This window comes from Pseudomonas sp. KCJK9000 (assembly GCF_046230725.1).
GTDB lineage: Bacteria > Pseudomonadota > Gammaproteobacteria > Pseudomonadales > Pseudomonadaceae > Aquipseudomonas > Aquipseudomonas promysalinigenes.
In genome coordinates, this window is record NZ_JBJJLN010000004.1 from 1 (window position 1) to 115,343 (window position 115,343).

General features: G+C 59.3%; 102 protein-coding genes and 3 pseudogenes (1 of these 105 running past the window's edge). 62 read left to right on the plus strand and 43 right to left on the minus strand.

Going from position 1 to position 115,343, the window contains the following annotated elements; genetic code table 11:
- Positions 1-216: 216 nt before the first annotated feature.
- Entirely contained in the window at positions 217-774 is a 558-nt protein-coding gene (locus ACK59H_RS02895; RefSeq protein ID WP_060479098.1) for an L-threonylcarbamoyladenylate synthase, read from the minus strand.
- Positions 775-818: 44 nt separating this feature from the next.
- Positions 819-1,916, minus strand: coding sequence for a DNA-processing protein DprA (dprA, locus tag ACK59H_RS02900; protein WP_060479085.1), 1,098 nt, complete (start codon positions 1,914-1,916; stop codon positions 819-821).
- 206 nt (positions 1,917-2,122) lie between these two features.
- Between dprA and def the strand changes: the two genes are divergently transcribed.
- The 5 genes from def to ACK59H_RS02925 are packed head-to-tail and all read left to right on the plus strand — an operon-like array spanning position 2,123 to position 6,650.
- Positions 2,123-2,629, plus strand: a complete 507-nt coding sequence (gene def / locus ACK59H_RS02905) for a peptide deformylase (protein ID WP_003260000.1) — start codon at positions 2,123-2,125, stop codon at positions 2,627-2,629.
- Positions 2,630-2,689: 60 nt separating this feature from the next.
- Positions 2,690-3,622, plus strand: coding sequence for a methionyl-tRNA formyltransferase (gene fmt / locus ACK59H_RS02910; protein WP_060479086.1), 933 nt, complete (start codon positions 2,690-2,692; stop codon positions 3,620-3,622).
- Positions 3,619-4,929, plus strand: coding sequence for a 16S rRNA (cytosine(967)-C(5))-methyltransferase RsmB (gene rsmB, locus ACK59H_RS02915; protein ID WP_186476100.1), 1,311 nt, complete (start codon positions 3,619-3,621; stop codon positions 4,927-4,929). Before fmt ends, rsmB begins: the two co-directional genes overlap by 4 nt.
- Before the next feature lie 23 nt (positions 4,930-4,952).
- Positions 4,953-6,326, plus strand: a complete 1,374-nt coding sequence (gene trkA / locus ACK59H_RS02920; protein WP_060479088.1) for a Trk system potassium transporter TrkA — start codon at positions 4,953-4,955, stop codon at positions 6,324-6,326.
- Between the two features lie 9 nt (positions 6,327-6,335).
- Positions 6,336-6,650, plus strand: coding sequence for a hypothetical protein (locus tag ACK59H_RS02925; protein ID WP_060479089.1), 315 nt, complete (start codon positions 6,336-6,338; stop codon positions 6,648-6,650).
- A gap of 84 nt (positions 6,651-6,734) precedes the next feature.
- On the opposite strand, the gene ACK59H_RS02930 is transcribed toward ACK59H_RS02925, so the two are convergent.
- Positions 6,735-7,622: a lysophospholipid acyltransferase gene (locus ACK59H_RS02930; protein ID WP_186476102.1), complete on the minus strand. Its 888-nt coding sequence runs from the start codon at positions 7,620-7,622 to the stop codon at positions 6,735-6,737.
- A 40-nt stretch (positions 7,623-7,662) separates the two neighbouring features.
- A complete protein-coding gene (locus ACK59H_RS02935) occupies positions 7,663-8,214 on the minus strand; it encodes a DNA-3-methyladenine glycosylase I (RefSeq protein WP_060479091.1) in 552 nt (183 codons plus the stop codon).
- 83 nt (positions 8,215-8,297) lie between these two features.
- Here ACK59H_RS02935 and glyQ point away from each other — a divergent pair, with 83 nt between their 5' ends.
- The 4 genes from glyQ to ACK59H_RS02955 all read left to right on the plus strand — a co-directional run bounded on the left by glyQ (position 8,298) and on the right by ACK59H_RS02955 (position 12,658).
- Complete coding sequence (gene glyQ / locus ACK59H_RS02940; protein ID WP_060479092.1) at positions 8,298-9,245, plus strand: glycine--tRNA ligase subunit alpha; 948 nt, start codon at positions 8,298-8,300, stop codon at positions 9,243-9,245.
- Entirely contained in the window at positions 9,242-11,293 is a 2,052-nt protein-coding gene (gene glyS, locus ACK59H_RS02945) for a glycine--tRNA ligase subunit beta (protein WP_060479093.1), read from the plus strand. The genes glyQ and glyS overlap by 4 nt, the downstream gene beginning before the upstream one ends.
- Before the next feature lie 3 nt (positions 11,294-11,296).
- Positions 11,297-11,824, plus strand: coding sequence for a D-glycero-beta-D-manno-heptose 1,7-bisphosphate 7-phosphatase (gene gmhB, locus ACK59H_RS02950; RefSeq protein WP_060479094.1), 528 nt, complete (start codon positions 11,297-11,299; stop codon positions 11,822-11,824).
- A 63-nt stretch (positions 11,825-11,887) separates the two neighbouring features.
- Positions 11,888-12,658: a lysophospholipid acyltransferase family protein gene (locus ACK59H_RS02955; protein ID WP_060479095.1), complete on the plus strand. Its 771-nt coding sequence runs from the start codon at positions 11,888-11,890 to the stop codon at positions 12,656-12,658.
- 167 nt (positions 12,659-12,825) lie between these two features.
- On the opposite strand, the gene ACK59H_RS02960 is transcribed toward ACK59H_RS02955, so the two are convergent.
- Positions 12,826-14,445 carry an MFS transporter gene (locus ACK59H_RS02960; RefSeq protein WP_397468558.1) on the minus strand — a complete coding sequence of 540 codons (1,620 nt, stop codon included), beginning with the start codon at positions 14,443-14,445 and terminating at the stop codon, positions 12,826-12,828.
- Between the two features lie 97 nt (positions 14,446-14,542).
- Positions 14,543-16,189 (minus strand): GMC family oxidoreductase N-terminal domain-containing protein, encoded by a 1,647-nt coding sequence (locus ACK59H_RS02965; protein ID WP_060480537.1) that lies wholly within the window; start codon positions 16,187-16,189, stop codon positions 14,543-14,545.
- A 119-nt stretch (positions 16,190-16,308) separates the two neighbouring features.
- Here ACK59H_RS02965 and ACK59H_RS02970 point away from each other — a divergent pair, with 119 nt between their 5' ends.
- Positions 16,309-17,196 (plus strand): LysR family transcriptional regulator, encoded by an 888-nt coding sequence (locus ACK59H_RS02970; RefSeq protein ID WP_060480538.1) that lies wholly within the window; start codon positions 16,309-16,311, stop codon positions 17,194-17,196.
- On the opposite strand, the gene ACK59H_RS02975 is transcribed toward ACK59H_RS02970, so the two are convergent.
- The 3 genes from ACK59H_RS02975 to ACK59H_RS02985 are packed head-to-tail and all read right to left on the minus strand — an operon-like array spanning position 17,185 to position 20,181.
- A complete protein-coding gene (locus ACK59H_RS02975) occupies positions 17,185-18,003 on the minus strand; it encodes a sulfite exporter TauE/SafE family protein (RefSeq protein WP_060480539.1) in 819 nt (272 codons plus the stop codon). The genes ACK59H_RS02970 and ACK59H_RS02975 overlap by 12 nt on opposite strands.
- Positions 18,000-19,256 (minus strand): FAD/NAD(P)-binding oxidoreductase, encoded by a 1,257-nt coding sequence (locus ACK59H_RS02980; RefSeq protein ID WP_371326799.1) that lies wholly within the window; start codon positions 19,254-19,256, stop codon positions 18,000-18,002. Before ACK59H_RS02980 ends, ACK59H_RS02975 begins: the two co-directional genes overlap by 4 nt.
- A 40-nt stretch (positions 19,257-19,296) precedes the next feature.
- Positions 19,297-20,181 carry an MBL fold metallo-hydrolase gene (locus ACK59H_RS02985; RefSeq protein ID WP_060480541.1) on the minus strand — a complete coding sequence of 295 codons (885 nt, stop codon included), beginning with the start codon at positions 20,179-20,181 and terminating at the stop codon, positions 19,297-19,299.
- 222 nt (positions 20,182-20,403) lie between these two features.
- On the opposite strand from ACK59H_RS02985, the gene ACK59H_RS02990 reads away from it, so the two are divergent.
- Positions 20,404-21,699, plus strand: coding sequence for a sigma-54-dependent Fis family transcriptional regulator (locus ACK59H_RS02990; protein ID WP_060480542.1), 1,296 nt, complete (start codon positions 20,404-20,406; stop codon positions 21,697-21,699).
- A gap of 130 nt (positions 21,700-21,829) precedes the next feature.
- Positions 21,830-22,240, plus strand: a complete 411-nt coding sequence (locus tag ACK59H_RS02995; RefSeq protein WP_060480543.1) for an RcnB family protein — start codon at positions 21,830-21,832, stop codon at positions 22,238-22,240.
- 57 nt (positions 22,241-22,297) lie between these two features.
- Here the strand turns inward: ACK59H_RS02995 and gyrB are convergent, their stop codons facing one another.
- From gyrB to dnaA, 4 genes are read right to left on the minus strand one after another with little or no spacing between them, the layout of a single operon-like run.
- On the minus strand, positions 22,298-24,718 hold the full coding sequence (gene gyrB, locus ACK59H_RS03000; protein WP_409264243.1) for a DNA topoisomerase (ATP-hydrolyzing) subunit B: 2,421 nt from the start codon (positions 24,716-24,718) through the stop codon (positions 22,298-22,300).
- Positions 24,719-24,722: 4 nt separating this feature from the next.
- Positions 24,723-25,826 (minus strand): DNA replication/repair protein RecF, encoded by a 1,104-nt coding sequence (gene recF, locus ACK59H_RS03005; RefSeq protein WP_060477654.1) that lies wholly within the window; start codon positions 25,824-25,826, stop codon positions 24,723-24,725.
- Positions 25,827-25,841: 15 nt separating this feature from the next.
- Positions 25,842-26,945 (minus strand): DNA polymerase III subunit beta, encoded by a 1,104-nt coding sequence (gene dnaN / locus ACK59H_RS03010; protein ID WP_060477653.1) that lies wholly within the window; start codon positions 26,943-26,945, stop codon positions 25,842-25,844.
- A gap of 40 nt (positions 26,946-26,985) precedes the next feature.
- The gene (gene dnaA, locus ACK59H_RS03015; RefSeq protein WP_060477652.1) at positions 26,986-28,524 is read right to left on the minus strand and encodes a chromosomal replication initiator protein DnaA; all 1,539 of its coding nucleotides are present in this window, start codon (positions 28,522-28,524) and stop codon (positions 26,986-26,988) included.
- A 583-nt stretch (positions 28,525-29,107) separates the two neighbouring features.
- Between dnaA and rpmH the strand changes: the two genes are divergently transcribed.
- The 22 genes from rpmH to ACK59H_RS03125 all read left to right on the plus strand — a co-directional run bounded on the left by rpmH (position 29,108) and on the right by ACK59H_RS03125 (position 50,163).
- A complete protein-coding gene (gene rpmH, locus ACK59H_RS03020; protein WP_003253163.1) occupies positions 29,108-29,242 on the plus strand; it encodes a 50S ribosomal protein L34 in 135 nt (44 codons plus the stop codon).
- A 13-nt stretch (positions 29,243-29,255) separates the two neighbouring features.
- Positions 29,256-29,660 carry a ribonuclease P protein component gene (gene rnpA, locus ACK59H_RS03025; protein ID WP_081016619.1) on the plus strand — a complete coding sequence of 135 codons (405 nt, stop codon included), beginning with the start codon at positions 29,256-29,258 and terminating at the stop codon, positions 29,658-29,660.
- Positions 29,653-29,898, plus strand: coding sequence for a membrane protein insertion efficiency factor YidD (gene yidD / locus ACK59H_RS03030; RefSeq protein WP_081016618.1), 246 nt, complete (start codon positions 29,653-29,655; stop codon positions 29,896-29,898). Before rnpA ends, yidD begins: the two co-directional genes overlap by 8 nt.
- A 2-nt stretch (positions 29,899-29,900) precedes the next feature.
- Positions 29,901-31,577 carry a membrane protein insertase YidC gene (gene yidC, locus ACK59H_RS03035; RefSeq protein WP_060477650.1) on the plus strand — a complete coding sequence of 559 codons (1,677 nt, stop codon included), beginning with the start codon at positions 29,901-29,903 and terminating at the stop codon, positions 31,575-31,577.
- Between the two features lie 86 nt (positions 31,578-31,663).
- Complete coding sequence (mnmE, locus tag ACK59H_RS03040; protein WP_060477649.1) at positions 31,664-33,034, plus strand: tRNA uridine-5-carboxymethylaminomethyl(34) synthesis GTPase MnmE; 1,371 nt, start codon at positions 31,664-31,666, stop codon at positions 33,032-33,034.
- A 556-nt stretch (positions 33,035-33,590) separates the two neighbouring features.
- Positions 33,591-35,483, plus strand: a complete 1,893-nt coding sequence (gene mnmG, locus ACK59H_RS03045) for a tRNA uridine-5-carboxymethylaminomethyl(34) synthesis enzyme MnmG (protein ID WP_060477648.1) — start codon at positions 33,591-33,593, stop codon at positions 35,481-35,483.
- Positions 35,480-36,130, plus strand: coding sequence for a 16S rRNA (guanine(527)-N(7))-methyltransferase RsmG (gene rsmG, locus ACK59H_RS03050; protein ID WP_060477647.1), 651 nt, complete (start codon positions 35,480-35,482; stop codon positions 36,128-36,130). The genes mnmG and rsmG overlap by 4 nt, the downstream gene beginning before the upstream one ends.
- An 18-nt stretch (positions 36,131-36,148) precedes the next feature.
- Positions 36,149-36,940, plus strand: a complete 792-nt coding sequence (locus ACK59H_RS03055) for a ParA family protein (protein WP_060477646.1) — start codon at positions 36,149-36,151, stop codon at positions 36,938-36,940.
- A 9-nt stretch (positions 36,941-36,949) separates the two neighbouring features.
- Positions 36,950-37,822 carry a ParB/RepB/Spo0J family partition protein gene (locus ACK59H_RS03060; RefSeq protein WP_060477645.1) on the plus strand — a complete coding sequence of 291 codons (873 nt, stop codon included), beginning with the start codon at positions 36,950-36,952 and terminating at the stop codon, positions 37,820-37,822.
- Between the two features lie 149 nt (positions 37,823-37,971).
- On the plus strand, positions 37,972-38,379 hold the full coding sequence (locus tag ACK59H_RS03065; RefSeq protein WP_008092225.1) for a F0F1 ATP synthase subunit I: 408 nt from the start codon (positions 37,972-37,974) through the stop codon (positions 38,377-38,379).
- Positions 38,380-38,395: 16 nt separating this feature from the next.
- Entirely contained in the window at positions 38,396-39,265 is an 870-nt protein-coding gene (gene atpB, locus ACK59H_RS03070) for a F0F1 ATP synthase subunit A (protein WP_060477644.1), read from the plus strand.
- Between the two features lie 144 nt (positions 39,266-39,409).
- On the plus strand, positions 39,410-39,667 hold the full coding sequence (atpE, locus tag ACK59H_RS03075) for a F0F1 ATP synthase subunit C (protein ID WP_003097235.1): 258 nt from the start codon (positions 39,410-39,412) through the stop codon (positions 39,665-39,667).
- Between the two features lie 56 nt (positions 39,668-39,723).
- A complete protein-coding gene (locus ACK59H_RS03080) occupies positions 39,724-40,194 on the plus strand; it encodes a F0F1 ATP synthase subunit B (protein ID WP_003253189.1) in 471 nt (156 codons plus the stop codon).
- 12 nt (positions 40,195-40,206) lie between these two features.
- Positions 40,207-40,743 (plus strand): F0F1 ATP synthase subunit delta, encoded by a 537-nt coding sequence (locus ACK59H_RS03085; RefSeq protein ID WP_060477643.1) that lies wholly within the window; start codon positions 40,207-40,209, stop codon positions 40,741-40,743.
- Positions 40,744-40,764: 21 nt separating this feature from the next.
- On the plus strand, positions 40,765-42,309 hold the full coding sequence (gene atpA / locus ACK59H_RS03090) for a F0F1 ATP synthase subunit alpha (RefSeq protein WP_060477642.1): 1,545 nt from the start codon (positions 40,765-40,767) through the stop codon (positions 42,307-42,309).
- 48 nt (positions 42,310-42,357) lie between these two features.
- Positions 42,358-43,218 (plus strand): F0F1 ATP synthase subunit gamma, encoded by an 861-nt coding sequence (gene atpG / locus ACK59H_RS03095; protein ID WP_054893005.1) that lies wholly within the window; start codon positions 42,358-42,360, stop codon positions 43,216-43,218.
- Positions 43,219-43,245: 27 nt separating this feature from the next.
- A complete protein-coding gene (gene atpD / locus ACK59H_RS03100) occupies positions 43,246-44,622 on the plus strand; it encodes a F0F1 ATP synthase subunit beta (protein WP_060477641.1) in 1,377 nt (458 codons plus the stop codon).
- A gap of 44 nt (positions 44,623-44,666) precedes the next feature.
- Positions 44,667-45,086 carry a F0F1 ATP synthase subunit epsilon gene (locus tag ACK59H_RS03105; protein WP_011536500.1) on the plus strand — a complete coding sequence of 140 codons (420 nt, stop codon included), beginning with the start codon at positions 44,667-44,669 and terminating at the stop codon, positions 45,084-45,086.
- A gap of 121 nt (positions 45,087-45,207) precedes the next feature.
- Entirely contained in the window at positions 45,208-46,575 is a 1,368-nt protein-coding gene (gene glmU, locus ACK59H_RS03110) for a bifunctional UDP-N-acetylglucosamine diphosphorylase/glucosamine-1-phosphate N-acetyltransferase GlmU (protein WP_060477640.1), read from the plus strand.
- A 247-nt stretch (positions 46,576-46,822) separates the two neighbouring features.
- Positions 46,823-47,599: a DeoR/GlpR family DNA-binding transcription regulator gene (locus tag ACK59H_RS03115; protein WP_060477639.1), complete on the plus strand. Its 777-nt coding sequence runs from the start codon at positions 46,823-46,825 to the stop codon at positions 47,597-47,599.
- Between the two features lie 2 nt (positions 47,600-47,601).
- Positions 47,602-49,437: a glutamine--fructose-6-phosphate transaminase (isomerizing) gene (gene glmS, locus ACK59H_RS03120; protein WP_060477638.1), complete on the plus strand. Its 1,836-nt coding sequence runs from the start codon at positions 47,602-47,604 to the stop codon at positions 49,435-49,437.
- A gap of 156 nt (positions 49,438-49,593) precedes the next feature.
- Positions 49,594-50,163 carry a TniQ family protein gene (locus ACK59H_RS03125; RefSeq protein ID WP_060477637.1) on the plus strand — a complete coding sequence of 190 codons (570 nt, stop codon included), beginning with the start codon at positions 49,594-49,596 and terminating at the stop codon, positions 50,161-50,163.
- 27 nt (positions 50,164-50,190) lie between these two features.
- Here the strand turns inward: ACK59H_RS03125 and ACK59H_RS03130 are convergent.
- From ACK59H_RS03130 to ACK59H_RS03145, 4 genes and pseudogenes are all read right to left on the minus strand, one after another.
- Positions 50,191-51,353, minus strand: a pseudogene (locus ACK59H_RS03130) (IS3 family transposase).
- Positions 51,354-51,635: 282 nt separating this feature from the next.
- Positions 51,636-54,134 (minus strand): S8 family peptidase, encoded by a 2,499-nt coding sequence (locus ACK59H_RS03135; protein ID WP_081016617.1) that lies wholly within the window; start codon positions 54,132-54,134, stop codon positions 51,636-51,638.
- A 17-nt stretch (positions 54,135-54,151) separates the two neighbouring features.
- A complete protein-coding gene (locus ACK59H_RS03140; protein ID WP_060477635.1) occupies positions 54,152-55,141 on the minus strand; it encodes an ATP-binding protein in 990 nt (329 codons plus the stop codon).
- An 85-nt stretch (positions 55,142-55,226) separates the two neighbouring features.
- The gene (locus tag ACK59H_RS03145) at positions 55,227-55,826 is read right to left on the minus strand and encodes a DUF6088 family protein (RefSeq protein WP_230849735.1); all 600 of its coding nucleotides are present in this window, start codon (positions 55,824-55,826) and stop codon (positions 55,227-55,229) included.
- A 67-nt stretch (positions 55,827-55,893) separates the two neighbouring features.
- On the opposite strand from ACK59H_RS03145, the gene ACK59H_RS03150 reads away from it, so the two are divergent.
- Entirely contained in the window at positions 55,894-56,127 is a 234-nt protein-coding gene (locus tag ACK59H_RS03150) for a DUF1302 family protein (protein WP_230849734.1), read from the plus strand.
- 76 nt (positions 56,128-56,203) lie between these two features.
- Here the strand turns inward: ACK59H_RS03150 and ACK59H_RS03155 are convergent.
- Together ACK59H_RS03155 and ACK59H_RS03160 are read right to left on the minus strand one after the other, a co-directional pair.
- Positions 56,204-56,400: pseudogene (locus tag ACK59H_RS03155) on the minus strand (transposase); the annotation flags it as partial.
- A gap of 87 nt (positions 56,401-56,487) precedes the next feature.
- The gene (locus ACK59H_RS03160) at positions 56,488-58,812 is read right to left on the minus strand and encodes a P-loop NTPase fold protein (protein ID WP_081016616.1); all 2,325 of its coding nucleotides are present in this window, start codon (positions 58,810-58,812) and stop codon (positions 56,488-56,490) included.
- A 140-nt stretch (positions 58,813-58,952) separates the two neighbouring features.
- Between ACK59H_RS03160 and ACK59H_RS03165 the strand changes: the two genes are divergently transcribed.
- A complete protein-coding gene (locus ACK59H_RS03165) occupies positions 58,953-59,960 on the plus strand; it encodes an SIR2 family protein (protein WP_060477633.1) in 1,008 nt (335 codons plus the stop codon).
- A gap of 119 nt (positions 59,961-60,079) precedes the next feature.
- On the plus strand, positions 60,080-61,210 hold the full coding sequence (locus ACK59H_RS03170) for a hypothetical protein (protein ID WP_060477632.1): 1,131 nt from the start codon (positions 60,080-60,082) through the stop codon (positions 61,208-61,210).
- Between the two features lie 96 nt (positions 61,211-61,306).
- Here the strand turns inward: ACK59H_RS03170 and ACK59H_RS03175 are convergent.
- Together ACK59H_RS03175 and ACK59H_RS03180 are read right to left on the minus strand one after the other, a co-directional pair.
- Positions 61,307-61,630, minus strand: a pseudogene (locus ACK59H_RS03175) (DDE-type integrase/transposase/recombinase); the annotation flags it as partial.
- A gap of 380 nt (positions 61,631-62,010) precedes the next feature.
- Complete coding sequence (locus ACK59H_RS03180; RefSeq protein WP_409264253.1) at positions 62,011-63,609, minus strand: methyl-accepting chemotaxis protein; 1,599 nt, start codon at positions 63,607-63,609, stop codon at positions 62,011-62,013.
- Positions 63,610-63,945: 336 nt separating this feature from the next.
- Here ACK59H_RS03180 and ACK59H_RS03185 point away from each other — a divergent pair, with 336 nt between their 5' ends.
- Both ACK59H_RS03185 and ACK59H_RS03190 read left to right on the plus strand, forming a co-directional pair.
- Positions 63,946-65,244 carry an MFS transporter gene (locus ACK59H_RS03185; protein WP_060477630.1) on the plus strand — a complete coding sequence of 433 codons (1,299 nt, stop codon included), beginning with the start codon at positions 63,946-63,948 and terminating at the stop codon, positions 65,242-65,244.
- An 8-nt stretch (positions 65,245-65,252) separates the two neighbouring features.
- Positions 65,253-66,011, plus strand: a complete 759-nt coding sequence (locus ACK59H_RS03190) for a substrate-binding domain-containing protein (protein ID WP_371326762.1) — start codon at positions 65,253-65,255, stop codon at positions 66,009-66,011.
- Here ACK59H_RS03190 and ACK59H_RS03195 read toward each other — a convergent pair.
- Together ACK59H_RS03195 and lpdA are read right to left on the minus strand one after the other, a co-directional pair.
- On the minus strand, positions 65,997-66,905 hold the full coding sequence (locus ACK59H_RS03195; protein WP_060477628.1) for a LysR family transcriptional regulator: 909 nt from the start codon (positions 66,903-66,905) through the stop codon (positions 65,997-65,999). The genes ACK59H_RS03190 and ACK59H_RS03195 overlap by 15 nt on opposite strands.
- 73 nt (positions 66,906-66,978) lie before the next feature.
- The gene (lpdA, locus tag ACK59H_RS03200; RefSeq protein WP_060477627.1) at positions 66,979-68,379 is read right to left on the minus strand and encodes a dihydrolipoyl dehydrogenase; all 1,401 of its coding nucleotides are present in this window, start codon (positions 68,377-68,379) and stop codon (positions 66,979-66,981) included.
- Between the two features lie 208 nt (positions 68,380-68,587).
- Between lpdA and cfaB the strand changes: the two genes are divergently transcribed.
- Entirely contained in the window at positions 68,588-69,772 is a 1,185-nt protein-coding gene (gene cfaB, locus ACK59H_RS03205) for a C17 cyclopropane fatty acid synthase CfaB (protein WP_060477626.1), read from the plus strand.
- Positions 69,773-69,807: 35 nt separating this feature from the next.
- Here cfaB and cls read toward each other — a convergent pair whose 3' ends face one another.
- Positions 69,808-71,247: a cardiolipin synthase gene (gene cls, locus ACK59H_RS03210; protein ID WP_060477625.1), complete on the minus strand. Its 1,440-nt coding sequence runs from the start codon at positions 71,245-71,247 to the stop codon at positions 69,808-69,810.
- Positions 71,248-71,376: 129 nt separating this feature from the next.
- On the opposite strand from cls, the gene ACK59H_RS03215 reads away from it, so the two are divergent.
- The gene (locus tag ACK59H_RS03215) at positions 71,377-71,904 is read left to right on the plus strand and encodes a DUF3617 domain-containing protein (protein ID WP_060477624.1); all 528 of its coding nucleotides are present in this window, start codon (positions 71,377-71,379) and stop codon (positions 71,902-71,904) included.
- A gap of 3 nt (positions 71,905-71,907) precedes the next feature.
- On the opposite strand, the gene folE2 is transcribed toward ACK59H_RS03215, so the two are convergent.
- A complete protein-coding gene (folE2, locus tag ACK59H_RS03220) occupies positions 71,908-72,795 on the minus strand; it encodes a GTP cyclohydrolase FolE2 (protein ID WP_060477623.1) in 888 nt (295 codons plus the stop codon).
- Between the two features lie 20 nt (positions 72,796-72,815).
- Positions 72,816-73,157, minus strand: a complete 342-nt coding sequence (locus ACK59H_RS03225; RefSeq protein ID WP_155500243.1) for a glutamine synthetase — start codon at positions 73,155-73,157, stop codon at positions 72,816-72,818.
- Positions 73,158-73,306: 149 nt separating this feature from the next.
- Here ACK59H_RS03225 and zigA point away from each other — a divergent pair, with 149 nt between their 5' ends.
- Genes zigA through ACK59H_RS03240 form a run of 3 tightly spaced genes read left to right on the plus strand, consistent with a single transcriptional unit; the run spans position 73,307 to position 76,149 of the window.
- On the plus strand, positions 73,307-74,515 hold the full coding sequence (gene zigA, locus ACK59H_RS03230) for a zinc metallochaperone GTPase ZigA (protein WP_060477621.1): 1,209 nt from the start codon (positions 73,307-73,309) through the stop codon (positions 74,513-74,515).
- On the plus strand, positions 74,512-75,138 hold the full coding sequence (locus ACK59H_RS03235) for a DUF1826 domain-containing protein (protein ID WP_060477620.1): 627 nt from the start codon (positions 74,512-74,514) through the stop codon (positions 75,136-75,138). Before zigA ends, ACK59H_RS03235 begins: the two co-directional genes overlap by 4 nt.
- 39 nt (positions 75,139-75,177) lie before the next feature.
- The gene (locus tag ACK59H_RS03240; protein WP_409264244.1) at positions 75,178-76,149 is read left to right on the plus strand and encodes a CobW family GTP-binding protein; all 972 of its coding nucleotides are present in this window, start codon (positions 75,178-75,180) and stop codon (positions 76,147-76,149) included.
- A gap of 12 nt (positions 76,150-76,161) precedes the next feature.
- On the opposite strand, the gene ACK59H_RS03245 is transcribed toward ACK59H_RS03240, so the two are convergent.
- On the minus strand, positions 76,162-76,554 hold the full coding sequence (locus ACK59H_RS03245) for a DUF3301 domain-containing protein (RefSeq protein WP_060477618.1): 393 nt from the start codon (positions 76,552-76,554) through the stop codon (positions 76,162-76,164).
- Positions 76,555-76,674: 120 nt separating this feature from the next.
- On the opposite strand from ACK59H_RS03245, the gene pdxY reads away from it, so the two are divergent.
- The gene (gene pdxY / locus ACK59H_RS03250) at positions 76,675-77,547 is read left to right on the plus strand and encodes a pyridoxal kinase PdxY (RefSeq protein ID WP_060477617.1); all 873 of its coding nucleotides are present in this window, start codon (positions 76,675-76,677) and stop codon (positions 77,545-77,547) included.
- Here pdxY and ACK59H_RS03255 read toward each other — a convergent pair.
- Positions 77,544-78,029 carry an acyl-CoA thioesterase gene (locus tag ACK59H_RS03255; RefSeq protein WP_060477616.1) on the minus strand — a complete coding sequence of 162 codons (486 nt, stop codon included), beginning with the start codon at positions 78,027-78,029 and terminating at the stop codon, positions 77,544-77,546. The genes pdxY and ACK59H_RS03255 overlap by 4 nt on opposite strands.
- A gap of 332 nt (positions 78,030-78,361) precedes the next feature.
- On the opposite strand from ACK59H_RS03255, the gene ACK59H_RS03260 reads away from it, so the two are divergent.
- Complete coding sequence (locus tag ACK59H_RS03260) at positions 78,362-80,122, plus strand: cation:proton antiporter (RefSeq protein WP_060477615.1); 1,761 nt, start codon at positions 78,362-78,364, stop codon at positions 80,120-80,122.
- An 18-nt stretch (positions 80,123-80,140) separates the two neighbouring features.
- Here ACK59H_RS03260 and ACK59H_RS03265 read toward each other — a convergent pair whose 3' ends face one another.
- The 3 genes from ACK59H_RS03265 to uvrD form a co-directional block, all read right to left on the minus strand.
- The gene (locus tag ACK59H_RS03265) at positions 80,141-80,548 is read right to left on the minus strand and encodes an SMI1/KNR4 family protein (protein WP_060477614.1); all 408 of its coding nucleotides are present in this window, start codon (positions 80,546-80,548) and stop codon (positions 80,141-80,143) included.
- Positions 80,549-80,659: 111 nt separating this feature from the next.
- A complete protein-coding gene (locus ACK59H_RS03270; protein ID WP_186476137.1) occupies positions 80,660-81,514 on the minus strand; it encodes a Tim44 domain-containing protein in 855 nt (284 codons plus the stop codon).
- Positions 81,515-81,623: 109 nt separating this feature from the next.
- Positions 81,624-83,810: a DNA helicase II gene (uvrD, locus tag ACK59H_RS03275; RefSeq protein ID WP_060477612.1), complete on the minus strand. Its 2,187-nt coding sequence runs from the start codon at positions 83,808-83,810 to the stop codon at positions 81,624-81,626.
- A 234-nt stretch (positions 83,811-84,044) separates the two neighbouring features.
- Between uvrD and ACK59H_RS03280 the strand changes: the two genes are divergently transcribed.
- Complete coding sequence (locus tag ACK59H_RS03280; RefSeq protein WP_409264247.1) at positions 84,045-86,411, plus strand: putative bifunctional diguanylate cyclase/phosphodiesterase; 2,367 nt, start codon at positions 84,045-84,047, stop codon at positions 86,409-86,411.
- Here ACK59H_RS03280 and zwf read toward each other — a convergent pair.
- Entirely contained in the window at positions 86,408-87,850 is a 1,443-nt protein-coding gene (zwf, locus tag ACK59H_RS03285; protein ID WP_186476139.1) for a glucose-6-phosphate dehydrogenase, read from the minus strand. The genes ACK59H_RS03280 and zwf overlap by 4 nt on opposite strands.
- A 103-nt stretch (positions 87,851-87,953) precedes the next feature.
- On the opposite strand from zwf, the gene hexR reads away from it, so the two are divergent.
- Both hexR and ACK59H_RS03295 read left to right on the plus strand, forming a co-directional pair.
- Positions 87,954-88,820 carry a transcriptional regulator HexR gene (gene hexR / locus ACK59H_RS03290; RefSeq protein WP_060477609.1) on the plus strand — a complete coding sequence of 289 codons (867 nt, stop codon included), beginning with the start codon at positions 87,954-87,956 and terminating at the stop codon, positions 88,818-88,820.
- 140 nt (positions 88,821-88,960) lie between these two features.
- On the plus strand, positions 88,961-89,179 hold the full coding sequence (locus ACK59H_RS03295; RefSeq protein ID WP_081016614.1) for a PA3496 family putative envelope integrity protein: 219 nt from the start codon (positions 88,961-88,963) through the stop codon (positions 89,177-89,179).
- On the opposite strand, the gene ACK59H_RS03300 is transcribed toward ACK59H_RS03295, so the two are convergent.
- Entirely contained in the window at positions 89,121-90,068 is a 948-nt protein-coding gene (locus ACK59H_RS03300) for a LysR family transcriptional regulator (RefSeq protein WP_196375125.1), read from the minus strand. The genes ACK59H_RS03295 and ACK59H_RS03300 overlap by 59 nt on opposite strands.
- A 204-nt stretch (positions 90,069-90,272) precedes the next feature.
- On the opposite strand from ACK59H_RS03300, the gene ACK59H_RS03305 reads away from it, so the two are divergent.
- Together ACK59H_RS03305 and oadA are read left to right on the plus strand one after the other, a co-directional pair.
- Positions 90,273-91,688, plus strand: a complete 1,416-nt coding sequence (locus ACK59H_RS03305) for an acetyl-CoA carboxylase biotin carboxylase subunit (RefSeq protein WP_060477607.1) — start codon at positions 90,273-90,275, stop codon at positions 91,686-91,688.
- Between the two features lie 11 nt (positions 91,689-91,699).
- A complete protein-coding gene (gene oadA / locus ACK59H_RS03310; RefSeq protein WP_060477606.1) occupies positions 91,700-93,508 on the plus strand; it encodes a sodium-extruding oxaloacetate decarboxylase subunit alpha in 1,809 nt (602 codons plus the stop codon).
- Between the two features lie 355 nt (positions 93,509-93,863).
- Here oadA and ACK59H_RS03315 read toward each other — a convergent pair whose 3' ends face one another.
- Genes ACK59H_RS03315 through ACK59H_RS03325 form a run of 3 tightly spaced genes read right to left on the minus strand, consistent with a single transcriptional unit; the run spans position 93,864 to position 95,631 of the window.
- Positions 93,864-94,535 (minus strand): GNAT family N-acetyltransferase, encoded by a 672-nt coding sequence (locus tag ACK59H_RS03315; RefSeq protein WP_060477276.1) that lies wholly within the window; start codon positions 94,533-94,535, stop codon positions 93,864-93,866.
- 7 nt (positions 94,536-94,542) lie between these two features.
- Entirely contained in the window at positions 94,543-94,989 is a 447-nt protein-coding gene (locus ACK59H_RS03320; protein ID WP_060477275.1) for a GNAT family N-acetyltransferase, read from the minus strand.
- Between the two features lie 12 nt (positions 94,990-95,001).
- Complete coding sequence (locus ACK59H_RS03325; RefSeq protein WP_060477274.1) at positions 95,002-95,631, minus strand: FMN-binding negative transcriptional regulator; 630 nt, start codon at positions 95,629-95,631, stop codon at positions 95,002-95,004.
- A gap of 90 nt (positions 95,632-95,721) precedes the next feature.
- Between ACK59H_RS03325 and ACK59H_RS03330 the strand changes: the two genes are divergently transcribed.
- Positions 95,722-97,260: a PLP-dependent aminotransferase family protein gene (locus ACK59H_RS03330; protein WP_060477273.1), complete on the plus strand. Its 1,539-nt coding sequence runs from the start codon at positions 95,722-95,724 to the stop codon at positions 97,258-97,260.
- Between the two features lie 61 nt (positions 97,261-97,321).
- Here ACK59H_RS03330 and ACK59H_RS03335 read toward each other — a convergent pair whose 3' ends face one another.
- From ACK59H_RS03335 to aspA, 4 genes are all read right to left on the minus strand, one after another.
- Positions 97,322-98,425, minus strand: a complete 1,104-nt coding sequence (locus ACK59H_RS03335; RefSeq protein WP_060477272.1) for a polyamine ABC transporter substrate-binding protein — start codon at positions 98,423-98,425, stop codon at positions 97,322-97,324.
- On the minus strand, positions 98,425-99,468 hold the full coding sequence (locus tag ACK59H_RS03340; RefSeq protein ID WP_060477271.1) for a histone deacetylase family protein: 1,044 nt from the start codon (positions 99,466-99,468) through the stop codon (positions 98,425-98,427). The genes ACK59H_RS03335 and ACK59H_RS03340 overlap by 1 nt, the downstream gene beginning before the upstream one ends.
- Positions 99,469-99,583: 115 nt before the next feature.
- Positions 99,584-100,576, minus strand: a complete 993-nt coding sequence (locus tag ACK59H_RS03345) for an AraC family transcriptional regulator (protein ID WP_060477270.1) — start codon at positions 100,574-100,576, stop codon at positions 99,584-99,586.
- A 180-nt stretch (positions 100,577-100,756) separates the two neighbouring features.
- Entirely contained in the window at positions 100,757-102,181 is a 1,425-nt protein-coding gene (gene aspA, locus ACK59H_RS03350; protein WP_060477280.1) for an aspartate ammonia-lyase, read from the minus strand.
- 182 nt (positions 102,182-102,363) lie between these two features.
- Here aspA and ACK59H_RS03355 point away from each other — a divergent pair, with 182 nt between their 5' ends.
- Positions 102,364-103,281, plus strand: coding sequence for a LysR substrate-binding domain-containing protein (locus ACK59H_RS03355; RefSeq protein WP_060477269.1), 918 nt, complete (start codon positions 102,364-102,366; stop codon positions 103,279-103,281).
- Here the strand turns inward: ACK59H_RS03355 and ACK59H_RS03360 are convergent.
- Entirely contained in the window at positions 103,273-103,902 is a 630-nt protein-coding gene (locus ACK59H_RS03360; RefSeq protein WP_060477268.1) for a hypothetical protein, read from the minus strand. The two genes, ACK59H_RS03355 and ACK59H_RS03360, sit on opposite strands and share 9 nt — an antisense overlap.
- A gap of 270 nt (positions 103,903-104,172) precedes the next feature.
- Here ACK59H_RS03360 and purE point away from each other — a divergent pair, with 270 nt between their 5' ends.
- The 4 genes from purE to ACK59H_RS03380 all read left to right on the plus strand — a co-directional run bounded on the left by purE (position 104,173) and on the right by ACK59H_RS03380 (position 106,695).
- Positions 104,173-104,664 carry a 5-(carboxyamino)imidazole ribonucleotide mutase gene (purE, locus tag ACK59H_RS03365; protein ID WP_012312090.1) on the plus strand — a complete coding sequence of 164 codons (492 nt, stop codon included), beginning with the start codon at positions 104,173-104,175 and terminating at the stop codon, positions 104,662-104,664.
- Between the two features lie 10 nt (positions 104,665-104,674).
- The gene (locus ACK59H_RS03370) at positions 104,675-105,757 is read left to right on the plus strand and encodes a 5-(carboxyamino)imidazole ribonucleotide synthase (protein WP_060477267.1); all 1,083 of its coding nucleotides are present in this window, start codon (positions 104,675-104,677) and stop codon (positions 105,755-105,757) included.
- Positions 105,758-105,866: 109 nt separating this feature from the next.
- Positions 105,867-106,112: a GlsB/YeaQ/YmgE family stress response membrane protein gene (locus tag ACK59H_RS03375; protein ID WP_060477266.1), complete on the plus strand. Its 246-nt coding sequence runs from the start codon at positions 105,867-105,869 to the stop codon at positions 106,110-106,112.
- Between the two features lie 49 nt (positions 106,113-106,161).
- Complete coding sequence (locus ACK59H_RS03380) at positions 106,162-106,695, plus strand: DUF3299 domain-containing protein (protein ID WP_060477265.1); 534 nt, start codon at positions 106,162-106,164, stop codon at positions 106,693-106,695.
- A gap of 105 nt (positions 106,696-106,800) precedes the next feature.
- Here the strand turns inward: ACK59H_RS03380 and ACK59H_RS03385 are convergent, their stop codons facing one another.
- Positions 106,801-107,697: a D-hexose-6-phosphate mutarotase gene (locus ACK59H_RS03385; protein ID WP_060477264.1), complete on the minus strand. Its 897-nt coding sequence runs from the start codon at positions 107,695-107,697 to the stop codon at positions 106,801-106,803.
- Positions 107,698-107,768: 71 nt separating this feature from the next.
- Positions 107,769-108,167 carry an acyl-CoA thioesterase gene (locus ACK59H_RS03390; RefSeq protein WP_027917060.1) on the minus strand — a complete coding sequence of 133 codons (399 nt, stop codon included), beginning with the start codon at positions 108,165-108,167 and terminating at the stop codon, positions 107,769-107,771.
- Between the two features lie 358 nt (positions 108,168-108,525).
- Between ACK59H_RS03390 and ACK59H_RS03395 the strand changes: the two genes are divergently transcribed.
- From ACK59H_RS03395 to pstB, 5 genes are all read left to right on the plus strand, one after another.
- Positions 108,526-109,815 (plus strand): MFS transporter, encoded by a 1,290-nt coding sequence (locus tag ACK59H_RS03395; protein WP_060477263.1) that lies wholly within the window; start codon positions 108,526-108,528, stop codon positions 109,813-109,815.
- Between the two features lie 224 nt (positions 109,816-110,039).
- Entirely contained in the window at positions 110,040-111,038 is a 999-nt protein-coding gene (locus ACK59H_RS03400) for a phosphate ABC transporter substrate-binding protein PstS (protein ID WP_060477262.1), read from the plus strand.
- Between the two features lie 138 nt (positions 111,039-111,176).
- Positions 111,177-113,465 (plus strand): ABC transporter permease subunit, encoded by a 2,289-nt coding sequence (locus tag ACK59H_RS03405; RefSeq protein WP_060477261.1) that lies wholly within the window; start codon positions 111,177-111,179, stop codon positions 113,463-113,465.
- Positions 113,466-113,482: 17 nt separating this feature from the next.
- Positions 113,483-115,153: a phosphate ABC transporter permease PstA gene (gene pstA / locus ACK59H_RS03410; protein WP_409264248.1), complete on the plus strand. Its 1,671-nt coding sequence runs from the start codon at positions 113,483-113,485 to the stop codon at positions 115,151-115,153.
- 73 nt (positions 115,154-115,226) lie between these two features.
- Positions 115,227-115,343 carry the start of a phosphate ABC transporter ATP-binding protein PstB gene (gene pstB, locus ACK59H_RS03415; protein ID WP_060477259.1) on the plus strand. The gene runs 717 nt beyond the window's last position, so the window shows 117 of its 834 coding nt (coding positions 1-117); it begins with the start codon at positions 115,227-115,229; the stop codon falls past the right edge of the window.

A 115,343-nucleotide genomic window follows, 5' to 3' on the forward strand; every position in this document is an offset into this window, starting at 1 on the left:
ATGGCGCGAGATAGCGTCGTATGAACCAGGCGGTCGCGCGCGGCTGTCACAGGCGAAACTGGCCGAAAACAAACGTAGGAGCGAGCGCAGCTCGCGATGCGCCGCGCGGGCGGCGCTCGATCTCACAGGCGCTAAAAACCCCAAGGCAGGCACCTCTAAGCCCTCTGATCTTACTGTTCAGCCTCTGCGGCCGCGTGCAGTCCAACCGCCACAGTATCAGCCCGGCCGAACGACCTCACCCGTCACCAAATCTCGAATCACACTGGGATTCTTGCGCCCCCCCAGCGCCCCACCCAGTACCAGGTCGAGCTGGCCATGGAAGTACTGCTCCACCCGCAACCGGCTCTTCGCCGCCGGGCGCCCGCCCGGGTTGCATGAAGTGGAAATCAGCGGCCCCACCAGCGCACACAGCTCGCGCACCTGAGGATGATCGCTCACCCGCAGCGCCACGGTATCGTGCTGCCCGGTCACCCACTCAGGCAACAGATCCTGGTGCGGTACCAGCCAGGTGTTCGGGCCGGGCCAGGTGCTGCTCATGCGGTCGATCCAGTCCTCGGGAAAGTCCTCGAACAGAAAGTCGAACTGGCGGATGTTGTCGGCGATCAGGATCAGGCCTTTATCCACAGGTCGCGATTTAAGCGCCAGCAGGCGATATACCGCGTCCTCGTTCCACGGGTCGCAGCCCAGGCCCCAGACCGCTTCCGTAGGGTAGGCGATGACTGCGCCCGCCCTGATCTCACGTGCGGCTTGTTGCACACGAAAACTGCTCACCATTTTGCGTTTCTCCGCCTTGTTGACCTTGCCTGCGCGCAGTGTACTTAGCCGGCGCGGGCAAACCAACGCCCGCCGACATTGCTGACCCGGCCTTCAAGTTCCAGCTCGGTCAACTGCGCCAGCACCTCGGCCAGCGACTGTTCAGTGAAGTGGGCCAGGTTCTCGCTAGTCTGTGGCGCAGCATGGAGCAGGGCAAGCAGCGGGTGAAGTGGCTTTTGCACGACAGCGGGGGGCAGGTTCTGCCAGCCGCGCAGGCTTTCAAGGATCTGGTCTACGCTCTCCACCAGCAATGCGCCGTCGCGAATCAACTGATGGCAGCCCTTGGCCGCAGGGTGGTGGATGGAACCTGGTATTGCGTAAACCTCACGGCCCTGCTCGGCGGCCAGACGAGCGGTAATCAACGAGCCACTGGCCAGGCTCGCCTCGACCACCAGCACACCAAGCGACAAACCACTGATGATTCTGTTGCGCCGCGGGAAGTTGCCAGGCAGCGGCCCGGCATCGAGTGGGTACTCGGAAACCAGGGCGTTGCCGCTATCGATCATCATCCGTGCAAGGTCGCGATGGCGCTGTGGATAAAATTTTTGCAAGCCGGTGCCTAGCACACCAATGGTGCCTCCACCGACCTCCAGTGCCGCCCGATGAGCGGCACCATCTATACCCAGGGCAAGGCCGCTGGTGATGGTGAAACCTGCTTGCGCCAGGTAGCGCGAGAACGCCCTGGCGGTGTCCAGTGCCGGTGGGGTGGCGCGCCTGCTGCCCACGATTGCGACCTGCGGCCGGTCGAGCAGTGCAGGGTCGCCCGCCACGAACAACAAGGGCGGCGCATCGTCGATTTCATTCAGTAAAGCAGGGTAGCCAGGGCCGTCCCACATCAGTAAATGCTGGCCAGGCCGCTCTAGCCAGGCCATGGCAGCCAGCGCGCCATCGCGCACTTCTGGGCTGCGCCGCGCATCGATGGTGGCTTGGCCAACACCCAGCGCGCGCCAGGCAGAGCCCGGCGCACTGAGTGCGGATGATGCGCTGCCAAAGGCTTGGACAAGGGTTCGAAAGCGTCGCAACCCCGTCTCAGGCAAGCGATGCAAGCGTAGTCGGGCTTCCAGTTCTGCAGGCGCACAAGACGACGAATGGTCGTTCAACATACTGATCATCCTTGATCGATACAGGGCCATCTACGTGGCACAACCTGTGGATAAGTCTGTGAGTAACAGTTTGAAAAGCTGTCCATGATTTGCCGGCTATCAGGTCTATAGAGACCGTAGACGAGCTTTCGCAGGTGCTGAAATCAGCGTTTGCCTTTATTATGTGTGTTCAGTTTTCAACCGACAGACAGTGACTGCCTGACCTTATGGCCATCTTGAACATTCTCGAATTCCCCGACCCGCGCCTGCGCACCATTGCCAAACCGGTAACGGTGTTCGACGACGCTCTGCGTCAGCTGATCGACGACATGTTTGAAACCATGTACGAAGCCCCTGGCATCGGCTTGGCCGCGACCCAGGTCAACGTGCACCAGCAAGTCGTGGTCATGGACCTGAGCGAAGACCGCAGTGAACCGCGTGTCTTCATCAACCCAACGGTCGAAGAGCTCACCCACGATATGGGCCAGTATCAGGAAGGCTGCCTTTCGGTACCGGGCTTCTACGAAAACGTCGACCGCCCGCTGCGGGTACGGGTCAAGGCCCAGGATCGCGACGGCAAGCCTTACGAGCTGGAATGCGAAGGCCTGCTGGCAGTGTGCGTGCAGCACGAGTTCGATCACCTCAATGGCAAGCTGTTCGTCGACTACCTGTCACAGCTCAAGCGCGACCGGATCAAGAAAAAGCTGGAAAAACAGCACCGTCAGCAAGCCTGATCCCGACCTTCCAGAAGGCTTGCTCCGGCAAGCCTTCTTCTTTTTGCAAGCGAGAACTCCATGCGCATCGTCTTTGCAGGCACTCCAGAGTTTGCCGCCGAACACCTCAAGGCCCTGCTCGACAGCCCCTACCAGATCGTGGCTGTTTATACCCAGCCCGACCGCCCTGCCGGCCGCGGCCAGAAGCTCATGCCGAGTGCGGTCAAAGCTTTGGCTTTGGCCCATGACATCCCTGTATTGCAGCCGCAGACCCTGCGCAACCCCGAGGCCCAGGCCGAGCTCGCCGCGCTCGAGCCCGACCTGATGGTGGTCGTTGCCTACGGCTTGATTCTGCCGCAGGCAGTGCTCGACATCCCGCGCCTGGGTTGCATCAACAGCCACGCCTCGCTGCTGCCACGTTGGCGCGGCGCGGCACCGATCCAGCGCGCCGTGGAAGCGGGCGATGCTCAGAGCGGCGTGACGGTGATGCGCATGGAGGCCGGCCTGGACACCGGGCCAATGCTGCTAAAAGTGACCACCCCGATCAGCGCTGACGATACCGGCGGCAGCTTGCACGATCGTCTGGCGCAGATGGGCCCGGCGGCTGTGATCCAGGCCATCGCCGGGCTGGCAGATGGTTCATTGCAAGGTGAAGCTCAGGACGATGCCATGGCCACCTATGCACACAAGTTGAACAAGGACGAAGCACGCATCGACTGGAGCCGCCCGGCCGTCGAGCTTGAGCGCCTGATCCGCGCTTTCAACCCTTGGCCGGTGTGCCACAGCACGCTCGACGGCGAGAGCGTCAAAGTTCTAGCCGCCAGCTTGTGCACCGGTACGGGTGCGCCGGGTGAAATCATCTCCGCCAGCAAGGATGGCCTGGTAGTCGCTTGTGGTGATCAGGCGTTGAGCCTGACCCGGCTGCAACTGCCAGGTGGCAAGGCGCTGAACTTCAGTGACTTGTTCAACAGCCGTCGCGAGAAGTTCGCCGCCGGCAAGGTACTTGGCCAATGAACCCGCGCTTGGCCGCCGCCCGTGCCCTCGCAGCTGTACTTAGCGGCAAGGCTTCGCTGAACAGTTCGCTGCCCGGGCAACTGGAGAAGGTCGATGAGCGCGACCGTGGCCTGACCCAAGACTTGGCGTTCGGCACCGCCCGCTGGCAGCCACGCCTGGACCTGCTGGCAGCACAATTGCTGCAGAAGCCGTTCAAAGCCGCCGATGCCGATGTGCAGGCGCTGCTGTTGGTCGGCCTGTACCAGTTGTTCTATTCCCGCATCCCAGCCCATGCAGCGATTGGCGAGACCGTCGGCTGCGCCGACAAGCTCAAGAAACCTTGGGCCAAGGGCCTGCTCAATGCGGTATTGCGCCGCGCCCAGCGCGAAGGCCAAGCACTGCTTGCCAGCATGGAACGCGACCCAGTGGTGCGCACCGCTCACCCACGCTGGTTGCAAAAATCGCTCAAGGCGTTCTGGCCAGAGCAGTGGGAAGCCATCTGCGCCGCCAACAATGCTCACCCGCCAATGATCCTGCGAGTCAACCGCCGCCACCATAGCCGCGAAGCTTACCTGGCGTTACTGACGGCAGCAGGCATTGGCGCCAGCGCCTGCCAGTACAGCCGTGACGGTATCGTACTGGCCCAAGCCTGCGACGTGCGCAGCCTGCCTGGTTTCGCCGAGGGCTGGGTGAGTGTCCAGGATGAAGCCGCGCAACTGGCAGCTGACTTGCTCGAACTGGCACCTGGACAGCGTGTGCTGGATGCCTGCTGCGCCCCCGGCGGCAAGACCTGCCACCTGCTGGAAGCCGAAGCTGGCCTGGGCCAGGTGGTGGCCATCGACCTTGAGGCCAAACGCCTGGCCCGCGTGCGTGAGAACCTTGACCGCCTGCAGCTCGATGCCGAGCTGATTGCCTGCGATGCCCGCGAAACCGCCAGCTGGTGGGACGGCAAGCCGTTCCAGCGGATTCTGCTCGATGCGCCATGCTCGGCCACCGGGGTGATCCGCCGCCACCCGGACATCAAGCTGACGCGCCAGGCCGAGGACATCCCGGCGCTGGCCACGCTGCAAGGCGAACTGCTCGATGCGTTGTGGCCGACCCTGGAGGTGGGCGGCATGCTGCTGTACGCGACCTGCTCGAGCCTGCCGACCGAGAACACCGAGGTGATCGAAGCCTTCCTTGCCCGCACCCCGGGCGCCCGCGAGCTGGACCTGGCCACCGCGGCCGGCCTGCGCCAGCCCCATGGCCGCCAGTTGCTGGCCCAGGAAGGCGGCCATGACGGGTTCTACTATGCCAAGCTGATCAAGATCGCCGCCTCGCGCGGTTAAGCACACAGGGTAGGGAGTAGCGGATGAAGATCATCATCCTCGGTGCAGGGCAGGTAGGCGGTACGCTGGCCGAACACCTGGCCAGCGAAGCCAACGATATCACCGTGGTCGATACCGATGGCGACCGCCTGCGCGACCTCGGCGACCGCCTGGACATCCGTACCGTACAGGGCCGCGGTTCGCTGCCCACGGTGCTGCGCCAGGCCGGTGCCGACGATGCTGACATGCTAATTGCGGTGACCAACAGCGATGAAACCAACATGGTCGCCTGCCAGGTGGCCTATACGCTGTTCCACACCCCGACCAAGATCGCCCGAGTGCGCGAGTCAGCCTACCTCACCCGTGAGGAGCTGTTCGACAATGACCATATTCCGGTCGACGTGCTGATCAGCCCTGAGCAGGTAGTGACCAACTACATCAAGCGCCTGATCGAGCACCCAGGCGCCCTGCAGGTGATCGACTTTGCCGGTGGCAAAGCGCAACTGATGGCAGTGAAGGCCTATTACGGCGGCCCGTTGGTGGGCCAGCAACTGCGTCAGATCCGCGCCCACATGCCCAATGTGGATACGCGCGTTGCGGCCATCTTCCGCCGCGACCGCCCAATTACACCACGCGGCGATACGGTGATCGAAGCCGATGACGAAGTGTTCTTCATCGCCGCAAAGAAGGACATCCGCGCCGTAATGGGCGAACTGCGCCGCCTCGATGAAACCAACAAACGCGTGGTCATCGCCGGCGGAGGGCAAATCGGCGAGCGCTTGGCCGAGGCCATCGAAAGCCGCTACCAAGTGAAGATCATCGAAATGAGCCAAGCTCGTTGCCGTTATCTTTCCGACACCTTGGAAAGCACCGTGGTGTTGCAGGGCAGTGCTTCGGACAAGGACCTGATGCTGGAAGAGAACATCGCCGACGCCGATATATTTCTGGCCCTGACCAACGACGACGAGGCCAACATCATGTCCTCGCTGCTGGCCAAGCGCCTGGGCGCACGCAAGGTGATGACCATCATCAACAACCCGGCCTATGTCGACCTCGTGCAGGGCGGTGAGATCGACATCGCCATCAGCCCGCAGCTGGCCACTATTGGTACATTGCTTGCCCACGTGCGGCGCGGCGATATCGTCAGTGTGCACTCGCTACGCCGCGGTGCGGCCGAGGCCATCGAGGCGGTGGCCCATGGTGACGCCAAGTCGAGCAAAGTGGTTGGTAAAGCCATCGAACATATTACCTTGCCACCGGGCACTACCATTGGCGCGATCATCCGCGACGAGCACGTGTTGATCGCCCACGACGATACCGTTATCGAGTCAGGCGACCATGTGATTCTGTTCGTTGTGGATAAAAAGCACATTCGGGATGTGGAAAAGCTGTTCCACGTCGGCTTGAGTTTCTTCTAGGGGGCAAGCATGCGCGAATCGCTGGAGAAGATGCTGGCCAAAGGTGTGGATAACCCGCTGCTGCGATTCGGCCTGGGTAAAGCCTGGCTGGATGAGGGCAATGGCGCCCAGGCGGCGCTGCACTTGGCATGCTGCGTGGCGCAGGACCCGAAGTACTCGGCTGCTTGGAAGCTGCTAGGCAAAGCCCACCAGTTGCAAGGGGACCTTCCTGCTGCGCGCAAAGCCTGGGAGGACGGCATCCTCGCGGCCCAGGCCCATGGCGATAAGCAGGCCGAGAAAGAGATGGCAGTGTTCCTGAAGAAGCTCAACAAAACGTCTGGTTGAAGCGCGTCGGTAGCAGCGGGTTCACCCGCGATGCGTCGGTAAAGCCAACATCGCATTCGCAGGTAAATCCGCTTGCACAAACGCTTAATACCAGCGCGGCTCGCCTGCCGGGCGCTTCTTGAAGCGCTTCATGCTCCACATGTACTGGCTGGGATACTCGCGCACGTAACGCTCGACGACTTTGCTCATGGCTGCCGCCGATACGTTGACGTCGGTGCTGTACATCTCAGGCGGTGCCGCTTCGAGGAACACCTTGAAACCTGAGCCGTCCGGCAGGCGCAGCGCGTGCAGGAATACCCCCACCGCCTTACCACCTGCCAGCATGTTCGGCACGAACTTGCTGGTCAGCGCCTGAGTGCCCAGGAACGGCACGAACACTCCGGCTGATTCCGCCGGCTCCGGGTCGGCAGGGATACCGACCTGCCCGCCGCGCCGAACTTCCTTGATCACGCTCAGGATGCCTTCCTTGGTCGACGGGGCCACGCGGTTGCCCATCTGCACCCGCTGTTCACGCAACAGGTCATCCACTGCCTTGAGCTTGGGCGGGCGGTAGAAGATGATCGGTTTGCACTGGTTGCAGTAGAAGTGGTTGAGCACTTCCCAGTTGCCCAGGTGGCTGGTGATGCCGACCACACCCTTGCCCGAGGCCAGGGCCTGCTCCAGCACCTCCAGGCCATGCACTTCCTTGACCAGTGCCAGCGAACGCTGCGGCGGCCAGATCCAGGCACAGGCACTCTCGACGAAAGACTTGCCGATGTCCTTCAGCGCCCGGCCAACCAGCTGTTCGCGTTGCGCCGGCTCCATTTCCGGAAAGCACTTGGCCAGGTTGATGCGCACGACGTTGCGCGAACCGTTGGGAACCTTCCACATCAGCCAGCCGATGCCGGCGCCCACACGCTGCACAGCGCCCCAGGGCAGCTTGGCAAACAGACGCAGCACCCCGACCATCAGGGCGCCCTTGAACTTTTCCACAGGCAATTCCTTATTTCAGCAAGGCGCGTATTGTAACCCCTCAGCGCACCAAGGCGGCGTAGCGATCGCAATCGGTGGTGTGATCCATGACCATGCCGGTGGCCTGCATGAAGGCATAGCAGATGGTCGGGCCAACGAAGGTGAAGCCAGCTTTCTGCAACGCCTTGCTCATGGCCTTGGCTTGGTCGGTAACGGCCGGCACATCACTACGGGCCTGGAAGTGGTTGATCTTCGGCTCGCCACCGACAAACGACCAGAGCCACTGCGCAGGGTTATCCACAGCCAGCCAGGCCTGGGCGTTGCGCCGGGCAGCTTTGAGCTTGAGGCGGTTGCGGATGATGCCCGCATCCAGCATCAGCTCCTCGATGCGTTCATCGCTCATGGCGGCCAGTTTCACCGGATCGAAGCCGTACATCACCTGGCGATAACGCTCGCGTTTGCGCAAAACGGTGATCCATGAAAGCCCTGCCTGGAACCCTTCGAGCAAAAGCATCTCGAACAGCAACGCCGGGTCACGCTGGGGCGTCCCCCACTCCTGGTCGTGGTAGGCCTGGTACAACGGATCGTCGGTACACCAAAAGCAGCGTGGCATAAGGCTCCAATGAGTAGAGGGCGAAGCGAATCAGGTTATACTCCCGCTCTTTACATCCGCATCCCCAGATACAGGTGAATTTCGTGAGCCAGCCTACGCCAGCCGTGCGTACCTTCCAAGACCTGATCCTCGCCCTGCAAAACTACTGGGCCGAGCAAGGTTGTGTGGTGCTTCAGCCCTACGATATGGAAGTAGGCGCCGGCACTTTCCACACCGCTACCTTCCTGCGCGCCGTGGGTCCAGAAACCTGGAACGCCGCCTATGTGCAGCCAAGCCGTCGCCCTGGCGACGGGCGGTATGGCGAAAACCCCAACCGCCTGCAGCACTATTACCAGTTCCAGGTGGTACTCAAGCCCAACCCTGCCAACTTCCAGGAGCTGTACCTCGGCTCCCTGAAAGCCATCGGCCTGGACCCGCTGGTCCACGACATTCGCTTCGTCGAAGACAACTGGGAATCGCCGACACTGGGCGCCTGGGGCCTGGGCTGGGAAATCTGGCTCAACGGCATGGAAGTCACTCAGTTCACCTACTTCCAGCAAGTCGGTGGCATCGAGTGCTACCCGGTCACCGGTGAAATCACCTACGGCCTCGAGCGCCTGGCCATGTACATCCAAGGCGTCGATTCGGTCTACGACCTGGTTTGGGCCGATGGCCCGTTCGGCAAGGTCACCTATGGCGACGTGTTCCACCAGAACGAAGTGGAGCAGTCGACCTACAACTTCGAGCACGCCAACGTCGAAAAGCTGTTCGAGCTGTTCGATTTCTATGAAAGCGAAGCCAACCGCCTGATCAAGCTGGACCTGCCGCTGCCGACCTATGAAATGGTCCTGAAGGCCTCGCACACCTTCAACTTGCTGGACGCTCGCCGCGCCATCTCGGTAACCGAGCGTCAGCGTTACATTCTGCGTGTTCGTACCCTGGCCCGGGACGTGGCGCAAAGCTATCTGCAAGCCCGTGCACGCCTGGGCTTCCCGATGGCTACCCCTGAACTGCGTGACGAAGTGTTGGCGAAGCTGGAGGCTGCACAATGAGTGCTCAAGATTTCCTGGTAGAACTGGGCACCGAAGAGCTGCCACCCAAAGCCCTGGCAAGCCTGGGCGATGCCTTCCTGGCAGGCATCGAGAAAGGCCTGCAGGCTGCTGGCCTGAATTACACCGGCAAGCTGGTTTATGCCGCACCGCGCCGCCTGGCCGTATTGATCCGCCAGCTCGACGTGCAGCAGCCTGACCGCAGCATCAACATCGACGGCCCACCCATGCAGGCGGCCTTCAAAGACGGCGAGCCTACTCAGGCTGCCTTGGGCTTTGCCAAGAAGTGTGGGGTCGAGCTGGCCGAAATTGACCAGAGCGGTGCCAAACTGCGCTTCTCTCAGCATATCCCGGGCAAGGCCACCGCCAGCCTGCTGCCGACCATCGTCGAGGACTCGCTGAACGACCTGCCGATTCCCAAGCGCATGCGCTGGGCTGCCAGCCGTGAAGAGTTCGTGCGTCCCACTCAATGGCTGGTGATGCTGTTCGGCGACCAGGTTGTCGATTGCACCATCCTGTCGCAGAAGGCCGGCCGCGAGTCCCGTGGCCACCGCTTCCACCACCCGCAGAACGTGGTCATCAGCGCCCCGGCCAACTACGTTGAAGACCTGCGCAAAGCCTACGTGCTGGCCGACTTCGCCGAGCGCCGCGAGCTGATCAGCAAGCGCACCGCTGAGCTGGCCATGCAGCAGGAAGGCAGCGCAATCGTGCCGCCGGCGCTGCTGGACGAAGTGACCGCCCTGGTTGAGTGGCCAGTGCCGCTGGTGTGCTCGTTCGAGGAGCGTTTCCTTGAGGTGCCGCAGGAAGCCCTGATCACCACCATGCAGGACAACCAGAAGTACTTCTGCCTGCTGGACAGCGAAGGCAAGCTGCTGCCGCGCTTCATCACCGTAGCCAACGTCGAGAGCCGTGACCCCAAGCAGATCGTGCAAGGGAACGAGAAGGTCGTGCGCCCGCGCCTGACCGACGCCGAGTTCTTCTTCAAGCAGGACAAGAAGCAGCCGCTGGAAAGCTTCAACGAGCGCCTGAAGAATGTGGTGTTCCAGGCGCAACTGGGCACTGTCTACGACAAGGCCGAGCGTGTGTCCAAACTGGCAGCGTTCATCGCTCCGCTGATTGGCGGCGACGCTCAGCGCGCTGGCCGTGCCGGCCTGTTGTCCAAGTGTGACCTGGCCACCGAGATGGTCGGCGAGTTCCCTGAAATGCAGGGCGTTGCCGGCTATTACTACGCGCTCAACGACGGTGAGCCCGAAGACGTTGCCCTGGCCCTGAACGAGCAGTACATGCCACGCGGTGCTGGCGCCGAGCTGCCGCAGACCCTCACCGGTGCAGCGGTTGCCATCGCCGACAAGCTCGACACCCTGGTCGGCATTTTCGGCATCGGCATGCTGCCCACCGGCAGCAAAGACCCGTATGCCCTGCGTCGCGCCGCACTGGGCGTACTGCGCATCCTGATCGAGAAGCAGCTGGACCTGGACCTGAGCGCCGCAGTGGAGTTCGCGGTCAAGCAGTTCGGTGCCAAGGTCAAGGCTGCAGGCCTTGCCGAGCAAGTGCTGGAGTTCATCTTCGACCGCCTGCGCGCACGCTACGAAGACGAAGGCATCGACGTTGCAACTTACCTGTCGGTGCGTGCTTTGAAGCCGGCTTCGGCCCTGGACTTCGACCAGCGCGTACAAGCCGTACAGGCCTTCCGTAAGCTGCCTGAAGCCGACGCACTGGCTGCCGTGAACAAGCGGGTGTCGAACCTGCTGAGCAAGGCCGAAGGCGCCATTGCCGAGCAGGTCGAGCCCAAGTACTTCGACAACGCCAACGAGTTCTCGCTGTACTCGGCCATTCAGCAAGCCGACCAGGCCGTGCAGCCGATGGCAGCGGCCCGCCAGTACAGCGAATCGCTCGCCCGCTTGGCGGCTCTGCGCGACCCAGTCGACGCCTTCTTCGAGGCGGTGATGGTCAACGCAGAAGACGCCAAGGTACGTGCCAACCGTTACGCCCTGCTCAGCCGCCTGCGCGGCCTGTTCCTGGGTGTGGCCGACATTTCGCTGCTGGGGTAAGCCTTGAAACTGCTGATTCTCGACCGTGACGGGGTGATCAACTACGACTCCGACGCCTACATCAAGACGCTGGAAGAGTGGGTTCCGATCCCTGGCTCGGTCGAGGCCATCGCGCAGTTGAGCAAGGCGGGCTGGACGGTGGCCGTGGCCACTAACCAGTCTGGCATCGCCCGTGGTTATTACCCGCTGACCACGCTCGAAGCCATGCACGCGCGACTGCGCGAACTGGTGGCCGAGCAGGGCGGTGTGGTGGGCCATATCGTGTATTGCCCGCATGGGCCAGATGAGGGCTGCGACTGCCGCAAGCCCAAGCCTGGCATGCTGCGGGCGATCGCTGAGTATTACCAGGTGAACCTTGAGGGCGTCTGGTTCGTTGGCGACAGCAGCGGTGACCTTCAGGCTGCCCTCGCTGTCGGTGCCCAACCTGTGCTGGTCAAAACCGGCAAGGGTGAGCGGACTCTGGAAAAAGGGGTCCCGCAAAACACACTGATTTTCGACGATCTGGCAGCTATCGCCAGAGCACTTATTTAAACGATGATGCGCCTTTGGGCGTATTTTCCCAGGCGGGCATGACCCGCAACGGTACTTGCCACTATGTCGATCCTGCAGGCGATCAGAATCTTTCTTTTTTACCTGCTGCTGGGCACCAGTTCGCTGCTGTGGTGCACCCTGAGCTTTTTCGTCGCGCCGTTTCTGTCGTTCCCCAAGCGCTACAAGTTCATCAACGTGTACTGGTGCCGCTGCGCACTGTTCCTGGCGCGCACCATCCTCGGTATCAACTACAAGGTCAGCGGTGCCGAGAACGTGCCGAATGAGCCCTGCGTGATCCTGTCCAACCACCAGAGCACTTGGGAAACCTTCTTTCTCTCCCAGTATTTTTCGCCGCTGAGCCAAGTGCTCAAGCGCGAGCTGCTGTATGTGCCGTTCTTTGGTTGGGCCATGGCCATGCTAAGGCCCATCGCGATCGACCGAGATAACCCCAAAGAAGCCCTGCGCCATGTTGCCAGCAAGGGTGACGAGTTGCTCAAGCAGAAAACCTGGGTGTTGATCTTCCCGGAAGGGACCCGAGTACCATTCGGCACCGTGGGCAAATTTTCCCGGGGTGGTACCGCCCTGGCGGTGAATGCTGGGCTGCCCGTATTGCCAATCGCCCACAACGCTGGGAAGTTCTGGCCCAAGACAGGCTGGGGCAAGCGCTCAGGCACCATTGAGGTGGTGATCGGCGAGCCGATGTACGCTGAAGGCACAGGGCCACGGGCCATCGCTGAGCTCAATGACCGCGCTGCCGCTTGGAACGAAGCCACCCAGCGAGCCATGGGCTCCCTGCCGCCAGCTGAGGAAAAGCCGCAGCAACAGATGGCCTGACCTTCTGTGGATAACTTGTGTACAGTTTGTTCGTGAAATGCTTGTTTTACACGCTAAGTGATTGAATTAACTATTTATTTCTAGAGCTAACGATTTCAGTTCGAACGTGCATAAGTTTTTTAAGGCATGAAAAAACCGGCTTTTAAAGCCGGTTTTTTTATCCCTCATCAAACCTTGTCGATGTCCACGTCCTTGGTTTCCTTGAGACAGAATATTCCCACCACCAAGCTGATACCGGTCACCAGCACCGGGTACCAGAGCCCATAGAAGATATCCCCGGTATACACCACCAACGCGAACGAAACGGTGGGCAGGAAGCCACCGAACCAACCGTTGCCGATATGGTAGGGCAGAGACATCGAGGTGTATCTGATCCGCGTTGGAAACAACTCCACCATCACCGCCGCCAGAGGCCCATAAGTCATGGTCGCAATCAGGATCATGGCGACGATCAGCACCACCACCATCACTTGGTTGACCTGTGCTGGGTCTGCCTTGGCCGGGTAGCCTGCCTGCTCGATCGCGGCGCGCATGGCTGTTTCATCGAAGCCATTGATGGTCTTGTCGCCGATGTTCACCACAACATCGCTGCCAGCTACGCTTACCGAGCTGTAAGGCAGCCCCTGTTTGACCAGGAAGGTCTTGACCTTGTCACAGGGGCTGTCGAAGCGGGCCTTACCGACCGGGTCGAATTGGAAGGTGCAGCCTTGTGGGTCAGCCGTTACCACAATGGGTGCCTGGCGGCTGGCCGCATCGATCTGCGGGTTGGCGTAATGGCTCAGCGCCTTGAACATAGGGAAGTACAGCACCGTGGCCAGCAGCAGGCCGAGCATGAGGATCGGTTTGCGCCCGATTCGGTCGGACAGCCAACCAAAGAACACGAAGAACGGCGCGCCGATCACCACGCTGATGATCAACAAGGTGTTGGCCTGAGCCGGGTCCATCTTGAGCATCTGGGTCAGGAAGAACAGCACGTAGAACTGAGCGGTATAGAACGTCACGGCCTGCCCAGCGTTGATACTGAACAACGCTGTGAGTACGACTTTGAGGTTGGGCCAGGAGGTGAACGACTCACGGATCGGCGACTTGCTGACCTTGCCCTGGGCCTTCATTTTCACGAACGCCGGCGACTCATGCATGCTCATGCGGATCCAGGTAGAAATCGCCAGCAAGATAATCGACAGCAGGAACGGCAGGCGCCAGCCCCAAGTTTCGAACTGGTCACCGCTGATATAGCGGCTGCCCAGCACGACCAGTAGTGATAGCAACAGACCCAGCGTAGCCGTGGACTGGATGAAGCCTGTGTGGAACCCACGCTTACCGGGTGGCGCATGCTCAGCCACATAAGTGGCAGCACCACCGTATTCACCACCCAGCGCCAGCCCTTGCAGCATGCGCAACAACACAAGAATGATCGGCGCCGCGATGCCGATGCTGGCGTAAGTGGGCAGCAGGCCAACGGCGAAGGTGGACAGCCCCATCAGTACGATGGTTACCAGAAAGGTGTACTTGCGCCCGATCATGTCGCCCAACCGGCCAAACACCAGCGCACCAAATGGCCGCACCAAAAACCCGGCGGCGAATGCCATGAGCGCAAAAATGAAGGCCGTGGTGTCGTTCACCCCTGCAAAGAACTGCTTGCTGATGACGGCAGCCAACGCCCCATAGAGAAAAAAGTCATACCACTCGAAAACCGTCCCGAGGGATGACGCGAATATGATCTTGCGTTCTTCCCGGCGGCTGGTAGGAGCTGCCGCTGTACCCTGCTCTTGGATGTAATCCGACATCGTTGCTGTCCTCGGCCCGCAGGCCACAGTGATTATTCTTGTTGTTCCACTGCCGGCAGCTTGTGACCGCGAGCTGCCGCTGTTGCACCCTCCTGGGTCAAGGGGTCGGTACTGCGTCTTGGTTCAGGTTGGTTTGGGTGGCCGCTCCTTTAAGGATCAGTTGTGCCGCCTTTTCAGCGATCATCAAGGTGGGGGAACAGGTATTGCCCGACGTGATGTACGGCATGATCGAAGCATCGGCTACACGCAAACCCGGTATGCCGTGCACCCGCAGTTGGTTATCCACAACGTCCAGTGCGCCGCTGCCCATTCGGCAGGTGCCTACCGGATGGAAGATGGTAGTACCGATTTTGCCAGCCGCTTCGAACAGCGCTTCATCGCTTTGCAGGTCTGGCCCGGGCAAATATTCCTTGGGGTCGAACATGGCCAGGGCAGGGGCCTGGACGATGCGCCGAGTCAGGCGGATAGCGTCGGCAGCAACCCGCAGATCCTCGGGGGCACTCAAGTAGTTAGGGTTGATCACAGGCGCGCTGTTCATGTCTGCACCGCCGATATCGATGCGCCCGCGGCTGACTGGGCGCAGGTTGCACACCGAGGCGGTAAACGCCGGGAACGCATGCAGCGGCTCGCCGAAACGCTCCAGCGACAGCGGCTGCACGTGATACTGCAGGTTCGGCGTGGCCTGCTCCTGGCTGGAGCGCACGAATGCGCCCAACTGGCTCGGTGCCATGGCCAGCGGGCCACTGCGGTCATAGAGGTAGCGTAGACCCATGCCCAACTTGCCCCACAGGCTATTGGCCATCTGATTCAGGGTACGCGTGTTGCGGATCTGGTAGATCAAGCGCAGTTGCAGATGATCCTGCAGATTGCCCCCTACGCCGGGCATATCGTGGCGCACAGCGATGCCCAACTGCTCGAGCAATTTACGCGGGCCGATACCGGAGCGCTGAAGAATGCCGGGTGAGCCCACAGCACCCGCACAAAGAATGATCTCGCGACGCGCAGCAAATTCATGCCAGGCGCCTTGCCAGAATGCCTTGACCGCACGTGCGCGGGTATTGCCCAACAACACTTGGTCTACCTGCACCCCAGTGAGCACCGTAACGTTCGGGCGATCTTTGATGGGCCGCAGAAACGCTTTGGCGGCGTTCCAGCGCACACCGCTACGCTGGTTGACCTGAAAGTATCCACAGCCTTGGTTGTCGCCGGTGTTGAAATCGTCGATCTTGCCGATGCCGCTTTGCTCGGCCGCATCGCGAAACGCGTCCAGGATGGGCCAGCTGTAGCGCTGACGCTCGACCCGCCACTCACCCTCTGCACCATGGTGCTCGCTGGCGCCGGCATGATGGTTTTCAGAGGCTTTGAACAACGGCAGCACATCGTTCCACGCCCAGCCGTCGTTGCCTTGCTCGGCCCAATGATCGTAGTCGGCGGCCTGGCCACGCATGTAGATCATGCCGTTGATCGAAGAGCAGCCGCCGAGCACTTTGCCCCGTGGGTAGCCCAGCGCACGGCCGCCCAGACCAGCTTGTGCTTCGGTCTTGAAGCACCAATCGGTGCGTGGGTTACCGATGCAGTAGAGGTATCCGACGGGGATGTGAATCCATGGATAGTTATCGCGCCCACCCGCTTCGAGCAGCAGCACGCGGCAGGAAGGGTCGGCAGACAATCGGTTGGCCAGCAGGCAGCCGGCAGGACCAGCACCTACGACCACGTAGTCGAAGACAGAATCGGCTGATGGCATCTGTAACCTCGCGCCTGATTTTTATTCTTGTTCCGAATCATCTTAGTGAGTAATTTCGTCTTGGGAACACGAAATTTCGCGCAGCCGTTGTGCGTTTTAGCACAGCCATAAGGATCAGCATGTTCGACTGGAACGATCTGCGGTTTTTCCTCGAGTTGCAGCGCAGCGGCCGCCTGCTTACCGCGGCCAAGCGTCTCAACACCACTCACAGCACTGTTGCGCGGCATATCGAGAGCATCGAGAGAAGCCTGGGCACACCCCTGTTCGTGCAGCACGCGCAAGGCTACGAGCTGACCCCGGCGGGGCAAGCGCTGCTCAAGCATGCAGAGGCCATGGAGAACGTTGCTCTGCTGGCGCAGGAAGAAATCACCCAGGCCATCGCGCCCCTGGGCAAGATTCGTCTGGGGGTGACCGAAGGCATCGGCATCATGTTCTTCACCCCGCGTATGAACGAACTATTCGCCCGTTACCCAGGGTTGGAAGTGGAGTTGGTGGCAGTACCGCGTTTCGTCAGCATCCTCAACCGCGAGGCCGAAATCAGCATCCACCTGGAGCGGCCCAACGCCGACTTGCTGATCACCCGCAAGCTCACCGACTACCGCCTGGCGCTGTATGCAAGCCAAGCCTATCTGGACCGGGCGCCCCCCCTGCGTAATCGCGAGGACCTGGCCCGGCATAGCTGGATCGGCTACGTCGACGACCTGCTGTTCAGCCAGGAACTGCTGTTTCTCAACAGCTTCTGTCGCTCACCGCACGTGGTATTTCGCAGCACCAGCGTAATAGCCCAGCAAAGCGCTGCCCGCGCAGGGCTGGGCATCGCCGTGCTACCCAACTACATGGCGCGCCAAGACCCAACGCTGGTGCGCGTTCTGCCCAGCGAAACCATCCAGCGCAGCTATTGGATCTGTACCCGCCGAGAGTTGCACAAGTCGGTGCGCCTGCGTGTGGTTTGGGACTACCTGTTGGCACTGTGTGCGGCGCAACAGCATGAACTGCTAGCCCCATAGCGCCTTGGCGGCCAACAGCAGAGCGGCCAGCCAGCCGGCAACGGCGAACATTTGTTGCAGGCGCGGCCCAGCAATGCGAGTGGCCAAGGGCCTGGCCAGCAGCAGCCCGACCACGGCACCGACAGCGAAAGGTGCGCCGATCCTCCAGTGCATGACCCCGGCCAGGCTGGCGCTGACCACGCCGCCGATCGATACCAGTGCGATAACGGCAAGGGATGTCGAGACGATGCTATTCATGCGCAAGTTGGTATAGCGGTTCAATGCCGGAATGATCACGAAGCCTCCACCCACTCCCAGCAGGCCAGAAAGCAAGCCGGACGTCGCCCCGGTCAATGCCAGGGCGCGCGCGCAGGGTAGCGTCCAGCGCAGGCGACCCTGCAATGGGTTCAGCACGCAAGGCTCGATGTAGCGATGGGCTTCATTGCCCTGGCCGCGCAGGGCGTCGGCCGCCTTGCGCCATATGCGTAGGCAGGCATAGACCAATACGGCGGCGAACACCAACGCCAAGGGTGTATTGGGCAAACGGTGGGCCAGCATCAGGCCCAATGGCGCTGCCGCAATACCGATCACAGCGATGAACAGCGCCGCGCGATAACGCACCAACCCCTCGCGTAAACCTAGAAGCGCCCCCACTGTTGCCGCCAATCCGACGGCCAGAAGGCCGATGGGTGCGGCCTCCACCATCGACAAGCCCAGGCCGAAAACCAGCAGCGGCACTGCCAGGATGCCACCCCCAGCACCGGTAAGCGCCAGCACGGCACCAATGATCGCGCCAAGGCCTGCGCCCAGCAGTTGCTGTTCGATCACTGCTTAGCCTCGGCTTTCAACGGTTGCGGGCGGGCCAACCACTCACGGCCTTTGAGCATCGCCTGCCAGTACAAGGACGGCAAGACCCGCGCCTTGAGTAGCCAGGCCAAGCGTGATGGCTGGCGTCCATCGAGCAACCAGCGGGGGAAACTCGGCGCAAGCTTGCCACCATACGTGAATTCAGCCAGCACGATCTTGCCGCGTTCTACGGTCAACGGGCAGGAGCCGTAGCCGTCGTACTGGGCCAGGGCAGGCAACCGGCCGAGGGCCACCAGCACGTTGTTGGCCACCACGGGTGCCTGCTTACGGGCGGCCGCGGCGGTTTTAGCATTGCTGGTGCTGGCCACGTCACCCAAAGCGTGGATATTGCCGAACTGGCGATGGCGCAGAGTATGGGGGTCGACATCGACCCAGCCGGCAGCGTCGGCCAGGGGGCTTTGGCGAATGAAGTCTGGGGCAACTTGGGGAGGAACCACGTGTAGCATGTCGAAGGTTTCGCTACGGGTTTCGCTGGTGCCGTCGGCAAGCGTACGCATGAAGGTGGCACGCCGGTTGGAGCCATCCACGGCTACCAGGCGATGGCTGTAATTGAGGTCAACGCCATACTTTTCGATATAGGCCATCAAGGCTGGGACATAGTCCGGCACGCCGAACAGCACGCCTCCAGCATTGAAAAAGCTCGCCTTAACATGGCCGAGCCGTCCGTTGCGCAGCCAGTGGTCACAGGACAGATACAGCGCCTTTTGCGGTGCCCCTGCACACTTGATGGGCATCGGTGGCTGGGTGAACAGTGCGCGCCCTTGCTTGAGCGTTTGCACCAGCTCCCAGGTATAGGGAGCGAGGTCGTAGCGGTAGTTGGAAGTGACGCCGTTGCGGCCAAGGGTTTCGCTGAGCCCCTCAATGGCGTCCCAGTCCAGCTTCAGGCCTGGGCAGACCACCAGTTGTTCATAACTGATGGCACGACCCGTTTCAAGGCTGACCAGCTGGCGCTTGGGGTCAAAGCCCTGAACCCGCGCCTTGATCCAGCGCACGCCGCTCGGGATGGCTGAAGCCATGGTCCGGGCAGTGCTCGGCGCGGTGAATACACCCGCGCCAACCATGGTCCAGCCCGGCTGGTAGTAATGCACATCGGCAGGGTCGATCAGGGCGATGTCCAGTGACGGGTCACGGGCGATCAAGCTTGAGGCGGTAGCGATACCGGCGGCACCGGCACCGACGATGACCACTTTGTGGTGGTCTGTATTGGCAGGCATGGCAGTCAATCCTGAGAATTCTTGGTATGGGGCAGGGCGGTCACAGCGTATTCAGCGGGATCTTCAGATAGCTCACGCCGTTTGGTTCAGGTTCGGGGAGCTGACCTGCGCGCATGTTCACCTGCACCGATGGCAGGATCAGTACCGGCATCTCGAGGGTTTTGTCGCGCGCCTCACGCATGACGACGAAGCTGTCCTCATCGATACCCTGGTGAACGTGGATGTTGCTGGCGCGTTGTTCGGCCACGGTGGTGACGTACTGCATCGCACGCCCGCCCGGCAGGTAGTCATGGCACATGAACAAGCGCGTCTGATCAGGAAAAGCCAGCAAGCGGCGGATCGAACGGTACAAGGTACGGGCGTCGGCGCCGGGGAAGTCGCAGCGGGCGGTGCCATAGTCAGGCATGAAGAGCGTATCGCCAACGAACAACGCACACTCGCCAGCGTCCGCTACCATGAAGCTCATGCAGGCCGGGGTATGCCCCGGTGTGTGCAGCGCACGGGCCTGCAAATTACCGATGCAGAACCCTTCTTCGTCTTCGAACAGCACATCGAACTGGCTGCCATCTCGGGCAAAGCCTGGCTCTGCATTGAACAGCGTGCCGAAGACTTTCTGAACCTGAGTAATGTGTGCACCGATGGCCGTATGCCCTCCCAGCTTGCCCTTGAGGTAAGCCGCTGCCGAGAGGTGATCGGCATGCACATGGGTGTCCAAAACCCACTGCACCTTAGCTTTGAGCTGTTGCACACGTTCGATCAGACGATCCGCCGAAGCAGTGCTGGTGCGCCCTGACTTGGGGTCGTAGTCCAGCACACTGTCGATCAGTGCGCATTGCTGGGTTGCCCGGTCCATGACCAAGTAACTGATAGTCGAAGTCGCCTCGTCGTAGAAGGCGTCCACGTGAAGGTTGTTGCCGATGATCATCACGCTCTCCAGGTAGTCTGTCAGGCGCTGTACCCGCCAAAACAGTTGAAGGAGGTTTATCAAGATACATGCCAGACGTTCGCCAGTGAGCAAGCCAATGAATACGGGCGGCTTAGCAGGGATGCATCGAAGGATGGCAGCCGCTTTGGCAGTAGACTGTCAGCCAATGGCAGTGTTTGGCAGTCCTTGCTACCCTGCGCCGATCAATCCAATGGTGCTGTGATGCCTGAATTTCATCCACACATCCTAGCTTTGGTGTCTTTCCTTGAGCACGATGCATTGCCCACCATCGTGCTGGATACCGACTACAACATCCTCGCGGCCAATGCAGCCTATCGGCGACAGTTCGGCCAGGACGAGCAGGCCCCGCTAGGTGAGAAATGTCATCGGGTATCGCATCACTACGCCGTGCCATGTGACCAGGCCGGTGAGCACTGCCCGATGCGCAAAGCGTGGGAAAGCAAAACCCCTGAACGGGTGCTGCATATTCATCACACGCCACGCGGCCCCGAGCATGTGGATGTGGAGTTACGACCAATCCTCGATGAGCAGGGTAGGGTGGTGGCCTTCGTCGAGCGGCTCACCAGCATCACGTTAGCTTCAGCACAGCCGCAACAGCAGGGATTGGTCGGCCGCGCCCCCGCCTTCAAGGCAGCACTGGCCAGTTTGCAGCGCGCTGCCCCGGCACAGATCCCCGTGTTGCTTCAGGGTGAGTCGGGCACCGGTAAAGAGCTGTTCGCCCGCGCCATTCACATGGGTAGCCCACGGGCCAATGGCCCGCTTGTGGTTGTCGACTGCACGGGCCTTACCGAGTCGCTGTTCGAGAGCGAATTGTTCGGCTATGAGAAGGGGGCTTTCACTGGTGCCAATCAGCGCAAGATCGGCCTGGCCGAAGCCGCCCATGGCGGTACCCTGTTTCTCGACGAGATCGGCGAGGTGCCGCTGGCCATGCAAGTTAAATTGCTGCGTCTGATCGAGTCCGGCAGCTTCCGCCCAGTGGGCAGCTTGCGAATCGTCCATTCCGATTTTCGTCTGGTATCAGCAACCCATAAACCGCTGAAGCAGATGGTTGCCGAAGGCACGTTCCGGGAAGACCTGTACTACCGCATCAGCGGCTTTCCCATTCGCTTGCCAGCATTGCGCGAGCGCTTGGAGGATCTAGAGCTGCTGGCAGCAACCTTGTTGCAACGCACGGGTGGTAAAACCACACCTCGTCTGACAGAAGCCGCTGTTCAGCATCTCAAGCTGCATGGGTTTGCGGGCAACATTCGGGAGCTGCGTAACATCCTCGAGAGGGCGAGCCTATTTGCCGATGACGGGCTGATTCGCCCAGAGCATCTGCCTGAGGACATTGGGTCACCACGGGTGTCCACCCAAACCGGAGGTAAGCGGCACGATCTAGGCGATCTGGCTCGAGCACTCGAACAGTTTCAGGGTTCACGTAGCGAGCTGGCACGCCATCTTGGCTTGAGTGAACGAACCTTGTATCGCCGCTTGAAATCCCTAGGCCTCAAATAACGGTATGAGCATCTTTACCTGACCTTTACCTGTGCCCTGACATTGAACGACAAATGCTGTGGTCTTATGGGTTAACCGCACCAGCCATGAATTGACACTCGCCCAGTGTTCAACATGCAGAGGATTACCCATGAAAAAGACTATGACCGTGCTCTGCGCCGCACTTGTGCTCAGCACCCCGTTGGCGAGTTTCGCGCAACCAGGCCCTGACCGTCACGAAGGCGGTCCCGGCCCAGGCCATCAGGATCACCGCCCCCCTGGGCCACCGGAACGGCACGACCGTCATGACAATGGTCGTCATGCGCCCTATCACAATCCCAATTTCCGACCTGAAGCTGGCATGCCGATGCCCCATCAGCAATGGCACCGTGGCTATGTGGTAGAACCACGCTACCGCGCCGACCGCTATTGGGTAACCGACTGGCGTGCCCGCCACCTCGATGCACCGCCACGCGATCACCGTTGGTTGTATGTGAATGGTGATTACGTGTTGGTCGCCATTGCCACGGGGGTAGTAGTCAGCGTGCTCGCAGGTTACTGAGGCTCAACCAAAAAAAACGCCCGCAGAAGCGGGCGTTTTTATTGGGCGCAAAGTGGATCAGAAGTCCAAGTTCGACACCGACAGCGCGTTGCTTTCGATAAAGTCGCGGCGGGGCTCGACCGCATCACCCATGAGGGTGTTGAAGATCTGGTCAGCAGCAATGGCGTCTTCGATGGTGACCTTGAGCATACGGCGCACGGTTGGATCCATGGTGGTTTCCCACAGCTGCTCCGGGTTCATCTCACCAAGTCCTTTGTATCGCTGGATGGTGTGACGCTTGGTGCTCTCGTTCATCAACCAGTCGAGGCCTTCCTTGAACTCGGTGATTGCCTTGCGGCGCTCACCGCGCTGTACATAGGCGCCTTCACCCAACAGGGTAGAGAGCTTTGCACCCAGGTTGACCACCGAGCGATAGTCGTTGCTGCCAAAGAAGTCGCGGTTGAAGGTGACGTAACTGGCCAAGCCATGGGAGGTGATTTCCACCTCTGGCAGCCAAACATTGCGCTCCTTGTCTTCGCGCAGGCTGGACTTGTAGACCAGGCCCGATTTCTGGCTGTTGTTCAGGCGACCCTGAAACTTCTCAAGCCAGGCTTGCATCACGGCATGGTCGCCCAGTTGCTCGAGGGTGACTTCCGGCAGGTAGATGAAGTGCTCGGTGATGTCTTCCGGATACAAGCGTGACAGGCGCTTGAGCGTTTTCATCACAGCACGGAACTCATTCACCAAGGTTTCGAGCGGTACGCCAGAAACGGCTGGTGCCGATTCATCCAGGTGCAGGCTGGCGTCTTCGAGGGCCGATTGGGTCATGTACTCTTCCATGGCCTCGTCGTCCTTGATGTATTGTTCCTGCTTGCCCTTTTTCACCTTATACAGCGGCGGCTGGGCAATGTAGATGTAGCCGCGCTCGACCAACTCTGGCAACTGGCGGAAGAAGAAGGTCAGCAGCAGAGTACGGATGTGCGAACCGTCGACGTCAGCATCGGTCATGATGATGATGTTGTGATAGCGCAGCTTGTCGATGTTGTACTCATCGCGGCCAATGCCACAGCCCAGCGCAGTGATCAAAGTGCCCACTTCCTGGGACGAGATCATTTTGTCGAAGCGCGCTTTCTCGACATTGAGGATCTTGCCTTTGAGCGGCAGGATCGCCTGGGTACGGCGGTTGCGGCCTTGCTTGGCCGAACCACCTGCGGAGTCACCCTCCACCAGGTACAGTTCGGAAAGGGCAGGGTCCTTCTCTTGGCAGTCTGCCAGTTTGCCCGGCAGGCCAGCGATATCCAGCGCGCCTTTACGTCGGGTCATTTCACGGGCTTTACGAGCCGCTTCACGAGCACGGGCAGCGTCGATCATCTTGCCGACGACGGCCTTGGCTTCGTTCGGGTTTTCCAGGAGGAAGTCGGCGAAGTACTTGTTCATCTCTTGTTCAACGGCGGTTTTCACCTCCGAAGAAACCAGCTTGTCTTTGGTCTGCGAGCTGAACTTAGGATCAGGCACTTTCACCGAGATGATCGCGGTCAAGCCTTCACGAGCGTCATCACCCGTAGTGGCGACCTTGTTCTTCTTGGCCAGACCTTCCTGCTCGATGTAGCTGTTCAGGCTACGTGTCAGCGAGGAGCGGAAGCCGACCAAGTGCGTTCCACCGTCACGCTGCGGAATGTTGTTGGTGAAGCACAGCAGGTTTTCGTTGAAGCTGTCGTTCCATTGCAGGGCAATCTCGACACCCACACCGTCATCGCGTTGGACATTGAAGTGGAAGACCTGAGAGTTGATCGGGTTCTTGTTGGTGTTGAGGTACTCAACGAACGCGCTCAAACCGCCTTCATACTTGAAGAACTCTTCCTTACCCGAGCGCTCATCCTTCAACAGGATGCCGACACCCGAGTTGAGGAACGAAAGCTCGCGGATCCGCTTGGCCAGGATGTCCCAGCTGAAGTGGATGTTCTTGAAGGTTTCTGCCGAAGGCTTGAAGTGAATGTGGGTACCGGTGGCTTCGCTATCGCCGACGATGGCCATTGGCGCCTGTGGAACACCATGAACGTAAGTCTGTTCCCAGATCTTGCCGCTACGGCGCACGGTCAGCACTAGCTTTTCAGACAGTGCGTTCACTACCGAAACACCTACACCGTGCAAACCGCCGGATACTTTGTAGGAGTTGTCATCGAACTTACCGCCAGCGTGCAGTACGGTCATGATGACCTCGGCTGCAGATACGCCTTCCTCTTTATGCACATCGACCGGAATACCACGGCCGTTGTCACGCACGCTGATCGATTCGTCAGGGTGGATGATGACGGTAATGTCATCGCAATGGCCGGCAAGGGCTTCGTCGATCGAGTTGTCGACCACCTCGAAGACCATGTGGTGCAGGCCGCTACCATCATCGGTGTCGCCAATGTACATGCCGGGACGCTTGCGTACGGCATCCAAACCTTTCAGCACCTTGATGCTGGAGGAGTCGTACGTTTGATTTTCGCTCATGCCTTCACTCCCGATGGTCGTGGGTCTGGGTGATACGGCCATGTTCCACGTGGAACATGGCAACTGGCGTTTCCGTCTGCCAGCCTTCCCTCAGTAATTCGTGATCTACACAGGTGATGAACACCTGGCAGCGTAATTCTTCAAGCAAGCGGCACAGTGCGCGGCGATGCTGGTCATCCAGCTCGGACGGCAGGTCGTCTACAAGATAAATACAGTGACCGCGGCGAGCCTGGTTAACGAGGTGGCCCTGGGCGATACGCAATGCGCAAACGACCAGCTTTTGCTGACCACGTGACAGGATGTCCGCTGCGTTATTAGCAGCTAGACGAAGACGCAGATCAGCTCGCTGGGGGCCCGCTTGGGTGTGGCCCATCTGCTGATCGCGAAGGAGAGAGGAGGCAAGTACTTCTTGCAGTTCTCGGTCCTTGTCCCAGCCTCTGTAGTAGCTCAGGGTCAACCCGTCCAGCTCGACCAGCTCACTCAGGGTTTGCTCGAAGACAGGCTTCAAGGCCTTGATGTAGTTGCGACGGTATTCATCTATTTCTGCGCTGGCCAGGCATAATTCCCGGTCCCAGGCGGCTTGCGAAGCTGGGTCAAGTGTACCATGCCGCAACCACGAGTTCCGCTGCCGCAGTGCCTTCTGCAGGCGCTGCCATGCCGGGAGAAAACGAGGTTCCACGTGGAACACTCCCCAATCTAAAAACTGCCGGCGAATTTTCGGAGCGCCTTCCAGTAGGCGGAAACTATCTGGGTTGATCAACTGCAGCGGTAACAACTCTGCCAGCTGAGCAGCGCTCTTGGCGTTCTGTCCGTCAATCCTGATGGTAAATTCGCCCGCCCGCTCCCTGGAGACGCCCAAATTGCTGGTGCCCCCCTCAGCCAACTGCACCTCGCCAAACACCGTACAAGCCGCCTGCTCATACTGAATTACAGGGTTCAACCGGGTACTGCGGAATGAACGTGCAAGCCCAAGCAGGTGCACAGCTTCAAGCACACTGGTCTTGCCGCTGCCATTGGCGCCGTAAAGGATATTGATGCGGGGGGAAGGTGAGAGTGTCACCGGGTGCAGGTTGCGCACCGCGGTGACCATGATCCGTCGAAGGGACATTTCGCCTGCTTCGTATTACAGACGCATCGGCATGACAACATAGGAAGAGTCGTCATTGCCTGCTTCCTGCAGCAGGGCACTGCTGTTGGAGTCAGACAGGATCAGACGAACTTGCTCAGTGGTCATGACGCCCAACACATCCAACAGGTAACTCACGTTGAAGCCGATTTCCAGCGAACTACCTTCGTAGTCCACGCTGATTTCTTCTTCCGCTTCTTCCTGCTCAGGGTTGTTGGCCTGGATTTTCAGTTGGCCGGCCGCCAGTTGTAGACGGATACCTCGGTACTTCTCGTTGGAGAGAATCGCGGTACGGCTGAAGGCTTCGCGCAGCGCCTGACGATCGCCGACCACCACTTTGTCACCGCCTTTGGGCAGCACACGCTCGTAGTCCGGGAACTTGCCATCGACCAGCTTGGAGGTGAAGGTGAACTCACCGGTAGTGGCACGGATATGGTGCTGACCGAGGACGATGCTGACCATGCCTTCCGGGTCGGTCAGCAGGCGAGCCAATTCGAGGATACCCTTACGTGGAACGATGACTTGGTGGCGGTCATCCTGCTCGATCGGCGCGCTCATCGAGCACAGTGCCAAACGATGACCATCGGTGGAAACGGCGCGCAAGGTATTGCGCGAAACTTCCAGCAACATGCCGTTGAGGTAGTAGCGCACGTCTTGCTGAGCCATGGCGAAACTGGTGCGCTCGATCAAGCGGCGGAGTTTGCTCTGCTCGAGGTTGCAGGTCAGCGAGCCCGGGCCTTCTTCAACGGTAGGGAAGTCATTGGCCGGCAGGGTCGACAGGGTAAAGCGACTGCGGCCAGCTTTGACCAACAGCTTCTGCTCATCGACCTTGATATCGATCAGCACATCGTTTGGCAGGCTTTTGCAGATGTCCATCAGCTTACGTGCCGGGACAGTGATTTCGCCAGGCTCGGCAGGCTCTTCGAGCTGCACACGGCCAACCAATTCGACTTCCAGGTCGGTACCGGTCAACGACAGCTGCTGGCCTTGCACGACCAGCAGCACATTGGACAGCACCGGCAAGGTCTGGCGGCGCTCGACGACACCGGCGACCAGTTGCAGGGGTTTCAACAGGGCTTCGCGTTGAATGGTGAAATGCATGGTCTAGTCCCTTGCCTTCAATTAGCTGCGCTGGAATGCATCACGTTGTCAGCGTACGCAGCAGGTTCTTATAGTCCTCGCGGATGTCCGCGTCGGATTCCTTCAATTCGTTGATCTTGCGGCACGCGTGCAGCACTGTGGTGTGGTCGCGGCCGCCAAACATGTCACCTATCTCAGGCAAGCTGTGGTTGGTCAGTTCCTTCGACAGAGCCATGGCAACCTGTCGGGGGCGCGCGACGGAGCGGGAACGGCGTTTGGACAACAGATCGGCGATCTTGATCTTGTAGTACTCGGCCACCGTGCGCTGGATGTTATCCACACTCACGAGTTTATCTTGCAGTGCCAGCAAGTCTTTGAGCGACTCGCGAATCAGCTCGATGGTGATATCCCGGCCCATGAAATGCGAGTGAGCGATCACGCGCTTCAAGGCACCTTCGAGTTCACGTACGTTGGAGCGGATGCGTTGGGCAATGAAGAAGGCAGCATCGTGAGGCAGCTCAACCTTGGCCTGGTCGGCCTTCTTCATCAAGATCGCCACGCGGGTTTCCAGCTCCGGTGGTTCTACGGCCACCGTCAGGCCCCAGCCGAAGCGCGACTTCAGACGTTCTTCCAGGCCTTCGATCTCCTTGGGGTAGCGGTCGCTGGTGAGAATCACCTGCTGACCACCCTCGAGCAAGGCGTTGAAGGTGTGGAAAAACTCTTCTTGAGAACGCTCTTTGCGGGCGAAGAACTGAATATCGTCGATCAGTAGCGCATCCACCGAACGATAGAAACGTTTGAACTCATTGATCGCGTTGAGCTGCAGAGCCTTGACCATATCCGCGACGAAGCGCTCCGAATGCAGGTAAACAACCTTGGCATTCGGATTTTTCTTCAGCAGATGGTTACCCACGGCATGCATCAGATGAGTTTTACCCAGGCCCACACCACCGTAGAGGAACAGTGGGTTATAGCCATGCTTGGGGTTGTCTGCTACCTGCCAGGCAGCAGCACGGGCCAACTGGTTCGACTTACCCTCGACGAAGGTTTCGAAAGTGAAGGTTCGGTTCAGATAACTGGTGTGCTTGAGCGCACCTTCCACCTGAACCGTGCGTTGCTCAGTGCGGCTGCCGGGAGCGGGCGCTGAGCCACTGTCAGCCATGCCGTCGAAGCTATCACGCGAAGGCGAGTCATTCAGCTCATTGACTTGCACCTGCTCACCCACCGAAGCCTCCACAGGTTCGGCAAGCGCCACCACTGTAGGTGCTGCAGCCTGTTGCGCCTGGGTGCTGGCCAGAGATGCCGCCACAGCAGCGCTGACCGGTGCATTGGGTGCAGCACGAGGAGCAGAACTCCGGCGGCTGCCTATTAATAAGGAGAGGGAAGGCGCCATGCCGCTACCGTTTTCACCCAACAGCTCGAGCAAACGGCCAAGGTACTTTTCATTCACCCAATCGAGCACGAAACGGTTGGGCGCATACACGCGCAACTCGTCGCCTTCGGCTTCGACCTGTAGCGGACGGATCCAGGTGTTGAATTGCTGGGCAGGCAGTTCGTCGCGCAGAAGCTCCACGCACTGCTGCCAAAGTTCCACTGACACGGATATCCCCTGAGTTGAAAGCCGGATAAGGCCAAAACAAACCGCCATTGTACCGCTCGAGCGCTCAGTTATCCACATGTGGAAACATTCCAAGCCATGACAAAACAGTCAGTTAGCGGCCAAAACGCCTTCGAGGAGTTGTGAATAAGCTCTGTGGATAACCAGGCTTGAGCTCTATGCACAACCCTGACCTAAGATCTGTGGATAAATCATCTGTGGATAATCGCCAATTCTATCCACAGCCTTTACCCATGGCTGCCACAGGCGCAGCACCTGTTACCGACAAAGTTTTAAACCTCTGGAAGCCTCTTATTTACTGACGTGGCGCTAGTTATCCACAGAGGGTTGTCCACTTAAGATTTATAAGTTCTTTAGAAAAGCTTTTTATATCTCTCTTCTTTTTTTCTAATTTTGTCCCCGCCCGTCCTCCCGAGCAACCTCGCAGCGCCCCGTTCTCAGAAGTGCCTTCTATAAGGAAAGACTGGTTGGAAATTGACCTATGGGCTTGCTTTCTCTAGAATCGCCGATCTCTTAAAAAGGGGGCCATTCCGGCCCGTAGTCGACAAACCCAGGTAACAACGCCATGAAACGTACTTTCCAACCAAGCACCATCAAGCGCGCTCGCACCCACGGCTTCCGTGCCCGTATGGCTACCAAGAACGGCCGCGCTGTTCTGTCGCGTCGTCGTGCCAAAGGCCGTAAGCGTCTGGCCATTTGATTTTTCGGCACAGGTGGTGAGTCAGGACTTCAGTCGGGAAAAGCGACTGCTTACACCCCGGCACTTCAAAGCGGTCTTCGACTCCCCAACCGGCAAGGTTCCAGGGAAAAACCTGCTGATCCTTGCTCGCGAGAACGGCCTGGATCACCCGCGCCTCGGCCTGGTGATCGGCAAGAAGAGCGTCAAGCTCGCCGTTCAACGCAATCGCCTCAAGCGCTTGATGCGCGATTCCTTCCGGCTCAACCAGCAAGCATTGGGTGGCATGGATATAGTGATCGTCGCGCGCAAGGGATTGGGTGAGATGGAAAACCCGGAATTGCACCAACACTTTGGCAAGCTCTGGAAACGTCTGGCACGCAGCCGGCCCACTCCAGCGGCAGATGCCAATTCCGCAGGGGTAGACAGTCAACATGCGTAAACTGGCCATCGTCCCGATCCAGTTTTACCGTTACGCCATCAGCCCCCTGATGGCCAATCACTGTCGTTTCTACCCCAGTTGCTCCTGTTACGCTCTGGAAGCCATTGAAAACCATGGCCTCTTGCGTGGCGGGTGGCTAGCCGTTCGTCGCCTGGGGCGTTGTCATCCGTGGAACGACGGCGGTTTCGATCCCGTTCCTCCCGCTCCTTCCTCCCGAACTTCTTCGATAGCCGAGTAATCATGGATATTAAACGCACGATCCTGATCGTCGCCCTGGCAATCGTGTCCTACGTCATGGTCCTCAAGTGGAACGAGGACTATGGCCAGGCTGCCCTGCCGACTCAGAATACTGCTGCCAGCACTACTGCCCCGGCGTTGCCCGACGGCGTACCGGCCGGTAACGCCAGCGCCGATGTGCCAAGCGCCAATGCCGAATCCAGCCCTGCCGAACTGGCACCGGCCGCGGTCAGTAAAGACCTGATTCGGGTCAAGACCGATGTCCTGGACCTGGCTATCGATCCGGTCGGTGGTGACATCGTCCAGCTGAACCTGCCCAAGTACCCACGCCGTCAGGATCACCCGGATATTCCGTTCCAGCTGTTCGACAACGGCGGTGAGCGTGTCTACCTGGCACAAAGTGGCCTGACTGGTGCCAATGGTCCGGATGCGCGCTCGTCCGGTCGCCCGCTGTACGCGGCCGAGCAGAAGAGCTACCAATTGGCTGACGGCCAGCAACAACTGGTGGTCGACCTCAAGTTCAGCGATAACGGTGTCAATTACATCAAGCGCTTCAGCTTCAAGCGCGGTGAGTACGACCTGAACGTCAGCTACCTGATCGACAACCAGAGCGGTCAGCCGTGGAACGGCAATTTCTTCGCCCAACTCAAGCGTGACGCCAGTTCCGACCCGTCGTCGAGCACGGCCACCGGCACCGCGACCTATCTGGGCGCCGCCATGTGGACTGCCTCGGAGCCTTACAAAAAGGTTTCGATGAAGGACATCGACAAGGGTAGTTTGAAAGAAAATGTGTCCGGTGGCTGGGTCGCCTGGCTGCAGCACTACTTCGTCACCGCGTGGATTCCTGAAAAATCGGATAACAACGTGGTCCAGACTCGCAAGGACAGCCAGGGCAACTACATCATCGGCTACACCGGCCCGGCTCTGAGCGTTCCTGCTGGCGGCAAGGCCGAAACCAGCGCCATGCTGTACGCCGGCCCGAAGATTCAGTCCAAGCTCAAGGAGTTGTCCCCAGGCCTGGAACTGACCGTCGACTACGGCTTCCTGTGGTTCATTGCCCAGCCGATCTTCTGGCTGCTGCAACATATCCACAGCCTGCTGGGTAACTGGGGCTGGTCGATCATCGTGCTGACCATGCTCATCAAAGGCCTGTTCTTCCCGCTGTCGGCTGCCAGCTACCGCTCGATGGCGCGCATGCGTGCCGTGGCGCCCAAGCTCGCCGCACTGAAGGAACGCTTCGGTGACGATCGCCAGAAGATGTCCCAGGCGATGATGGAGCTGTACAAGAAAGAGAAGATCAACCCACTGGGCGGCTGCTTGCCGATCCTGGTGCAGATGCCGGTCTTCCTGTCCTTGTACTGGGTACTGCTGGAAAGCGTGGAAATGCGCCAGGCCCCGTGGATGCTGTGGATCACCGACCTGTCGATCAAGGATCCGTTCTTCATCCTGCCGATCATCATGGGCGCTACCATGTTCATCCAGCAGCGTCTGAACCCGACTCCACCGGATCCGATGCAGGCCAAGGTGATGAAAATGATGCCGATCATCTTCACCTTCTTCTTCCTGTGGTTCCCGGCTGGTCTGGTGCTGTACTGGGTTGTGAACAACTGCCTGTCGATCACTCAGCAGTGGTACATCACCCGCCGTATCGAAGCAGCTACCAAAAAAGCGGCTGCTTGACGGGCTACTGCGCTAGCCTGTGAATAAAAACGCCCCTTCGGGGGCGTTTTTGCTATCTGTCGTATTTGTCGTAGAGGCTTTCGACCATGAACACTGTGCGTGAAACCATCGCTGCCATCGCCACCGCCCAAGGCCGCGGAGGCGTTGGGATCGTCAGGCTGTCCGGGCCATTGGCAGGCAAGGCTGGGCAGCTGATCACCGGCCGCACGCTGACACCACGCCATGCACATTACGGCCCTTTCCGCGATGAAGAGGGCCTGGTGCTGGATGAAGGTATTGCGCTGTTCTTTCCTGGGCCCAACTCCTTCACTGGCGAAGATGTGCTCGAACTGCAGGGCCATGGTGGGCCAGTGGTACTGGATATGCTGCTGCAGCGCTGTGTACAAGTGGGTTGCCGCCTGGCGCGTCCGGGGGAGTTCAGCGAGCGAGCGTTTCTCAATGACAAGCTCGACCTGGCCCAGGCCGAAGCCATTGCCGACCTGATCGAAGCTAGCTCAAGCCAGGCTGCACGCAACGCGCTGCGCTCGTTGCAGGGGGAGTTCTCCAAACGTGTGCACGGCCTGACCGAAGCGTTGATTGCTTTGCGCATCTACGTCGAGGCTGCCATCGATTTTCCTGAGGAAGAAATCGACTTCCTTGCCGATGGCCATGTGCTTTCGATGCTCGATGCAGTGCGTGACCAGTTGTCTACCGTACAACGAGAGGCTGGGCAGGGCGCCTTGCTGCGCGATGGCATGACGGTAGTCATCGCCGGCAGGCCCAACGCCGGGAAATCGAGCTTGCTCAATCAGCTGGCTGGCCGGGAGGCCGCCATCGTGACGGATATCGCCGGTACTACACGCGACATTCTGCGTGAACATATCCACATCGACGGCATGCCGCTGCACGTGGTCGACACGGCAGGCCTGCGCGACACCGATGACCATGTGGAAAAGATCGGTGTAGAGCGGGCGTTGAAGGCTATTGGCGAGGCCGATCGAGTACTCTTGGTGGTTGATTCCACCGCGCCCGAGGCCAGCGACCCGTTCGCCTTGTGGCCTGAGTTTCTCGACCAGCGCCCCGAACCGGCCAAGGTCACGTTGATCCGCAACAAGGCAGACCTCAGTGACGAGCAAGTAGGGCTGGAACAGTCTGACGATGGCCATGTGACCATTACCCTGAGCGCCAAGGGGGACAACCAGGGGCTGCAACTGCTGCGTGACCACCTCAAAGCCTGCATGGGTTATGAACAGACTGCCGAAAGCGGCTTCAGCGCTCGCCGCCGCCACCTCGATGCCCTGCGCCAAGCCAGTTCGCATCTAGAGCATGGCCGTGCACAGCTGACTCTGGCAGGTGCCGGTGAGCTGTTGGCCGAGGACCTGCGTCAGGCGCAGCAGGCACTGGGTGAAATCACCGGCGCGTTCAGTTCTGACGACCTGCTGGGGCGGATATTTTCCAGTTTCTGCATCGGCAAATAGTCCACAGCTAGATAAGCCCAATGCCGCTCCCCATGGAGCGGCTTTTTTTTGCCTGAGATTTGGCCACTCGTCGGATCGTTGCGGGTTGCAGCTGGCTGTGCACAACTGATCCGACCGTCAGAGATGGCGAGTCCGGTGTACTGACATTCATCCACAGGCAGAAATTTTATGACAGGATCCCTGTGGAAAACCCATCATAAGCCCTTTTGATAAACGGGCTTTTTTCATGGTGACAAATCCGCCTGTGGGTAAATAGCCATTTAATCCACAGGCTGCTGAACGTTATCCATAGGCCTTAGGGTGGGTAAGCCACAGGGTTCAATTTCGCTGTAAACCACATGGATTATGCCCTACAGAACTTTATCCACAGATAAGGCTGTGCATAAGAATAAACATAAAAACAAAGCTTTTTTAAATTTCTCTCTCTGATTTCTGTTGTCTGCCACTCATCCACAGGCTGGTCAAAATTTGCTCAGACGGTTTCTTTAAAGGGGGGTAAGTCCCTATACTTGTCTGCTTACCTTCTCTATTCGCAAAAACAGGCACGAGGTGCGTGGTGGATTTCCCTTCCCGTTTTGAAGTGATCGTCATCGGCGGCGGCCATGCCGGTACCGAGGCTGCGCTTGCGTCAGCACGCATGGGTGTGAAAACCCTGCTGTTGACCCATAACGTGGAAACCCTCGGTCACATGAGCTGCAACCCAGCGATCGGTGGCATTGGCAAGAGTCACCTGGTCAAAGAAATCGATGCGCTCGGCGGCGCCATGGCGCTGGCCACCGACAAGAGCGGCATCCAGTTCCGTATCCTGAACAACCGCAAAGGGCCGGCCGTGCGCGCAACCCGCGCCCAAGCCGACCGCGCCATTTACAAGGCGGTGGTACGCGAGATTCTGGAAAACCAGCCCAACCTGTGGATATTCCAGCAGTCCTGCGATGACCTGATCGTCGAACAGGATCAGGTCAAGGGCGTCGTCACACAGATGGGCCTGCGTTTCTTCGCGGAGTCCGTAGTGCTGACCACAGGTACTTTCCTGGGCGGCCTCATCCACATTGGTTTGCAGAACCATTCCGGCGGACGCGCCGGCGACCCGCCTTCGATTGCCCTGGCTCACCGTATGCGCGAGCTGCCGCTGCGCGTGGGCCGGCTCAAAACCGGTACGCCTCCACGTATCGACGGGCGTTCGGTGGATTTCTCGGTGATGACCGAACAGCCGGGCGACACGCCGATCCCGGTAATGTCCTTCATGGGCAATGCGCAGATGCACCCGCGCCAAGTCAGCTGCTGGATCACTCACACCAACAGCCGCACCCACGAAATCATTGCCTCGAACCTTGACCGTTCGCCAATGTATTCCGGGGTGATCGAGGGCGTGGGCCCACGCTATTGCCCATCGATCGAAGACAAGATCCACCGCTTCGCCGATAAAGAAAGCCACCAGGTGTTCATCGAGCCCGAAGGCCTGAACACCCATGAGCTGTACCCGAACGGCATTTCCACCTCGTTGCCATTCGACGTGCAACTGGAGCTGGTGCGCTCGATCCGCGGCATGGAAAACGCGCACATCGTGCGCCCTGGTTACGCGATCGAGTACGACTACTTCGATCCCCGCGACCTCAAGTACAGCCTCGAAACCAAAGTCATCGGTGGGCTGTTCTTTGCTGGCCAGATCAATGGCACCACCGGTTACGAAGAAGCCGGTGCCCAGGGCTTGCTGGCCGGTACCAACGCAGCACTACGTGCGCAGGGCCGCGAAAGCTGGTGCCCGCGCCGCGACGAGGCGTACATCGGGGTACTGGTGGACGACCTGATTACGCTCGGCACCCAGGAGCCGTACCGCATGTTCACTTCGCGCGCCGAGTACCGGCTGATCCTGCGCGAAGACAACGCTGACCTTCGTCTGACCGAGAAAGGCCGCGAGCTGGGCCTGATCGACGATGATCGTTGGGCTGCATTCTGCGCCAAGCGCGATGGCATCGAGCGTGAAGAACAACGTCTGAAATCGACTTGGGTGCGCCCGAATACCGAACAGGGTCAAGCCATTGTGGATAAGTTCGGTACCCCGCTGGCTCACGAATACAGCCTGCTGAATCTGTTGGCGCGGCCAGAGATCGACTATGCCGGCCTGATCGAGGCTACAGGTGGTGATGATATCGATCCACAAGTGGCAGAGCAGGTCGAGATCAAGACCAAGTACGCCGGTTACATCGACCGTCAGCAGGACGAAATCGCCCGCTTGCGCGCCAGCGAAGATACCCGGCTGCCTGTGGATATCGACTACTCGGGCATTTCCGGCCTGTCGAAGGAGATCCAGAGCAAGCTCGGCCAGACCCGTCCTGAAACCCTGGGCCAGGCCTCGCGCATCCCTGGGGTAACCCCGGCGGCGATTTCCCTGCTGCTGATTCATCTGAAAAAACGCGGCGCTGGCCGCGAATTGGAGCAAAGCGCTTGAGTTCCTTGGTCACCCCGCAACATGCCGAAGAGTTGTTCACAGGTGCGCATCAGCTTGGTGTCGAGTTGAGCGGCGAGCAGCAGGAAAAGCTGCTGGGTTACCTGGCCCTGTTGATCAAGTGGAACAAAGCCTACAACCTTACCGCCGTGCGCGATCCTGACGAGATGGTTTCCCGTCATCTGCTGGACAGCCTCAGCGTGATGTCGTTTATCCACAGCGAACGTGACAGCTGGCTGGACGTGGGCAGTGGCGGTGGTATGCCTGGCATCCCCTTGGCTATCCTGCATCCACAAAAGCGTGTGACGGTACTGGACGCCAACGGCAAGAAGACCCGCTTCCTGACTCAGGTCAAAATGGAGCTCAAGTTGGACAACCTTACGGTTATCCACAGCCGAGTGGAGGCCTTTACGCCGTCCTCACCATTCAGCGGTATCATCTCGCGCGCCTTCAGCAGTATGGAGAACTTCACCAACTGGACCCGCCATCTAGGCGACACCGGGACGCAATGGCTTGCAATGAAGGGGCTGCATCCTGCCGACGAACTGGTAGCATTGCCCGCAGACTTCACAGTGGAAAGCGAGCAGGCCCTGACCGTTCCAGGTTGCCAGGGCCAGCGCCATCTGCTGATACTGCGCCGCAAGGCTTGATTGGGAACACACGCAACAATGGCTAAGGTATTCGCAATCGCGAACCAGAAAGGTGGTGTCGGCAAGACCACCACCTGTATCAATCTCGCAGCATCGCTGGCCGCGACCAAGCGTCGTGTGCTGCTGATCGACCTCGATCCGCAGGGCAATGCGACCATGGGCAGCGGTGTGGACAAACACGAACTCGAGCATTCGGTCTATGACCTGCTGATCGGGGAATGCGACCTTGCCCAGGCCATGCACTACTCCGAGCATGGTGGCTTTCAGCTGCTGCCGGCCAACCGGGACCTGACCGCTGCGGAAGTAGTGCTGCTGGAAATGCAGGTCAAAGAAAGCCGTCTGCGTAACGCGCTGGCGCCTATCCGTGACAACTACGATTACATTCTCATCGACTGCCCACCGTCGCTGTCGATGCTGACGCTGAACGCGCTGGTGGCCTCCGATGGCGTGATCATCCCGATGCAGTGCGAGTATTACGCGCTGGAAGGTCTTAGCGACCTTGTGGATAACATCAAGCGCATTGCGGCACGGTTGAACCCGCAATTGAAGATCGAGGGCCTGCTGCGGACCATGTACGACCCGCGTCTGAGCCTGAACAACGATGTTTCGGCGCAGCTCAAGGAACACTTTGGCGAGCAGTTGTACGACACTGTCATTCCGCGCAACATCCGCCTGGCCGAGGCGCCGAGTTTTGGCATGCCGGCGCTGGCCTACGACAAGCAATCGCGTGGCGCACTGGCCTACCTGGCCCTGGCCGGAGAACTGGTACGCCGTCAACGCCGTCAGTCACGCACTGCACAGACAACTTAAGGAATCCGCATGGCCGTTAAGAAACGAGGTCTCGGACGTGGGTTGGATGCACTGCTCAGTGGTCCGTCCGTCAGCGCGCTCGAAGAGCAGGCTGTGAAGATCGACCAGAAAGAATTGCAACACCTGCCTGTGGAACTGATCCAGCGGGGCAAGTACCAGCCGCGCCGTGACATGGACCCCGAGGCACTGGAAGAACTCGCCCACTCGATCCGCAACCACGGGGTGATGCAGCCGATCGTGGTGCGCCCGATCGACGGTAGCCGCTATGAGATCATTGCTGGTGAGCGCCGTTGGCGTGCCACACAGCAGGCAGGCCTGGACACTATCCCGGCCATGGTGCGCGAAGTACCCGACGAGGCCGCCATTGCCATGGCGCTCATCGAGAACATTCAACGCGAAGATCTCAACCCGCTGGAAGAAGCCTTGGCTTTGCAGCGCCTGCAACAGGAATTCGAACTGACCCAGCAACAGGTCGCTGATGCCGTGGGCAAATCGCGAGTGACCGTGGCCAACCTGCTGCGGCTTATTTCGCTGCCGGAAGCGATCAAGACCATGCTCGCCCACGGTGATCTGGAGATGGGCCATGCCCGTGCTTTGCTCGGGCTTGAGGAAGATCGTCAGGAAGAGGGGGCGCGTCATGTTGTCGCACGTGGCCTCACCGTGCGCCAAACTGAGGCACTGGTGCGTCAATGGCTCAATGGCAAGCCTGAACCGGTAGAGCCGGATAAACCTGATCCGGACATCGCACGCCTTGAACAACGGCTTGCAGAGCGCCTGGGCTCTGCCGTGCAGATACGGCATGGCAACAAGGGCAAAGGCCAGTTGGTTATTCGCTATAACTCGCTTGACGAGTTGCAAGGTGTGCTCGCACACATCCGCTGAAACAATTGCAATTGTAGCGAACAGTCGGAAATCACTACCCAAGAGTTGAATAGGGGTTAATCCACCCCTATACTCTGCGCGCATTTTGTCGGCACAAATTATGCCAAGTCGTTACTGACTTGTTGGTCGACTTCCGAGGAGCAGTTGTGATGGAAATCCGCACGCCAAACCGCCTGCCTTTCCATCGCTGGGCGGTTTTTCCGGTACTGCTGGCTCAATTCGTCGTACTACTGCTGGCAACCTTGGTGTTGTGGCAGTGGAAAGGGGCGGTCAGTGGATATTCAGGCCTTTGCGGAGGTTTGATTGCCTGGCTACCCAATGTGTATTTCGCCTGGAAGGCTTTTCGCTTTAGCGGAGCTCGGGCGGCACAAGCCATCGTCAAGTCGTTTTACGCGGGCGAGGCGGGCAAGATGATTTTGACGGCAGTGCTATTTGCACTGACCTTCGCAGGAGTGAAGCCACTGGCGCCGTTAGCAGTATTCGGCGTCTTCGTGTTGACCCTTTTGGTCAGCTGGTTCGCGCCCCTGCTGATGAATAAAAGACTTTCGAGACCTTAGGGCGTTTGAGGCAACCATGGCAGCAGAAACCGCTTCGGGCTATATCCAGCACCACTTGCAGAACCTGACCTACGGTCAACTACCAGACGGCAGCTGGGGCTTCGCCCATTCGGCTGCAGAAGCCAAGGCAATGGGCTTCTGGGCGTTCCACCTGGACACCCTGGGTTGGTCCGTCGCGCTGGGTCTGATCTTCCTGTTCATCTTCCGCATGGCGGCCAAGAAGGCGACTTCCGGCCAACCAGGCGGCCTGCAGAACTTCGTGGAAGTACTGGTGGACTTCGTCAACGGCAGCGTGAAGGACTCCTTCCACGGCCGTAGCCCAGTGATTGCCCCGCTGGCGCTGACCATTTTCGTCTGGGTATTCCTGATGAACGCCATCGACCTGGTTCCGGTCGACTGGATTCCTCAGCTGGCCATCCTGATCTCCGGTGATCCGCACATTCCGTTCCGCGCCGTGTCGACCACCGACCCGAACGCGACCTTGGCCATGGCCTTCTGCGTCTTTGCGCTGATCATTTTCTACAGCATCAAGGTCAAGGGCCTGGGCGGCTTCATCGGTGAGCTGACCCTGCACCCGTTCGGCAGCAAGAACATCTTCGTGCAGATCCTGCTGATCCCGGTCAACTTCCTGCTGGAATTCGTCACCCTGATCGCCAAGCCGATCTCCCTGGCACTGCGTCTGTTCGGCAACATGTACGCCGGCGAGCTGGTGTTCATCCTGATCGCGGTGATGTTCGGCGCCGGCATCCTCTGGCTGAGCGGCCTGGGTATCGTGCTGCAATGGGCGTGGGCTGTATTCCACATCCTGATCATCACCCTGCAAGCTTTCATCTTCATGATGCTCACCATCGTCTACCTGTCGATGGCTCACGAAGATAACCATTAAGACCGCCTGGCGTGTCTGATAGCCTTCCCCGCCTGTTTGGGGGGAGGGCTTAAAAAGTCCGCAAGGGCATGCTGTACCAAACGATTTGTTTTACCGCTTCAAACTAAAAACCTAACCAATACGACGTAAAAGTCGGGAGGAAAGATGGAAACTGTAGTTGGTCTGACCGCTATCGCTGTTGCTCTGCTGATCGGCCTGGGTGCTCTGGGTACCGCCATTGGTTTCGGCCTGCTGGGCGGCAAATTCCTGGAAGGCGCTGCTCGTCAGCCAGAGATGGTTCCGATGCTGCAGGTCAAAATGTTCATCGTTGCCGGTCTGCTCGACGCCGTAACCATGATCGGTGTTGGTATCGCTCTGTTCTTCACCTTCGCGAATCCGTTCGTTGGTCAGATCGCCGGCTAATCACTCGTCACTACGAGTTGATGGCTGTATGAATTAAGACCGAGCGAGGTGTTGGCGTGAACATTAATGCAACCCTGATTGGCCAATCCGTTGCTTTTCTGATTTTTGTACTCTTCTGCATGAAGTATGTATGGCCTCCGGTCATCACTGCCCTGCAAGAGCGCCAAAAGAAGATTGCCGACGGTTTGGACGCTGCCAACCGCGCAGCTCGCGACCTGGAGCTGGCCCAAGAGAAAGCGGGTCAGCAACTGCGTGAAGCTAAAGCCCAGGCAGCCGAAATCATTGAGCAAAGCAAGAAACGCGCTGCTCAGCTTGTCGAGGAAGCCCGTGAACAGGCCCGCGTCGAAGCTGACCGTGTGAAGGCTCAGGCTCTGGCCGAGATCGAACAGGAACTCAACAGCGCTAAAGACGCCCTGCGTGCCCAAGTGGGTGCCCTGGCCGTTGGCGGTGCCGAAAAGATCCTTGGCGCCACAATCGATCAAAACGCGCATGCGGAGCTGGTTAACAAACTGGCCGCTGAAATTTAAGCGAGGGCGATCATGGCAGAACTGACCACGTTGGCCCGACCTTACGCTAAGGCTGCCTTTGAGCATGCCCAGGCCCATCAGCAACTGGCCAATTGGTCAGCCATGCTCGGCCTGGCTGCTGCGGTTTCGCAAGACGAGACCATGCAGCGCCTGCTCAAGGCCCCGCGACTGACGAGCGCAGAAAAGGCCGCCACGTTCATTGACGTGTGCGGTGACAAGTTCAATGCACAGGCACAGAATTTCATTCATGTTGCCGCGGAAAACGACCGTCTCCTGCTTCTGCCGGAGATTGCCGCTCTGTTCGACCTGTACAAGGCCGAGCAAGAGAAATCCGTGGACGTGGAAGTCACCAGTGCCTTCGCGTTGGACCAAGAACAGCAAGACAAACTCGCCAAGGTTCTCAGTGCACGGTTAGGCCAGGAAGTGCGCCTGCACGCGTCGGAGGATGCCAGCCTTATTGGCGGCGTCGTCATCCGCGCAGGTGACCTGGTAATCGATGGCTCTGTTCGCGGCAAAATCGCGAAACTGGCCGAAGCATTGAAATCTTGAGTTTGAAGGGGCAGCAGAGCAATGCAGCAACTCAATCCTTCCGAAATTAGTGAAATCATCAAGGGCCGCATCGACAACCTCGATGTGAGCTCCCAAGCCCGTAACGAAGGTACCGTCGTTTCGGTTTCCGACGGTATCGTGCGCATCCACGGTCTGGCCGACGTCATGTATGGCGAAATGATCGAGTTCCCTGGCAGCGTATTCGGCATGGCCCTGAACCTGGAGCAAGACTCCGTAGGTGCAGTGATCCTGGGTGCCTATGACACCCTGGCCGAAGGCATGAGCGCCAAGTGCACCGGTCGCATCCTGGAAGTTCCGGTTGGTAAGGAACTGCTGGGTCGCGTCGTTGACGCCCTGGGCAACCCGATCGACGGCAAAGGTCCTCTGGGCAACACCCAGACCGACGCAGTCGAGAAAGTGGCTCCAGGCGTGATCTGGCGTAAGTCGGTAGACCAGCCTGTACAGACTGGCTACAAGTCCGTCGACGCCATGATCCCTGTCGGCCGTGGCCAGCGTGAGCTGATCATCGGTGACCGTCAGATCGGCAAGACCGCCATGGCCATCGACGCCATCATCAACCAGAAAGACTCCGGTATTTTCTGCGTTTATGTTGCTGTCGGCCAGAAGCGTTCCACCGTTGCCAACATCGTTCGCAAGCTGGAAGAAACCGGCGCCCTGGCCAACACCATCGTGGTCGTTGCCAGTGCTTCGGAATCCGCCGCGCTGCAGTTCCTGGCGCCATACGCCGGCTGCACCATGGGCGAGTTCTTCCGTGACCGCGGTGAAGATGCCCTGATCGTTTACGATGACCTGTCCAAGCAGGCCGTTGCGTACCGTCAGATCTCCCTGCTGCTGCGCCGTCCACCAGGACGTGAAGCGTACCCAGGTGACGTGTTCTATCTCCACTCCCGTCTGCTGGAGCGTGCGTCGCGCGTTTCCGAAGAGTACGTCGAGAAGTTCACCAACGGCGCAGTGACTGGCAAAACCGGTTCCCTGACTGCCCTGCCGATCATCGAAACCCAGGCTGGCGACGTTTCCGCGTTCGTTCCGACCAACGTGATTTCCATCACCGACGGTCAGATCTTCCTGGAATCGGCCATGTTCAACTCGGGCATCCGCCCTGCAGTGAACGCCGGTGTTTCGGTATCCCGCGTAGGTGGTGCCGCTCAGACCAAGATCATCAAGAAGCTGTCCGGTGGTATTCGTACCGCACTGGCTCAGTACCGTGAACTGGCTGCATTCGCCCAGTTCGCTTCCGATCTGGACGAAGCGACCCGCAAGCAGCTGGAGCATGGTCAGCGCGTAACCGAGCTGATGAAGCAGAAGCAGTACGCGCCAATGTCCATTGCGGACATGGCTCTGTCGCTGTACGCCGCTGAGCGTGGTTTCCTGACTGACGTGGAAGTCTCCAAGATCGGCAGCTTCGAGCAAGCACTGATCGCCTACTTCAACCGTGATCACGCCGAACTGATGGCGAAGATCAACGTGAAGGGTGACTTCAACGACGAAATCGACGCAGGCCTGAAAGCCGGTATCGAGAAGTTCAAGGCCACCCAGACCTGGTAAGCCGCAGCGGGGGCTCCGGCCCCCGCTTGCTAACCTGATAGGTGATACATGGCAGGCGCAAAAGAGATTCGCAGTAAGATTGCGAGCATCAAAAGCACGCAAAAAATTACCAGCGCCATGGAGAAAGTGGCGGTCAGCAAAATGCGCAAGGCACAAATGCGCATGGCTGCTAGCCGTCCTTACGCGGAGCGTATCCGCCAGGTGATCGGTCATCTGGCCAACGCCAACCCGGAATACCGCCACCCGTTCATGATCGAGCGCCCTGTGAAGCGCGCCGGTTATATCGTGGTGAGCAGTGACCGTGGTCTGTGCGGTGGCTTGAACACCAACCTGTTCAAGGCCCTGGTCAAGGACATGAGCGTAAACCGCGAACAGGGCGTGGAAATCGACCTGTGCGTGATCGGCAGCAAGGGTGCGACTTTCTTCCGCATCTTTGGCGGCAACGTCGTAGCCGCGATCAGCCACCTGGGCGAAGAGCCATCGATCAACGACTTGATCGGCTCCGTCAAAGTGATGCTGGACGCCTACCTGGACGGCCGTATCGATCGCCTCTCGGTGGTTTCGAACAAGTTCATCAACACCATGACCCAAAAACCGACGGTCGAGCAATTGGTACCGTTGGTGGCAACCCCGGATCAGGATCTCAAGCATCACTGGGATTACCTGTACGAACCTGACGCAAAAGAGCTGCTGGACGGCTTGATGGTGCGTTACGTGGAGTCGCAGGTTTACCAGGCGGTGGTCGAGAACAACGCTGCTGAACAAGCGGCCCGGATGATCGCCATGAAGAACGCCACAGACAACGCCGGTGATTTGATCAAAGAGCTTCAGTTGATCTACAACAAGGCGCGTCAGGCTGCGATCACCCAGGAGATCTCGGAAATCGTCGGCGGCGCTGCCGCGGTTTAACGGTTCAAAAATTCAGAGGATCCAGCTATGAGTAGCGGACGTATCGTTCAAATCATCGGCGCCGTCATCGACGTGGAATTCCCACGTGACGCGGTACCGAGTGTTTACAACGCGCTGAAAGTACAAGGCGCGGAAACCACCCTGGAAGTTCAGCAGCAGCTGGGCGACGGTGTGGTTCGTACCATTGCGATGGGCTCGACCGAAGGCCTCAAGCGCGGTCTGGATGTCGTCGACTCCGGCGCTGCCATTTCCGTTCCTGTTGGTAAGGCCACCCTGGGCCGCATCATGGACGTACTGGGCAACCCAATCGACGAAGCCGGCCCAATCGGCGAAGAAGAGCGTCGCGGTATCCACCAGCCAGCGCCTTCGTTCGCTGACCAGGCAGGCGGCAACGACCTGCTGGAAACCGGCATCAAGGTTATCGACCTGGTTTGCCCGTTCGCCAAGGGTGGTAAGGTTGGTCTGTTCGGTGGTGCCGGTGTCGGCAAGACCGTAAACATGATGGAACTGATCCGTAACATCGCCATGGAACACAGCGGTTACTCCGTGTTCGCTGGTGTGGGTGAGCGTACTCGTGAGGGTAACGACTTCTACCACGAGATGAAGGACTCCAACGTTCTCGACAAGGTAGCGCTGGTCTACGGTCAGATGAACGAGCCACCAGGAAACCGTCTGCGCGTAGCGCTTACCGGCCTGACCATGGCTGAGAAGTTCCGTGACGAAGGTAACGACGTTCTGCTGTTCGTCGACAACATCTATCGTTACACCCTGGCCGGTACCGAAGTATCCGCACTGCTGGGCCGTATGCCTTCGGCAGTAGGTTACCAGCCGACCCTGGCTGAAGAGATGGGCGTTCTGCAAGAGCGCATCACCTCCACCAAGGAAGGTTCGATCACCTCCGTTCAGGCCGTATACGTACCTGCGGACGACTTGACCGACCCGTCGCCTGCGACCACCTTCGCCCACTTGGACGCCACCGTCGTTCTGTCCCGTGACATCGCCTCCCTGGGTATCTACCCAGCGGTCGACCCACTGGACTCGACTTCGCGCCAGCTGGACCCGAACGTGATCGGCACCGAGCACTACGAGACCGCTCGTGGCGTTCAGTATGTTCTGCAGCGCTACAAAGAGCTGAAAGACATCATCGCCATTCTGGGTATGGACGAACTGTCCGAAGCCGACAAGCAACTGGTAGCCCGCGCTCGTAAGATCCAGCGCTTCCTGTCGCAGCCGTTCTTCGTGGCCGAGGTCTTCACCGGCTCGCCAGGCAAGTACGTTTCCCTGAAAGACACCATCGCTGGCTTCAGCGGCATCCTCAAAGGTGACTACGACCACCTGCCAGAACAAGCGTTCTACATGGTCGGCAGCATCGACGAAGCGATCGAGAAAGCCAAGAAACTGTAATCCCGGCGCCCCGCAAGGGGCGCTAATCAGGTTGAGGCAAGCAGATGGCTATGACAGTCCATTGCGATATCGTCAGCGCGGAAGGAGAAATCTTCTCCGGCCTGGTCGAGATGGTAGTAGCGCACGGCAACCTGGGCGATCTTGGTATCGCTCCAGGCCACGCCCCGCTGATCACCAATCTCAAGCCTGGTCCGATCACGCTGACCAAGCAAGGTGGCGATCGTGAGGTGTTTTACATCTCCGGTGGCTTCCTCGAAGTGCAGCCAAACATGGTCAAGGTTCTTGCCGACACCGTGCAGCGCGCTGCCGACCTGGACGAAGCTCAGGCTCAGGAAGCCCTCAAGGCTGCTGAGAACGCCCTGAACGCGAAAAGCTCGGACTTCGACTACGGTGCTGCCGCCGCACGCCTGGCCGAGGCTGCAGCTCAACTGCGAACCGTCCAGCAATTGCGCAAAGGCAAGTAATCCGGCCAAGCCGCTTACTTCCGTTGCGATTGAGTTAAAGGGTAGCCTCGGCTACCCTTTTTCTTTTTCTGAATTTCTTCTCAGGTCACGCCCCTGACCGCCCAGGATTGGTAGCCAGTCAATGTCCCTCGATATCGTTATTCTTGCCGCCGGCCAAGGCACCCGCATGCGCTCGGCGCTGCCCAAGGTGCTGCACCCTGTTGCCGGTAACTCCATGCTCGGCCACGTTATCCACAGTGCGCGCCTGCTCCAGCCTCAAGGCATCCACGTGGTGATCGGGCACGGCGCCGAGCAGGTGCGTGAGCGTTTGGCCGCCGATGACCTGAATTTCGTCATGCAGGACAAACAGCTGGGTACTGGCCATGCTGTTGCTCAAGCGTTGCCGGCGATCACTGCCGACACAGTGCTGGTGCTCTACGGTGACGTGCCGCTTATAGAAGTGGAAACCCTGCAGCGTCTGCTGGCCAAGGTCAGCGATAAGCAGCTAGGTCTGCTCACCGTCACTCTGCAGGACCCCACAGGCTATGGCCGCATCGTGCGCAACGACGAAGGCGAGGTTACCGCTATCGTCGAGCACAAGGATGCCACTGAAGAGCAGAAGGCGATCAAGGAAGGCAATACCGGTATCCTGGCCCTCCCAGCGGCGCGCCTGGCCGACTGGATGAGCCGGCTGTCGAACAACAACGCCCAGGGCGAGTACTACCTTACTGACGTCATCGCCATGGCTGTGGCCGATGGGCTGGTGGTCGCCACCGAGCAGCCCCACGACCCCATGGAAGTGCAGGGCGCCAATGACCGTCGCCAGTTGTCGGAGCTTGAGCGTCACTATCAACTGCGTGAGGGCCGCCGGCTGATGGCTCAGGGTGTGACCCTGCGCGACCCCGCACGCTTCGATGTCCGTGGCCAGGTCACAGTGGGCCGAGATGTGCTGATCGACATCAACGTTATTCTTGAGGGCAAGGTAGTCATCGAAGACGACGTACAGATCGGCCCGAACTGCGTGATCAAGGACAGCACCCTGCGCAAGGGCGCGATCATCAAGGCCAACTCTCATCTGGACGGTGCGGTGATGGGCGAGGGCAGCGATGCCGGCCCGTTCGCCCGCCTGCGCCCGGGGAGCGTACTGGATGCCAAAGCCCATGTGGGTAACTTCGTCGAATTGAAAAATGCCCATCTCGGTCAGGGTGCCAAAGCGGGGCACCTGACCTACCTGGGCGACGCCGAGGTGGGCGCGCGGACCAATATCGGTGCAGGAACCATCACCTGCAACTACGATGGCGCCAACAAGTTCAAGACCGTGATGGGCGAGGACGTATTCATTGGCTCCAACAACTCGCTGGTCGCGCCTGTGGATATCAAGAGCGGTGCGACGACCGCCGCCGGTTCGACTGTTACTCAGAACGTCGAAGCAGGCCAGTTGGCCGTCGCTCGCGCCCGTCAACGCAATATCGATGGCTGGAAACGTCCCGAGAAGATCGTGAAGGGCTGAGTTATACACAGCGGGTTCGATAAGAAGCCGACTTATGTGAATAAGTCGGCTTTTTTGTGGTTGTGATTCTTGAAGAAACGGATTTAGCCGCGATGAGCATCACATTGCATCGGCAGGCCAGCATTCAAGGATAAAACCCGCACCTACGTGGCCGATTCGTCGGAATAAACTTATCCACAGCTTGACGGCGCCACGATCTTAGGTTTTGATTGCGATCATTATCTTTCGAATCGAAACTTAAGCGCTCATGTCGAAACGTAACACTCCTCAGCGTCGTCACAATATCCTTGCCTTGCTCAACGAACAGGGTGAGGTGAGTGTGGATGCTCTGGCACGGCGATTCGAAACTTCTGAAGTGACTATCCGCAAGGACCTCGCGGCCTTGGAGGCCAATGGCCTGTTGCTTCGCCGTTACGGTGGAGCCGTTCCCGTACCCCAGGAGATGCTCGTGGAAACCGCCCAACCGGTGTCGGCTTACAAAAAGGCCATCGCCCGCGCAGCGGTCGCCCGAATACGCGAACACGCCCGCATCATCATCGACAGCGGTAGCACCACCGCCGCCATGATTCCTGAACTGGGACGTCAACCCGGCTTGGTGGTGATGACCAACTCCTTGAACGTCGCCCGCGCCATCAGCGAACTGGAGCACGAGCCGGTGCTGCTGATGACCGGCGGCACCTGGGACCCGCATTCAGAATCATTTCAAGGCCAGGTCGCAGAACAGGTACTGCGCTCCTACGATTTTGACCAGCTGTTCATTGGGGCCGATGGCATCGACCTGCAGCGAGGTACCACCACGTTCAACGAGCTGCTCGGCTTGAGCCGAGTGATGGCGGAAGTTGCCCGTGAAGTGATCGTGATGGTCGAGTCCGATAAGGTCGGGCGCAAAATCCCCAACCTCGAGCTGCCCTGGGGCAGCGTGCATACCCTTATTACAGACGAACGCCTGCCCGCAGCGGCACGTGAACAAATTCAAGCTCGCGGCATCAACCTGATCTGCGCCGCGATCAGCCAGGAGCAATAACTATGTGTGGAATCGTTGGTGCCGTAGCCGAGCGCAACATCACAGCCATTCTCATCGAAGGCCTCAAGCGTCTTGAGTACCGCGGGTACGACAGTGCCGGCCTGGCCGTGTATACCCAGCAGGGCGAGCTGCAGCGCCGCCGCCGCATCGGCAAAGTCGCTGAATTGGAAACCGCGGTAGCTGCCCAGCCGCTCAATGGCCAGCTGGGTATCGCCCACACCCGCTGGGCTACTCATGGCGCACCGACCGAAGGTAATGCTCACCCGCATTTCTCCAACAGTGAAGTGGCGGTTGTCCATAACGGCATCATCGAAAATCACGAAGAGCTACGCGAAGAGCTCAAAGCGCTGGGCTATGTGTTCAGCTCGCAGACCGATACCGAAGTCATCGTTCACCTGATCCACCACACGCTCAAGAGCAACCCGGACATCGCCGAGGCCCTCAAAGCTGCGGTCAAGCGCCTGCATGGCGCATACGGCCTGGCCCTGATCAGCATCAAGCAGCCTGATCGCCTGGTGGCCGCACGCAGTGGCAGCCCGCTGGTGATCGGCCTAGGCCATGGGGAAAACTTCCTCGCGTCCGACCAATTGGCCCTGCGCCAGGTCACCGACCGCTTCATGTATCTGGAGGAGGGCGATATCGCCGAGATCCGCCGCGACCAAGTGAAGATCTGGGACCAGAGCGGCTTGCCGGTACAACGTGAGACCGTGCAGTACCACGAAGGCGCCGAAGCCGCCGACAAGGGCGCATACCGCCACTTCATGCTCAAAGAAATCCACGAGCAGCCAACCGTGGTGCAGCGCACGCTCGAAGGCCGCCTGGGCAAGGACCACGTGATGGTTCAGGCTTTCGGCCCGCAGGCCGAGCAGCTGTTCGCCAAGGTCCGCAACGTGCAGATCGTCGCCTGTGGTACCAGCTACCATGCAGGCATGGTTGCTCGTTACTGGCTCGAAAGCCTGGCCGGTATCCCATGCCAAGTTGAAGTGGCTAGCGAGTTCCGCTACCGCAAGGTGGTGGTGCAGCCTGATACCCTGTTCGTCTCCATCTCCCAGTCCGGCGAAACCGCCGACACCCTGGCCGCCCTGCGCAATGCCAAGGAACTGGGCTTCCTCGGTAGCCTGGCGATCTGCAACGTGGGTATCAGCTCGCTGGTTCGCGAGTCGGACCTCACCCTGCTGACCCTGGCCGGCCCGGAAATCGGCGTGGCCTCGACCAAGGCATTCACCACTCAGCTGGTCTCGCTGATGCTGCTGACCCTGGCGCTGGGCCAAGTGCGTGGCACCCTCGAAGCTGGCGTAGAAGCTGGGCTGGTGGAAGAACTCCGCCGCCTGCCTGCGCGCCTGGGTGAAGCTTTGGCCATGGACAGCACCGTAGAGAAAACCGCCGAGCTGTTCGCCGACAAGCACCACACCCTGTTCCTCGGCCGTGGCGCGCAATACCCGGTGGCCATGGAAGGTGCGCTGAAGCTCAAGGAAATCTCTTACATCCATGCTGAAGCCTACCCAGCAGGCGAGCTCAAGCACGGCCCGCTGGCGCTTGTGGATAATGACATGCCGGTGGTCACTGTGGCGCCGAACAACGAGCTGCTGGAAAAGTTAAAGTCCAACCTGCAGGAAGTGCGTGCCCGTGGTGGCGAGTTGGTGGTGTTCGCGGATGAGAACGCCGGGATGAGTAATGGCGAAGGCACCCATGTGATCAAAGTGCCGCACATCGTCGATGAACTGGCGCCGATTCTTTATACCATTCCGCTGCAGTTGCTTTCGTACTATGTTGCGGTGCTCAAAGGGACCGATGTTGACCAGCCGCGTAACTTGGCGAAGTCGGTGACGGTGGAGTAAGGCGCATAACGTTCAGGATCAATTGATCTCCAAGATTAAAAACTGTTTCTGAGATTAAAAACTGTCGCAGAGAGAGGGGGCCGCCCCTGGCTCCCTCTCTCTAGACGGCCTTCCTTTCTCCCGTTTCCTTTCACGTAACCTGCTTCGGCGCCCTCAATGCCATTGCCCATTCAGCCCGACGAATCGCTCGCGTCATACGTGCGGCGTAACTTGCACCTCAGCTGGCACATCGACGTTCCGCTGACCTTCCATCAGCTCGGCACCCGTCACGTGCTGAAGACGATTGAGGTGAAGCGGCTTGCGGAGGCGATGGGGTGGCCAGGATGCTACGGCTTCAATCGGCTAGTTCACGGCCACACCATGATGGCGTCGACTCACGTCTTCAAAGCCCGCTGGGACCACGTCTACTCAGGAAAGCAGTACATTTCCGAGGGTGAACGCTTCAGTGTGTTCGATTCCTCGTTCTGTCCAGAATGTGTCCGTGAAGATTTGAAGAACCGCGGCTTCTCTTACTGGCGGCGGTACGTCGCGCCTTATGTGACCGTATGCTTCAAGCACAACGCAGTCCTTCATAATCTCTGCCCATTCTGTGATAAGCCTTTCAACGGTGTGGGGCATATCCTGGATGTCATGTGGCGAATGTGCCGTGGCCGGCACCTCGCTGACGCGCCCACGGTGCCCAATGAGGCTCCCACTGCCTTGCGTCGCGCAAAAATCTATCACTAGCTTTGCACATCAACCCGTTTGTAGTGGTCAACTCATCCCGGACACGGTTTTGAGTTTTTCTTCAGCTTTTGCCGGAGCCAGTCCATCGTTGAACTGATGAGGCCGGATCCAGTTGTAGTGGCCCATCAGGCATTGGCCAATGTCTCGTTGAGCTTGCTGCCCGGTCAGGTAGCTCGTGGTCGGTATCCACTCTGACTTCAAGCTGCGAAAGACTCGCTCCATCGGTGCATTATCCCAACAGTTGCCTCGGCGGCTCATGCTCTGGCGCATGCGGTAGCGCCACAGCCTCTGGCGGAACTGACGGCTGCCATATTGCGATCCCTGGTCAGAGTGGAACAGGAGTCCTTGAGGCTTTCCACGTTGTTCGTAGGCGACGTGCAGCGCTTTGACCACCAGGTCTCCATCCGGCTTTTCTGATAAGGCCCAGCCAACCACTCTGCGTGCATAGTGATCCAGGACAACTGCCAGATAGTGCCATTTGCCCTGTGCCCAGACGTAAGTGATGTCTCCACACCAGACCTGATTTGGAGCTTCGACATCAAACGCTCGGTTCAAGGTGTTCGGTATATCTGGCCGCTCCCCTGTGGCTTTTTTGTATGCATGTGATCCTGGCTGCTTGCTGATCAACGCCAGCTCACGCACCAGGCTGCGTACCTTGAACCGCCCGATTTACTCACCCTCTTCTTGCATCATTGCCATGATGGTACGGCTGCCGGGCGCACTTCGACCTCGCGTGAACAACTCATTCACTCGACTGCGCAACCGTAGTCGTTCAACGTCCGGAGTTCGCCTTCTGTGACGATGTGCGTAGTCACTTGAGCGAGTGACTTCGAACACTTCGCACAAACAATCAACGGGCTCATGGTCGCTGAGCTGGCGGATCAGCGCGTACGCTCGAGATCATCCGACATCAAGAGCGCGGTGGCCTTTTTTAGTATCGATTTCTCGCGTTCAAGGCGCGTGATCCGGGCTTCCAACTCTTGGATTATTTGCTGCTCTGGCGTCAACGCTTTGCTGGCCGGCGTAACGCCGCCGCGCTCCTGCTGAAGCTGATTAACCCATCGGCGTAGGGCCGATTCGACCAAGCCGAGCGAACGGGCCGCTTCGGCATGGCTGTAGCCTTGATCGAGCACCAGGCAGGCAGCTTCGCGCTTGAACTCAGGGGTAAAGGTACGGCGTTGCTTGGTCATCGGACACCTCTCTGTGGCGAGCATTCTCGCCTAAATGGGTGTCCGGGGTTAGTAGACCACTACAGGCACTCAGCAAAGACGAAGAAGCTAAGGCCTTCTTTGAGCGTCTCGATCTCGCGAGTAAGCCGGGCAGGCCCAAGTCGCCGAGTTGATTTCCTTCGAGATGGGACAAGCCATTACCAGGCGAGAACGTGAATCGCTAGAGATCGCTACGCACTGTTCCCGATGGAGGGGTCGATGGGCGTAAGAAATCTGAGCGATTCACTCTGTCTCGGCTGCGGATCAAACAGTGACCGCAGTTCTGTTCTCGATGACTGTCGTTACAGCGTTATAGAGATCGACTTCGGTTTGCTGGGTTTTGATTGAAACGACTAGGCTGTATCTGACCTTATCATCGAAGCGATTTTTCGATACTAAGGTCTTCCACCACCCTGGCGCTGGGTAAACGCCTAGGATGCCCAAGCCAGCTAGGTCTGAAGCTGGACCTCGCCAAACATCCGAGTGCAGAGAACCCTTGTGGCGCGCATTCATACCAATCAACCAACGATCGTCTGATGCGCCTGCGACGTACGGAAGATCGTCTTCCTCATCACGTGCCCGTTGGTTGATGCGCTGACGGAAATCGATAACATCCTCGTTTGGCCTGCTCACCTGGAAGCGCAGTCCGTGGGATTCGTAGCGATAACGGCCTTTGAGCCCACGCTCCGCTACTCCTGGATTTGGCTCAATGAAGTAGGAAAGGGTCACACGCATTTCAACTTCGGCGTCACCCAAGTCAATCAGCGCTTCCTTCGGCCAAGGAAGCTCGTGCAGGTGCATGTCATGGGCGGTTGGCGGCTTTGGCTTCACGCGGGCAAATGGCTTCAACTCGTCCTCGACGATCAGGGTCAAGGTGTTCGATGCACTCCACAACGCGCGCCCGATATCAGGCACACCAAACCCACAGGTTCGAACGAGGTTTTCGTACGCACCTTTAGCGTTACCCTTCAGGAAGTCATCCTTCATGCGCTGAGTCCATTCGGCCGAATGGACGATCAAAGCGCGCACAGTTTCCGGCCATAGCTCGGGGTAGGCAGCCGATATCTGGGCGGCCATCCTAGCGGCAAGTGCTGAGGCTGCACTTGTGGCCCAAGTGGTAGAGAACAGGCGTTCTTGGGGGCGGTGAGAAGTGGTGAGCAACGACAGAGAAGTGTGGCTGAACGCGCCGAGCGCGTCGCAAATTAGGTTTCCGCCTTCGAATACGACATCAGGTTTCAGTGGCCATGGAGTGTTGAGCCAGAGCCTCGACGTCGTGCTGTAGGGGCTCAGGCTGCCATGAGCGGCCAGCGCTGTTGAGTTCGGGCTCGGTGGATCAATCCTATCCTTGAGGGTATAGGCGCCTACGCAGAGCGCGTTCCAGGACTGACCAGGATCGTGAATACCGTCGGTGATATTGCTTGTCGGGTACTCCAGATAGCCAGATTGCTTGGCATTGCCAGCGGAGACAATCATCAAGCGCGGTGTCGCTCGTTTGCCGAGCGAATCGGAGGTGAGCATGTCCACCGCGGACGACCATGCGGATGGTCGCCCTCTGTCGCGGTCATCGATGCTGGTAACCGCCATGCTGTAGATCCGCTGCTTTGAGGGGCAGGAGATTTCGGGATAGGCCACGGCCCTCAATGTCAGCGCACCGTAAGGCTCGCTTGAATCGCCTCGAGCAGCGTGCAGAAGCTTCACTGATTCGACTCGATGCGAAATATAGACTGGGCTATCAGCATCCAGTGGTTCAATCAGGTCGCCGTACAGCGCCACCCCGGCGAGGCCGGTGCCATGTCCCTGGTGATCATCGACGCCCCATGCGGCATTCACGGTGTACAGATCAGCAGCATCGATGTGCGCTGATAGCAGAGGGTGGCCTGGATTCACTCCGGTATCGAGTAAGCAGATGCGTAGGTTGTCATCCGCGGCGGCGGTGGTTCGACCAGATAGGTGGGTGACCCAAGCCTGCTGCTCGAGCGGAGGCAACGCGTCGAAAAATTCAGCGGTCTCTTTCGCCCTTCGGATCTCTGCAACTTCATTGAGCAGATAAATCGAACCGACGATTGCCGCGCGAGAGGCAAACACGTTGATGACGGTGCGTTCGGGGAAGGTGAGCACGTGATTGGACGTTTGGAGGCCCAGCACGTCAGCGACGGTCCTGAATCGCTCTTCTACTGCAGCCTGGTTCTCACGCGCCGGAAGCCAGAACTCCCACCAGACAGCTTCCTGATCATTCGATGGCAGCATATGGTCGGCGTCTGTCCACAGAGCTTCGAAGGTGGCAGATCGGATTTCAGCAATGGGGTTCAGTAGGGGGGTATTGAGTGCGACGCCTTTTTTCTTCGATTTCTCAGTGAGGTATTTCGTCACTAATTTTTCGAAGGCAACGAGTTTGCCATCGGGCACAAACACCGTGGCAAAATGTGTTTCGGTCGCCTTATCGAAGCGAACGTTCAAGAGCTCTATGCGTTGAGCCCCACGAGCTAGCCCCTCGAATACGAGGGGGAATGAAGGCTCGCTGACAAATTCAATTTGAAGCCCCAGACCTTTTTCCTGGCCGTTTAACCGTTGCAGCCCGACAGCATCATCCAGTTGCTCCTGCACGCGCTGTAGCTGCTGGCGTAGCAAGTTACCGTGGATCAGGCGGTCCCGAGGAGGATACTTGGGATCTCGCTTGGGCTTGATCGTGGACCGGAATTTTTCAGGCTTCCCTGTCTGTTTGAAATGGAAGTGTCGTCGCTGCCCTGCGTTTGGTTCCGTCATCGAAAAGCTCTACCGGCTCATATTTTTTGTCGTTGGTGGAAGGCCTTGCGCTCCTTAAGGTGCCTTTCCACATCCCTAGCATCTACCTGAAGGCGGTCATCAATGATCGCATCCTTGATAGCGTCGTCTGCTGCCCGAGCCAACTCTGCGTAACTGAGGCCAGCTGCGGCATCTGCAACTGCACCCCAGTTATTCATCTTCTTCGAGAAGTTCGCCAGGCGACCTTTGAGTACGGCCTGGATCTGTTCGCTGTTGGGCAGCCCATACTCGATAACATCATCGAAGCGGCGGAACAAGGCGTAGTCGAGGATTTCTGGGTGATTCGTGGCCGCGATAATCAAGCTGTTCGATTGGTCTTGCTCAATCATCTGCAGAAAGCTGTTGAGCACCCGGCGGATCTCACCGACGTCGTTTGACAGACCGCGTTGAGAACCGATGGCATCGAATTCGTCGAAGAAGTAAATGCCCCTAGTGTCGCGGATTGCATCGAACACTTGGCGCAGTTTCGCTGCCGTTTCACCCATGAATTTGGTGATCAGACTGTCCAGACGGACAACGTACAGCGGGATCTTGAGCTCGCCAGCGAGGGCAGAAGCGGTCATGGTCTTACCGGTACCAGGAGGCCCAACAAGTAGCAACTTCCGGCGAGGAGACAGGCCGTGAGCACGAATTTTTTCGAAGTTTCGTTGTTCGCTGATAATCCGATTCAGGCGGCCGTGGGTGCCTTCGTCGAGCACCATTTCCGAAATGCGGGTGCTCGGCATTGCCACCGACAGCAGATTACTGAGCTCGCCACGAGGTTGACCGATGGGCACAGGCTGGCTGGGCGGCAGTTGATTACGTTTGCTGACAGCCGCGTCAATGAGTGTGCGTAGATCTTGCGCGAGTTTACCGTGGCCCTGCTTGGCTTCATGGGCGGCCATTTGCATCGCTACGGCAAGGAAATGGCTATCGTCCCCCTTGATGTGGGAACGTAGAAGTGCCTTTAAGTGCTCGCCGCTAGCCATGGTTTTCCTGCCTTTTCGATATCAATAGTGTAAACGTTCTGACCCAGCGCTTTCCGTGCTTACGCCCTCGAATTGAGGCCGTTGGTCACTGGCTTTCCTGTGCTGTCGACGCTCGGCCTATGGCGATGGCCATCCAAGAAGGAAGGCGACCGCGGATCGATGACAGTGCTTCCCACTCCAATCCAGACATCCTCAAGCGCAGTTGAACAGCTGCTTCATCGGCTTTTTGTGGCCCGAACCACGCTAACGCGCGAAGTGCATTACCAGCCATAGAGCCATCCAGAGCTAGCATCCACCGAGGTGCATGACGAAGAAGAGTCATTTCTTCTCCAATTTTTAGCTGTCGCGTTTGCCCTGAGGTCAAGTATTCCTGGCGGTGCTGTTGAGGCGAGGTAAGGCCAAAGAGTTCTGCTGCCTTGCCCCCCCCCAAGACAATAGCCGCTTTACCCTTTACGGCCATGGACTTCACGACCTTTTCTAAGGTGAGCGCAGATTCCCTAACCCCTTTGGCCGTGCGGACATAAATTCCCCGCGCTACACGGCTGAGCATCCCACCTTTTGTCAGCCGAGAAAATGCTTGGTCTACCGCTGCTCGACTGCCCAAGTGCAAAAATTCCTTGGGCGACATAACGGTGCCCTCAGGAAGAGCTTGGGAATGGTCCAGGATGATCGACGGTAGGGACATCAGAAGTGACCTAGCTAAATGATGTCAGATATTTAATTGTGAATCTGACATGCAGGGCAAACGCTTTATGAATCGTTCCTGGTTTCCGTTGAGCCTGAAGGGCTACTACCAGTTCAAGTGGAATGCCTACGACCTGGCCCCTGCCGGCAGCTACTTTTCCACCGTCGACATTGCCGGTGAAGGGCGCCGGGCGATTTGTTACCCGACAAACTACGCCGAGGACCTGCAACCGGTAGTCTGCGCCGGTACCCCGACCGGTCGCTGCGGAGATCCGGCAACCAGCGGTCTGAGCAACGAGTAGATCATTGCCAGTGGTTCAGTAGCTTTAGGAAGAAATGCCAAGGTTCGGCTGTCGAGCTTCAGGTCAGGATTGATTACTGCTCTGGCGTCAGCGCTTTGCTGGCCGGCGTGACACCGCCGCGCTTCTGTTGAAGCTGATTAACCCATCGGCGCAGGGCCGATTCGACCAAGCCGAGCGAACGGACCGCCTCGGCATGGCTGTAACCTTGATCGAGCAACAGGTAGGCTGCTTCGCGCTTGAACTCAGGTGTAAAGTACGGCGTTGCTTGGTCATCAGACACCTCTCTGTGGCGAGCATTCTTGCCTAAATGGGTGTCCGGAGTTAGTAGATACTACAAATGTTGTACCGCTTAGCAGGGGCTTACCAATCCAATAGCTCGCCTTTGTTTTGCACCCAGGCCTCAAGGTGACGTCGAAGAGTCGTGAGCGGGAGTTCGTAACCGGGGAAGTCGGCTGGGTTGATTGCCCCGCACCGTGCGATGGCGATGTCTAGCCCGACGAACGTTTCAATTGTATCCCTGCTGAACATGTGCTGCACTTTGCCTACTCGATCGCCGAGTACGTGGCTGGTCCCAAAGCTCATCAGGTTTGAGGCCATGATCGTGAATTCCTGATCCGTACCGATGGCACCCTGTAACCACCTGCGTGGCTCATCAACCGAGCCGGAGTAGTTCTTCCATCGATAAAGCAGTGAAGCCAAGCCTGGCTCCAACAACAGAGCATTATTGTCTGCTGCTCGACTCCGAACTAACTGCAACCAGATAGCCTTCATCGCATCGACCGTCGGAACATCAAGCGTAGGCTCGAAGTCAGCCTTGTCTTTATGATCTGTAGGGTCACTGAGATGAACGAGCATCGCGGCCACGGACAAAGCTCTGGTCTCCCGAAAAGCTTCGATTGCCAGACTACCGCGCTTGTCCTCGGGGATGGCCTTCAAAAACCATGATGTCGCCCTCCATGCGCGAACCCATGGTGAGCTAAATGGATCACCGTCATCGCCAACAAATTTCTGTGCGATGGTAAATAATCCTGGAAGCAGCACTGCGGCATTCTCGGCCGGCAGCCGATTGACCGATTCGTCGAGCCTCGCCACGAGCGCAGGGAGCAGCCCGTCGTCCTCGATTGCTGCGATCGAGGCGGCCAGTTGCTCTTCCGTCAGTGCTGCATCGATGAACTGAGTGAAGCGGCGTTCTGAAATGTCACCGAGTGCGGTCTGCAACTCAAAATACCGCGGGAAGAATCGAGAACTGCATACTTGCTTCGCTTCGGCCCATTGCTGTTGAAAACCATGGTCGTAACGGGGGCCACCCATTGCCCACTCGGCCTGAGGGAACAGCAGCTTTATGGTTTCCTTGGCGAGCTCGCGGCGGTCCTCTGGCACTGTGTTGAGTAGATCCTTAATGGCTGCTTCCGCTGTCGGTCTTTTGCCGTCTCCCAGGTGCCGACCGCCCTGCAGCAGCAGAGATTGTTCCAGAGAAATCGTTTCGTGCAGATCCGGCTCGAAAACCCGAAGTGTTTCCAAAACTAGGAAATCTACGATATTCACTTCGAGCAAATCACCAGACGCATGCAGCGGTAAATGAACCGCCACGGAGGAGACCAACCGATGGGCATCCCGCATGTTCCGAAGCCGTGGTTGAATGGAGCCAATTAATGCATTGCCCCAGCGGGTCTGATCAAAACCGTTTTTCTCTGTGGCGTAGGAGTTCGCCAATTGCGACAAATTTTCAGTGAAAATCCGATGCACCATGTGCGTTGGCACCATGGGAAGATCGAAGCTTGCTTGGACAATTTTCTCTAGAAAGGCTCTTCCATCCCCGTCTGCTACTGGGTCCAGTGCGCTCTCCACGATGCTCGGCTGGAACAGCAAAACGAAAACGATGTTGGGCAGGTTCGCATTGGCTTTCACCTGGCGAAGCAGCACTCGAATCTGGTCTTGTTCGAGCCGATCTATGTCGTCGACAAAGACGATTAGCGGCCGTTTCAATTCGCGGAGGCGCTCCTCCAAGGCTTTGCGGACTTGATCGAGTGATTCGTTGCTACGGTCCCGTCCGAGGTGACTTAACCAGCGTCCGAGTAGTGATATGGCGATAGCTATCCCAGCCAGAATACCAGCGACCGTCGCTGCCGCGGGCAGGTCGAAGCCGATGGAGGAAGCAAAGGAAATCAACGATGCATTCGTGAGTATCGTCGTGATTTTCTGCTGCGACCCTCCAGCCTGCTTGAGCGGTGCACTTGCGCCTGACAGTATCGCGCCGTATTTCCTAAGGGTTGCGGCGCGCTTTAGCGCTTCCTGCGAGTTGTCACCGCCCAGCCTGTCGGCGATCTGACCGAAAAGTGCTCGGCTGATGGCGTTTCCGTCCCCCCACTGCCAAGGGTTGAAATCCAGCCAATTGGAGTGCTTGTCTCTGGCCTCAAGCTGCTCAATTACAAGATGCTTGAGGGACGATTTGCCAAACCCCCAGCCACCGCGGATGGCAAAAACCCGTCCTTCACGAGGACTAAGCTCCGACAGCACGTCAGCGATACGGTATGCATAACCTACTCTGCGCAGACGGTCCTTACCCTTAGTGCGGATAGGAGCTTCTGTACCTATTTCCATCGATGGAGGTGCAAGAGGGGCTGCGCTCGTTGTCCCTCGTAGGTTGGCAAGCCAAATCCTCACTGCGTTCCAAAGGTCTTTCATGCAGGCACATCCTTGTTGTACTGGCAACCACTCTAGAGATCGGGGCATAGACCGGCTATATGATATCACTCAGTTCCGTCTAACCATCATCGATTACATAGGCTGTCTTCGGCAGCTAAATCACCAAGAGCGAGTACTCCATGCATAGCCTGCTGCTAGGGAATGGCGTCAACCGGGCTGCGCTGCAGAAGGATTGGACGCAGCTCCTGCGCGAGCTTGCCGCCCAATTCGACGCTGAGGAGCTAATACATCACCTAGGGTCCAAGCCCCTTTCGATGTTCATCGAGGAGCTCTGCGCTCGATCGACGGGGGTCTTTCGGCATACTGAAAACGCAGTTAAAGTGGCCTTCGCTAAGCTGCTTGAGCAAATAACACCTATTGAGGCGCATCAAAGAATCTGTGACCCGTTCAAGGTTATCCTCACCACTAATTACGACTTTACCATCGAGGAAGCATTTGTAGGACCGCTCTACAACCCGGTCTTTCTTTATCCTGAATCCCGTTACAGCCTATTCCGCCGCTATCAGGCAGGCACGAAGGATATTTGGCATATTCATGGTGACTCGGCTAGACCCAGTTCGATGGTGTTGGGGTATGACCAATACGCAGGCAGCTTGCAGAAAATTCGCAATTACGTAACTGAAGGCGTAAAGATCAAGACGCTTGATTACCGTCTTTCATCTCCGGTCAAAAATGGCGTGATCGAATTCGAAAACGAGCGAAGTATTTACTCATGGGTTGACCATTTCCTCAGGGATCACCTGCACATCGTTGGATTGGGCATGGATTTCACGGAGATAGATATTTGGTGGTTGCTGCTTCACAAACGTAGACGTGCCAACCAGACTGGCAAGGTCTTTTACTACCAAGCGGGGCTAACCCCCAATGAAGATACGGCTGTTACTTCACTCATGAAATCGCTCAACGTGGAGGTAATTCACGTGATCGCGGACAGCTATACTGAGTGCTATCTGCGCATCGCTGATGAGATTGAAGGCCGGATCAAGGCGTATCCCGAACTGCTATCTCTACCAGAGAAATGCATGGAACAGGATAGCTACCAAACGCTCAACGTATCGAGTTCCAAGGTAAAACAGCGAAGCTTCAGATTTTCGGTTTCTCCCAACGACCCTCCACTCAGTCGGTAGGCGTGAATACGCAACCTGACAGCAGCGTACCGACCAGGGGACACGTGTATTAAAGTCGCTGGCAGAATACGGCTGATTTGTAAGCAGTTGTGCGAAAATCTGAGAAATGGAGGAGCAACATGACGGCATTCAAATGGTTGGTGAAGGACTCTCCAATTCAATCGCCTTGGTTACGCGGTACGAAGACATTCGGGATAAATAAGCCCGTCATGCTTATTGATCAATTTGGTGGGAAACAGCCATATTTGATCAATCAGCAGTACTGGGATGAAGGCGAGCTGGCTTATCCAGCCTGCGCAAAGGTCGTGGTCGATTCGAACTTACTCGACGGCATTGCAGAATTAATGTCCGGTGGGAAGGTCAGCGATGGCGTGAGAGGCTTCACTGAGTTTGTCTCACGCGAAGGATGGGATATTAGCGCCGGCTTCTTTTTAACGGAGCAGTATGCAAAGTCAACGCATGCAAATTTTTTGCTCCACGCCACTAGGAGATTACGGTTGCTGTACCATTTCTTAGCGATGGACACCGATTGTTTTCTGGCGACGGGTACTGTACGTCTGCTTCCGGCCGCAATTGAGCATTATCTTGCGAAAGAAGCCGTGAATTCCCTTGACGATATCGCCGAGAAGCACGTGCATTCATTTATCGCTAGCCATAGTCAGCGCGAGGCTCTGGAGACCGTCGAAGCCACAGAGATTGCGCTGCTGAAAATGGTCCTATTGCGCGAGTTCGAAATGAGAGGCGCCTCGCCCGCTGAACAATACATTGCTTATCAGCAGTTCATCAGCTCCACGCTGAATTTCTCCCTTGCGCGAGAAAGTCAGTTGGCGTTGCATTATTTCAGCGGTCAAGCAGGCTCTCTACTTGGTATCAAGGAGAACAGCTCACGTAAGAAGGCAGCCAGAAATATTTCCGCTACGGCGTGGGATTTATTACTGTTGAGGATGCCAGAACTACTCTTGAAGCCACCAGTGAATGGTGGTCATGTCGAGGTTGCATTTGTAGCAACGCATGAGCATAAGCTGGCCGAGCTAGCCAAGCTCATGGCAATACATACATTGTTCCCTGGCACGACTCCCATCGTTCAATACGATATGACGAACGTACCAGACGATGTCATCGACACAATCCGAAATGCTTTTGATGGGCAGATGGTAAGTCCAATCTCACGGCACGGTCCAGCGAGCATTCCGACGGGATTGCGCGATGCTCTGAGTAATTCACTTATGCTGCGCTTGTCATCGGCTTGAGACATTTGAGGCTACTGAGGTTATGCCGTTCGATCGTAGAAGAAAAACTACCGAGCTAAGTGTGCAAAATGAGTAGTCCTCGCTAATGTGTAGTGGTCAACAATTCCCGGACACAGAATTGAGTTTTTCTTCCGCAACCGCCGGCGGTATGAAGCCGTTGTGCTGATGCGGCCTTATCCAGTTGTACCGCTGCATGAGGTAGCGACCGATGCGCTGCTCGGCCAACGCTGTCGTCATGTAACCCACCGTCGGCACCCACTCCGTTTCCAGGCTACGAAACAGCCGCTCCATGGGCGAATTGTCGTAACAGTTTCCCCTTCGGCTCATGCTCTGGGTCATCCGATAGCGCCATAGCCGCTGGCGGAAACTACGGCTGCCATATTGGCTGCCCTGGTCACTGTGAAACAGCACGCCTTGTGGTCTGACTGGGTTACCTGCTGGCGCACGGCTGGCGCTGTTGGCCAAAGGCGGGGTAGTAGTCGCCGAACCTGCAGGGGAGATGTATCGCTACAAAGAGCAGGCATGCTCTGTGCAGTCGCTCGAGCAAGTAGAGGCGGCGCGAGATGAACGAATCAGAGCAGCCAGAGCCATTGATGATTACTTTTGAAAAGTATTGCTGGTTTGCCTGATCAACATGCCGGCTTTCATCGCAGCATCAGCAGCCTTCCGGCCAAACCAGGGCTAAAGGTGAGAGCCGCTTGTGGTCGAAAGCAAGGCAGTTTTCCAAGCGTTCTGAAACCCAAATACGACGCGGGCCATAGGGTGAAGCAGGCTCCACCCATCCAGCCCACCTTCCGATGTCAGACCACGAACCGCGTTACCAGCTGATTCAAGTTGATGGCCAATTGCGACATTTCACTGCTGGCGCTCGCCGTCTGGCTCGCACCGGCAGCGCTTTGCGAAGCCAGGTCGCGAATGCGCAGAAGGTTCTGGTCCACTTCACGCGCTACGTGGGACTGCTCCTCGGAGGCTGTGGCGATTTGCAGGTTACGTTCGTTGATCTGCGTGATCGCAGTGGCGATCTGATCCAATGAGCTGCTCGCCTCCTGGGCAATACTCAGGGACTGGGTGGCCAGGTCACGGCTGGTATTCATCGCCTGAACCGCCTGCTCGGAGTCGGCCTGAATGGTTGCGATCATCTGTTCGATTTCTTGGGTCGACAACTGCGTCCGGTGTGCCAGCGCCCTGACCTCGTCCGCCACCACGGCAAAACCTCGGCCCTGTTCACCTGCGCGAGCCGCCTCGATTGCCGCATTCAGAGCCAGCAGGTTGGTTTGCTCGGCAATGCCGCGGATCACCTCGACGACTTTGGAGATATCTTGCGCGCGATCCGACAGGCCTTGGATCTGCTCGCTGGTCTGCTCCACGTTGCCGCTGAGCCGTTGAATCGACTTCAAGGTCTGCGCCACCCGCTCCTGGCCGCTTTGGGTGAAGTCTTGGGTACGTTTGGAGTCTTGCGAGGCGGATTCTGCATTACGAGCGACTTCATCCACGGCTGCGCTCATTTCGGTCACAGCCGTCGCCGCCTGGTTGACCTCGTCATTCTGAGCGACCAGGCCACGGCTGGAAGCCTCCGTCACCGCTGTCATTTCCTCGGAGGCCGAGGCCAACTGAGTGGAGGAGTCCGAGATCTGCACAATGGTATTGCGCAAGTTCTCTTGCATCTGCGCCAACGCCTTGAGCAGCCGGCCTGCTTCATCGGCCCCAGTGACCTTCACGTCCTTGGACAGGTCACTGTTGGCGATGCGCTCAGCCACGGACAACGCATCGCTGATGGGGGAGACGATGCTTCGGGTCAGCAGCAGTGCTAGCCCCATGGTCAGCAGCACCACCCCGACAATGATCCCGATCACCAGCCAGCGACCTGTGGAGTAGATGTTGGCTGCGGTTTGGCCCGCTTGTGCGGCGCCTTTGTCGTTGAAATCGGTAAGTTGATCGATCTGGTCTTCCATGGTGCTGGTCAGCGGACGAATGCCAGTGGCTACCAGATTGACGGCCTCAGCGATGTTGCCCGCGCTCATCAAGGGGACCAGCTGATCGAGCTGCTGCTGATAGGCCTGCGCGCTGGTTTTGACCGCAGAAAATAGGGTGCGCTCCTGATCGCTGGCGATCAGCGGCTCATAGTTGGCTACGGCGTCCGACATTTCCTTGCGGTACTCAGGGAAGCTTTCCAGGGTTTTCTGAAGGCTACGGGGGTCTGCGATGGCGCGCTGAGTTTCCAAGCGCAGACGCAGCATCGACGCGTTCATCACCGAGGTTTGGCGAATACTGGCCATCCAGTTGAGCTCGACGTCTTTTTCGATGTCCCGCAGGTTGCTCATTTGAGCGACTGCGAACACCCCAAGCACAACAACGAGCCCCACGATCAGGGAGAAGAACAGCGCTGCTCGCGGCGCCAAGTTGAGGTTTCTAACGTTCACGGACGGACTCCAAGACAAATGATGGCGGGCTGCCCCAGTTGTATCGGTTCGCTTCGCGGAAATATGAGAGGGAAGGGGGCTTAGAGGGAAGGGGGCTTAAAAGATCTGGCTTCAAAGCTGGCTATGACCCAGGACAGGGCGCCGCCTCTAGCAGTTTTCGCACCTCAAGCCGCGGTTGCACGCGAGGCTTCACACACTGATTGATCTCATTCACGCATCAATTAATGAAAAATGAACGATTATCTCCAGCGCCGCTTTCGACGATCATTCCAGAAATAAGCACTTACAATTATTAAGAAACGCTGGAGATCCATCATGAGTCTGCCGTCAAGCTCGGTTTCCAAGGGCAAGTCCAAGGCCGGTATGGTCTTTCGGGTAACGTCCGGAAACTTCCTCGAACAGTTCGACTTCTTCCTGTTCGGCTTCTATGCCACCCACATCGCGGCGGCGTTCTTCCCCGCGTCCAACGAGTTCGCGTCGCTGATGATGACCTTCGCCGTGTTCGGCGCAGGCTTCCTGATGCGCCCGCTGGGTGCTGTGATCCTGGGTGCGTACATCGACGACGTGGGCCGGCGCAAAGGGCTGATCGTCACCCTGGCGATCATGGCCAGCGGGACATTGCTGATCGTACTGGTGCCCAATTACGCCAGCATCGGCTTGCTTGCTCCTGCCTTGGTGCTGATTGGGCGCTTGCTGCAAGGCTTCTCGGCAGGTGCCGAGCTCGGTGGTGTGTCGGTATACCTGGCCGAGATGGCAACGCCGGGTCACAAGGGCTTCTACGCCAGCTGGCAATCGGCTAGCCAGCAGGTGGCTATCGTCGTCGCCGCGGCGCTGGGCTTTGCCCTCAACGAATGGCTGACCCCAAGCGAAATCTCCGATTGGGGCTGGCGCGTGCCGTTCGCCATCGGCTGCATGATCATTCCGGTCATCTTCCTGCTGCGTCGCAGCCTGCAGGAAACCGAGGAATTCGCCGCCCGCAAGCATCGTCCAACCATGAAGCAGGTGCTGGCTACCCTGGCTGCCAACTCCAGTATCGTGGTCTTCGGCATGCTGATGGTGGCCATGACCACCACCGCGTTCTACATGATTACCGTGTATGCGCCGACCTTCGGCAAGACCGTGCTGCAACTGAGCACCGGCGACGCATTGCTGGTGACCCTGCTCACTGCAGTTTCGAACTTCATCTGGCTGCCCATCGGTGGCGCCATCAGTGACCGTGTAGGCCGCAAGCCGCTGCTGCTGGCGATGTCGCTGATGACCTTGATCACCGCGTACCCGGCGCTGACCTATTTGGCGCAGTCGCCCACCTTCGGTCACATGCTCGAAGTGCTGCTGTGGTTCTCGTTCCTGTACGGCATGTACAACGGCGCGATGATCCCGGCGCTGACCGAGATCATGCCGGTGGAGGTGCGCGTGGCAGGTTTCTCGCTGGCTTACAGCCTGGCGACTGCTCTGTTCGGTGGTTTTACCCCGGCAATCTCCACGTGGATGATCCACGTTACCAATGACAAGGCCGCTCCAGCTTACTGGATGATGTTCGCCGCGCTCTGTGCATTCGTCGCTACCTGGATGCTCTACCGTCGCCTGGCGCATCGTGCAGCGGTGGCCGCATGAGGACTTCAATGAAAGCGTTGCTCGCCGCGACATTGCTCGCAACCTGCAGCCTGGCACAGGCTGCAGAACTGACTGTCATGACCTCGGGCGGTTTCACCGCCGCCTACAAAGAACTGGGGCCACAGTATGCCGCGAAAAGCGGTGATACCTTGGTCACCGTGCTGGGCCCGTCCATGGGCAAGGCGCCTGAGGCTATCCCCAATCGCCTGGCACGCGGCGAGCACGCCGATGTGGTGATCATGGTCGGCTACGCGCTGGACGAGCTGATCCGCCAAGGCAAGGTTGACCCATCATCGCGCGTCGAGCTTGCCGACTCTCGCATCGGTATGGTGGTCAAGCAAGGGCAAGCCAAGCCTGCCATCGGCACCCCGGACGAGCTGAAAAAGACCTTGCTGGCTGCCCGCTCGGTTGGCTATTCGGACAGCGCCAGTGGCGTGTATATCGAGAAGGAGTTGTACAAGAAGCTAGGCATCCAGGACCAACTTGCTCCAAAAAGCACCATGGTCGAGCGTGTGCCTGTGGCCTCGCAAGTTGCTCAGGGGACCTATGAACTGGGCTTCCAGCAGGTCGCCGAGCTGCTGCCCGTAAAGGGTGTGACCTACGTAGGCAAGATTCCGGAAAGCCTGCAATCGGTCACCCGCTTCGCCGCGGGCATCCCTAAAGCCGCAGAGCACCCCGCCGAAGCCAAGCAGTTCCTCCAGTACCTGGCCTCGCCCCAGGTTCAGCCTGCGGTGCAGGCCACCGGGCTGGATTCAGTCGCCAGGTAAAACGCCAGGCAGTTCACGGATCAGCCTGATCATCTCCAGTGCCGCAGGTGTCAGCGTACGCCCGCGGCGCCGGAGCAGCCCCATCGTCCGGCTGACCTGTGGCTCGACCAGCGCAACGCTGGCGAGTATCGGATGGGGAGCCATCGGCAGGGCAATCGATGGCACTGCCGCAATACCCAGCCCCGCCTCGATCAAGCCCAGCAGGGTGGTTACGTGCCGGGCCTCGCATACGCTGTCTTTGCTAATCTGCATCCCGGCCAGGGCTCGATCCAGCACCAGGCGGTTGCCCGAGGCTTTGTTCAAGGTGATGTAGTCGTGTTCATAGGCCTGCGCCCATGTCACCGACTGCGCTTTGGCCAAAGGATGATCGTGCCGACAGGCGATGACGTAGCGCTCTTCCAGCAACACGCTGAACTCGATCTCTGGGGCCAGGTTGCCGGTGAAGCTCAGGCCGAAGTCCGCTTCGCCCGACGCTACGGCGGCGCTGACTTCGTTGGCGGAAGCGTCATACAGATTGAGCCGCACTTTAGGGTATTGCGCGTGGAAGGCGCGGATTGCATGGGGCATGAAGTAGTAGGCCGCCGACGGTACGCACGCGATGGTCAGCGTACCGGTGCGCAGCGAGCCACCGTCGCCCACGCTCAGCAGCGCCAGGTCCAGGTCGTCGAGCAGTCGCTCGACTTGAGGCAGGAAGGCGCGCCCCACATTGGTAAGTGAAACTTTGCGCGTAGTGCGCTCGAGTAGCTTCACGCCCAGTGCCGATTCAAGTTTTTCGATGCGCCGGCTCAGTGCCGACTGCGTGATACGAATGGTCTCTGCGGCGCGGCGGAAACTGCCTTGCTCTACCACAGCGCGGAAAGCCTGCAGGTCGTTCAGATCGAAGTTGATGCTCACCCGGGGGGCTCCGCTGGTTTGATCGAAAGCGTGCATCAATGGTATTTCGAAAAAACCGGCGGAGCCAGCAGCCTCAGATTTGCATGGCCATGCCGTGCACATTCATCGCTGCCTGACGCAGAGCCTCCGAGCGGGTAGGGTGGGGGTGGCAGATAAGGGCAATGTCCTCAGCGGAGGCTGCAAACTCCATGGCCACGCAGAATTCGCCGATCATTTCGCTCACGCTTGGGCCGACCAAATGCACGCCCAGCACTTCGTCGGTGTTGGCATCGGCAATGACCTTGGCGAAGCCTTCGGTTTCATGATTGATCTTGGCGCGGCTGTTGGCCGTGAACGGGAACTTGCCAACCTTGTAGGACCGGCCTTCGGCTTTGAGTTGCTCTTCGGTCTTGCCCACGGTAGCCATTTCAGGGCGGGTGTAGATCACGCCAGGGATCAGATTGTAATTCACCTCATGGGGCTTGCCGGCGATGCGCTCGATGCAGGCTACTGCTTCGTCCTCAGCCTTGTGCGCCAGCATTGGCCCAGAGGTAACGTCCCCGATCACCCACAGGCCAGGGACTGAGGTGCGATGGTGCTCGTTGCTCAACATACCGCGCTTGTCAGATTGAAGGCCCACGCTTTCCAGATTAAGACCTTGGGTATACGGACGGCGCCCGATGGCGACCAATACATAGTCGGCCTGAAGGGTCTGCGCGGGGCCACCAGCTGCCGGTTCAAGGGTGAGGTTGACACCCTCGGCGTCAGTCTTGGCCTGGGTGACCTTGCTGCCCAGTTTGAATGCCATGCCCTGCTTGGCCAGCGCTTTTTGCAGGGTCTTGGCGGTTTCTTCATCAGTACCAGGGCAGATGCGATCGAGGTATTCGATGACGGTGACTTGAGCACCCAACCGACGCCACACCGAACCCAGCTCCAGGCCGATCACGCCTGCCCCGATCACCACCAGGTGCTTGGGCACCTGTGGCAGGGCAAGGGCGCCGGTAGAGTCGATGATGCGCTGGTTGTCCACGTTCACCCCTGGCAGGGGAGTAGGCTCGGAGCCAGTGGCGATGACGATGTCCTTGGCTTGCAGCGCGGTTTCGCTGCCGTCCTCTGCCTTCACGATGACCCTGCCGGCGCCATCCAGGCGGCCCCAACCTTTGACCCAGTCCACCTTGTTCTTGCGGAACAGGTATTCGATGCCCTTGGTCAGGCCGGCCACGCTCTCGTCTTTCTGTTTCATCATCTGAGCAAGATTCAGCGTTGGCTTGACCTCGATGCCGAGGTGAGCGAATTCATCGCCACTGGCGGCCTCGTAAAGCTCGGAGGCATGCAGCAATGCTTTGGACGGCATGCAACCGACATTCAGGCAGGTGCCACCTAGGGTTGGGCGGCCTTCCACGCACGCCACGCTCAGGCCCAATTGGCCCGCACGGATTGCTGCGTTATAGCCGCCAGGACCGCCGCCGATGATCACCACGTCGTAGGATTTCATGGGTGTGTACTCCAGATGAGGAAGCGCGAGAGGGGCATAAGATTAAGCTGAGAAGGGTGGATTGTATACAATCTAAGCGTTGCGACTGACCAGCTCGCTCTAGACCTTGGTCTGCACTGCAGGAAACATCCCACGAATGAACTACTCTTTTCCGGCGACGTTCGAAATATCAGGCGTCGTGGCCTATTAGGGAATGGAGGGGTGATTCATGCTTGCTCAACTTCCACCGGCACTGCAGAGCCTGCATCTGCCGCTGCGGCTCAAACTGTGGGACGGTAATCAATTCGATCTGGGCCCAAGCCCGCAGGTCACGATTCTGGTCAAGGAGCCTCAGTTGATCAGCCAGTTGACCCACCCGAGCATGGACCAGCTGGGCACCGCATTCGTGGAGGGCAAGCTGGAGCTGGAAGGCGATATTGGCGAAGCCATCCGGGTGTGTGACGAACTCAGTGAAGCGTTGCTGGTTGATTCGGATCAAGCGCCGCCTCAGCGCCTTGCCCACGACAAGAGCACGGATGCCGAGGCCATTTCTTACCACTACGACGTCTCCAACGCGTTTTACCGACTGTGGCTCGATCAAGACATGGTCTATTCGTGTGCCTACTTCCGCGAGCCGGACAACACACTCGATCAAGCCCAGCAGGACAAGTTCGACCATCTGTGCCGCAAACTACGCCTTGATGCTGGTGAATACCTATTGGATGTGGGCTGTGGCTGGGGCGGGCTGTCGCGTTTTGCTGCTCGCGAATACGGTGCCAAAGTGTTCGGTATCACCTTGAGCAAGGAGCAGCTGAAGCTGGGCCGCGAGCGGGTAAAGGCCGAGGGCTTGGCGGACAAAGTTGATCTGCAGATTCTCGATTATCGTGACCTTCCTCAGGACGGCCGCTTCGACAAAGTGGTGAGCGTTGGTATGTTCGAGCATGTCGGGCACGCCAACTTGGCGCTGTATTGCCAGAAGCTGTTCGGGGCAGTGCGAGAGGGTGGGGTGGTGATGAACCACGGCATCACTGCCAAGCATATCGACGGCCGACCTGTGGGGCGTGGAGCAGGTGAGTTCATCGACCGGTACGTTTTCCCCCATGGTGAATTGCCTCACCTTTCAATGATCAGTGCGAGCATCTGTGAAGCAGGGCTGGAGGTGGTGGACGTTGAGAGCCTGCGTTTGCACTACGCCAAGACACTGCATCACTGGAGCGCGAACCTGGAGAATCAATTGCATAAGGCAGCCGCACTGGTGCCTGAGAAGACCCTGCGCATCTGGCGCTTGTACCTGGCCGGTTGTGCCTATGCATTCGAGAAGGGCTGGATCAACTTGCATCAGATTCTAGCCGTGAAACCTTATGCTGATGGGCACCATGACCTGCCTTGGACGCGTGAAGACCTTTACCGCTGAACCGGAAGGGGCCGCATAAGCGGCCCCTTCAGCATTCAGAGGATAGGTGAAATCAGCCTTGCGATGCGCATACCCAGCTGTTGCACCCTGTGGGTGTCACGGCTGTCCTCTGCAGTGATCTCCCGAGCTTGCGCAAAGTCGTCCAGCAACATCGCCTCCACTTGATCGGCGAAGGTACGGTCTACAGTGAGCAAGGTGATTTCGAAATTGAGCCTGAATGAACGGTTGTCCAGGTTGGCACTGCCGACCGCACTAACTTCGTCATCCACCAGTACAACCTTTTGGTGCAGAAAACCCGGCTGATATCGAAACATACGCACGCCAGCCCGAACTGCTTCGAATGCGAAAAGGCTTGATGCCGCGTAGACGATTTTATGGTCGGGGCGCGCCGGGATCAGTACCCGTACGTCCACCCCGCGCAGTACCGCCAGACGCAACGCCGCAAACACGGCTTCATCAGGGATGAAATAGGGCGTGGTGATCCACACGCGCTTGGTTGCCGACTGAATAGCTTCGATGAAAAACAGCGAGCAGGTTTCCTGCGGGTCCGCTGGCCCACTGGCAAGGGCCTGGCAGAGCACGCCATTGTCTGGATAGGTATCGGGCAGTATCAAAGGAGGCAGCTCGCGGGTTGCCCAGTACCAATCTTCGGCAAACGATTCTTGCAGGCAAGCCAGAACTGGCCCCTCGATCTGAACATGAGTATCGCGCCAGGGTGACAAGACTCGGTGTTTGCCTAGGTACTCATCACCCACATTGTGCCCCCCGACAAAACCGATCAGGCCATCGATCACAACGATTTTGCGGTGATTGCGAAAATTTACCTGCAGGCGATTGAACCATCCGCGGCGTGTAGCGAACGCATGGATCTGTACACCGCCGTCACGTAGCACTTGGCTATAGCTGGCGGGTAATGCGTGGCTGCCCACCCCGTCGTACAGAACAAAAACTTGCACCCCTTCTGCCGCCTTACGCAGCAGCAAACGCTGAAGGGCCTGGCCCAATTCGTCATCATGGATGATGAAGAATTGCACCAGCACGACTTCGCGAGCCTGCTCGATGGCATTGAATATGGCATCGAAGGTGGCCTGGCCATTGATGAGCAACCTGACTTGGTTGTTCGCCAGGCACGGCATCCGTCCCAGTTTTGGCATGGCGCGCAACGCGGCGTAGCTTTCTGACTCTCTGGCGGTCAGCGCTTCCTCCACCCACGGCCGCCAGTTCAGGTTGGCCATGGCAACGTGCATTTCCTGGTTGGCCTGGCGCCGAGCTTTGATGTAAGCGTTGAATGAGCGAGCCCCGAAAACCAGATAAGGAATCAGTGTGAAATAAGGTATGAAGAACAGTGACATCGCCCACGCGATTGCTCCTTGTGCGGTGCGCACGGTGAACACCGCATGCAACGCGGCGATGATCCCGAGCAAGTGAATCAGCCCGAGCACATAGCCGAAGAAATAGGGGCTGTGGTAATCCATACGCATCCTGCCTGCCGAATACACAGCAGGTAACAGAACACGTTCCAGGTCTGCCTGCAACCTGAAAGCGGATTTGGCGTCTAACCCTGAGCCCGGCTCGATGGCCGGTTTTTCGAGGAGCGTTGTTTCATGAAAATTCGTCTTCCACTGTTGGCTCTGGCGTTGGGCCTGAGCAGTCCACTGGTACATGCACAGATGTTGCAACCTGGCCTGTGGGAGCTAACTACCAGCAATATGCAGGTCGATGGCAAGCCGTTACCTGACATGCAATTCATGCTGGGCCAGTTGAAGAATCTGCCGCCTGAACAGCGGGCCATGATGGAAGGAATGCTGGCCAAGCAGGGCGTCACCATAGGTGGCAATGGTGTGCGCTCGTGCCTAACCCCTGAACAGGTGCAGACCAACGACATTCCTTTGCAAGACCCTAAATCTGGCTGCACTCAAAAGATCACCGACCGGACAGGTAATGTCTGGAAGTTTCAGTTCAGTTGCCCCAAAGCCCAAGGTACCGGGCAGGCAACCTTCCTCAGCGACAAGGAATTCACTACGCAGGTCAATGGCACATTCAATGCCTCGGGTGTTCAGCAGCAAGGCAGCATGAATACCCGAGCTGTGTGGCTTGGCAATGACTGTGGAACGGTCAAGCCACGTACTTGAGATTCACCACTGCCATTGGCTAGCGGCGACCGCATCGTGGGCATGCAGGCTTTCTGCATGCACCACACGTAGCTTGAACGCCGTGGCCCACTCCAACGCACGTAGCGCTTTATGCAAGCGCCTTGCGGCGTCCTCACAAAACATTAGGTTCTGCCCATTCGCCAACGCGAAGGCTTGTTCATCTGCGCGTTTTACTGCCGTCTGCACGGCGGTGCCAAGGCTGGCTTCGACTTGATCGATAAGCTCCTTGATAGGTAATGCAGCGAGATTGTTCTTCAGACGAACTTCGATCTGCGCCTCGCTCCGCTGGCTGTGAGGCGTGGCTACAATCCCCTCACTGCTGCCTAACCACTGCACCACTGCCTCGCGTTCGAGCGATTGCTCCGGGAAGTCTGCCTCGAACTGCTGTTGGATGAGTTGCCTGGCCAGCGCTGCCGAGCAAGGGCAAGTCGAGGAATAGGGCACACCGACAGATAGTTCCACGTGGAACATTTCATTCACAATCTTGGCGCGCAGCGTGATTGGATAGTGCTTCCAGCCGGCAAGTGGGCTGATCAACGCAGGCCTTTTGAGAAGATAGTCAAAGCTAAGGTCGATGTACGCTGCGTCTGATAGGCCTTCGTGGCTTGCAATAAAGTCTGCCAGCAGATGCCGCAGGGCCAAAGGGGTCAACGGCTGGTGTTCGAGCGATTCCAACGCAAGGTAGAGCCGAGACATATGGATACCCCTTGCTGTCCCATCGACCAGGCTCACGCCGGCGCTGGCGATGGCCGCCATCGTTTGGCCGGCAAACTGGATGGGTAAAGCGATGCCGCTCATCCCGACCCAATCAAGTGGTGCGGTTTGCTCTTGGGGCTGTGTGGCGATGTCTGGAAGGGTCAGGCTAGTCATTGGGGTACCAGGCGTTGAGGTCAGCGACATCCGCCGACCAGGCTGCAATGCAAATTGAAACGTTGACCACTGGAGCTTGAGACACGGTTAAAGGTGGTCCAGCCAACGCGACGGCTATAGCCAAACCAAGCTTCACCATCGCTTGCCACGCCGGTGAATAACGTTAGTGAGCCGTAGCGGCTGTTGGTCTGCGCCCACAGCCGGCGTGTTTGGGTATCGAACCCGCGCAGGTAGAGCTGGGTACCTTCGGTACGCACGCTGTAGTAACTGCCCTTGTTATCCTGGCACGCCAGCAAGGTAGCGCTGCGGGTGCACAGCGCCAGTGAACTGCCTTGCGCTGATGCAACTGCAGGCAACGGCATCAGGCACAGCAGTGTCAGGGCGATGGATGACCGGGTCATGTGCGTATCCAGAGATGCGTTCGACGAGTGTGACTTGGCGAAATTGTATTGTTACTTTATAACATTGTGCAATGCATCGTTTCGAATGCGCAGCCTGAAGGGGTTTCACCATGTCCAATCGTCTTCCTGTCACTGTACTTTCCGGCTTCCTCGGTGCCGGGAAAAGCACCTTGCTCAATCATGTACTGCGCAACCGCGACAATCTCAGGGTTGCGGTTATCGTCAACGACATGAGTGAAATCAACATCGATGCCAGTGAAGTGCAGCGCAACGTCAGCCTTAACCGTGCCGAAGAAAAACTCGTTGAAATGAGCAACGGCTGCATTTGCTGCACCTTGCGCGAAGACCTGTTGGAGGAAGTAGCGCGGCTCGCGCAAGAGGGCCGTTTTGACTACCTGTTGATCGAGTCCACAGGGATCTCCGAGCCGTTGCCTGTGGCTGAAACCTTCACCTTCCGCGATGAACAAGGTCGTAGTTTGTCCGACATGGCGCGTTTGGACACCATGGTCACCGTGGTCGATGGCCTGAACTTTCTGCGTGATTATCAGCAAGCCGAGAGCCTGGCCAGCCGCGGCGAAACCCTGGGCGAAGAAGATGAGCGCTCCATCACTGACCTGTTGATCGAACAGGTCGAGTTTGCCGACGTGCTGTTGTTGAGCAAGATCGATCTGATCAGCCAGCACGAACGCGAAGAACTGATCGCCATCTTGCGCAGCCTCAACGCCCGCGCTCAGATCGTGCCGATGGTCATGGGCCAGGTACCGCTGGGACGGATTCTAGATACTGGTCTGTTCGACTTTGATCAGGCCGCTCAGGCGCCCGGCTGGTTGCAGACTTTGCGCGGGGCGCACGTGCCTGAAACCGAAGAATACGGTATTTCGGCGAGCACTTGGGTAGCTCGTCGGCCCTTGCACCCACAACGCTTCTACGACTTTATCCACAACACTGGAAGCAACGGCCGGTTGCTGCGTTCGAAAGGCTTTTTCTGGTTGGCCAGTAAATATCAGGAAGCCGGTAGCTGGTCGCAGGCTGGCGGCATGATGCGCTATGGCCTGGCAGGGCGGTGGTGGCGGTTTGTACCGCGTGAGCATTGGCCGCAGGATGAGCAGAGCACAGCAGATATCCTCAAGCATTGGCAGGCAGACACCGGTGACTGCCGCCAGGAGTTGGTCTTCATCGGGCAGAACATTGATTTCGCACAGTTATCCACAGCGCTGGACGCCTGCCTGCTTAACGATGAGGAAATGGCCCTCGGGCCAAAAGGCTGGGCCAGGCTGCCTGACCCCTTCGGTGCATGGGATGCCGAGGTTGCTGCATGAACATGGCGTTGAAGACTGCGGCTATTCGTCAGATTTTCGGTGAGGCGCCATCGGTGTTTACCGAGGTCTATCAGGACGGGGTAAACATGGCGGTCTGGCAGCGGCGCTTGCCAGCCCAGTTGGAAGACTTCGCAGTTTTGGCCGTCAGCCTCGGCCAGCCGTGGGCTGACCAGCGCGTTATCGATGTGAACGAACATGAACCGCCGGCTCTGCCTGGCTTGCTGCAGGAGGCAGCAGATCTGCAAGGTTACGAGAGCTTCGTGGCTGACGTGAAGTGGTTGGTGTCGGCCTATACCTGCCTGCTCGGCGCACGGCGGGTGGGGTTGCGATTAAGGGTGCTGCAAGGAGCGATGTGCCCGCGCTTTCATGTGGATAACGTGCCTGTGCGTCTGTTGACGACCTACGTGGGGCCCGGCAGCGAGTGGGTTGAAGAAGGCGCTCTGGAACGGGTCGGCTTACACCTGGCTGAGGCCCCTGTGGATAACATTCGAAGCCTAGGCGTGGGAGACGTTGCATTGGTCAAAGGCGAAAAATGGGCCGGTAATGAGGGCGCCGGGCTCATCCACCGCTCCCCGGCCAGCCAGCAGCGGCGACTGTTGCTCAGCCTTGACTGGCTGGCATGACGGGGCATAGTGGGCTGAATTCCACTTAGAAGCGCTGGCATGCTGCGAAATATCCCCACCCACGTCATCGCTGGCCCCCTGGGGGCCGGCAAGACCAGCCTGATCCGGCAGCTAATGGCCCAGCGCCCGGGCAATGAACGCTGGGCGGTGCTGGTCAATGAGTTTGGTCAAATCGGTCTCGATGCGGCGCTGCTCAGCCATAACGATGACGGCATCGCTATCGGTGAGGTGGCTGGCGGTTGCTTGTGCTGCGTGAACGGTATGCCATTTCAGGTTGGCCTGGGCCGCCTGCTGCGCAAGGCGAGGCCAGATCGGCTATTCATTGAACCGTCCGGGCTGGGTCATCCTTTGCAGTTACTCAACCAGTTGGGCAAATCTCCATGGGTCGGAGTGCTGGCGTTGCAGCCATTGGTCATGGTTTTGGATGGCCAGGCGTTAGCCAGGGGTGAGGAATTGCCCGAAGCTCAACAACAGGCTCTGCAGGCGGCAGGCTTGGTGCTGCTGAACAAGGCTGACACTGTGGGTTATTTCAGTAAGTTGTTGATAAATAACAAATTAGAAGATATCAACAGTGTCTGGACCCAGCAGGCTCTGGTTGATATGAAAACCCTGCCCAGTTCATCCACAACACAACAGCTCGGTTTTCCTGTGGATAATTTGAGGGATGCTGATCTGTCCACAACTCCTGAACCCCTGTGGATAGATAAAACCCTGCCGTTCTGTACTGCACAGTCAGGGGATGGCGGTTGGAGCATCGGGTGGCGCTGGCACCCGAGCCAGCAATTCGACCCGCAGCGCCTGCAGGCATTTCTCGCCGTATGGCCTTGGCAGCGCGCCAAGGGTGTTATCCACACCCAGCATGGCTGGCAATCGTTCAATGGGCTGGAAGGCCAAGTGCCGCAGTGGCAGCCCAGCGAATGGCGCAAAGATACGCGCATCGAGTTAATCTTTGAGCAGGCCCAGCCAGCATCACCTCTACAAGTGGCGCTGGCGCAATGCTTGATCACATAGACGCGGCGCGCCTCAGTTGTGCCAGCGGTTATGCTCCTGGCGCCATTGCTGCATCTGAATCACATTGTCGGCCCGTGGTGGTGTCTTGATCTCGAACGGGTAGGGCGCCAGCTCAATCTGTGCGCTATGGGCACCGAACTGGGTCACGCTGCCGGGGTGGCGCTGCTCGCCGGTGACGGTGAACTCGAAGGCATAGACCCGCGCCAGGCGTTTCCTGCCTTTGGCATCGCGGATGAACGCGATGCGTTTGAGCGCAACGGCGTCATCCAGCAGTTCCAGATCGAGTTTGGCGCAGTGCTGTTTGACCCGCTCCAGGGCCTTCTCGCGCAGCCCGTGGTTATGCCATAACCAAGCGCCTGCCGTGGCCAACAACATCAGGACGAAGAGATTCTCCAGGGTCAACATTTACGTATGCTCCAAACAGGTCGAACCAGCTTAACTGCGCCACTGGCCTGTCGTACAGGTGGCGATCGAGTTCATACTGCGCGCCGCACAAACCTTGAAACAGCTTTGGAATCCGCTCCCATGAAACGTACTCCGCACCTGCTCGCCATCCAATCCCACGTGGTGTTCGGCCACGCCGGCAACAGCGCTGCGGTGTTTCCCATGCAGCGAGTTGGAGTCAACGTCTGGCCTCTCAATACAGTACAGTTTTCCAACCACACACAGTATGGCCAGTGGGCGGGGGAAGTGCTTGCTCCAGCGCAAATTCCTGCGTTGGTGGAAGGGATTTCCAATATTGGCGAGCTGGGCCACTGTGATGCGGTGCTGTCCGGGTACCTGGGCAGTGCCGCCCAGGGCCGGGCGATCCTCGTGGGTGTGCAGCGGATCAAAGCGGTGAACGCCAAGGCACTGTATCTGTGCGACCCTGTCATGGGCCATGCCGAGAAGGGTTGCATCGTGCCGCAGGAGGTCAGTGATTTTCTGCTCGATGAGGCCGTGGCCAGCGCGGATATCCTCTGCCCCAATCAACTGGAACTCGACAGTTTTTGCGGGCGCCGTGCGCAGTCGCTCGAAGACTGCGTGAGCATGGCGCGCAGCCTGCTTGCGCGCGGCCCGCAGGTCGTGTTGGTCAAGCACCTGGCGTATCCGGGGCGCGCTCAAGACATGTTCGAAATGTTGCTAGTTACCCGCGAAGAAAGCTGGCACCTTGGCCGTCCGTTGCTGGCTTTCCCACGGCAACCAGTAGGTGTGGGCGACCTGACCTCGGGCTTGTTCCTGGCTCGGGTTCTGCTGGGAGACAGCTGGCGACAAGCGTTCGAGTACACCGCAGCGGCGGTGCATGAGGTGCTGCTGGAAACCCAGGCCTGCACCAGCTACGAATTGCAACTGGTGCGGGCCCAGGATCGTATCGCCCACCCGCGCGTGCGGTTCGAGGCGCAGCGCCTGGCGGTCTAGATCGAATCGGTTTTCAGGTTCTGGTAGCGTTTTTCCAGTTCCTGACGGATCTGCCGGCGTTGCTGGCCTTGCAGGAAGCGGCGTTTCTCTTCGCTGGACTGCGGCTGGCGCGCAGGGACCGGCACCGGGCGACGGTTGTCATCTACTGCAACCATGGTGAAGAAGCAGCTATTGGAGTGGCGTACCGAGCGCTCGCGGATGTTTTCCGTGATTACTTTGATGCCCACTTCCATCGAGGTGTTGCCGGTGTAGTTGACCGAGGCCAGGAAGGTCACCAGTTCGCCGACGTGAACCGGCTCGCGGAAAATCACCTGGTCAACCGACAAGGTCACCACATAGCTGCCGGCATAGCGGCTGGCGCAGGCATAGGCCACTTCGTCGAGGTATTTGAGCAAGGTGCCGCCGTGTACGTTGCCAGAAAAGTTGGCCATGTCCGGGGTCATCAGGACGGTCATGCTCAGCTGGGCGTTTCCAGGTTCCATAGTGTGCTCACGGTGAAATTGCGCTGAATCGGGGCGGTTATCTGCTGACACTTCTGTTTCCCCTTTCTGAAGGTTTGCCTTCCTTTTACGGGACGTTGCCCGATGTGGCGTCGTCACGCCTGCGTTGCCATTTGGGGCGGCTGATCAGCCGATCTGTTTCTGCATATTGCACCGGCAATTTGTGACGGGGTGCGATGTTACCCTGAGTACGCCCATGCAACATGGGCTTTCCTGCATTCAATACAGTATGTACTTGCTTCTTGCTTGGCTCGGCCTTGGCAGAGGAGCGGTCTGCCCGGGCATTGAGCAACGTCGAAAAGGAGTATCGCGCCATGCATGCCATCAGCTTCATCCAGGACCTGGCAGTAATAATGCTGGTCGCAGGTGTCGTGACGATTCTTTTTCATCGGTTGAAACAGCCCGTGGTGCTGGGCTACATCGTCGCAGGCTTCATCATCGGGCCGCACACCCCGCCCTTTGGGCTGATCCATGACGAAGACACGATCAAGACCCTGGCCGAGCTTGGGGTGATTTTCCTGATGTTCTGTCTTGGCCTGGAATTCAGCCTGCGCAAACTGTTCAAGGTCGGTGCCACGGCGTTCATCGCGGCGTTCCTGGAAATCGTGCTGATGATCTGGATCGGTTTCGAGATCGGCCGGTGGTTCGGTTGGAGTACCATGGACTCGCTGTTCCTCGGTGCCATCCTGGCGATTTCCTCGACGACCATCATCGTCAAGGCGCTCAACGACCTGAAGATGAAGAACGAGCGCTTCGCCCAGTTGATCTTCGGGGTGTTGATCGTCGAAGACATTCTCGGCATTGGCATCATCGCCTTGCTTTCAGGCATCGCCGTAAGTGGTTCGGTGAGCTCCGGCGAGGTGTTCTCGACCGTCGGCAAGTTATCGCTATTCATGATCGTGGCGCTGGTCATCGGCATTCTGCTGGTGCCGCGGCTGCTGGCCTATGTGGCCAAATTCGAAAGCAACGAGATGTTGTTGATCACAGTGCTGGGCCTGTGTTTCGGCTTCTGCTTGCTGGTGGTGAAGCTCGAGTACAGCATGGTACTGGGAGCCTTCCTGATCGGTGCCATCATGGCTGAATCGCGCCAGTTGCTGAAGATCGAGCGGCTGATCGAGCCGGTACGGGACTTGTTCAGTGCAATTTTCTTCGTTGCCATCGGCCTGATGATCGACCCCCAGGTGCTGGTCGATTACGCCTGGCCTATCGTGGTCATCACCCTGGCTGTGGTACTGGGCAAAATGCTGTCGTGCGGCATGGGCGCCTTCATAGCCGGTAACGATGGGCGGACCTCGCTGCGCGTAGGTATGGGCCTTTCGCAGATCGGCGAATTTTCGTTCATCATCGCGGCGCTTGGGATGACGCTGCAGGTCACCAGTGACTTTCTCTACCCTGTGGCAGTGGCGGTGTCTGCCATTACCACGCTGCTGACGCCTTACCTGATTCGCGCTGCCGACCCGCTTTCGCACAAGCTGGGTCATATGGTGCCAGGGCGTCTGGCACGGGTGTTATCGCTTTATGGGGAATGGTTGCGCAGTATTCAGCCGCAAGGCGAAGGCGCCATGCTGGCGGCCATGATCCGACGTATCTTGTTGCAGGTAGGCGTCAATCTGGCGCTGGTGATCGCGATCTTCTTCAGCGGCGGTTATTTCGCTGCGCGCATTGGCGCCTGGCTCAGCGAGTGGGTGACGGATGTCAGCCAGCAGAAGGCGCTGATCTGGGGCGCAGCATTGCTGCTGTCACTCCCGTTTCTGATTGCGGCTTATCGCAAGCTCAAAGCCCTGTCCATGCTGCTGGCCGAGATGGGGGTCAAGCCGGAAATGGCCGGGCGGCATACCCAGCGTGTGCGCCGGGTGGTGGCCGAAGTGATTCCGCTGCTCTCGCTGCTGGTGATCTTCCTGCTGCTGTCGGCCTTGTCGGCGAGCATCCTGCCGACCAGCGAGCTGTTGCTGGTGATTGCAGTGGTAGCAGCGGTGGTGGTGGCACTGCTGTGGCGCTGGTTCATCCGCGTGCATTCACGCATGCAGATAGCCTTGCTGGAAACGCTGGAGAACAGTCGCGACCACTCTCACTGACAGCGCCACAACGGGGCGTCAGCTCTCCAGCCAGACGTCCCGTGCCCAGTGCCACACCGATTCCCAGCTTTCTTCAGTGATGGCTTCTTCATCGCCATCCCAGAGCACCACGGTGCCGTCTTCCTCGACGCAGTAATAGCTATCGCCGTCCTGACACAGGGGGATAAGGTCGCGCGGTACGCCCGCTTCCCAGGCGTTGGCGGCCACATCAGGCAAAAAGGTGTGGGACTGCGGGTCGGTGCAGGTCACAGGCTCCAGGGAGCCATAAACCACATCGCTGACCGTCAGCAGAAACTCTTTGAAAACGAACGGAATGTTGATGAACAGCTGTTCTTCGATTTCGACCAGTTGATCCTCATCGGGAAGCTCCAGTGGCACTGGCACGGGTTCATTGGCTTCACGGAGTTGTTCGATCACTTCTTCCACGGTTACATCCTCTGACCTTGATGACAACGCTGCGGGTTATACCCTAGTAGCCCGCTCTGGCAAAAGCAAAACCCCGGGCAAGCCCGGGGTTTTTTGTGCAACGTGAGTCGGTTAACCGTTTTGGCGGATACCGGCCACCAGCCAAGGCTGGTTCTCGCCCTGGGCGCGCACCATGTGCCAGCTTTCGCTGAAAGCTTCGCCCTGGTCGAAGCGCGAAGTCTTCGACACGCCACGGAAGGTAAGGGTGGCGTCGGTGCGGTCGGCACGATCGTCGACGCCGTCGAGTTGCACGTCGAGGTCATCGATGTAGGTGGACTGGAAGCCGTCACCCAGGTCAGCACGCTCGCGCTTGAGGAACTCGAGCATCTGCGGTGTGACGAACTCTGCGATCTTGTCCATTTCATTGGCATCCCAGTGCTGCTGTAGCGACTGGAAGTGGCTGCGGGCTGCGGCAAGGAAGCTTTGCTCGTTGAACCAGGCCGGGGCATTGATCACCGGCGCGGCTGTGGCAGCAGGCGCTGCCGAACCGCCGAAGATCGAAGGCTGAGCAGGCTGGCCATGGGCTTCACGCTGGAGCGGCGCGTGACCTGGCGCGGCCATTTGCGGCTGCTGCTGGCGACGGCGTGCTGCAATGAAGCGGAACACCAGGAAGGCGATCAGACCGATGATCAGGAAGTCCATGATCTGCATGCCCTGGAAGCCGTCACCCATGAACATGGAAGCCAGCAGGCCACCGGCGGCGAGGCCGGCCAGTGGGCCCAGCCAGCGCGAAGCACCGCTGGTGGCGGCCGGTGCGCGGCCAGGCGCAGTCGGTGCGGCTGCAGGCGTGGTTGGCGTAGCCTGGCGGGTCTGGTGGATAGGCGCGGAGCCCGAACTCTTGCCGCCGCCGAAACGCTTGGCGTTGGCGTCCAGGCTCAGCGTCAGGCCGACGCAGAGCGCCAGTGCGATGCTAAGAAAACGTTGCATAAATGGGATTTCCCCTGTTGTGGATTGCACGCGCGTCATGGTGCACAGGTTCCCGTGCACATGACCAGCGACAAGATGTTTCCAGCTTTTGCCTGAATGTTTCGACGCCTCAAATGGCCTCGAGTTTGGCGTACCCAAGCATGAGCCATTTACTGCCTTCTGCAAAATTCACCTGCACCCGCGCCTGGGCGCCAGAGCCCTCGAAATTGAGGATGATGCCTTCGCCAAACACTGCATGCTGCACGCGCTGGCCGAGGTTGAACGTGGTTTGCGGAATATTGGCATTGGCGAACAGGTTGCTGCTCGTGGCAGTTGAACCACCAAACGGGCGGCTGACACTGTTGGAAAGGCGAACTTCCTGAACCAACCCGCTGGGAATTTCGCGTACGAAACGAGACACCTTGTTGTAGGTCTCGCTGCCATAAAGACGGCGGGTTTCGGCGTAGGTCATGATCAGCTGGCGCATGGCGCGGGTGATCCCGACATAGGCCAGGCGACGCTCCTCTTCCAGGCGGCCGGGCTCTTCCAGGCTCATCTTGTGCGGGAACAGGCCTTCCTCCATGCCCACCAGGAACACATAGGGGAACTCCAGGCCTTTGGCGCTGTGCAGGGTCATCAGCTGGATGCTGTCTTCGTGCTCGTCGGCCTGGGCATCGCCAGCCTCCAGCGAGGCGTGGCCAAGGAAGGCCGAAAGCGGCGACAGGTCCGCATCGTCTTCGCTGGTTTCGAAGTTGCGCGCCGCGCTGACCAGTTCTTCAAGGTTTTCTACCCGTGCCTGGCCCTTTTCACCTTTTTCTTCCTGGTGATAGATGATCAGCCCCGACTGCTCGATGGCGGTTTGGGTCATGGTGTGCAGGGGCATTTCGGCCACTTTGCTGGCCAGGCCCTCGATCAACTCGATGAACGCGCCAAGCGCGGAAGCGGCGCGGCCTTTGAGCGCTTTGGCAGATACCAGCTGGCACATGGCTTCCCACATGGACAGCTGGCTGTGGCGGGCGTGCTCGCGAATGGCTTCGACAGTCTTTTCGCCGATGCCCCGTGGTGGCACGTTGATCACCCGTTCGAGTGCGGCATCGTTGCCGCGGCCTTCGATCAGACGCAAGTAAGCCATGGCGTTCTTGATTTCGGCGCGTTCGAAGAAGCGCTGGCCACCATAGATGCGATAGGGGATGCGCTCGCGCAGCAGAGCCTCCTCCAGCACCCGTGATTGGGCGTTGGAACGATACAGAATGGCGATGTCGTTGCGTGCGCTGCCTTGTTTGATCAGGCTTTCGATGGTTTCCACTACATAGCGGGCTTCATCGTGCTCGTTATAGGCAGCGTACAGCGTCAGCGGCTCGCCTTCGCCCATATCGGTCCACAGTTCCTTGCCCAGGCGCCCACTGTTGTTGGCGATCAAAGCGTTGGCAGCCTTGAGTATGCCCCCGGTGGAGCGATAGTTCTGCTCCAGGCGAATCGTTTCGGCGTCTGGGAAGTCGGCGGTGTACTGGTGAATGTTTTCGATCTTGGCACCGCGCCAGCCATAAATGGACTGGTCGTCGTCGCCTACGGCCATCAGGCTGCCGCCGTCTTTGCCTGCCAGCAGGCGCAGCCAGGCGTACTGCACGGCGTTGGTGTCCTGGAACTCGTCCACCAGCAGGTGGCGGAAGCGCCGTTGATAGTGTTCCAGCAGGCCTGGGTGGTCACGCCACAGATCAAGAGCGCGCAGTAGCAATTCGGAAAAGTCGATGACCCCGGCGCGCTCGCATGCCTGTTCATAGGCACTGTAGACATCGCGCATGGTCTGCAGGAAAAGATCGCCCCCGGGCTGGATATGTTGCGGGCGCAGGCCCTCGTCCTTCTGCCCGTTGATGAACCACTGGGCCTGACGCGCCGGCCACTTCTGCTCGTCCAGGCCCAATTCGCGCATGACCCGCTTGACCAGCCGCTGCTGGTCGTCGCTGTCGAGAATCTGGAAATTCTGCACCAGGCGCGCCTCTTGCCAGTGCGCCCGCAGCAGGCGGTGGGCCAGACCGTGGAAGGTACCTACCCACATGCCGGCCGGGTTGATGCCCAGCAATTGCTCGATTCGCTGGCGCATTTCGGCAGCAGCCTTATTGGTGAAGGTCACCGACAGAATCGAGTGCGGCGAGGCCTGCTCGACCTGGATCAACCAGGCGATACGGTGCACCAGCACGCGGGTTTTACCGGAGCCGGCGCCAGCAAGCACCAGCTGACGCCCAAGCGAGGCCGCGACGGCCTGGCGTTGGGCATCGTTCAGGGAATTCAGCAGGAGGGAGAGGTCGTCTGTTTGCATCTGGCCATTCTAGGGGCAGGCCGAGCAACGGGCAAACGCATACTGTATGAATATTCACCTGTGCCCCGGGTGCTCATCGGCTTTAGGCGCAGCGCGCCAGTGCAGGTATGTGGGGCCTGGCTGGACTGCTGGGGGTGAAACCCGTCGGGAGCAGTTTGGCCAGCTCGGACGTTTGTGTAAGATCCCTGCTCGTTTACTGCCAACCATAATAAGAACACTACAAGAATTCACGACATGACCCACGACTGCACGGCGATCGGAGTATCGCCTGGGATGGCCAGGAAGGTCCGCAGGCAGTTTGCCACTCAACTTTCCGTCGAGCGGACGCGGCTGCTGTACCAAGGCTCTTTGTTGCCGACATTGTTCATGCTGCTCAACGGCCTGCTGTGCGCTTGGCTGTTGTGGACCCCTGGGCGCTATCTGATGGTGGCCGTTTGCCTGGCCTGGCTGCTGGCGCTGGTTGCGCTCAGGGTGATCCAGGTGGCGGCGTTCGACTCGGCCAACCCGCAGCGTCAGGCCGAGCCGGTCTGGCGACGCATGTTCCTGGTCGGTTCGGCATTCAGCGGCATGACCTTGGCCTGCGCGGCGATCGCTTTGGTGCCGCAGCACAACTTCGAGCAGCAGGCCTGGGCATTCGGCTTGCTGGCGATGGCCAGCCTGAGTGCAAGCATCGCTTATGCTGTCAGCCTGCCAGCTTTTCTCAGTTTTGCGTTGCCCTGTCTGCTGCCGCCGATCCTCTTCCTGTTCTTTTTCGACGCAGGGCAGCGTGGGTGGGGCTGGTTCTGCCTGATCCTGCTAGCCACGCTGCTGGTGGTGGCCTGGCAGGTCAATCGGCTGCTCGACCGCAGTTTGCTGCGGCGGTTTCAGAACCAGTCACTGAACCAGGACTTGCAACGGATTTCTGCACAGAAGGTGCTTGAGGAACAGCAGCGCCTTGCCTCCACGGTTTTCGAGGCATGCAATGAGGGGGTGGTGATTCTGAGCGCTGATTTTGTGGTGCTTGCGGTGAACCAGGCGTACTGCCAGATGACTGGATATCTACGTTGCGAATCGCTTGCCAGTGCGCTGTTCGAGCTGCCCTGTCACAGCGATGCCCGGCGGCACAGCCAGGCCATTGAGGTGGCGCTGCGCCAGCAAGGTGGGTGGCAGGGCGAACTGGTCGAAGCCCGCAAGCATGGCCAGCTGTATCCGCAGTGGCTACAACTGACGGCTGTGCGCAACTCCAGCGGCCAGCTGAGCCAAGTGGTCGGCTTCTTCACCGACCTGTCGGCGCGTCGAGCTTTCGAAGAGCGCCTGCGTTACCTGGCCCATTACGACGAGCTCACTGGGCTAGCCAACCGATCACTGTTCCGTTTGCGTTTGCTGGATGCCGCACGGCGCGTACGCAGCAATGGCCGCAGCCTGGCCTTGCTGCACATAGACTTGGACCGTTTCAAACTGCTTAACGAAAGCCTTGGCCATGAACTGGCCGACCAGCTGATTCAAAAGGTTGCTCGGCGCATTGTCAGTACCTTGCCCGAAGCCGATACCGTGGCGCGCCTTTCTGGCGATGAGTTCGCCGTGCTCTTCGATGGCTACAGCAACCTGTCGAGCCTGGTACGGGTCACCACCCGCTTGTTGAACAAGTTGCGCAAGCCACAGCGGCTAGATGGCCACGAGGTGGTGATCAGTGCATCGGTAGGTATCAGTGTACTGGCTGATGCCACGCTCGATGCCGAAGCCATGATTGGTCAGGCAGACATGGCCAAGCAGCATGCCAAGCACTTGGGCGGCGACAATTTCCAGTTCTATACCGAAAGCCTGCGAGCCAGCACGCTTGAGCGCTTGCAGTTGGAAAACCAGCTGCGCAAGGCTATCGAAGAACAGCAGCTGATGGTGTATTACCAACCCAAGCTGTGCGTGCTTAGCGGGCACGTCAATGCCGCCGAGGCACTGGTGCGCTGGCAGCATCCTGAGCGGGGGATGGTGCCTCCAGGGGAGTTCATCGGCATGGCCGAGGAAACTGGGCTGATTGCCCCGATCGGTGAATTCGTGCTGCGCCAGGCCTGCAAGCAAGCCCGCCAATGGCAACGGCAGGGCTTGGAAGTGCGGGTTTCTGTCAACCTTTCGGTCTACCAGCTGCGCCAGGGCAAGCTGGTCAGCCTGGTGCGCCAGATGCTCGAAGACACCGGGCTGGCGCCGAATTTGCTGGAGTTGGAGCTCACCGAGAGCCAGTTGCTCGACAGCGTCGAGCACATCATTTCGACCTTCCAGCAGTTACATGCCCTTGGGGTGAAGCTGGCCATCGACGACTTTGGCACGGGCTATTCGTCATTGAGTTACCTCAAACGCCTGCCGGTGGATTACTTGAAGATCGACCAGGCCTTCATCCGCGGCCTTCACCGAGGCAGCCAAGATGCCGCCATTACCCAGGCGATCATCACGTTGTCCAAGAGCCTGGGCATGAAGGTGGTCGCCGAAGGGGTGGAAACGGCGGAGCAACTGGCGTTTCTTCGAGAGCATGGGTGTGACGAGGTGCAGGGCTACCTGATCAGCAGGCCAATCCCGGAGCAAGAGTTTCGCCAGATGCTGGCCCGGCCATGGGGCAATGAGGGCGGTTAGCCGTGCCAGTGTCTGCCGTGCCTGGCCATCAGGCTGCTGGCTTGTTCCGGGCCGTTGCTGCCGGCAGCGTAGTGGCGGGGCGCCTGGAAATGTTCTTCCCAACCTCTGATGATCGGGTCGATCCAGGCCCAGGCGGCCTCTACCTCGTCGCGTCGCATGAACAGCGTCGAATCGCCTTCCAGGATATCCAGCAGCAGGCGCTCGTAGGCGTCCCAGCGACGGGTCTGGCCGAACACCTGTGCCAGGTTCAGGTCCAGGTCCACAGGCTCCAGGCGCATACCCTTGCCGGGGCTTTTGGTCATCATGCGCAAGCTGATGCGTTCCTCTGGCTGCAACTGGATCAGTAGCTGGTTGACTTGGCCACCGCTGAACAACTCGTGAGGCACCGGTTTGAACTGGATGACGATTTGCGAAGAGCGCCGTGCCATTCGCTTGCCAGTGCGCAGGTAGAAGGGCACGCCGGCCCAGCGCCAGTTGTCGATATGCGCGTGCACCGCAACGAAGGTTTCGGTATCGGTGTCGTTGTCGACGTCCTTTTCGAAGTAGTACGCAGGTACTTCCTGGCCGCCGATGTAACCGGCACCGTACTGGCCACGCACGGTTTTGTCCTGTACGTCCTGGCCGGTGATGGGTTTGAGTGCCCTGAGTATTTTCACTTTTTCGTCGCGTACCGCTTCTGCCTCGAATTGCGCCGGCGGTTCCATGGCCACAAGGCACAGCAGCTGTAGCAGGTGATTCTGCAGCATGTCGCGGGTCGCCCCGGCGCGGTCGTAGTAGCCGCCACGGTTCTCCACGCCGAGGGTTTCACAGACGCTGATCTGCACATGGTCGACCCGGCCGTTGCACCACACCGGCTCCAGCAGGGCATTGGCAAAGCGCAGGGCCATTAGGTTCTGCACAGTTTCCTTGCCCAGGTAGTGGTCGATGCGAAATACCTGTGATTCATCGAATACGGCACCGATCGCCTCATTGATGGCGGTAGCCGATGCCTGTGAATGGCCGATTGGCTTCTCCAGCACGATGCGCGCTTCGCTGTCGGCCAGGCCTGCGACACGCAGGTGGTTGGCGATAGGTACGAACAAATTGGGCGCAGTCGCCAGGTAGAAGATGCGGGTCAGCCCACCAGGCTCGCCGAGGTAGCGGGCCAGCCGGCCGAAGTCTGCACTTTGCGTGGCATCCATGGGGAAGTAGTCCAGCCGTGCGCAAAAGCGTCGCCACACTTCCTCGTCGAAGTCGTTGCGAGCAATTTGCGCGCGGCAATGGCGCTCTGCGAGCTTGAGGTATTCGTTGCGGCTGAGGTGGCGGCGGGCCAGTGCGATGATGCGCACGGCGTTGTTCAGACGGGCTTCGCGATACAAGTGATAAAGCGCCGGCAACAGTTTGTGCAGGGCCAGGTCACCCGTGCCGCCGAACACCAGAATGTCGCAAGGAATAGTCAAACCACCACTCTCCACGTTCGTTTAACTGGGCGGGTTGGCGTCCATGTAGTATAACTACAAGAAAGCTACATCCCGGCCAGCCGATCATAACCGAGTCCAGCCCGTGAATCTGTTGCAACATATCGCCCAATCGCGCCACCTGCTGCGCAAATCGGAACTCAAAGTGGCCGACCACGTGCTGCTCGACCCGGCAGCCGTGATGCATAGCTCCATGGCCGACCTGGCGCACAGCGTGGGCATCAGCGAACCGACCATCGTGCGTTTCTGCCGGGCGATCGGCTGTTCGGGGTTTCAGGACCTTAAGCTCAAACTGGCGCAAAGCCTGGCGGCCGGTGCCAGTTTCGGTCAGTTCGCGATCCACGAAGACGACTCGGTCGCCGACTACAGCCTGAAGATTTTCGACACCACCCTGCACACCCTGATGGAAGTGCGCGAGCACCTTGATCCGCAGGCCCTGCAACAGGCCGTCAGTGCCATGGCTCAGGCGCAGCGGGTCGAATTCTACGGCTTTGGTGCATCCGGTGCGGTGGCCGCCGACGCCCAGCACAAATTCTTCCGCCTGCTGCTCAGCGCCGCGGCCTACTCTGACCCGCACATGCAGGCGATGTCGGCGGTGACATTGAAGCCTGGGGATGTTGCGGTGTGCATTTCCCAATCAGGGCGGTCGAAAGACTTGCTGATCACTGCCAACCTGGTGCGTGAGAGTGGAGCCAACCTGATTACCTTGTGCCCAAGTGCGACACCCCTTGCGGAGTTGTCTACGGTCAACCTGGCGATCGATGTGCATGAAGACACCGAGATCTATACCCCACTCACTTCACGCATCGCGCACTTGGTGGTGATCGACGTATTAGCCATGGGTGTGGCCATGGCCCGTGGGCCGAGCCTGGTCAACCACCTCAAGAGCGTCAAGCGCAGCTTGCGCAGCCTGCGGTTGTCGCCCAAGTCGATCAAGGCTACCGAGGACTGATGGCGGATCGTGCTGGCGACTTTACCGGTGAATCCGCGAAGTAATCGGCAAAGATTCACCGTTTTGTCACCTTTCCAAAACCTAAACGTAAACACTCCCGGCCAATCTGAAACTCCCGCATCCAAACTGGGAGACAGGCTATGGCTCGTGACTTCGACGGTTCCTACCAACCCAGCGCCAAGGCTCGCAAGCAGCAAGAAAAGGACCAGCGCCGCATGGAGTTCCGCCGCGCGATCGAAAGTTACTGCGACCAGCGCCAACTGTTGCGCGAACTAACTGATTACCCCGATCTGCAAGCGCTCACGGTATGGCAGGCGTCGTCGGCAACTTCCCAGAAAATCGTTCAACAAGCGCGCTGATCAATGCTCGTTCGCTGCGGATGAACGCGTGAAATGCCAACGCCACTGGTGACTGTCGTTTGGCCTTGGCCTGGACTACGCACCAGCTGCGGTACAACGGCAATTCCTCGACAGGCAACTCCGTCAGCACACCCGTGGCTAATTCCATGTTCACCGCATGGCGCGTTAGCAAAGCAATACCCAAGCCTGCGATTACGCATTCACGCTGGGCGTCGGCCGAGGCCACTTCCAGGGTTTGGCTGAAATGCACGCGTTTGTCCTTAAAGTACTCCTCGCAGGCTTTGCGTGTGCCTGAGCCTTGCTCCCTGACGAGCAGTGTGTGAGGTTCCAAGTCCTGTAAGCGCAACTGCTCCAGCTTGCACAGCGGGTGCTGCGGTGGCGCCACTGCGACGATAGGGTTGTTGAGAAACGGCAGAAACTCCAAGCCCATGTCTTGGGGCACCATCGACATGATGATCAGGTCATCCCGGTTATCGGAAAGCCGGCGAATCGCCTGCGCTCGGTTGACCACGGTGAGGGTCAGGTTGACCTCCGGGTGGCGCTGTTTGAAGGCGGCAAACAGGTGAGGCACGAAGTATTTGGCACTGGACTCGATGGCCAGTTTCAGCTGCCCTTGCAACGAGCCCTGCATATCGGACAGCTGCATATCGAGGCTTTCCAGGCGCCCGAATATGTCACGGCTAGCGCGTTGCAGCGCTTCGGCAGCGTCGGTCAGGTAGAGCTTCTTGCCCACGTACTCGAAAAGCGGCTGGCCAATCAGCTCCTCCAACTGGCGTATTTGTAGACTTACCGCCGGTTGCGTCAGTGCCATTTCTTCTGCAGCGCGGCTGTATGAGCGCAGATCGCAGACCTCATTGAAAATCTGCAACTGGCGTAATGTCATACGCATCAAGGACTTACGCATTCTTATAGTCTCATTGGCAATACCCTGTTACCAGACTATAAGCTTTTGCTAATACAGCCCCTAACAAATATTGATTTTTGTTTATCGTCCGTCGGCGCTAGGGTGAATATGCGACTGGCCAGCTAGCTCTGGTCACGCGCCGACCGGTAGAACCGGATCGTCTGTTCCAACGGCTTTGGGAAGACTCCAGTGATAAAAAAAATCCTGATCGCCAACCGGGGTGAAATCGCAGTTCGCATCGTGCGAGCCTGCGCCGAGATGGGTATTCGCTCTGTCGCGATCTATTCCGACGCCGACCGTCATGCCCTGCACGTCAAGCGTGCCGACGAGGCTCACAGTATTGGCGCAGAGCCTTTGGCGGGGTATCTGAACCCACGCAAACTGGTCAATTTGGCGGTGGAAACCGGCTGTGATGCCCTTCACCCAGGCTATGGGTTCTTGTCGGAAAACGCCGAACTGGCGGAGATCTGCGCCGAACGCGGGATCAAATTCATCGGCCCGGCAGCGGATGTCATTCGCCGCATGGGCGATAAGACCGAAGCGCGCCGCACCATGATCCAGGCCGGTGTGCCGGTGACCCCTGGCACCGAAGGCAACGTGGCCGATATCCATGAAGCACTGAGCGAAGGTGACCGCATCGGCTACCCGGTGATGCTCAAGGCTACCTCCGGCGGCGGCGGGCGCGGTATTCGCCGTTGCAACAGCCGAGAAGAGCTTGAGCAGAACTTCCCAAGGGTCATTTCCGAAGCGACCAAGGCCTTTGGTTCGGCCGAAGTGTTCCTGGAGAAGTGCATCGTCAACCCCAAGCACATCGAGGCGCAGATCCTCGGTGACAGCTTTGGCAACGTCGTGCACCTGTTCGAGCGTGACTGCTCGATCCAGCGCCGTAACCAGAAGCTCATCGAAATTGCTCCAAGCCCACAGCTCACCCCGGAGCAGCGCGCCTACATCGGTGACCTGGCGGTGCGTGCGGCCAAGGCGGTGGATTACGAGAACGCCGGTACCGTGGAGTTTCTGCTCGCCGATGGCGAGGTTTACTTCATGGAGATGAACACTCGGGTGCAGGTGGAGCACACCATCACCGAAGAAATCACCGGAATCGATATCGTCCGTGAGCAGATTCGCATTGCCTCGGGCCTGCCGCTGTCGGTGAAACAGGAAGATATCCAGCACCGCGGTTATGCGTTGCAGTTTCGCATCAACGCCGAAGACCCGAAGAACAACTTCCTGCCCAGCTTCGGCAAAATCACCCGCTACTACGCCCCAGGCGGCCCGGGTGTGCGTACCGATACGGCGATCTACACCGGCTACACCATTCCGCCCTTCTATGACTCCATGTGCCTGAAGCTGGTGGTCTGGGCATTGACCTGGGAAGAAGCCATGGACCGCGGCCTGCGGGCCCTGGATGACATGCGTGTGCAAGGGGTCAAGACCACTGCCGCGTACTACCAGGAAATCCTGCGCAATCCAGAATTCCGTAGCGGCCAGTTCAATACCAGCTTCGTCGAAAGCCATCCGGAACTGACCAACTACTCGATCAAGCGCAAACCCGAAGAGCTGGCTCTGGCCATCGCCGCCGCCATCGCCGCCCACGCAGGCCTGTGAGGAATCCCATAATGTCCAAGAAAATTCACGTAACCGACACGATCCTGCGCGACGCTCACCAGTCCCTGCTGGCTACCCGCATGCGTACCGAAGACATGCTGCCGATCTGCGACAAGCTCGACAAGGTCGGTTACTGGTCGCTGGAAGTCTGGGGTGGCGCTACCTTCGACGCCTGCTTGCGCTTTCTGAAAGAAGACCCTTGGGAGCGCCTGCGCAAGCTGCGTGCTGCCCTGCCCAACACCCGTCTGCAGATGCTGCTGCGTGGCCAGAACCTTCTGGGCTACCGCCACTACAGCGACGACGTGGTCAAGGCGTTCGTGGCCAAAGCGGCAGTCAACGGCATCGACGTGTTCCGTATCTTCGATGCCATGAACGATGTGCGTAACCTGCGTGTTGCCATCGAGGCGGTGAAGGCCGCCGGCAAACACGCCCAGGGCACCATCGCCTACACCGTCAGCCCTGTGCACACCATCGACGCATTCGTCGCCCAGGCCAAGCAGATGGAAGCCATGGGTTGCGACTCGGTCGCGATCAAGGACATGGCTGGCCTGCTGACCCCGTTCGCTACCGGCGAGCTGGTGCGGGCGCTCAAGGCTGAACAGTCGCTGCCGGTGTTCATTCACTCCCATGACACTGCCGGCCTGGCTGCCATGTGCCAGCTCAAGGCAGTGGAAAACGGTGCCGACCATATCGATACCGCGATCTCGAGCTTCGCCTGGGGCACGAGCCACCCAGGTACCGAATCGATGGTCGCCGCGCTCAAAGGCAGCGAATTCGACACCGGCCTGGACCTGGAGCTTTTGCAGGAAATCGGCCTGTACTTCTACGCTGTGCGCAAGAAATACCACCAGTTCGAGAGCGAGTTCACCGCCGTGGATACCCGCGTGCAGGTGAACCAGGTACCAGGTGGGATGATTTCCAACCTGGCCAACCAGCTCAAGGAGCAAGGCGCGCTCAGCCGCATGAACGAGGTGTTGGCAGAGATCCCGCGCGTGCGTGAGGACCTTGGCTTCCCACCTCTGGTAACGCCGACCTCGCAGATCGTTGGTACCCAGGCGTTCTTCAACGTCCTGGCGGGTGAGCGTTACAAGACCATCACCAACGAGGTGAAGCTCTACCTGCAAGGCGGCTATGGCAAAGCCCCCGGCGTGGTCAATGAGCAACTGCGCCGCCAGGCGATCGGCAGCGAAGACGTGATCGACGTGCGCCCGGCCGACCTGCTCAAGCCTGAGATGGCCAAGCTGCGCAGCGATATCGGCGCCTTGGCCAGCTGCGAGGAAGATGTGCTGACTTTCGCCATGTTCCCGGACATTGGGCGTAAGTTCCTCGAGGAGCGCGAAGCGGGCACCCTCACCCCCGAAGCCTTGTTGCCGATCCCCGAGGCCGGTGCCGTGGCTTCTCCGGCAGGTGAAGGCGTACCCACCGAGTTCGTCATCGACGTGCACGGCGAAACCTACCGCGTGGATATTACCGGTGTAGGGGTTAAGGCCGAGGGCAAGCGGCACTTTTACCTTTCGATCGACGGCATGCCCGAAGAAGTTGTTTTCGAGCCGCTCAACGAGTTCGTCGGTGGCGGTGGCAGCAAGCGCAAGCAGGCCAGCGCTCCTGGCCACGTCAGTACCACCATGCCAGGCAATATCGTCGATGTACTGGTCAAGGAAGGCGATGTGGTCAAGGCCGGCCAGGCGGTGCTGATTACCGAGGCGATGAAGATGGAAACCGAAGTGCAGGCGGCCATCGCTGGCAAGGTCGTGGCCATCCATGTTGCTAAAGGCGACCGCGTGACGCCCGGCGAGATCCTGATCGAGATCGAAGGCTGAGATAAGCCTTTATCTACAAATGGTTAACCTCTGGGGGGCGGATGCTCCCCTTTTTTTTGCCTGGCATGAGGTATGTGGCGCCTGTAAGACCGAGCGCCGCCCGCGCGGCGCATCGCGAGCTGCGCTCGCTCCTACGTTTGTTTCGGGCCAGTAACGCCTGTGGCAGGCGCGCGCGACCGCCTGGTTTGTAGGACGCGATACCGCGCCATGCACAAAGGCGTCCGCGCGCAAATTCCGCAGGCATAATTGGCCCGAAACAGACGTAGGAGCGAGCGCATCTCGCGATGCGCCGCGCGGGCGGCGCTCGATCTCATAGGCGCCGCCGCCCTAGTGCCAGCCCCTCATGGTCAGAAGATCACCCCCGACGGCAGTCCTCAAGTGTCCGCACTTGGCCTGCCGACCCCTGATTCTCTGCACTCAACCACCGCTCGAACCCCGCCGCCACCTGCGGCCACTCATCATCGGTAATCGAATACCACGCGGTGTCGCGGTTATGGTCCTTGACCACCAGGTGCTTGCGGAAAACCCCCTCGAAAACGAAGCCGAATCGCTCGGCCGCGCGCTTGGAGCGGGCGTTGGCGTTATTGCACTTCCATTCCAGGCGCCGGTTGCCTAATTCGAACCCGAGCTTGCCCAGCAGGTAGACGGCCTCGGTGCCTTTAGGCGTGCGCTGCATGGCGGCACCAAAGGCGATGTGGCCGATCTCGATACGGCCGTGGTCGGGCACGATCGACATCAAACTGAGAATACCTTGGGCCTGGCCGCTGTTGCGGTCGATCACTGTGAAAAACAGCGGGTCTTGGCCAGCGGCGTTGCCTTGCAGCCAGCGGTCGAAGGCGCCGCGCTCGGTGAACGGGCCGTAGGGCAGGTAGTCCCACAACACAGGGTCGGATGCCGGGCCTTGCAGCACCTCCCACAGATCGTCCCCGTGGCGCACCGGGTCCAGTTTCTCCAGGCGGATGAAGCGGCCTTCGATAACCTGGGGCGTGGGCGCTGTAGCGGGTTTCCAGTTCAATGCGTCAGTCATGTGCGGCCTACAGCCCTTTACGGAATTGGATGAAGCCAGGGCGCTCGGCAACCTGCTCGTACAGGCTAATGGCGGTGGCATTGGTTTCGTGGGTCAGCCAGTGCACCTTGATGCAGCCGGCAGCCCTCGCGGTGGCGTATACGTGTTCGATCAGCTGGCGGCCAATACCCAGGCCGCGCTGGCTACTGTCGACGTAGAGGTCCTGCAGGTAACAGGAATTCTCGATGCTCCAGTTGGAACGATGGTAGATGAAGTTGACCATGCCCACCGCTTTGCCATCGACCCAAGCCAGGGTCGAGTGGGTTGGCTCACTCGGGTCGAGCAGGCGTTGCCAGGTGCTAAGGCTCACTTCTTCGGCGAGTGCGGTCTGGTAGAAGCGCAGGTAGTTATGCCAAAGGGCGAGCCAGGCGGCGTGGTCTTGAGGGCTGACGGGGCGCAGGGTGACGTTTGCCATGGGGCTTTTCCTTCAGAGTTGGCGCATGTGCGCGGCGAGTTGTTGGTCCAGGTAGTCCGGGCTGGCGCTCAAGCCCTCACGCACGCCAGCGATATCCTGCGCCGAGCGATTCTGGCTGAGCTTGCGCGCGCCTTGCAGGCGGGCCACAGGCAGGCGGATGCCGACGATCGCGCGCATCATGCCGTCGAGGTAGCCGGCAGGGGCGTCGCTGACCTTCCAGGGTTGGCTGCGGCCTTGCTCGTGGCGCTCGGTGAGACGGCTGACGATCTGCAGCAATGGGGCTGCATCGTGGATCACCTCGGCGGTGCCGTAGGCGTGTACGGCCAGGTAGTTCCAGGTCGGCACCACCTTGGGGTTCTGCGCCTTGCTTGGGTAAAAGCTTGGGCTGACGTAGGCGTCTGCGCCGGGAAAGACCAGCAGTGCTTCGGCGCCTTGCGCCAGGTCCTGCCATTGGCGGTTGGCGCGGGCCAGATGGGCATAGACCGTACCGAACTGGCCTTCGTCGGTGTCGAGCAATACCGGCAAGTGCGTGGCCATCAGGCCTTGATCGCCATGGCTGATCAGCACCGCTAGACGGGTATCGCGCATATGCTGATGCAGGCGCTCAATGTCGTGTTCTTGGTGGGGTTTGCTGTTGTACATGTGTGCTGTCCTTGTCCAATGGCTCCATCCTAGGCAGGCTATTGGATCAAAGTAAGAGCCATTAATGACTGTTTTGGTAGGGCCAATTTCATGCGCGAGCGCTCCATCGTGTTGCCTTTCGATCCCGCAGGTATCGTGCTTGATCGTCGGCGCGGGCTCAGTCAGCAGCTGTATCAGGCGTTGCGTGCCAGGGTTTTGGATGGGCGCTTGAGTAGCGGCACCCGGCTGCCTGCCACGCGAGACTTGGCAAAGGTGCTGGCGCTTTCGCGCAACAGCGTAGTGCGCGCCTATGACCAGCTGTATGCGGAGGGCTATATCGAAAGCCGCGTGGGTGATGGCACATACGTGAGCCGGCTGGAAAAACTATCCACACAGTTACCCACAGGGTTATACCTGGGGTTATCAACAGACTTATCCACATTTTCGCCCTCGGACACTGAGGATTTAACCAGCAAGAGGTTCGCCAGCGAGCCTTTATTGCGTTTGAAAAATAACCACCTGCCGGCACAAAACGGCGGCCCACCTAGGGCGTTTCGCGTCGGCATACCGGCTTTCGACCTGTTCCCATTCGATGTCTGGGCCAAGCTACAAGCGGGTTTCTGGCGTAACCCTTCACCGGGTCTACTGGGCTATGGGGACCCGGCGGGCGAGCCTGCTTTGCGCGAGCTGATCGCCGCCTATTTGCGTCGATCAAGGGGGCTATCCTGCACGGCTGAACAAATTGTGATCACCCATGGTGCGCAGCAGGCCATCAGCCTTTGTGCACAGTTGTTATTGCAACCAGGTGACGCAGTGGCTGTGGAAAACCCTGGGTATCGCGCCGCAGGGCGGGCGTTTGCGGTGGCCGGTGGCAAGCTGATCGGGGTGCCGGTGGATGAGCAGGGCATGGACTGCCACCGCCTGGTGGATCTGCCGGGCTGTCGACTGGCCTATGTCACACCGGCGCATCAGTATCCTACAGGGGTGACCATGAGCCTGGCCCGGCGCCTGGCATTACTGGCCTGGGCCGAGTGCAACGATGGCTGGGTCATCGAGGACGACTACGATGGCGAGTACCGCTACAGCGGTGCGCCCCTGGCCCCGCTAGCTGCGCTCGACCGCCAAGGCCGTGTGTTGTACGTCGGCACTTTCGGCAAGATTGCCTTCCCGGCATTGCGCCTGGGCTACTTGGTTCTACCGCCGCAATTGGTGCAAGCATTCAGTCAAGGCCGCGCGCTGGCAGTTCGGCACTCAGAGGTGGGAACCCAATGCGTGATGGCTGAGTTCATGGCCCAAGGGCACTTCCAGCGGCACATCCGACGCATGCGCAAGGCGGCGCTCGCCCGCCGCAACGTGCTCAAAGCGGGATGGCCTGTTGGGGTGGAGGGCTTGGGGGAGATGCCGGAAGTAGCTGCGGGGCTCCACGTAAAGGTGGATGTGGATAGTTTTGCACGTGAGCAGGCTTTGGTGGCCAGCGCTGCGGCGGTAGGGGTGGAGGTCAATCCCCTGAGCGGTTACTGGCTGCCAGACTCTGACGTGCCTGTGGATAAGCGGGCAGGGCTGGTACTTGGATTTGCGGCGGTGCCGGAAGGGCAGATCGCCGAGGCTTTGCTGAAACTGCGTAAGGCTTGGAGACCTCTTCGCGGGTGAACCCGCTCCCACAGCTACCGCGTAGGCTCTGTGGGAGCGGATTACTCGCAACGAAGGCGACTCAAGTTCCGGATTTGATTCGAGTCCACGCTCGCGTGCGGGCCCGCTCGCCCTCACGGGACAATGGCTTGAGTGTGTACAGCTTGGTCATAGCCTGCTCGGTCGGGTAGAGGTTCGGATTATTGCGTATCGCTGGGCTGACCTTGTCGGTGGCATCCTTGTTGGGGTTGGGATAGCCGACGAAGTCGCTGATCGGCGCAATCACTTCAGGGCGCAGCAGATAGTTGATGAAAGCATGGGCATCTTCCGAGTTTGCTGCATTCTTCGGAATCGCCAGCATGTCGAACCAGATCGGCGCCCCTTCCTTGGGTAGGCGCATGTCCACCACCACACCATTGTTTGCATCTTTGGCGCGGTTGGCGGCTTGCGAGAAGCTGCCGCTGTAACCCACCGCTACGCAGATATCACCATTGGCGATGTCGGCCATGTACTTCGAGGAATGGAAGTAGGTGATGTAAGGGCGGATCTTCATCATCAGCGCCTCGGCCTTCTTGTAGTCTTGCGGCTTGTCGCTGTTGGGCGGTAAGCCAAGGTGTTGCAGGGCCAGTGGCAGAATCTCCGACGGCGAGTCGAGCAGCGCGACGCCGCATTGTTTGAGCTTGGCGATGTTCTGCTCTTTGAATATCAGATCCCAGCTGTCGACCGGGGCCTGATCGCCGAGCACGGCCTTGACCTTGTCCGGGTTGAAGCCAATCAGGATGGTGCCGTACATGTAAGGCACGGCGAACTTGTTGCCCGGGTCGTTGGCTTCGATCAGCTTCATCAGCGCCGGGTCCAGGTGTTGCCAGTTCGGCAGCTTGCTGCGGTCCAGCGGCTGGAACACACCGGCCTCGATCTGCTTGGCGAGAAACACGTTGGACGGCACCACCACGTCGTAGCCAGAGTTGCCAGTCAGCAGCTTGGCCTCCAGCGCCTCGTTGGTGTCGAAGATGTCGTAGATCAGCTTGACGCCGCTGTCTTTCTGGAAGCTGCTCAAGGTCTGCGGCGTGATGTAATCGAACCAGTTATACACGCGCAGGGTGCGCTGCTCGGCTTGAGCGTGCAGGGCGCCGGTGAACAGGGTGGCAGCGATGAGCGGGGCGAGCAGACGCTTGAGTCGGGCCATTATCGGGCTCCTGGCTGGGCGCGCTGGAAGCCTTCCAGCACATTGACGGCGTTGATACCGATTTCTTCCACAGCGTAGCCCCCTTCCATCACGAACAGGGTGGGTTTGCCGAGTTGGGCGATGCGCTTGCCCATCTCCAGGTAGTCCGGGCTGTCCAGCTTGAACTGGGAGATCGGGTCGTCCTTGAAGGTATCCACCCCCAGTGAAACCACCAGCACATCGGCGTCATAGGTGGCGATACGTTGGCAGGCGTCTTCCAGTGCCGCGCTCCAGGCCGTCCAGTCGCTGCCAGCGGGCAACGGGTAGTTGATGTTGCAGCCTTCACCTGCGCCTTCGCCGGTTTCGTCGGCATAGCCAAGGAAGAACGGGAACTCATCTTGCGGATCGCCGTGTATGGAAGCGAAAAACACGTCATTGCGCTGGTAGAAGATGTCCTGGGTGCCGTTGCCGTGATGGTAGTCGACGTCAAGGATAGCCACCTTGGCACGGCCTTGGTCGAGGAACGCCTGGGCGGCAATCGCAGCATTGTTCAGGTAGCAATAGCCGCCCATGACTTCGGCAGCCGCATGGTGCCCTGGTGGCCGGCACAGCGCGAAGGCCGAGTGTGCGCCTTGCTCGATCGCTGCCTGGGCTGTGAGGGCAACCTGTGCGGCGCTATAGGCTGCCTGCCAGGTACCGGCGGTGATGGGTGCGCCAGCGTCGAAGCTGTAATAGCCCAGCTCACCGTGCAGCCCGGTAGGTTTGACCTGGCGCAGGGTACGCGCGGGCCAAGTGAACGGCAGCAGGTCGCCGTCGTGGCCTAGGGCGGCCCAGCGAGCCCAGGCACCCTGGAAGAAGTCCAGGTATTGGGCACTGTGAATGCGTTGCAGGGGAGCGAGCCCGAAGTCGTTAGGCGCTTTCACTTCACCCAGGTTGCGCTTTTTGACCTGCTCGAGCACATGGTCCGCGCGGGAGGGCATTTCGAAGCATGGCATCAGCTTGCCGTCGATCAGCTCGCAGCGGCCGTGGTGCAGGCGGTGATCATCGGAATAAATCGTCAGCATTTGTTGTTCTCCGGGGGACTGGCGTGAACCCATTTTCACGGGTGACCCGGTGGCGGAGAACGACGCAAACGGCCAAAAGGGGATCGATATGGCCACAGGTTGTGGCCAGTCTGGCTCAACCCCGGAAGTGGCTAGGTGCAACCCCGCTCCAGCGCTGGAAGGCATGACGGAAACTCGCGGTCTCGCTGAAGCCCAAGGTTTCTGCAATGCGGTAGATCGGCATCTGGTCATCGGCCAGCAACTGCTTGGCCCGGTCAAAGCGCAGTTCATCGAGCAATTGCTGGTAACTGCAGCCCAAGGCTTGCAAGTGCCGGCGCAGGGTGCGTGACGAGCAGTTCATCTGACGCGCAAGGCCCTCCACGCCTGGCGCCGCATCCAGTTGCTGCAACAGCAGCTGGCGAATCCGCCCCAGCCAAGCCTGGCGGCCGGTGAATTCCAGGTTCAAGCGCCGGCAACGCTCACTCATGGCCTTGTGAGTAATGGGGTCGGCCAGCGGTAGGGGTGTATCCAGCCAGCGCCGCTCGAACGCGAAGGCGGTATCTTCTGCATCGAAGGCAAGGGGGCACTGGAAAGCCCCGCTGTAGAGGGAGTGATAGCCTGGACGCGAATGCTCGAAGCGGGCACCGAGCAGCGGTAGGGTGCGGCCGAGCAGGTCGTCGCAGATCACTTTCAGCGACACCAGACAAAATTCGGCATTGAAGGCAGCCAAGGCCGGGCTGTCGTGATATTCACTGGCACTCAACCAGACGCGATGGCCATCGTCGAGCAAACGCAGCTTGAAGACTGTTCCCAGCAGTGCCGGATAATGCAGCGCCAAGCGCAAGGCGTCACCCAAAGTGGCACTGGAGAGCAGCGCGTAGCCGAGCATGCCATAGCACGACACATGCATGCGCCGCCCCAGTTCCAGGCCGATTTCCTCGCGTCGGGCAACGGCGTTGGCGCACACCTGCAACTCTTGCTGGGTGGTGATGCGCGCATCGCTGTGGCCTAGATCGGCGGGGGCTATACCGCTACCGGCGAGCAACGTCGTCGCCTCGCAGCCCTCTTCCTGAAACAGGTTGAGGATCAGCGAAACTGCGTTGAGGGTGGTCAGGTGGCTGTGCAGCATGCTCGGTCATCCCGTGGGCGTGGGAGGCATTATGGAGCAAGTTGTATGCCGAAATGGGCGAGGGCGGACAGTGTGGCAGGGATGAAGCGAAAAAAAGGCCCGCAGCTTGCGCTCGGGCCTTTGAAAGGTTGAGAGGTGTCTAGTCCCTCGACCTGGTGAGACGGTGTGCAGCAGCCTGGTTTACGCTTTCAGCGGCACCAGACGTGGGGCGATCATGTTTTCAGGACGCAGGATGTCGTCGAGCATCGCGTCGTCCAGCAGCTTCTCTTCACGCACCAGTTCCAGTACGCCGCGGCCGGTTTCCAGGGCAACGCGGGCGATACGGGTGGCGTTCTCGTAGCCGATGTACGGGTTCAGGGCGGTGACCAGGCCGATGGAGTGTTCGACCAGCTCACGGCAACGCTGTTCGTTGGCGGTGATGCCAACGATGCAGTGCTCGCGCAGCATGTCCATCGCGCGCTGAAGCAGGCGGATCGAGTCGAAGATCTTGTAGGCGATCAGCGGTTCCATCACGTTCAACTGCAGCTGGCCACCTTCGGCCGCGACGGTCAGTGCCAGGTCGTTGCCCATGATGGCGAAGGCCACTTGGTTGACCGCCTCAGGAATGACCGGGTTGACCTTGCCTGGCATGATCGAGCTGCCTGGCTGGCGCGCTGGCAGGTTGATTTCGTTGATGCCGGTGCGCGGGCCGCTGGACAGCAGGCGCAGGTCGTTGCAGATCTTCGACAGCTTGACCGCAGTACGCTTGAGCATGCCGGAGAACAGCACGAAGGCGCCCATGTCGGAGGTAGCTTCGATCAAGTCGGCAGCTGGTACCAGCGGGTGGCCGCTGATGGTGGCCAGGCGTTGTACGGCCAGGGCCTGGTAGCCAGGGTCGGCGTTGATGCCAGTACCGATGGCGGTACCACCCAGGTTGATTTCGGTCAGAAGCTCCGGGGCCAGCGAGCGCAGGCGCTGGAGGTCTTCGGTCATGGTGGTGGCGAAGGCGCGGAATTCCTGGCCCAGGGTCATCGGCACGGCATCCTGCAGCTGGGTGCGGCCCATCTTCAGAACATGGTCGAATTCCTTACCTTTGGCAGCGAAAGCCTGGATCAGGCTGTCGAGGCTGGCCAGCAGGGCGTCATGGCCCAGCAGCAGGCCCAGGCGGATGGCGGTTGGGTAGGCGTCGTTGGTCGACTGCGCCATGTTCACGTCGTTGTTGGGGTGCAGATACTGGTACTCACCCTTCTGGTGGCCCATGGCCTCCAGCGCGACGTTGGCGATGACTTCGTTGGCGTTCATGTTGGTGGAGGTGCCCGCACCCCCTTGGATCATGTCAACTACGAACTGGTCATGGTAATCGCCTTTGATCAGGCGGGCGCAGGCTGCACTGATGGCAGCGTGCTTGGCATCGCTCAGGTGACCCAGCTCACGGTTGGCGTCGGCAGCAGCCTGCTTGACCATGGCCAGGGCCACGACCAGCTTCGGATAGTGCGACAGCGGAACGCCGGAGAGATGGAAGTTGTTGGCAGCGCGCAGGGTCTGGATGCCGTAGTAGGCATCGGCAGGGACTTCCAGGGTGCCAAGCAGATCTTTTTCAACGCGGAACGATGCAGCGGAGGACATGATGGATATCATCTCGATTTTGACCCGGCACATGCCGGAATGGCGCCAATCCTAGGCCTTAAGGGGTTTTTGCGGCCAATGCTGATGCACGCTAACCTATGCACAAACGGCATAGTGATTGATGTGACGCCAATTGACATTCAAGCGTGTTCCATTTTGGTGCGCGCCGGGAGATCTGCTTCATGAACCTCGAAAGCAAGTGGCTGGAAGATTTCAGCGCCCTGGCCTCCACCCGCAGTTTTTCACAGGCGGCTGAACGGCGTTTCGTGACCCAACCGGCCTTCAGCCGACGTATCCGCAGCTTGGAAGCAGCGTTGGGTCTGACCTTGGTGAATCGTTCCCGCACGCCCATCGAGCTAACCGAGGCCGGGCAGCTTTTTCTTGTCACAGCCCGCACCGTTGTCGACCAGTTGAGCGAAGTTCTCCGTCATTTGCATCACCTGGAAGGCGGGCAGGGGGAGGTTATCCAGGTTGCGGCTGCGCACTCGCTGGCGTCAGGGTTTTTCCCGCGTTGGGTGGCACAATTGCGCAACGATGGATTGAACATCGCCACCCGACTGGTGGCGACCAACGTCGGGGATGCCGTGCATGCCTTGCGCGAAGGTGGCTGTGACCTGATGCTGGCGTTCTATGACCCTGATGCCGCGCTGCAGATGGACGCCGAGATCTTCCCATCGCTGCACATGGGTACCACCGAGATGCTGCCGGTATGCGCTGTGGGCGCCGACGGCAATGCCTTGTTCGACCTCGAAGGCGATACCAGCGTGCCGTTGCTGGCCTACAGTGCCGGGGCGTTCCTCGGCCGCTCGGTGAACCTGTTGTTACGCCAGCGCAACCTGCGCTACACCACCGTGTATGAAACTGCCATGGCGGACAGCCTCAAGAGTATGGCGCTTGAAGGCATGGGGATCGCTTGGGTACCGCGGTTGTCCATGCGCGGTGAGCTGGAGCGCGGTGAGTTGATGATCTGCGGTGGTAGCCAGTGGCATGTGCCGCTGGAAATCCGCCTGTATCGCTGCGCTTTGGTGCGCAAGGCCAATGTGCGGCTTTTGTGGCGCAAGCTAGAGTCGGCAGGTGGCCCAGGCGAGGGATCAGTTTGAGTGGTAGTTGAGGTAATCGGTGATGGCGGCTCGGTTCGCTTCGCTGTAGTGGTAGCAGTTCGAGCGCAGCGCAATGCGCGCCGGGACCATGTAGCTTTCGCAGAACCAACCATTGTAGCGGGTTTCGGCGTCCCTATGGCTGGCCGAGAGCATATGGCCGATGACATGCCCGGGCATCGCGTAGCTGCGCATCGAGGCGATGGCCGTTGTGCCGCTAAGGTGTGCGAGGCCGCCCACGAAGGTCATCCCGCTTTGGTCATAGCTGTCCTTGGTCAGTAACACGTCCTTGTTCATGAACGAAAAGGGCCTGACCGAACGCTGAATTTCGACTCCCCGTGTGAAGGCGTCAAGGGCCTGGATAGCGGTCATCGACTGATAATCGATGTCCGTCAGCCCGGAGATGGCACGCTGGTAGACCACTTCAATCGGCTGTTGCGTGAAGCTGCGCATTTCTTCGAGCCAATGTTGAAAGTAGTCATCGTGCAGTTGTTGGTCGCTGATGCCTGCCAGCTCGTCGTGTGGGTAGATCGTGACCACCAGCGCCCTGCGAGCCCAGGCCGGTGACAAGGTCAGGCTGCAGGCAAGGCCCATGACGAGCGCTATTAGGCGGGTTTTGTGCATCTTTGCGTCCTTCGATGATCCTGGTCGAAAGGGCGAATTGTCTGAGGCACCATTGCCCTGTGCCAGGGGGAAAAGTTGTCCCGCGAGACAGCTTGCCCTTTGATCCGACATGTGCTTGTGGGGGTGGGCGCAGCGCCCCCTTATACGCTACAATCCCGCGCCTTCGGCCGACCCGGTCGATTCAGAATCCGTATGACGAGCCACGCCGGTCTACCTGCGTGGCTTGTTGCTTTTAGCGCGCCACAAGGCGCTTGCAGGAGAGGCTCGACGATGAGTGCACTGGTTGGCGTGATCATGGGCTCCAAGTCCGATTGGTCCACCCTTAGCCACACCGCCGATATGCTGGAAAAACTCGGCATTCCCTACGAAGTGAAGGTGGTTTCCGCCCACCGCACCCCGGACTTGCTGTTCCAGTACGCTGAAGAGGCCGAAGAACGTGGTATCGAGGTGATCATTGCCGGTGCTGGTGGCGCTGCCCACCTGCCGGGCATGTGTGCCGCCAAGACTCACCTGCCGGTGCTGGGCGTGCCCGTCCAGTCGTCGATGCTGTCCGGTGTCGATTCGCTGCTGTCGATCGTGCAGATGCCTGCCGGTGTGCCGGTTGCTACCCTGGCCATCGGCCGCGCTGGCGCGGTGAATGCCGCACTGCTGTCGGCGAGCATCCTGGGGGCCAAGTACCCGCAGTATCACGCGGCGCTCAAGCAGTTCCGTACCGAGCAGACCGACACCGTGCTGGACAATCCAGACCCCCGCCAGGCTTGAGGTTCAACCCATGAAGATCGGTGTTATTGGTGGCGGCCAACTGGGCCGCATGCTGGCCCTGGCGGGAACCCCGCTGGGCATGGACTTCGCCTTCCTCGACCCAGCGCCGGATGCCTGTGCCGCTGCGCTGGGCAAGCACCTGCGTGCCGACTATGGCGACCAGGAGCACTTGCGCCAGCTGGCCGACCAGGTCGATTTGGTGACTTTCGAATTCGAAAGTGTTCCGGCCGAAACCGTGGCTTTTCTGTCGCAGTTCGTCCCGGTCTATCCAAGCGCCGAAGCCCTGCGCATTGCCCGCGATCGACTGTTCGAAAAGAGCATGTTCCGCGATCTGGGTATCCCGACTCCGGCGTTTGCCGACATTCTCTCGCAGGCTGACCTTGACGCAGCGGTAGCCAGCATCGGCCTGCCGGCTGTGCTCAAGACCCGCACCCTGGGCTATGACGGCAAGGGCCAGAAGGTTTTGCGCACGCCTGAGGACGTAGTCGGCACCTTTGCCGAACTGGGTAGCGTACCCTGCCTGCTTGAAGGTTTCGTGCCGTTCACTGGTGAAGTCTCGTTGGTGGCGGTGCGTGCTCGCGACGGCGAAACCCGTTTCTATCCGCTGGTGCACAACACCCACGAAAGCGGCATCCTGCGCCTGTCGGTGGCCAGCGAAGGGCACCCGCTGCAGAGCCTGGCTGAAGACTACGTTGGCCGTGTGCTCAAGCAACTGGATTACGTCGGGGTAATGGCGTTCGAGTTCTTCGAAGTCGACGGTGGCCTCAAGGCCAACGAAATCGCCCCGCGGGTGCACAACTCCGGCCATTGGACCATCGAAGGAGCCGAGTGCAGCCAGTTCGAGAACCACCTGCGTGCCGTCGCCGGCCTGCCGCTGGGCTCGACCGCTAAAGTGGGCCAGAGCGCCATGCTCAACTTCATCGGCGAAGTCCCGGCGGTGGAGCAGGTCGTAGCCATCGACGACTGCCACCTGCACCACTACGGCAAGGCCTTCAAGGCCGGTCGCAAAGTAGGCCATGCCACCCTGCGCAGCAACGACATGGCCACCCTCAAGGCCAGAATCGCCGAAGTAGAGGCGTTGATCAGCAACTGATCGACGTGCCCGATCGAACTTCTGCAAGCGGCTTGCCCTCTGAAATGGCAACAAGCCAAAGTGCTGTCTAGGCTTTGGCTTGTTCCATCTTCACTTCAGAGGGACTGTCATGGGCATCATTGGAACCATCTTCATCGGCCTTATCGTCGGCCTGCTGGCCCGCTTCCTGAAGCCGGGTGACGACAGCATGGGCTGGATCATGACGATTCTGCTGGGTATCGCAGGCTCGCTGCTTGCCACTTATGGCGGCCAGGCACTGGGCATCTACCAGGCAGGCCAGGCTGCTGGATTCATCGGTGCACTGATTGGTGCGATCATCCTTCTGGTGATCTACGGGTTCATCAAGAAACGCTGATTACTGGTTAGAATGCTCGGCAATTCATTCTGAGTTGTCGAGCATTTCCATGCGTGCCCTTTTTCTTGTTCCCCTGCTTCTGGCCAGCACCCTGGCCCATGCCGAGCTGCCCGAAACCGACTGGCTGGAACTGATGCCCAAATCGGACCAAAAGGCGCTCGAAGCCATGCCCGAAATCGACCACAACTCACCGGAAGCCAATGGCACCTTCACCGCCAAGGGCGGGCTCAAGCAGAGCAAGGGCCTGCCAGCGGTGATGTACTCCACCAAGACCGTGGCCGCCATGAACGGCAAGGAAATCCGCCTGGGCGGTTACCCCGTTCCGCTGGAAAGCGATGCCAGGGGCAACAGCACGCTGTTCTTCCTCGTGCCCTACCCGGGTGCCTGCATTCACGTGCCACCACCGCCGCCTAACCAGTTGGTATTGGTGCGGTATCCGAAAGGGCTGAAAATCGCGGATATCTACACACCGCTTTGGGTCAGCGGCAAGCTGAAAGTGGAGAAGGTCAGCAATGACCTGGCCGATGCGGCTTATGCGCTGGATGCAGCGAAGGTCAGGGTAGTGGAAGATGCTGACCTCTGAGCTGCTGAACTGGCCTCGTCGTGGCTAAAGCCGCTCTTGCAAGTTTGTGCAGCCCCAGCAGGAGCGGGTCCACCCGCGAACAGGCCAGACCTGCAAAGGCATCATTCAGAGCGCGTCACTAGCGATCTTCACCTGCAGTGAATGACTGGCGCCGGGCTTGAGCTCCACCACATCATCCCAGACATTGGCCGTTTCGATGCACAGCATTCGCTGCCAGCCATCATCGGCCATGTCTGGCAAATCCTTGGCCCGCTCGGTCCAGGGGTTCCAGATCACCGCCGAGCGTGACCCGCTGCAGGTCAAGGTAATCCGCCGCGCCCAGTGCGGGTCGACGATGCTGAGCGCCTGTGGCGTGTCCAGATAGATACGGTCGGTTTCCCCGGCAAACTGCAACGCCCCTTGTTGTTGGCGCTGCTCCCAGTCGGCCAGGGTTTCGATGTAGTGCAACCCATCGACGCCTTCAACCCGGGCCTGGCGCACGTCGCTGACGGCGAAGTAGCTATGCAGGGCCTGGCTGATGGTCACCGGGCTGTCGCCCAGGTTGCGGCTGGTCAGAGACACGCTCAGCGTGTCGCCCAGTTCGATCAGCAGTTTCAGCTGAACGTCATGGGGCCAGCCCGGCAACTGGCCACGGGCTTGTGGCAGCTCGAATTCGATCTGCAAGCTCGCCCCCTGTTCCTCGACACCGAGCAGCTGCCAATCGCGGGTGCGTGCCAGGCCATGGGCGGGCGCTTGCTGGCCGCCGTACATGGCCTGCACCGGCTCAGGGTTGCGCTGCAAGTTGCCAAACCAGGGCCAACACACCGGTACACCCGCCCGCACCGATTTGCCTTGGGCGAAGATGGCCTGGTCGCTCAGCCACAACAGCGGCGGCTCACCCATACGCTGGTAGCTGAGGATCTGGGCGCCCTGCTGGGCGATCAGTAGGTCGGCACGCTCGTTGCTGATGCGCCAGCAGTTGAGTTCGCCGTGTTGCTCGGATTCGACCTTGAAGGTAGCCATTGCGCTCTTCTCATTGATTGCCTGTGGGCCTTGGACCCGGTGACGTGCAATGAGTTTACCGCCCGCAAGGCTTAGCGACGAGGCACCGAGCGGGTGCGGCCGCTGCCATCGATGGCGACGAACACAAAGGTCGCTTCGGTGACTTTGCGCCATTCGCTGGACAACGGGTCATCGCTCCACACTTCGACCATCATGCGGATCGAGCTACGGCCGATTTCCAGTGTCTGGGTATAGAACGACAACTGCGCGCCGACTGCCACCGGCACCAGAAATGCCATGCGGTCGATGGAAACCGTGGCTACCCGGCCACCGGCGACGCGGCTGGCCATGGCGGTGCCGGCCAGGTCCATCTGCGCGACTAGCCAGCCGCCAAAGATGTCGCCGAAGCCATTGGTTTCGCGCGGCAGGGCGGTGATCTGCAAGGCCAGATCGCCCTGCGGGATAGGATCTTCTTGTTCGAGTTCAATCATGCGATGGGGCCTCTGACCCGTGACGCTTTCGTTGGTGTAGCGCAATGCCGGGAAAACGATTCAGCTGACAACATACTACGCCGAATCTGTTTAGATGGGCGGCTATAGGGAAACTCTGCGAAACCGTCTGACACTCCGACCGGCGTTTTCGCACAACTTCCCACGCTTGACGCAAACTTTTCCTACGAACGGGCAGTATATATAGCCTGTTGCCGAGCGACGACTGTGTAGTCATGAATATCTGTATGGATTTTGTATCGCTTTCAGCCAGGCTCGGCAATTTGCTATCTTCGCTCCTCGCCTAATCCAGAAGCCGCGTGCCAAGCGGCCTGCATGCCCTACAAGAGAACAACGAGCGATGACCTCCGTGCCGAGCAGTATCGAGCAGCCCTCGCGGCCGCTGACCCGCAGTGACTACAAAACCCTCTCACTGTCGGCCTTGGGTGGCGCGCTGGAGTTCTACGACTTCATCATTTTCGTGTTCTTCGCCACCGTGGTCGGTAAGTTGTTCTTCCCTGCGGACATGCCCGAGTGGCTACGGCTGATGCAAACCTTCGGCATCTTTGCCGCGGGCTATCTGGCGCGTCCGCTGGGCGGCATTGTCATGGCCCACTTCGGTGATTTGCTCGGGCGCAAGAAGATGTTCACCTTGAGCATTTTCATGATGGCCCTGCCTACCCTGATCATGGGCCTGCTGCCGACGTATGCACAGGTTGGCCTGTTGGCACCGATCCTGTTACTGCTGATGCGCGTGATTCAAGGCGCGGCCATTGGCGGCGAGGTGCCCGGTGCCTGGGTATTCGTCTCCGAGCACGTGCCGGCGCGCAACACCGGCTATGCCTGTGGCACGCTGACCGCTGGGTTGACCGCGGGTATTCTGCTGGGCTCGCTGGTGGCGACGCTCATCAACACCCTCTACAGCGCCGAACAGGTGGTTGATTACGCCTGGCGTATACCGTTCGTGCTGGGCGGTGTGTTCGGGTTGTTCTCGGTGTACCTGCGCCGCTGGCTGCATGAAACCCCGGTGTTCGCCGAAATGCAGCAGCGCAAAGCCCTGGCAGAAGAGTTGCCGCTGCGCGCGGTGCTGCGCGATCACCGTGGCCCAATCATCCTGTCGATGCTGCTGACCTGGGTGCTGTCTGCCGGCATCGTGGTGGTGATCCTGATGACCCCGGCGTTGCTGCAGAGCCTCTACCACGTCAGCCCCACCGACTCGCTCAAGGCCAACAGCCTGGCGATCGTACTGCTCAGCATTGGCTGCATCGGCGCTGGCAGCCTGGCCGACCGCTTCGGTGCTGGCCGGGTATTCGTGATCGGCAGCCTGCTGCTGCTGGCCAGTTCCTGGACCTTCTACCACAGCCTGCCGACCCGGCCGGACCTGCTGTTCCCGCTGTATGCCATCACCGGCTTGTGCGTGGGTGTGATCGGCGCTGTGCCCTATGTGATGGTCAAGGCGTTCCCGCCTGTGGTGCGGTTCAGTGGGTTGTCGTTTTCATACAACGTCGCTTACGCCATCTTCGGTGGGCTTACGCCCATGGTGGTGACTGCGCTGCTCAAAGTGAGCCCGATGGCGCCTGCTTACTATGTGGCAGGCCTGTGTGCCGTCGGGCTACTGGTGGGCTTGTACCTGCTCGCCAATAAGCGCTGATCTGCACCAAGGTTTCCGGCCTCTTCACGGTTGAGGCCGCCCCCCGAGTCTTGCAGCCACTGTAAGGCCCGGCAGGGGCGGCTTTAACCGTAAAGAGGCCGGATCTGTTTTCGATGATGGCCTTTCATCCATTTGTCACAATTAAGTCATATCGTATTCATGCGGCCTGCAGATACTGGGCCCCGTTCCATCCAACACCCCAATATTCCTGCTAGGAGCAAGGCATGAAACTGAAGCGTTTGATGGCGGCCCTCACCTTTGCCGCCGCTGGCGTTGCAACTGCCAACGCGGTAGCCGCTGTCGACCCTGCGATCCCGACCTACACCAAAACCACGGGTGTGTCGGGCAACCTCTCCAGCGTCGGTTCCGACACCCTGGCGAACCTCATGACCTTGTGGGCCGAGGCCTACAAGAAGGAATATCCGAACGTAAACATCCAGATTCAGGCTGCCGGTTCCTCGACCGCGCCACCAGCGCTGACTGAAGGCACCGCCAACCTCGGCCCGATGAGCCGTAAGATGAAGGACGTCGAGCTGCAGGCCTTCGAGCAGAAGTACGGCTACAAACCGACCGCGATCCCGGTCGCCGTCGACGCACTGGCGGTGTTCGTGCACAAAGACAACCCGATCAAAGGCCTGACCATGGCTCAGGTCGATGCCATTTTCTCCTCCACCCGCCTGTGCGGCGCCAAGGCCGACGTCAAGACCTGGGCCGACCTGGGCGTGACGGGTGATCTGGCTAACAAGCCGGTGCAGCTGTTCGGCCGCAACTCGGTGTCGGGCACCTATGGCTACTTCAAGGAAGAAGCCCTGTGCAAAGGCGACTTCAAGCCTAGCGTCAACGAGCAACCAGGTTCCGCTTCGGTGGTGCAGTCGATCAGCTCCTCGCTCAATGGCATCGGCTACTCGGGCATCGGCTACAAGACCGCCAGCGTCAAGACCGTGCCGCTGGCCAAGAAAGAAGGCGGCGAGTTCGTCGAAGACAACGAAACCAATGCCCTGAACGGTAAGTACCCGTTGTCGCGCTTCCTGTATGTCTACGTCAACAAGGCGCCGAACAAGCCGCTGGCTCCGTTGGAAGCTGAGTTCGTCAAGCTGGTGCTGTCGCAGGCCGGCCAGCAGGTGGTGGTCAAGGATGGCTACATCCCACTGCCGGCCAAAGTGGTCGACAAGACCTTGGCCGACCTGGGCCTGTCCCACACGGACAATGTTGCCAAGAAGTAAGTAATTGGGGTTGAGGCCGGCGCTGCTACCGGCCTCTTCCACGACTTCCCAGTCCGTTGCCAGGGTTCCTGAGCGGCGGGCTTTTTTGCGTCAACTCACTGTCATGTTTTTGTCATACAGGACCGCTAGGGTGTGCGCATGAACGATCTGGCCAATTCCACAATGACCCCGAACTCCCCGCCCGTGCGGATTGACTTCAATACGCCCGAGTTGCAACGCAAGCGCCGCATGCGCGCCCTCAAAGATCGCCTGACCCGTTGGTATGTTCTGGTAGGCGGGCTTGCTGTGTTGGCAGCCATTACGCTGATCTTTTTTTACTTGGCCTATGTAGTACTGCCGCTATTTCAGGGCGCCGAGCTGACAAGCAAAAAGGCCCTGACGCCGGCCTGGCTGCAGCAGGGTGCGGGCAAGCCGCTGATGATTGCCCTCGAAGAGCAGAACCTTGTGGGTATGCGCGTTTCGGACAAGGGGCAGGTCATCTTCTTCGACACCAAGAGCGGCAATGAGCTCAGTAGTGTCGACCTTCCGCTCGCCCCAGGCGCCCAGGTCACCTCGATCAGCGCCGACCAGCCGGGCAGCCCGCTGGTGGTGCTCGGTTTGTCCAATGGCCAGGCACTGGTATTCCACCACGCTTATAAAGTCACCTACCCGAACAACAAAAAGACCATCAGCCCCGCTATCGACTATCCGTATGGCCAGCAACCGTTGGTGCTCGATGACCAGGGCCGTGCGCTGGAACACGTGAGCGTCAACGTCAACGGCGATACGCTGATGCTGGCCGGCTCCACCGGTGCGCACCTGCAAGTGATCGAGCTGTCGCGCAGCGAAAACATGCTGACCGGCGAAACCACCACCGAGCAAAACCGCATTGAACTGCCGCAGATGACCGAAGCGGTGAAGAACATCTTCATCGATCCGCGCCAACAATGGCTGTACGTGATCAACGGCCGCGCCACTGCCGATGTCTTCAGCCTGCGGGACAAGAGCCTCAACGGCCGCTACAAGCTGTCCGAGAGCGGCGATACCGAAATCACCGCCGCTACCCAACTGGTTGGGGGGGTATCGCTGATCATAGGGGACTCCAAGGGCGGCCTGGCTCAGTGGTTCATGGCCCGCGACCCGGATGGTGAACAGCGCTTCAAGCAGATTCGTACCTTCCAGCTGGGTAAGGCAGCGATCGCTCAGATCGATGCCGAAGAGCGCCGCAAGGGTTTCATCGCTCTGGATGCCGACGGCAAGCTTGGCGTGTTCCACAGTACCGCGCACCGCACCTTGCTGGTCGAGCCGGTGGCCGAGGGTGCTGGCGTCCTGGCCCTTTCACCACGCGCCAACCGCATTGTCATCGAAGAAGGCGGCAAACTGCTGCCGTTGAGCCTGCGCAACCCGCACCCGGAAATCTCCTTCAGCGCCTTGTGGGGCAAAGTCTGGTATGAAAACTACGACGCACCCCAGTACGTTTGGCAGTCGACGGCGTCCAACACCGACTTCGAGCCCAAGCTGAGCCTCTCGCCTCTGACCTTCGGTACGCTCAAGGCAGCATTCTACGCGATGATCCTGGCGGCCCCGCTGGCCATTGCCGCCGCCATTTATACCGCCTACTTCATGGCCCCTGGCATGCGCCGCAAGGTCAAGCCGGTGATCGAACTGATGGAAGCGATGCCAACGGTGATCCTGGGCTTCTTCGCCGGGCTGTTCCTGGCCCCGTACCTGGAAGGCCACTTACCCGGCGTCTTCAGCCTGTTCCTGATCATGCCGCTGGGCATTCTGCTGACGGGCTTCGCCTGGAGCCGGCTGCCGGAGTCGATCCGCCTGCGTATCCCTGACGGCTGGGAAGCGGCGATCCTGATCCCGGTGATTCTGGCCATCGGCTGGTTCGCTCTGGCGGTCAGCCCATTGCTCGAAAGCTGGTTCTTCGGTGGTGACATGCGCCTGTGGATCACCAACACCCTGGGTATCCGCTATGACCAGCGCAACGCCCTGGTGGTCGGCATCGCCATGGGGTTCGCGGTCATCCCCAACATCTACTCGATCGCCGAAGACGCAGTGTTCAGCGTGCCACGCAGCCTCACCCTGGGCTCTCTGGCCCTGGGCGCGACGCCATGGCAGACCCTGACCCGCGTGGTGATACTCACCGCCAGCCCGGGCATTTTCTCGGCATTGATGATCGGCATGGGCCGGGCGGTGGGCGAGACCATGATCGTGCTGATGGCCACCGGCAACACCCCGGTGATGGAGCTGAACCTGTTCGAGGGCATGCGCACCCTGGCCGCCAACGTGGCTGTGGAAATGCCCGAGTCGGAGGTGGGCGGTAGCCACTACCGTGTGCTGTTCCTCGCCGCCCTCGTGCTGCTGATGTTCACCTTCGTCATGAACACCTTGGCCGAGCTGATTCGCCAGCGTCTGCGCAAGAAATACTCGTCGCTTTGATAGAAAGGTAGCGATCCGTGAAAAAGGATTCCCTCAAAGGCTGGTTCAAAAGCGGCGCCCCAGGCGTCTGGATCAGCGGTGGCGCAGTGGCCATGGCGGTGATCATGACCGTCGGCCTGCTGGCAGTGATCGCCGTGCGCGGCCTGGGCCACTTCTGGCCGGCCGACCTGATTCAGGCCACCTACAAGGTGCCCGGCCAGGCGGACCTGGTGGTTATCGGCGAGGTGGTGCAAAAGGAAGAAGTACCACGCGCACGCCTCAAAGGTGCCGGGTTGCCGGTGCCGGATGACGGCCCCGAGTTCCTGACGCGAGAGCTGATCAAGGTCGGTAACCGCGACCTCAACGGCAGCGACTTCACCTGGGTGGTGGGCGAGTGGTTGTCGGACCAGCAGCACCCAGCCGACCTGATCGCCCTTGAGCGCCGCGAGTGGGGCAACTTCTACGGCTACCTGGTGAGCGTCAAGCAAGACGGCCGCGTGGTGGCCCAAGGCCCGGGGGCGTGGAACAAGCTGCAGGCTCGTCTCAAACGCGCCAACCAGCTCAATAGCGAGCTGCAAACCCTCGAGAAGAAAGACATCGGTGCCATCAACCATGGCCTGGAGCGCCTGCGTCTGCAGGGGCGCAAGCTGGAACTGGACGGCAAGCTGGACGCCGCCGCTCAGGCCGACATGGACGCCGAGCGCGCCGAGCTCAATAGCCGCTACAAGGCCATCGAAGATCGCCTGCTCAGCCTGCACCAGGCGTTTGCCCGCGATAGCCTGGTGGCCCGTGACGGCAGTGGCCGAGAAATCGAGATCAATCTGAGCAAGGTAGTGCACGCCATCCAGCCCAACGGCATGTCGGTGTTGAGCAAGCTGGGTACTTACTTCGCCAAGGTGTGGGAGTTCCTCAGCGACGACCCGCGTGAAGCCAACACCGAAGGCGGGATCTTCCCGGCCATCTTCGGTACGGTGATGATGACCCTGATCATGGCCGTGATCGTCACGCCTTTCGGCGTACTGGCTGCTGTCTACCTGCGCGAGTACGCCCGGCAAGGCCCGGTGACCCGCTTGATCCGCATCGCCGTGAACAACCTGGCCGGTGTGCCGGCGATTGTCTACGGCGTGTTTGGCCTGGGCTTTTTCGTCTATGTGCTGGGTGGCTCTATCGACCGGTTGTTCTTCCCTGAAGCCCTGCCGGCACCAACCCTGGGTACTCCAGGCCTGCTCTGGGCTTCGCTGACCTTGGCACTGCTGGCCGTGCCAGTGGTGATCGTGGCCACCGAAGAGGGCCTGGCGCGGATTCCGCGTACCGTACGCGAAGGGTCCCTGGCCTTGGGTGCGACCAAGGCCGAAACCCTGTGGAAGATCGTTTTGCCGATGGCGAGCCCTGCCATGATGACCGGCATGATCCTCGCCGTGGCCCGCGCCGCCGGCGAGGTGGCGCCGCTGATGCTAGTGGGGGTGGTCAAGCTGGCACCTTCGCTGCCTCTGGACGGTAACTACCCGTACCTGCACCTGGACCAGAAGATCATGCACCTTGGCTTCCACATCTATGACGTCGGCTTCCAGAGCCCGAATGTGGAAGCGGCACGCCCACTGGTTTACGCCACTGCTTTGCTGCTGGTGCTGGTGATCGCCACGCTGAACCTGTCTGCCGTGTGGATCCGTAACCACCTGCGCGAGAAATACAAGGCGCTCGATAGCTAAGCCTGATGTGCAAGCGTGCCGCCTGCTAGCCAGGCGGCCCTGTGAAACGAATTGATAGCGTATGGAGTTGACCATGCAGCAAGAATCCCATACCCACGGCATCGATATGTCTGCCCTGGGCCGCGACAAGCAGAGCCTGCGCCTGGCCGAAGAAACCGTGGCCATCGAAGTCCCCGGCCTGAGCCTGTTC

Coding starts and splice junctions, on each gene's coding strand:
- glyS (WP_060479093.1), top strand. CDS start 9,242: ATGAGTGCTCAAGATTTCCTGGTAGAACTGGGCACCGAAGAGCTGCCA.
- purE (WP_012312090.1), top strand. CDS start 104,173: ATGAGTGCACTGGTTGGCGTGATCATGGGCTCCAAGTCCGATTGGTCC.
- ACK59H_RS03185 (WP_060477630.1), top strand. CDS start 63,946: ATGAGTCTGCCGTCAAGCTCGGTTTCCAAGGGCAAGTCCAAGGCCGGT.
- ACK59H_RS03150 (WP_230849734.1), top strand. CDS start 55,894: ATGAATCGTTCCTGGTTTCCGTTGAGCCTGAAGGGCTACTACCAGTTC.
- ACK59H_RS02960 (WP_397468558.1), bottom strand. CDS start 14,445: ATGTCGGATTACATCCAAGAGCAGGGTACAGCGGCAGCTCCTACCAGC.
- ACK59H_RS03315 (WP_060477276.1), bottom strand. CDS start 94,535: ATGACTGACGCATTGAACTGGAAACCCGCTACAGCGCCCACGCCCCAG.
- ACK59H_RS02995 (WP_060480543.1), top strand. CDS start 21,830: ATGAAAAAGACTATGACCGTGCTCTGCGCCGCACTTGTGCTCAGCACC.
- yidD (WP_081016618.1), top strand. CDS start 29,653: ATGCGTAAACTGGCCATCGTCCCGATCCAGTTTTACCGTTACGCCATC.
- ACK59H_RS03325 (WP_060477274.1), bottom strand. CDS start 95,631: ATGTACAACAGCAAACCCCACCAAGAACACGACATTGAGCGCCTGCAT.
- ACK59H_RS03245 (WP_060477618.1), bottom strand. CDS start 76,554: ATGTTGACCCTGGAGAATCTCTTCGTCCTGATGTTGTTGGCCACGGCA.
- ACK59H_RS03380 (WP_060477265.1), top strand. CDS start 106,162: ATGCGTGCCCTTTTTCTTGTTCCCCTGCTTCTGGCCAGCACCCTGGCC.
- zigA (WP_060477621.1), top strand. CDS start 73,307: ATGTCCAATCGTCTTCCTGTCACTGTACTTTCCGGCTTCCTCGGTGCC.
- def (WP_003260000.1), top strand. CDS start 2,123: ATGGCCATCTTGAACATTCTCGAATTCCCCGACCCGCGCCTGCGCACC.
- atpE (WP_003097235.1), top strand. CDS start 39,410: ATGGAAACTGTAGTTGGTCTGACCGCTATCGCTGTTGCTCTGCTGATC.
- ACK59H_RS03055 (WP_060477646.1), top strand. CDS start 36,149: ATGGCTAAGGTATTCGCAATCGCGAACCAGAAAGGTGGTGTCGGCAAG.
- aspA (WP_060477280.1), bottom strand. CDS start 102,181: ATGTCCTCCGCTGCATCGTTCCGCGTTGAAAAAGATCTGCTTGGCACC.
- glmS (WP_060477638.1), top strand. CDS start 47,602: ATGTGTGGAATCGTTGGTGCCGTAGCCGAGCGCAACATCACAGCCATT.
- ACK59H_RS02925 (WP_060479089.1), top strand. CDS start 6,336: ATGCGCGAATCGCTGGAGAAGATGCTGGCCAAAGGTGTGGATAACCCG.
- ACK59H_RS02970 (WP_060480538.1), top strand. CDS start 16,309: ATGTTCGACTGGAACGATCTGCGGTTTTTCCTCGAGTTGCAGCGCAGC.
- ACK59H_RS02965 (WP_060480537.1), bottom strand. CDS start 16,189: ATGCCATCAGCCGATTCTGTCTTCGACTACGTGGTCGTAGGTGCTGGT.
- ACK59H_RS03300 (WP_196375125.1), bottom strand. CDS start 90,068: ATGCGTATGACATTACGCCAGTTGCAGATTTTCAATGAGGTCTGCGAT.
- pdxY (WP_060477617.1), top strand. CDS start 76,675: ATGAAACGTACTCCGCACCTGCTCGCCATCCAATCCCACGTGGTGTTC.
- ACK59H_RS03370 (WP_060477267.1), top strand. CDS start 104,675: ATGAAGATCGGTGTTATTGGTGGCGGCCAACTGGGCCGCATGCTGGCC.
- ACK59H_RS03125 (WP_060477637.1), top strand. CDS start 49,594: ATGCCATTGCCCATTCAGCCCGACGAATCGCTCGCGTCATACGTGCGG.
- ACK59H_RS03160 (WP_081016616.1), bottom strand. CDS start 58,812: ATGAAAGACCTTTGGAACGCAGTGAGGATTTGGCTTGCCAACCTACGA.
- cfaB (WP_060477626.1), top strand. CDS start 68,588: ATGCTTGCTCAACTTCCACCGGCACTGCAGAGCCTGCATCTGCCGCTG.
- atpA (WP_060477642.1), top strand. CDS start 40,765: ATGCAGCAACTCAATCCTTCCGAAATTAGTGAAATCATCAAGGGCCGC.
- ACK59H_RS03260 (WP_060477615.1), top strand. CDS start 78,362: ATGCATGCCATCAGCTTCATCCAGGACCTGGCAGTAATAATGCTGGTC.
- trkA (WP_060479088.1), top strand. CDS start 4,953: ATGAAGATCATCATCCTCGGTGCAGGGCAGGTAGGCGGTACGCTGGCC.
- ACK59H_RS03345 (WP_060477270.1), bottom strand. CDS start 100,576: ATGCTGCACAGCCACCTGACCACCCTCAACGCAGTTTCGCTGATCCTC.
- ACK59H_RS02980 (WP_371326799.1), bottom strand. CDS start 19,256: ATGCCTGCCAATACAGACCACCACAAAGTGGTCATCGTCGGTGCCGGT.
- ACK59H_RS03405 (WP_060477261.1), top strand. CDS start 111,177: ATGAACGATCTGGCCAATTCCACAATGACCCCGAACTCCCCGCCCGTG.
- atpB (WP_060477644.1), top strand. CDS start 38,396: ATGGCAGCAGAAACCGCTTCGGGCTATATCCAGCACCACTTGCAGAAC.
- ACK59H_RS03330 (WP_060477273.1), top strand. CDS start 95,722: ATGCGCGAGCGCTCCATCGTGTTGCCTTTCGATCCCGCAGGTATCGTG.
- ACK59H_RS03390 (WP_027917060.1), bottom strand. CDS start 108,167: ATGATTGAACTCGAACAAGAAGATCCTATCCCGCAGGGCGATCTGGCC.
- lpdA (WP_060477627.1), bottom strand. CDS start 68,379: ATGAAATCCTACGACGTGGTGATCATCGGCGGCGGTCCTGGCGGCTAT.
- ACK59H_RS03085 (WP_060477643.1), top strand. CDS start 40,207: ATGGCAGAACTGACCACGTTGGCCCGACCTTACGCTAAGGCTGCCTTT.
- ACK59H_RS03235 (WP_060477620.1), top strand. CDS start 74,512: ATGAACATGGCGTTGAAGACTGCGGCTATTCGTCAGATTTTCGGTGAG.
- ACK59H_RS03375 (WP_060477266.1), top strand. CDS start 105,867: ATGGGCATCATTGGAACCATCTTCATCGGCCTTATCGTCGGCCTGCTG.
- ACK59H_RS03215 (WP_060477624.1), top strand. CDS start 71,377: ATGAAAATTCGTCTTCCACTGTTGGCTCTGGCGTTGGGCCTGAGCAGT.
- rpmH (WP_003253163.1), top strand. CDS start 29,108: ATGAAACGTACTTTCCAACCAAGCACCATCAAGCGCGCTCGCACCCAC.
- recF (WP_060477654.1), bottom strand. CDS start 25,826: ATGTCCCTTCGACGGATCATGGTCACCGCGGTGCGCAACCTGCACCCG.
- ACK59H_RS03065 (WP_008092225.1), top strand. CDS start 37,972: ATGGAAATCCGCACGCCAAACCGCCTGCCTTTCCATCGCTGGGCGGTT.
- cls (WP_060477625.1), bottom strand. CDS start 71,247: ATGGATTACCACAGCCCCTATTTCTTCGGCTATGTGCTCGGGCTGATT.
- ACK59H_RS03105 (WP_011536500.1), top strand. CDS start 44,667: ATGGCTATGACAGTCCATTGCGATATCGTCAGCGCGGAAGGAGAAATC.
- ACK59H_RS03135 (WP_081016617.1), bottom strand. CDS start 54,134: ATGACGGAACCAAACGCAGGGCAGCGACGACACTTCCATTTCAAACAG.
- ACK59H_RS03355 (WP_060477269.1), top strand. CDS start 102,364: ATGAACCTCGAAAGCAAGTGGCTGGAAGATTTCAGCGCCCTGGCCTCC.
- atpG (WP_054893005.1), top strand. CDS start 42,358: ATGGCAGGCGCAAAAGAGATTCGCAGTAAGATTGCGAGCATCAAAAGC.
- dnaN (WP_060477653.1), bottom strand. CDS start 26,945: ATGCATTTCACCATTCAACGCGAAGCCCTGTTGAAACCCCTGCAACTG.
- ACK59H_RS03295 (WP_081016614.1), top strand. CDS start 88,961: ATGGCTCGTGACTTCGACGGTTCCTACCAACCCAGCGCCAAGGCTCGC.
- ACK59H_RS03280 (WP_409264247.1), top strand. CDS start 84,045: ATGACCCACGACTGCACGGCGATCGGAGTATCGCCTGGGATGGCCAGG.
- fmt (WP_060479086.1), top strand. CDS start 2,690: ATGCGCATCGTCTTTGCAGGCACTCCAGAGTTTGCCGCCGAACACCTC.
- folE2 (WP_060477623.1), bottom strand. CDS start 72,795: ATGACTAGCCTGACCCTTCCAGACATCGCCACACAGCCCCAAGAGCAA.
- rsmB (WP_186476100.1), top strand. CDS start 3,619: ATGAACCCGCGCTTGGCCGCCGCCCGTGCCCTCGCAGCTGTACTTAGC.
- glmU (WP_060477640.1), top strand. CDS start 45,208: ATGTCCCTCGATATCGTTATTCTTGCCGCCGGCCAAGGCACCCGCATG.
- ACK59H_RS03270 (WP_186476137.1), bottom strand. CDS start 81,514: ATGCAACGTTTTCTTAGCATCGCACTGGCGCTCTGCGTCGGCCTGACG.
- ACK59H_RS03400 (WP_060477262.1), top strand. CDS start 110,040: ATGAAACTGAAGCGTTTGATGGCGGCCCTCACCTTTGCCGCCGCTGGC.
- ACK59H_RS03255 (WP_060477616.1), bottom strand. CDS start 78,029: ATGGAACCTGGAAACGCCCAGCTGAGCATGACCGTCCTGATGACCCCG.
- ACK59H_RS03115 (WP_060477639.1), top strand. CDS start 46,823: ATGTCGAAACGTAACACTCCTCAGCGTCGTCACAATATCCTTGCCTTG.
- ACK59H_RS03225 (WP_155500243.1), bottom strand. CDS start 73,157: ATGCCGTTGCCTGCAGTTGCATCAGCGCAAGGCAGTTCACTGGCGCTG.
- ACK59H_RS02955 (WP_060479095.1), top strand. CDS start 11,888: ATGTCGATCCTGCAGGCGATCAGAATCTTTCTTTTTTACCTGCTGCTG.
- oadA (WP_060477606.1), top strand. CDS start 91,700: ATGTCCAAGAAAATTCACGTAACCGACACGATCCTGCGCGACGCTCAC.
- ACK59H_RS02990 (WP_060480542.1), top strand. CDS start 20,404: ATGCCTGAATTTCATCCACACATCCTAGCTTTGGTGTCTTTCCTTGAG.
- ACK59H_RS03335 (WP_060477272.1), bottom strand. CDS start 98,425: ATGGCCCGACTCAAGCGTCTGCTCGCCCCGCTCATCGCTGCCACCCTG.
- ACK59H_RS03320 (WP_060477275.1), bottom strand. CDS start 94,989: ATGGCAAACGTCACCCTGCGCCCCGTCAGCCCTCAAGACCACGCCGCC.
- ACK59H_RS03170 (WP_060477632.1), top strand. CDS start 60,080: ATGACGGCATTCAAATGGTTGGTGAAGGACTCTCCAATTCAATCGCCT.
- ACK59H_RS03395 (WP_060477263.1), top strand. CDS start 108,526: ATGACCTCCGTGCCGAGCAGTATCGAGCAGCCCTCGCGGCCGCTGACC.
- yidC (WP_060477650.1), top strand. CDS start 29,901: ATGGATATTAAACGCACGATCCTGATCGTCGCCCTGGCAATCGTGTCC.
- ACK59H_RS03360 (WP_060477268.1), bottom strand. CDS start 103,902: ATGCACAAAACCCGCCTAATAGCGCTCGTCATGGGCCTTGCCTGCAGC.
- uvrD (WP_060477612.1), bottom strand. CDS start 83,810: ATGCAAACAGACGACCTCTCCCTCCTGCTGAATTCCCTGAACGATGCC.
- gyrB (WP_409264243.1), bottom strand. CDS start 24,718: ATGAGCGAAAATCAAACGTACGACTCCTCCAGCATCAAGGTGCTGAAA.
- ACK59H_RS02935 (WP_060479091.1), bottom strand. CDS start 8,214: ATGCCACGCTGCTTTTGGTGTACCGACGATCCGTTGTACCAGGCCTAC.
- dprA (WP_060479085.1), bottom strand. CDS start 1,916: ATGTTGAACGACCATTCGTCGTCTTGTGCGCCTGCAGAACTGGAAGCC.
- ACK59H_RS03385 (WP_060477264.1), bottom strand. CDS start 107,697: ATGGCTACCTTCAAGGTCGAATCCGAGCAACACGGCGAACTCAACTGC.
- ACK59H_RS03140 (WP_060477635.1), bottom strand. CDS start 55,141: ATGGCTAGCGGCGAGCACTTAAAGGCACTTCTACGTTCCCACATCAAG.
- ACK59H_RS03240 (WP_409264244.1), top strand. CDS start 75,178: ATGCTGCGAAATATCCCCACCCACGTCATCGCTGGCCCCCTGGGGGCC.
- atpD (WP_060477641.1), top strand. CDS start 43,246: ATGAGTAGCGGACGTATCGTTCAAATCATCGGCGCCGTCATCGACGTG.
- ACK59H_RS03190 (WP_371326762.1), top strand. CDS start 65,253: ATGAAAGCGTTGCTCGCCGCGACATTGCTCGCAACCTGCAGCCTGGCA.
- ACK59H_RS03165 (WP_060477633.1), top strand. CDS start 58,953: ATGCATAGCCTGCTGCTAGGGAATGGCGTCAACCGGGCTGCGCTGCAG.
- ACK59H_RS02985 (WP_060480541.1), bottom strand. CDS start 20,181: ATGATCATCGGCAACAACCTTCACGTGGACGCCTTCTACGACGAGGCG.
- mnmE (WP_060477649.1), top strand. CDS start 31,664: ATGAACACTGTGCGTGAAACCATCGCTGCCATCGCCACCGCCCAAGGC.
- ACK59H_RS03145 (WP_230849735.1), bottom strand. CDS start 55,826: ATGTCCCTACCGTCGATCATCCTGGACCATTCCCAAGCTCTTCCTGAG.
- ACK59H_RS03060 (WP_060477645.1), top strand. CDS start 36,950: ATGGCCGTTAAGAAACGAGGTCTCGGACGTGGGTTGGATGCACTGCTC.
- ACK59H_RS02895 (WP_060479098.1), bottom strand. CDS start 774: ATGGTGAGCAGTTTTCGTGTGCAACAAGCCGCACGTGAGATCAGGGCG.
- ACK59H_RS03340 (WP_060477271.1), bottom strand. CDS start 99,468: ATGCTGACGATTTATTCCGATGATCACCGCCTGCACCACGGCCGCTGC.